This is a genomic window from Streptomyces cellostaticus (assembly GCF_001513965.1).
Taxonomy (GTDB): Bacteria; Actinomycetota; Actinomycetes; order Streptomycetales; family Streptomycetaceae; genus Streptomyces; species Streptomyces cellostaticus.
Genome location: NZ_KQ948030.1, coordinates 57,283 through 170,064, shown reverse-complemented (window position 1 = coordinate 170,064; position 112,782 = coordinate 57,283). Strand labels below are relative to the sequence as shown.

The 112,782-nt window shown below is 71.4% G+C and carries 101 protein-coding genes, 2 pseudogenes and 3 riboswitches (1 of these 106 only partly in view); of the genes and pseudogenes, 68 read left to right on the top strand and 35 right to left on the bottom strand.

Going from position 1 to position 112,782, the window contains the following annotated elements:
• Positions 1-5: 5 nt before the first annotated feature.
• On the top strand, positions 6-866 hold the full coding sequence (locus tag AQI88_RS27240) for a serine protease (protein WP_067004127.1): 861 nt from the start codon (positions 6-8) through the stop codon (positions 864-866).
• Between the two features lie 98 nt (positions 867-964).
• Here the strand turns inward: AQI88_RS27240 and AQI88_RS27235 are convergent, their stop codons facing one another.
• On the bottom strand, positions 965-1,195 hold the full coding sequence (locus AQI88_RS27235) for a DUF7455 domain-containing protein (protein WP_067004125.1): 231 nt from the start codon (positions 1,193-1,195) through the stop codon (positions 965-967).
• A 438-nt stretch (positions 1,196-1,633) separates the two neighbouring features.
• Here AQI88_RS27235 and AQI88_RS27230 point away from each other — a divergent pair, with 438 nt between their 5' ends.
• From AQI88_RS27230 to AQI88_RS27205, 6 genes are all read left to right on the top strand, one after another.
• The gene (locus AQI88_RS27230) at positions 1,634-3,757 is read left to right on the top strand and encodes a DNA gyrase/topoisomerase IV subunit B (protein WP_067004123.1); all 2,124 of its coding nucleotides are present in this window, start codon (positions 1,634-1,636) and stop codon (positions 3,755-3,757) included.
• Between the two features lie 818 nt (positions 3,758-4,575).
• The gene (locus AQI88_RS27225) at positions 4,576-5,097 is read left to right on the top strand and encodes a DUF1453 family protein (protein WP_067004121.1); all 522 of its coding nucleotides are present in this window, start codon (positions 4,576-4,578) and stop codon (positions 5,095-5,097) included.
• Entirely contained in the window at positions 5,094-6,245 is a 1,152-nt protein-coding gene (locus tag AQI88_RS27220) for a sensor histidine kinase (RefSeq protein ID WP_067004119.1), read from the top strand. The genes AQI88_RS27225 and AQI88_RS27220 overlap by 4 nt, the downstream gene beginning before the upstream one ends.
• On the top strand, positions 6,242-6,925 hold the full coding sequence (locus tag AQI88_RS27215) for a response regulator transcription factor (RefSeq protein WP_067004117.1): 684 nt from the start codon (positions 6,242-6,244) through the stop codon (positions 6,923-6,925). Before AQI88_RS27220 ends, AQI88_RS27215 begins: the two co-directional genes overlap by 4 nt.
• A 68-nt stretch (positions 6,926-6,993) precedes the next feature.
• Positions 6,994-7,542, top strand: a complete 549-nt coding sequence (locus AQI88_RS27210; RefSeq protein ID WP_079057828.1) for a DUF485 domain-containing protein — start codon at positions 6,994-6,996, stop codon at positions 7,540-7,542.
• The gene (locus AQI88_RS27205; RefSeq protein WP_067004112.1) at positions 7,539-9,131 is read left to right on the top strand and encodes a solute symporter family protein; all 1,593 of its coding nucleotides are present in this window, start codon (positions 7,539-7,541) and stop codon (positions 9,129-9,131) included. The genes AQI88_RS27210 and AQI88_RS27205 overlap by 4 nt, the downstream gene beginning before the upstream one ends.
• A gap of 35 nt (positions 9,132-9,166) precedes the next feature.
• On the opposite strand, the gene AQI88_RS27200 is transcribed toward AQI88_RS27205, so the two are convergent.
• A complete protein-coding gene (locus AQI88_RS27200; RefSeq protein WP_067004110.1) occupies positions 9,167-9,859 on the bottom strand; it encodes a response regulator in 693 nt (230 codons plus the stop codon).
• Between the two features lie 160 nt (positions 9,860-10,019).
• Here AQI88_RS27200 and AQI88_RS27195 point away from each other — a divergent pair, with 160 nt between their 5' ends.
• From AQI88_RS27195 to AQI88_RS27185, 3 genes are all read left to right on the top strand, one after another.
• Complete coding sequence (locus AQI88_RS27195; protein WP_067004108.1) at positions 10,020-10,835, top strand: ABC transporter ATP-binding protein; 816 nt, start codon at positions 10,020-10,022, stop codon at positions 10,833-10,835.
• Positions 10,825-11,688: an ABC transporter permease gene (locus AQI88_RS27190; RefSeq protein WP_067004106.1), complete on the top strand. Its 864-nt coding sequence runs from the start codon at positions 10,825-10,827 to the stop codon at positions 11,686-11,688. The genes AQI88_RS27195 and AQI88_RS27190 overlap by 11 nt, the downstream gene beginning before the upstream one ends.
• Before the next feature lie 63 nt (positions 11,689-11,751).
• Complete coding sequence (locus tag AQI88_RS27185) at positions 11,752-12,795, top strand: ABC transporter substrate-binding protein (protein WP_067004104.1); 1,044 nt, start codon at positions 11,752-11,754, stop codon at positions 12,793-12,795.
• A 13-nt stretch (positions 12,796-12,808) separates the two neighbouring features.
• Here AQI88_RS27185 and AQI88_RS27180 read toward each other — a convergent pair whose 3' ends face one another.
• The 4 genes from AQI88_RS27180 to AQI88_RS27165 all read right to left on the bottom strand — a co-directional run bounded on the left by AQI88_RS27180 (position 12,809) and on the right by AQI88_RS27165 (position 17,537).
• Entirely contained in the window at positions 12,809-13,489 is a 681-nt protein-coding gene (locus AQI88_RS27180; RefSeq protein WP_067004102.1) for a response regulator, read from the bottom strand.
• On the bottom strand, positions 13,486-15,186 hold the full coding sequence (locus tag AQI88_RS27175; protein WP_244184344.1) for an ATP-binding protein: 1,701 nt from the start codon (positions 15,184-15,186) through the stop codon (positions 13,486-13,488). Before AQI88_RS27175 ends, AQI88_RS27180 begins: the two co-directional genes overlap by 4 nt.
• A 98-nt stretch (positions 15,187-15,284) precedes the next feature.
• A complete protein-coding gene (locus AQI88_RS27170) occupies positions 15,285-16,226 on the bottom strand; it encodes a sucrase ferredoxin (protein WP_067004100.1) in 942 nt (313 codons plus the stop codon).
• 54 nt (positions 16,227-16,280) lie between these two features.
• The gene (locus tag AQI88_RS27165) at positions 16,281-17,537 is read right to left on the bottom strand and encodes a citrate synthase (protein WP_067004197.1); all 1,257 of its coding nucleotides are present in this window, start codon (positions 17,535-17,537) and stop codon (positions 16,281-16,283) included.
• Between the two features lie 112 nt (positions 17,538-17,649).
• Here AQI88_RS27165 and AQI88_RS27160 point away from each other — a divergent pair, with 112 nt between their 5' ends.
• Both AQI88_RS27160 and AQI88_RS27155 read left to right on the top strand, forming a co-directional pair.
• On the top strand, positions 17,650-18,813 hold the full coding sequence (locus AQI88_RS27160; RefSeq protein WP_067004097.1) for a citrate synthase/methylcitrate synthase: 1,164 nt from the start codon (positions 17,650-17,652) through the stop codon (positions 18,811-18,813).
• Between the two features lie 66 nt (positions 18,814-18,879).
• Positions 18,880-19,977 (top strand): CobW family GTP-binding protein, encoded by a 1,098-nt coding sequence (locus AQI88_RS27155; protein WP_067004096.1) that lies wholly within the window; start codon positions 18,880-18,882, stop codon positions 19,975-19,977.
• Here the strand turns inward: AQI88_RS27155 and AQI88_RS27150 are convergent.
• Positions 19,974-22,433 (bottom strand): DNA gyrase/topoisomerase IV subunit A, encoded by a 2,460-nt coding sequence (locus tag AQI88_RS27150; RefSeq protein WP_067004092.1) that lies wholly within the window; start codon positions 22,431-22,433, stop codon positions 19,974-19,976. The genes AQI88_RS27155 and AQI88_RS27150 overlap by 4 nt on opposite strands.
• Positions 22,434-22,703: 270 nt before the next feature.
• On the opposite strand from AQI88_RS27150, the gene AQI88_RS27145 reads away from it, so the two are divergent.
• The 4 genes from AQI88_RS27145 to AQI88_RS27130 all read left to right on the top strand — a co-directional run bounded on the left by AQI88_RS27145 (position 22,704) and on the right by AQI88_RS27130 (position 27,532).
• Entirely contained in the window at positions 22,704-24,098 is a 1,395-nt protein-coding gene (locus AQI88_RS27145; RefSeq protein ID WP_067004090.1) for a M16 family metallopeptidase, read from the top strand.
• Positions 24,095-25,483, top strand: coding sequence for a M16 family metallopeptidase (locus AQI88_RS27140; protein WP_067004088.1), 1,389 nt, complete (start codon positions 24,095-24,097; stop codon positions 25,481-25,483). The genes AQI88_RS27145 and AQI88_RS27140 overlap by 4 nt, the downstream gene beginning before the upstream one ends.
• Positions 25,484-25,705: 222 nt before the next feature.
• Positions 25,706-25,870: riboswitch (cyclic di-AMP (ydaO/yuaA leader) on the top strand.
• Positions 25,871-25,882: 12 nt separating this feature from the next.
• Positions 25,883-26,638: a M23 family metallopeptidase gene (locus AQI88_RS27135; RefSeq protein ID WP_067004086.1), complete on the top strand. Its 756-nt coding sequence runs from the start codon at positions 25,883-25,885 to the stop codon at positions 26,636-26,638.
• Positions 26,639-26,836: 198 nt separating this feature from the next.
• Entirely contained in the window at positions 26,837-27,532 is a 696-nt protein-coding gene (locus AQI88_RS27130) for a GntR family transcriptional regulator (RefSeq protein WP_067004084.1), read from the top strand.
• A gap of 183 nt (positions 27,533-27,715) precedes the next feature.
• Here AQI88_RS27130 and AQI88_RS27125 read toward each other — a convergent pair whose 3' ends face one another.
• Positions 27,716-27,997: an HPr family phosphocarrier protein gene (locus AQI88_RS27125; protein WP_007385204.1), complete on the bottom strand. Its 282-nt coding sequence runs from the start codon at positions 27,995-27,997 to the stop codon at positions 27,716-27,718.
• A gap of 179 nt (positions 27,998-28,176) precedes the next feature.
• Between AQI88_RS27125 and AQI88_RS27120 the strand changes: the two genes are divergently transcribed.
• From AQI88_RS27120 to AQI88_RS27100, 5 genes are read left to right on the top strand one after another with little or no spacing between them, the layout of a single operon-like run.
• Positions 28,177-31,101 (top strand): bifunctional acetate--CoA ligase family protein/GNAT family N-acetyltransferase, encoded by a 2,925-nt coding sequence (locus tag AQI88_RS27120; protein ID WP_208615910.1) that lies wholly within the window; start codon positions 28,177-28,179, stop codon positions 31,099-31,101.
• Positions 31,102-31,122: 21 nt separating this feature from the next.
• Positions 31,123-31,536: a hypothetical protein gene (locus tag AQI88_RS27115; RefSeq protein WP_067004082.1), complete on the top strand. Its 414-nt coding sequence runs from the start codon at positions 31,123-31,125 to the stop codon at positions 31,534-31,536.
• A 1-nt stretch (position 31,537) separates the two neighbouring features.
• Positions 31,538-32,134, top strand: coding sequence for a DUF5998 family protein (locus AQI88_RS27110; protein ID WP_067004080.1), 597 nt, complete (start codon positions 31,538-31,540; stop codon positions 32,132-32,134).
• Positions 32,134-33,324, top strand: a complete 1,191-nt coding sequence (locus AQI88_RS27105) for an alkaline phosphatase family protein (RefSeq protein WP_067004078.1) — start codon at positions 32,134-32,136, stop codon at positions 33,322-33,324. The genes AQI88_RS27110 and AQI88_RS27105 overlap by 1 nt, the downstream gene beginning before the upstream one ends.
• A gap of 46 nt (positions 33,325-33,370) precedes the next feature.
• A complete protein-coding gene (locus AQI88_RS27100; protein ID WP_067004076.1) occupies positions 33,371-34,021 on the top strand; it encodes a thymidine kinase in 651 nt (216 codons plus the stop codon).
• A 17-nt stretch (positions 34,022-34,038) separates the two neighbouring features.
• Here AQI88_RS27100 and AQI88_RS27095 read toward each other — a convergent pair whose 3' ends face one another.
• Complete coding sequence (locus AQI88_RS27095; protein WP_067004074.1) at positions 34,039-34,830, bottom strand: VOC family protein; 792 nt, start codon at positions 34,828-34,830, stop codon at positions 34,039-34,041.
• A 318-nt stretch (positions 34,831-35,148) separates the two neighbouring features.
• Between AQI88_RS27095 and AQI88_RS27090 the strand changes: the two genes are divergently transcribed.
• Positions 35,149-36,000 carry a sulfurtransferase gene (locus tag AQI88_RS27090; RefSeq protein WP_067004072.1) on the top strand — a complete coding sequence of 284 codons (852 nt, stop codon included), beginning with the start codon at positions 35,149-35,151 and terminating at the stop codon, positions 35,998-36,000.
• Between the two features lie 60 nt (positions 36,001-36,060).
• On the opposite strand, the gene sepH is transcribed toward AQI88_RS27090, so the two are convergent.
• On the bottom strand, positions 36,061-37,092 hold the full coding sequence (sepH, locus tag AQI88_RS27085; protein ID WP_067004070.1) for a septation protein SepH: 1,032 nt from the start codon (positions 37,090-37,092) through the stop codon (positions 36,061-36,063).
• A 480-nt stretch (positions 37,093-37,572) separates the two neighbouring features.
• On the opposite strand from sepH, the gene AQI88_RS43600 reads away from it, so the two are divergent.
• A complete protein-coding gene (locus tag AQI88_RS43600) occupies positions 37,573-38,286 on the top strand; it encodes a hypothetical protein (RefSeq protein ID WP_079057826.1) in 714 nt (237 codons plus the stop codon).
• Here the strand turns inward: AQI88_RS43600 and AQI88_RS27070 are convergent.
• Positions 38,210-39,529 carry a D-arabinono-1,4-lactone oxidase gene (locus AQI88_RS27070; protein ID WP_067004064.1) on the bottom strand — a complete coding sequence of 440 codons (1,320 nt, stop codon included), beginning with the start codon at positions 39,527-39,529 and terminating at the stop codon, positions 38,210-38,212. The two genes, AQI88_RS43600 and AQI88_RS27070, sit on opposite strands and share 77 nt — an antisense overlap.
• The gene (locus AQI88_RS27065) at positions 39,489-40,727 is read right to left on the bottom strand and encodes an MFS transporter (protein WP_067004062.1); all 1,239 of its coding nucleotides are present in this window, start codon (positions 40,725-40,727) and stop codon (positions 39,489-39,491) included. The genes AQI88_RS27070 and AQI88_RS27065 overlap by 41 nt, the downstream gene beginning before the upstream one ends.
• A gap of 171 nt (positions 40,728-40,898) precedes the next feature.
• On the opposite strand from AQI88_RS27065, the gene AQI88_RS27060 reads away from it, so the two are divergent.
• Both AQI88_RS27060 and AQI88_RS27055 read left to right on the top strand, forming a co-directional pair.
• Positions 40,899-42,026 (top strand): ferrochelatase, encoded by a 1,128-nt coding sequence (locus tag AQI88_RS27060; protein ID WP_067004060.1) that lies wholly within the window; start codon positions 40,899-40,901, stop codon positions 42,024-42,026.
• Positions 42,027-42,034: 8 nt separating this feature from the next.
• Positions 42,035-42,850: an inositol monophosphatase family protein gene (locus tag AQI88_RS27055; protein ID WP_067004058.1), complete on the top strand. Its 816-nt coding sequence runs from the start codon at positions 42,035-42,037 to the stop codon at positions 42,848-42,850.
• Between the two features lie 924 nt (positions 42,851-43,774).
• Here AQI88_RS27055 and AQI88_RS46745 read toward each other — a convergent pair.
• Complete coding sequence (locus tag AQI88_RS46745) at positions 43,775-43,948, bottom strand: hypothetical protein (protein WP_167357479.1); 174 nt, start codon at positions 43,946-43,948, stop codon at positions 43,775-43,777.
• Positions 43,949-44,362: 414 nt separating this feature from the next.
• Between AQI88_RS46745 and AQI88_RS27050 the strand changes: the two genes are divergently transcribed.
• The 4 genes from AQI88_RS27050 (at position 44,363) to AQI88_RS27035 (ending at position 47,893) form a co-directional block, all read left to right on the top strand.
• Positions 44,363-45,016 (top strand): response regulator transcription factor, encoded by a 654-nt coding sequence (locus tag AQI88_RS27050; protein WP_003993508.1) that lies wholly within the window; start codon positions 44,363-44,365, stop codon positions 45,014-45,016.
• Positions 45,017-45,021: 5 nt separating this feature from the next.
• Complete coding sequence (locus tag AQI88_RS27045; RefSeq protein ID WP_067004056.1) at positions 45,022-46,269, top strand: sensor histidine kinase; 1,248 nt, start codon at positions 45,022-45,024, stop codon at positions 46,267-46,269.
• A 393-nt stretch (positions 46,270-46,662) separates the two neighbouring features.
• The gene (locus AQI88_RS27040; RefSeq protein ID WP_005481602.1) at positions 46,663-46,959 is read left to right on the top strand and encodes a DUF4193 domain-containing protein; all 297 of its coding nucleotides are present in this window, start codon (positions 46,663-46,665) and stop codon (positions 46,957-46,959) included.
• A gap of 13 nt (positions 46,960-46,972) precedes the next feature.
• Positions 46,973-47,893 (top strand): hypothetical protein, encoded by a 921-nt coding sequence (locus tag AQI88_RS27035; protein ID WP_107118668.1) that lies wholly within the window; start codon positions 46,973-46,975, stop codon positions 47,891-47,893.
• 15 nt (positions 47,894-47,908) lie between these two features.
• Here the strand turns inward: AQI88_RS27035 and AQI88_RS27030 are convergent, their stop codons facing one another.
• Positions 47,909-48,373, bottom strand: coding sequence for a DUF3093 domain-containing protein (locus AQI88_RS27030; protein WP_067004054.1), 465 nt, complete (start codon positions 48,371-48,373; stop codon positions 47,909-47,911).
• A 58-nt stretch (positions 48,374-48,431) separates the two neighbouring features.
• Here AQI88_RS27030 and AQI88_RS27025 point away from each other — a divergent pair, with 58 nt between their 5' ends.
• The 8 genes and pseudogenes from AQI88_RS27025 to AQI88_RS26990 all read left to right on the top strand — a co-directional run bounded on the left by AQI88_RS27025 (position 48,432) and on the right by AQI88_RS26990 (position 55,904).
• Entirely contained in the window at positions 48,432-49,016 is a 585-nt protein-coding gene (locus tag AQI88_RS27025) for a PaaI family thioesterase (protein ID WP_067004052.1), read from the top strand.
• An 80-nt stretch (positions 49,017-49,096) separates the two neighbouring features.
• Entirely contained in the window at positions 49,097-49,648 is a 552-nt protein-coding gene (gene dut / locus AQI88_RS27020; RefSeq protein ID WP_067004192.1) for a dUTP diphosphatase, read from the top strand.
• Between the two features lies 1 nt (position 49,649).
• Positions 49,650-50,411, top strand: a complete 762-nt coding sequence (locus AQI88_RS27015; RefSeq protein ID WP_067004050.1) for a DUF3710 domain-containing protein — start codon at positions 49,650-49,652, stop codon at positions 50,409-50,411.
• 246 nt (positions 50,412-50,657) lie between these two features.
• Positions 50,658-51,231 (top strand): annotated as a pseudogene (locus AQI88_RS27010) (ABC transporter ATP-binding protein).
• Between the two features lie 125 nt (positions 51,232-51,356).
• A complete protein-coding gene (locus AQI88_RS27005; protein WP_067004048.1) occupies positions 51,357-53,912 on the top strand; it encodes a sensor histidine kinase in 2,556 nt (851 codons plus the stop codon).
• Positions 53,909-54,595: a response regulator gene (locus AQI88_RS27000; RefSeq protein WP_067004046.1), complete on the top strand. Its 687-nt coding sequence runs from the start codon at positions 53,909-53,911 to the stop codon at positions 54,593-54,595. Before AQI88_RS27005 ends, AQI88_RS27000 begins: the two co-directional genes overlap by 4 nt.
• A 139-nt stretch (positions 54,596-54,734) precedes the next feature.
• Entirely contained in the window at positions 54,735-55,133 is a 399-nt protein-coding gene (locus AQI88_RS26995) for an OB-fold nucleic acid binding domain-containing protein (RefSeq protein WP_067004044.1), read from the top strand.
• 3 nt (positions 55,134-55,136) lie between these two features.
• Complete coding sequence (locus AQI88_RS26990; RefSeq protein ID WP_067004042.1) at positions 55,137-55,904, top strand: DUF3159 domain-containing protein; 768 nt, start codon at positions 55,137-55,139, stop codon at positions 55,902-55,904.
• Positions 55,905-55,964: 60 nt separating this feature from the next.
• Here the strand turns inward: AQI88_RS26990 and AQI88_RS26985 are convergent, their stop codons facing one another.
• Both AQI88_RS26985 and AQI88_RS26980 read right to left on the bottom strand, forming a co-directional pair.
• Positions 55,965-56,633 carry a potassium channel family protein gene (locus AQI88_RS26985; protein ID WP_067004041.1) on the bottom strand — a complete coding sequence of 223 codons (669 nt, stop codon included), beginning with the start codon at positions 56,631-56,633 and terminating at the stop codon, positions 55,965-55,967.
• On the bottom strand, positions 56,633-57,304 hold the full coding sequence (locus AQI88_RS26980) for a potassium channel family protein (protein WP_067004039.1): 672 nt from the start codon (positions 57,302-57,304) through the stop codon (positions 56,633-56,635). The genes AQI88_RS26985 and AQI88_RS26980 overlap by 1 nt, the downstream gene beginning before the upstream one ends.
• Positions 57,305-57,691: 387 nt before the next feature.
• On the opposite strand from AQI88_RS26980, the gene AQI88_RS26975 reads away from it, so the two are divergent.
• On the top strand, positions 57,692-59,743 hold the full coding sequence (locus AQI88_RS26975) for an APC family permease (protein ID WP_067004037.1): 2,052 nt from the start codon (positions 57,692-57,694) through the stop codon (positions 59,741-59,743).
• Between the two features lie 109 nt (positions 59,744-59,852).
• Positions 59,853-61,181, top strand: coding sequence for a class I SAM-dependent RNA methyltransferase (locus AQI88_RS26970; protein WP_067004035.1), 1,329 nt, complete (start codon positions 59,853-59,855; stop codon positions 61,179-61,181).
• 983 nt (positions 61,182-62,164) lie between these two features.
• On the opposite strand, the gene AQI88_RS26965 is transcribed toward AQI88_RS26970, so the two are convergent.
• Positions 62,165-63,133, bottom strand: coding sequence for an immunity 49 family protein (locus tag AQI88_RS26965; protein WP_244184343.1), 969 nt, complete (start codon positions 63,131-63,133; stop codon positions 62,165-62,167).
• A 59-nt stretch (positions 63,134-63,192) separates the two neighbouring features.
• On the opposite strand from AQI88_RS26965, the pseudogene AQI88_RS49115 reads away from it, so the two are divergent.
• The 3 genes and pseudogenes from AQI88_RS49115 to AQI88_RS26955 all read left to right on the top strand — a co-directional run.
• Positions 63,193-63,324 (top strand): annotated as a pseudogene (locus AQI88_RS49115) (hypothetical protein); the annotation flags it as partial.
• 260 nt (positions 63,325-63,584) lie between these two features.
• Positions 63,585-63,782, top strand: a complete 198-nt coding sequence (locus tag AQI88_RS26960) for a hypothetical protein (RefSeq protein WP_067004033.1) — start codon at positions 63,585-63,587, stop codon at positions 63,780-63,782.
• A gap of 11 nt (positions 63,783-63,793) precedes the next feature.
• Positions 63,794-64,351: a GNAT family N-acetyltransferase gene (locus AQI88_RS26955; protein WP_067004031.1), complete on the top strand. Its 558-nt coding sequence runs from the start codon at positions 63,794-63,796 to the stop codon at positions 64,349-64,351.
• Here AQI88_RS26955 and AQI88_RS26950 read toward each other — a convergent pair.
• Both AQI88_RS26950 and AQI88_RS26945 read right to left on the bottom strand, forming a co-directional pair.
• Complete coding sequence (locus AQI88_RS26950; RefSeq protein ID WP_244184342.1) at positions 64,338-64,874, bottom strand: helix-turn-helix domain-containing protein; 537 nt, start codon at positions 64,872-64,874, stop codon at positions 64,338-64,340. The genes AQI88_RS26955 and AQI88_RS26950 overlap by 14 nt on opposite strands.
• A 1,244-nt stretch (positions 64,875-66,118) precedes the next feature.
• Positions 66,119-66,499, bottom strand: coding sequence for a hypothetical protein (locus tag AQI88_RS26945; protein ID WP_067004029.1), 381 nt, complete (start codon positions 66,497-66,499; stop codon positions 66,119-66,121).
• 334 nt (positions 66,500-66,833) lie between these two features.
• Between AQI88_RS26945 and AQI88_RS26940 the strand changes: the two genes are divergently transcribed.
• Entirely contained in the window at positions 66,834-69,200 is a 2,367-nt protein-coding gene (locus tag AQI88_RS26940) for an ATP-binding protein (protein WP_159050401.1), read from the top strand.
• A gap of 253 nt (positions 69,201-69,453) precedes the next feature.
• On the opposite strand, the gene metE is transcribed toward AQI88_RS26940, so the two are convergent.
• A complete protein-coding gene (gene metE / locus AQI88_RS26935; protein WP_067004025.1) occupies positions 69,454-71,763 on the bottom strand; it encodes a 5-methyltetrahydropteroyltriglutamate--homocysteine S-methyltransferase in 2,310 nt (769 codons plus the stop codon).
• A gap of 153 nt (positions 71,764-71,916) precedes the next feature.
• A riboswitch (cobalamin riboswitch) is annotated at positions 71,917-72,138 on the bottom strand.
• A gap of 97 nt (positions 72,139-72,235) precedes the next feature.
• A riboswitch (cobalamin riboswitch) is annotated at positions 72,236-72,381 on the top strand.
• Positions 72,382-72,417: 36 nt separating this feature from the next.
• Between metE and AQI88_RS26930 the strand changes: the two genes are divergently transcribed.
• The 3 genes from AQI88_RS26930 (at position 72,418) to AQI88_RS26920 (ending at position 73,782) form a co-directional block, all read left to right on the top strand.
• Positions 72,418-72,639: a CbtB domain-containing protein gene (locus tag AQI88_RS26930; protein ID WP_067004023.1), complete on the top strand. Its 222-nt coding sequence runs from the start codon at positions 72,418-72,420 to the stop codon at positions 72,637-72,639.
• A 19-nt stretch (positions 72,640-72,658) separates the two neighbouring features.
• On the top strand, positions 72,659-73,411 hold the full coding sequence (locus AQI88_RS26925; protein WP_067004021.1) for a CbtA family protein: 753 nt from the start codon (positions 72,659-72,661) through the stop codon (positions 73,409-73,411).
• A gap of 92 nt (positions 73,412-73,503) precedes the next feature.
• Complete coding sequence (locus AQI88_RS26920) at positions 73,504-73,782, top strand: hypothetical protein (RefSeq protein ID WP_067004019.1); 279 nt, start codon at positions 73,504-73,506, stop codon at positions 73,780-73,782.
• 22 nt (positions 73,783-73,804) lie between these two features.
• On the opposite strand, the gene AQI88_RS26915 is transcribed toward AQI88_RS26920, so the two are convergent.
• Positions 73,805-74,395, bottom strand: coding sequence for a histidine phosphatase family protein (locus AQI88_RS26915; protein WP_067004017.1), 591 nt, complete (start codon positions 74,393-74,395; stop codon positions 73,805-73,807).
• A 155-nt stretch (positions 74,396-74,550) separates the two neighbouring features.
• On the opposite strand from AQI88_RS26915, the gene AQI88_RS26910 reads away from it, so the two are divergent.
• Positions 74,551-75,384 carry an SDR family NAD(P)-dependent oxidoreductase gene (locus AQI88_RS26910; RefSeq protein ID WP_067004015.1) on the top strand — a complete coding sequence of 278 codons (834 nt, stop codon included), beginning with the start codon at positions 74,551-74,553 and terminating at the stop codon, positions 75,382-75,384.
• A gap of 386 nt (positions 75,385-75,770) precedes the next feature.
• Here AQI88_RS26910 and meaB read toward each other — a convergent pair whose 3' ends face one another.
• The 4 genes from meaB to AQI88_RS26890 form a co-directional block, all read right to left on the bottom strand.
• A complete protein-coding gene (meaB, locus tag AQI88_RS26905) occupies positions 75,771-76,754 on the bottom strand; it encodes a methylmalonyl Co-A mutase-associated GTPase MeaB (RefSeq protein WP_067004013.1) in 984 nt (327 codons plus the stop codon).
• A gap of 5 nt (positions 76,755-76,759) precedes the next feature.
• Positions 76,760-78,934: a methylmalonyl-CoA mutase gene (gene scpA / locus AQI88_RS26900; protein ID WP_067004011.1), complete on the bottom strand. Its 2,175-nt coding sequence runs from the start codon at positions 78,932-78,934 to the stop codon at positions 76,760-76,762.
• The gene (locus AQI88_RS26895; RefSeq protein WP_067004008.1) at positions 78,934-80,742 is read right to left on the bottom strand and encodes a methylmalonyl-CoA mutase subunit beta; all 1,809 of its coding nucleotides are present in this window, start codon (positions 80,740-80,742) and stop codon (positions 78,934-78,936) included. Before AQI88_RS26895 ends, scpA begins: the two co-directional genes overlap by 1 nt.
• 109 nt (positions 80,743-80,851) lie before the next feature.
• The gene (locus AQI88_RS26890) at positions 80,852-81,382 is read right to left on the bottom strand and encodes a MarR family winged helix-turn-helix transcriptional regulator (RefSeq protein ID WP_067004006.1); all 531 of its coding nucleotides are present in this window, start codon (positions 81,380-81,382) and stop codon (positions 80,852-80,854) included.
• A 113-nt stretch (positions 81,383-81,495) separates the two neighbouring features.
• On the opposite strand from AQI88_RS26890, the gene AQI88_RS26885 reads away from it, so the two are divergent.
• Positions 81,496-82,011: a YceI family protein gene (locus tag AQI88_RS26885; RefSeq protein ID WP_067004004.1), complete on the top strand. Its 516-nt coding sequence runs from the start codon at positions 81,496-81,498 to the stop codon at positions 82,009-82,011.
• Here AQI88_RS26885 and AQI88_RS26880 read toward each other — a convergent pair.
• Positions 81,992-83,773, bottom strand: a complete 1,782-nt coding sequence (locus tag AQI88_RS26880; RefSeq protein ID WP_398696883.1) for a hypothetical protein — start codon at positions 83,771-83,773, stop codon at positions 81,992-81,994. The two genes, AQI88_RS26885 and AQI88_RS26880, sit on opposite strands and share 20 nt — an antisense overlap.
• Positions 83,774-83,998: 225 nt before the next feature.
• On the opposite strand from AQI88_RS26880, the gene AQI88_RS26875 reads away from it, so the two are divergent.
• The 4 genes from AQI88_RS26875 (at position 83,999) to AQI88_RS26860 (ending at position 87,019) form a co-directional block, all read left to right on the top strand.
• Positions 83,999-84,388, top strand: coding sequence for a cell division protein SepF (locus tag AQI88_RS26875; RefSeq protein ID WP_067003999.1), 390 nt, complete (start codon positions 83,999-84,001; stop codon positions 84,386-84,388).
• Between the two features lie 234 nt (positions 84,389-84,622).
• Positions 84,623-85,990, top strand: coding sequence for an AAA family ATPase (locus AQI88_RS26870; protein WP_244184340.1), 1,368 nt, complete (start codon positions 84,623-84,625; stop codon positions 85,988-85,990).
• Positions 85,987-86,331 (top strand): nucleotide pyrophosphohydrolase, encoded by a 345-nt coding sequence (locus tag AQI88_RS26865; RefSeq protein WP_067003997.1) that lies wholly within the window; start codon positions 85,987-85,989, stop codon positions 86,329-86,331. The genes AQI88_RS26870 and AQI88_RS26865 overlap by 4 nt, the downstream gene beginning before the upstream one ends.
• A gap of 202 nt (positions 86,332-86,533) precedes the next feature.
• Complete coding sequence (locus AQI88_RS26860; RefSeq protein WP_167357478.1) at positions 86,534-87,019, top strand: DUF6099 family protein; 486 nt, start codon at positions 86,534-86,536, stop codon at positions 87,017-87,019.
• A 99-nt stretch (positions 87,020-87,118) separates the two neighbouring features.
• Here AQI88_RS26860 and AQI88_RS46740 read toward each other — a convergent pair whose 3' ends face one another.
• Positions 87,119-87,295 carry a hypothetical protein gene (locus tag AQI88_RS46740; RefSeq protein ID WP_167357477.1) on the bottom strand — a complete coding sequence of 59 codons (177 nt, stop codon included), beginning with the start codon at positions 87,293-87,295 and terminating at the stop codon, positions 87,119-87,121.
• A 238-nt stretch (positions 87,296-87,533) separates the two neighbouring features.
• On the opposite strand from AQI88_RS46740, the gene AQI88_RS26855 reads away from it, so the two are divergent.
• From AQI88_RS26855 to AQI88_RS26845, 3 genes are all read left to right on the top strand, one after another.
• Positions 87,534-88,457, top strand: coding sequence for an LLM class F420-dependent oxidoreductase (locus AQI88_RS26855; protein ID WP_067003995.1), 924 nt, complete (start codon positions 87,534-87,536; stop codon positions 88,455-88,457).
• A 135-nt stretch (positions 88,458-88,592) separates the two neighbouring features.
• Positions 88,593-89,090: a hypothetical protein gene (locus tag AQI88_RS26850; RefSeq protein ID WP_067003993.1), complete on the top strand. Its 498-nt coding sequence runs from the start codon at positions 88,593-88,595 to the stop codon at positions 89,088-89,090.
• Complete coding sequence (locus AQI88_RS26845) at positions 89,087-90,028, top strand: CbrC family protein (RefSeq protein ID WP_244184338.1); 942 nt, start codon at positions 89,087-89,089, stop codon at positions 90,026-90,028. Before AQI88_RS26850 ends, AQI88_RS26845 begins: the two co-directional genes overlap by 4 nt.
• On the opposite strand, the gene AQI88_RS26840 is transcribed toward AQI88_RS26845, so the two are convergent.
• Positions 90,021-90,353 carry a hypothetical protein gene (locus tag AQI88_RS26840; protein WP_067003991.1) on the bottom strand — a complete coding sequence of 111 codons (333 nt, stop codon included), beginning with the start codon at positions 90,351-90,353 and terminating at the stop codon, positions 90,021-90,023. The two genes, AQI88_RS26845 and AQI88_RS26840, sit on opposite strands and share 8 nt — an antisense overlap.
• A 92-nt stretch (positions 90,354-90,445) precedes the next feature.
• Between AQI88_RS26840 and AQI88_RS26835 the strand changes: the two genes are divergently transcribed.
• The 8 genes from AQI88_RS26835 (at position 90,446) to AQI88_RS26805 (ending at position 101,067) form a co-directional block, all read left to right on the top strand.
• On the top strand, positions 90,446-91,918 hold the full coding sequence (locus AQI88_RS26835) for a 3' terminal RNA ribose 2'-O-methyltransferase Hen1 (RefSeq protein WP_067003989.1): 1,473 nt from the start codon (positions 90,446-90,448) through the stop codon (positions 91,916-91,918).
• Positions 91,915-94,482, top strand: a complete 2,568-nt coding sequence (locus AQI88_RS26830; protein ID WP_067003987.1) for a polynucleotide kinase-phosphatase — start codon at positions 91,915-91,917, stop codon at positions 94,480-94,482. The genes AQI88_RS26835 and AQI88_RS26830 overlap by 4 nt, the downstream gene beginning before the upstream one ends.
• Before the next feature lie 55 nt (positions 94,483-94,537).
• A complete protein-coding gene (locus AQI88_RS48560) occupies positions 94,538-94,663 on the top strand; it encodes a hypothetical protein (protein ID WP_279616571.1) in 126 nt (41 codons plus the stop codon).
• Between the two features lie 2 nt (positions 94,664-94,665).
• Positions 94,666-96,522 carry a RiPP maturation radical SAM C-methyltransferase gene (locus AQI88_RS26825; RefSeq protein WP_067003985.1) on the top strand — a complete coding sequence of 619 codons (1,857 nt, stop codon included), beginning with the start codon at positions 94,666-94,668 and terminating at the stop codon, positions 96,520-96,522.
• Positions 96,519-97,058 (top strand): DUF5825 family protein, encoded by a 540-nt coding sequence (locus AQI88_RS26820; RefSeq protein WP_067003983.1) that lies wholly within the window; start codon positions 96,519-96,521, stop codon positions 97,056-97,058. Before AQI88_RS26825 ends, AQI88_RS26820 begins: the two co-directional genes overlap by 4 nt.
• Before the next feature lie 112 nt (positions 97,059-97,170).
• On the top strand, positions 97,171-98,394 hold the full coding sequence (locus AQI88_RS26815; protein ID WP_067003981.1) for an arginine deiminase: 1,224 nt from the start codon (positions 97,171-97,173) through the stop codon (positions 98,392-98,394).
• 88 nt (positions 98,395-98,482) lie between these two features.
• Complete coding sequence (gene argF / locus AQI88_RS26810; protein ID WP_067003979.1) at positions 98,483-99,511, top strand: ornithine carbamoyltransferase; 1,029 nt, start codon at positions 98,483-98,485, stop codon at positions 99,509-99,511.
• Between the two features lie 110 nt (positions 99,512-99,621).
• Entirely contained in the window at positions 99,622-101,067 is a 1,446-nt protein-coding gene (locus AQI88_RS26805; RefSeq protein ID WP_067003977.1) for an amino acid permease, read from the top strand.
• Here the strand turns inward: AQI88_RS26805 and AQI88_RS26800 are convergent.
• Complete coding sequence (locus AQI88_RS26800; RefSeq protein ID WP_067003976.1) at positions 101,027-101,479, bottom strand: ATP-binding protein; 453 nt, start codon at positions 101,477-101,479, stop codon at positions 101,027-101,029. The genes AQI88_RS26805 and AQI88_RS26800 overlap by 41 nt on opposite strands.
• Before the next feature lie 296 nt (positions 101,480-101,775).
• Here AQI88_RS26800 and AQI88_RS26795 point away from each other — a divergent pair, with 296 nt between their 5' ends.
• Together AQI88_RS26795 and AQI88_RS26790 are read left to right on the top strand one after the other, a co-directional pair.
• Positions 101,776-102,603, top strand: a complete 828-nt coding sequence (locus tag AQI88_RS26795; protein WP_067003975.1) for an enoyl-CoA hydratase family protein — start codon at positions 101,776-101,778, stop codon at positions 102,601-102,603.
• Entirely contained in the window at positions 102,588-104,963 is a 2,376-nt protein-coding gene (locus tag AQI88_RS26790; RefSeq protein ID WP_079057823.1) for a bifunctional salicylyl-CoA 5-hydroxylase/oxidoreductase, read from the top strand. The genes AQI88_RS26795 and AQI88_RS26790 overlap by 16 nt, the downstream gene beginning before the upstream one ends.
• A 9-nt stretch (positions 104,964-104,972) precedes the next feature.
• On the opposite strand, the gene AQI88_RS26785 is transcribed toward AQI88_RS26790, so the two are convergent.
• Together AQI88_RS26785 and AQI88_RS26780 are read right to left on the bottom strand one after the other, a co-directional pair.
• Positions 104,973-105,785, bottom strand: a complete 813-nt coding sequence (locus AQI88_RS26785) for a PaaX family transcriptional regulator (protein ID WP_067003974.1) — start codon at positions 105,783-105,785, stop codon at positions 104,973-104,975.
• 15 nt (positions 105,786-105,800) lie between these two features.
• Positions 105,801-107,393, bottom strand: a complete 1,593-nt coding sequence (locus tag AQI88_RS26780) for an AMP-binding protein (RefSeq protein ID WP_067003972.1) — start codon at positions 107,391-107,393, stop codon at positions 105,801-105,803.
• Positions 107,394-107,760: 367 nt separating this feature from the next.
• Here AQI88_RS26780 and AQI88_RS26775 point away from each other — a divergent pair, with 367 nt between their 5' ends.
• Together AQI88_RS26775 and AQI88_RS26770 are read left to right on the top strand one after the other, a co-directional pair.
• The gene (locus tag AQI88_RS26775) at positions 107,761-108,897 is read left to right on the top strand and encodes an acyl-CoA dehydrogenase family protein (RefSeq protein WP_067003970.1); all 1,137 of its coding nucleotides are present in this window, start codon (positions 107,761-107,763) and stop codon (positions 108,895-108,897) included.
• A complete protein-coding gene (locus AQI88_RS26770) occupies positions 108,894-109,292 on the top strand; it encodes a RidA family protein (protein ID WP_067003967.1) in 399 nt (132 codons plus the stop codon). The genes AQI88_RS26775 and AQI88_RS26770 overlap by 4 nt, the downstream gene beginning before the upstream one ends.
• A gap of 4 nt (positions 109,293-109,296) precedes the next feature.
• Here the strand turns inward: AQI88_RS26770 and AQI88_RS26765 are convergent, their stop codons facing one another.
• Positions 109,297-109,491: a DUF5999 family protein gene (locus tag AQI88_RS26765; protein WP_067003965.1), complete on the bottom strand. Its 195-nt coding sequence runs from the start codon at positions 109,489-109,491 to the stop codon at positions 109,297-109,299.
• A 233-nt stretch (positions 109,492-109,724) separates the two neighbouring features.
• On the opposite strand from AQI88_RS26765, the gene AQI88_RS26760 reads away from it, so the two are divergent.
• On the top strand, positions 109,725-110,150 hold the full coding sequence (locus AQI88_RS26760) for a DUF6299 family protein (protein ID WP_067003963.1): 426 nt from the start codon (positions 109,725-109,727) through the stop codon (positions 110,148-110,150).
• Between the two features lie 69 nt (positions 110,151-110,219).
• Here the strand turns inward: AQI88_RS26760 and AQI88_RS26755 are convergent, their stop codons facing one another.
• From AQI88_RS26755 to AQI88_RS26745, 3 genes are all read right to left on the bottom strand, one after another.
• Positions 110,220-110,423, bottom strand: a complete 204-nt coding sequence (locus AQI88_RS26755) for an acyl-CoA carboxylase subunit epsilon (protein ID WP_067004181.1) — start codon at positions 110,421-110,423, stop codon at positions 110,220-110,222.
• Positions 110,424-110,458: 35 nt separating this feature from the next.
• Complete coding sequence (locus tag AQI88_RS26750; protein WP_067003961.1) at positions 110,459-112,003, bottom strand: acyl-CoA carboxylase subunit beta; 1,545 nt, start codon at positions 112,001-112,003, stop codon at positions 110,459-110,461.
• A gap of 128 nt (positions 112,004-112,131) precedes the next feature.
• On the bottom strand, positions 112,132-112,782 hold the 3' portion of the coding sequence (locus AQI88_RS26745; protein WP_067003959.1) for an AfsR/SARP family transcriptional regulator. 135 nt of this gene lie beyond the right edge of the window; only the last 651 of its 786 coding nucleotides appear in the window; its start codon lies beyond the right edge, outside the window; the stop codon is at positions 112,132-112,134.

Genomic DNA, 112,782 nt, shown 5'->3' with positions numbered 1-112,782 from the left:
TCTGCATGCGCCGTTCCGTTGTCCGGACACTGATCCGGCCGCTTGCCATGGCGGCCACCATGACCGCCATACCCCTGATGGGAGCGGCCCAGGCGGCCGCCGACAGCGTTGTCGTCGGGGGGTTTCCGATCGACGTCTCCGCCGCCCCGTGGACGGTGGCACTGTCCAGCCGTGCCCGGTTCGGGGGAACGCGGGCAGGGCAGTTCTGCGGTGGCGTGGCGGTCACGCGGACCACCGTGCTCACCGCGGCCCACTGCCTGGCCGAGGAGGTCCTGGGGGCCCCGCCGAACCAGATGCCCGACCTCAAGGTCATAACGGGCCGTACCGACCTGCTCGGGACCGAGGGCGCTGAGATCGCCGTACAGGACGCCCGGGTCAATCCGCGCTACGACGCCGCGGCCAACTCCGGTGACTTCGCCGTTCTCACTCTCGCCGAACCGCTGCCGCAGAGTGCCGTCGTGGCCATGGCGCCCGCGGGCGACCCGGCGTACAGAGCCGGGACGGAGGCCCTGGTATCCGGATGGGGTGACACGACCGGCGGCGGTGCCTACGCGCGCGGGCTGCACGGCGCACGCGTCCACGTGCTGGGCGACGATCTCTGTGCCCGCGCCTATCCGGGCGGCCCAGAGGGGACCTTCCGGGCCGACTCCATGCTCTGCGCCGGAGAGACCGCGGGCGGGCCGGACGCCTGCCAGGGCGACAGTGGGGGCCCTCTGGTGGCCTCTGGACGACTGATCGGGCTCGTGTCCTGGGGGAGCGGCTGTGGGCGGCCGGGCAGCCCTGGTGTCTACACGCGCGTGTCCGACGTTCTCCGCACCCTGAAGCCCGCCGCCGGGGGCCCGCAACGGCTCCACAGGAAGACCTGAGGGGCTGTACGGGAGCATGAGCACGGGCGGCCGCTCCTCTCGGAGCGGCCGCCCGTGCACCGGCCTGTGCCGGGGCTGGCTCGTCGTGGGTGCGAGATTCAGCGCTCTTCTTCGGAAGCGATGCCCGGAACGGACGTCAGCCGCTCCGTCTCGTCCTGTATCTCAGCGGCGATCTTCTTGAGTTCCGGCTCGAACTTGCGACCGTGGTGGGCGCAGAAGAGCAGTTCTCCGCCGCTGAGCAGCACGACGCGCAGGTATGCCTGGGCGCCGCAGCGGTCGCAGCGATCGGCGGCCGTCAGCGGGCTCGCGGGGGTCAGAACAGTAGTCACGTCGCCTCTTCTCTAGCTCGACGAGCTGTCGTACCAGGGTCAACATCCAACCAGCCCGAAAACGTTCCCGCTCGTGGCTTTTCCTCGAAAAATCTTTCCGGGCGGCTGTCTGCTGCCGGTTGGCGGCGAATGTGCCGTAGTGCGTGTCTTGTGTGCTTACGGTTTCGCGCTGTCTTCGGTTCACATCCTCCCGGCCGGGTTGCCGGTTGTTCATGAGGACGTGCCCGGAGCCTAAATGGTTCATGCCTCCAAGGGAACGTGATATGTACTTCACTCCATCGAGGGATCGAACGTGTATGCGAGCCTGGACTAGGCTGAGCTCCCGATGAGGGTGGCGTTACAACGGCTCTACCAGGCCTCGGTACCCTCTGAGCGGCGACCGAAGCCGCCCCCTTACCCAGAAGGGGGTCATCTGAAATTCAGCGAGGAGCGAACCGCGTGACCGCCGATACGTCCGTGCCGTCCACAGCGCTGCTGGCAGGAGCAGACCGGGACGGTTCCAACTACACCGCGCGGCACCTGCTCGTCCTCGAGGGTCTCGAGGCCGTACGCAAGCGCCCGGGCATGTACATCGGCTCGACCGACAGCCGCGGTCTGATGCACTGCCTGTGGGAGATCATCGACAACTCCGTGGACGAGGCCCTCGGTGGCTTCTGCGACCACATCGAGGTGATCCTCCACGACGACGGCTCTGTCGAGGTGCGGGACAACGGCCGCGGCATCCCCGTGGACGTGGAACCCAAGACCCGCCTGTCCGGTGTCGAGGTCGTCATGACCAAGCTGCACGCCGGCGGCAAGTTCGGCGGCGGCTCGTACGCCGCCTCCGGTGGTCTGCACGGCGTCGGTGCCTCCGTGGTCAACGCGCTCTCCGCCCGTCTCGACGTCGAGGTCGACCGGGATGGCCATGTCCACGCCATCAGCTTCCGGCGAGGTGTCCCGGGCGCCTTCGCGGGCGAGGGTCCGGACGCCAAGTTCGAGGCCAAGAGCGGCCTGCGCAAGACGAAGAAGATTCCCAAGACACGCAGCGGCACGCGCGTGCGGTACTGGGCCGACCGGCAGATCTTTTTGAAGGACGCCAAGCTCTCCCTGGAGAACCTGCACCAGCGCGCCCGGCAGACAGCCTTCCTGGTGCCCGGCCTCACCATCGTCGTCCGCGACGAGTACGGCCTCGGCGAGGGCGGCAGCAAGGGCGAGGAGTCCTTCCGCTTCGACGGCGGCATCAGCGAGTTCTGCGAGTACCTGGCCAACGACAAGCCGGTCTGCGACGTCATCCGCTTCTCCGGCCAGGGCAGCTTCAAGGAGACCGTCCCGGTCCTGGACGAGCACGGCCAGATGACCCCCACCGAGGTCACCCGCGAGCTGGGCGTCGACATCGCGCTGCGCTGGGGCACGGGCTACGACGCGACCGTGAGGTCGTTCGTCAACATCATCGCCACCCCCAAGGGCGGCACCCATGTCGCAGGCTTCGAGCAGGCCCTCACCCAGACGCTGAACGACGTGCTGCGCGCCAAGAAGATGCTGCGTGTGGCCGAGGACAACATCGTCAAGGACGACGCCCTGGAGGGCCTCACCGCCGTCGTCACCGTGCGCCTGGCCGAGCCGCAGTTCGAAGGCCAGACCAAGGAGGTCCTCGGTACCTCGGCGGCCCGCCGCATCGTGAACAACGTGGTCACCAAGGAGCTGAAGGCGTTCCTGACCGCCGCCAAGCGGGACGCCGCCGCCCAGGCCCGGGTCGTCATGGAGAAGGTGGTCGCCGCCGCCCGCACGCGCGTCGCGGCCCGCCAGCACAAGGACGCCCAGCGACGGAAGACCGCACTGGAGTCCTCGTCCCTGCCGGCCAAGCTCGCCGACTGCCGCAGCGACGACGTCGACCGCAGTGAGCTGTTCATCGTTGAGGGCGACTCCGCGCTCGGTACGGCGAAGCTCGCGCGGAACTCCGAGTTCCAGGCGCTGCTGCCGATCCGGGGCAAGATCCTCAACGTGCAGCGGTCGTCGGTGACCGACATGCTCAAGAACGCCGAGTGCGGCGCGATCATCCAGGTCATAGGAGCCGGGTCGGGCCGTACGTTCGATATCGACGCGGCCCGCTACGGCAAGATCATCATGATGACCGACGCCGATGTGGACGGCTCCCACATCCGGTGCCTGCTGCTGACGCTGTTCCAGCGCTACATGCGGCCCATGGTCGAAGCCGGCCGGGTCTTCGCCGCGGTGCCGCCGCTGCACCGTATCGAGATCGTCCAGCCGAAGAAGGGCCAGGACAAGTACGTCTACACGTACTCGGACCGTGAGCTGCGCGACAAGCTGATGGAGTTCCAGAGCAAGGGCATCCGGTACAAGGACTCCATCCAGCGCTACAAGGGTCTGGGCGAGATGGACGCCGACCAGCTGGCCGAGACCACGATGGACCCGCGCCACCGCACCCTGCGCCGGATCAACCTCTCCGACCTGGAGGCCGCTGAGCAGGTCTTCGACCTGCTCATGGGCAACGACGTCGCCCCCCGCAAGGAGTTCATCTCCAGCTCGGCGGCGACGCTGGACCGGTCCCGCATCGACGCGTAGCCGCTGCGCCGGCTCTGGCCGACCTGACTGCTCGCTGGGAGTGGGCAGGTCGGCCGGTGAGCGTTGGGCGCGCCTCGAGATGGCGACGGGGCGAGTGAGCGGTGCTCGTGGCCTGCCGACGGGCTCGGGGGGAGGGCTTCGGCTCGCCGGTTGGGTGGCCGGCTGTGAAGAGCCGCCTCGATCGGGGCCGACCGGGTGGGTCGGCCGCGCGCCGAGGGGCTCGGGACAGCAGGGGCGGCGTCTGCGCTCCGATCTTGAGCGTGCGCTCGGCTCTTGAGCGTGCGTTCGGCCTTGAGCCGGGAGGTGAACGGGCGGGGTGTGCCTTGCCCCGAGGAGCGGCATGCACGGTTGGGGCCGGGCATCACATGCCCAGGCCGAGCGTGGCGCGCCCATTACGACCCGCTCGACCGGAGTCGGCCCTGCGGTTCCGCCCCTGGAGTGAACCCATCGGCCTCGGCTGTGGCTCCCTGCCACGGTTCTCGCGGCGGCCGCGGACCCCTGCCTCTGCCCTGGCTCGCCGTGCCTCGGCTCAGGCCTGCCCTGTTCCCCGGCTCAGGCCTGCCCAGCCCAACCAGCCTGGCCCAGCGACTAGTGGCGCCCGGCCCCTGCGCCCGGCCCGCACCGCAGCCGAGCCCCGGCAGACGCGCGGCCCGCATGGCTCACCGGCGGTCTGTCCACCCGTGGGTGGAGGCGGGTCGTCCGCAAGGTTCCACCCGCGATCCACCCCCGCTCCGATCTCCTGACCTGCGAACTTCCGTAGCTTCGAAGGCGTCGGCAGCGCTCGCTTCCGACGCCCCTTCTCGCTCACGGAGGCTGTGATGGCCGGGCTCGTCAACGCGTTGGTGATGGTGGCCGTAGTCGCCATAGTGATCGTGCGCCAGTTCCGCGCCCGCGCGATCGACACCGACCGGCGCTGGTGGCTGCTCCCTGTGATTCTCGGGGCCATGGCCCTGCGCGGGCCCGGAATACTCGACGTCCATCACCGCATCGAATCCGCCGTGCTGCTGGCCGTGGAGATACTCATCGGCCTGGCCACAGGCGCCGGCTGGGCCTGGACCACCCGTATCTGGACGGAACCGGACGGCGTCGTGTGGACCAAGAGCACCAAGGCGAGCGCCGCCGTATGGGCCGCAGGCGTAGCCCTGCGGGTCGGCGTCTTCGCTCTCGGCGTCGTGATCGGCGTGCACCAGAACAGCTCGGCACTGATGCTCGGCTTTGCCGACACCCTGCTGGTCCGGGCCGGGATCCTGGTCTGGCGGGCCCAGTCCTTCGGTTCCGCGAGCAGTCCGGCCCCGGCGTACGGTGACGACATGCGGTCGGCGTGGAAGGAGCACGTGTGACGGAGAACGCCTGGACACGCTGGCCGTCGCGTGAAGCGCTCGGCCGCAAGGGAACCCCCCGACCACGGCGCCTGCTCGCCTGGGCCATCAGGGTGCTGGTGCTCGCGCTGCTCCTGTGGGGCGCCTTCAGCCACAAGCACGTCGGCATCTGGGGCGCACTCGCGGCCGTCGCCGGCGTCCTGCTGGCCGCCGTCGTCTCCTGGGCCTTCTTCCGCAGCACCTACGAGCACCGGCTGGTGCGCTCCCTGGCACTCATGAGTGTGCTCCTGGGCATCGCGGTCGCGGCCGAGGCCACGGGGTTCAGGGGACCGGCCCTGGTGGTCTGGTGCGGCTGCGGTATCTCCGCCCTGGAGCGGCTGCCCCTCGGGGCCGCCCTGCCTGTGACATCAGTGGCGCTGGCCTCGTACTCCGCGTTCAACAACGACGTGTGGCTGACCACGGCCGCCACGGTGGCGGGCATGGCCCTTGCCGGATACGTCCTGCGGCTAGACGCGGAGGCCCGAGGAAGCGCGCAGCGGCTGCTCGCCCAGGAGCGGGCCGCGCGGGCCGCCGAGGCACAGTCGGCGGCGCTGGCCGAGCGGGCGAGGATCGCCCGGGAGATCCACGACGTGCTCGCCCACAGCCTCTCGGCGCAACTGGTGCATCTGGAGGCGGCCCGGCTGCTGATAGAGCGCGGCGCCGGCCGGGAGCAGATCCTGGAGCGGGTGGTGGCCGCCCGGGGCATGGCTCGCGACGGCCTCGCCGAAACACGGCAGGCGCTGTCCGCGTTGCGTGGTGATCTGTCGCCCCTGGAGGACTTCCTGACCGAACTCGTCAGCGCGGCCGACGGCGCCGAGGTCACCGTCACGGGTGAGCGCAGACCTCTGCCGGCCGAAGCCTCACAGGCCGTGCGGCGGGTGGCGCAGGAGGCGTTGACGAACGTCCGCAAGCACGCCCACGGCGCCAAGGTGCACCTGCGACTCGACTACGGGCGGCACGAAGTGACGCTGGACGTACGGGACTCGGGCGGCCGACCGGGCGAACTCACGGGGGCGGGCGGCGGGTACGGTCTGCTGGGAATGCGGGAGCGCGCCGAACTGCTGGGCGGTTCGCTGGACGCGGGGCCGGACGAGGAGGGGTTCGTGGTGACGTTGAAGGTGCCCGTATGACGGAGCCGGAGGGGGAGAGGAAGCCCGCGCGGGTGGTGGTCGCCGACGACCAGACGGTGGTCCGGGAAGGCATCGTGATGTTGCTCGGGCTGCTGCCCGGTGTGGAGGTCGTGGGTTCGGCGGGGGACGGCGAGGAGGCGGTGCGGCTGGTGGGGGAACTCGCCCCGGACGTGGTCCTGATGGACCTGCGGATGCCCCGCTGCGACGGCGTGGAGGCCACGCGGCGGATCCGGGCGGAGTATCCGGGGACCCAGGTCGTGGTGCTCACCACGTACGCGGACGACGAGTCCCTGTTCCCCGCGCTGCGCGCGGGAGCCCGGGGCTATCTCACCAAGGACGCGGGCGGCGACGAGATCGTGCGCGCCGTGGAGAGTGTTCTGTCCGGGGAGGCCGGACTGTCGCCGAGTGTCCAGCGCCGGCTGCTGGAGAGGCTGTCGGAGCCCGAGCCCACACCGGCGGCCGCCGAGGCGCCCGACGGCCTGACCGCGCGGGAGACCGAGGTCCTGGTGCTGATCGGCGAGGGACTGAGCAACCAGGAGATCGCCCGCGCCCTGCATGTCTCCACCGCGACCGTGAAGACTCACATCAACAACCTCTTCGCCAAGACGGGCCTCAAGGACCGGGCACAGGCGGTGCGTTACGCCTACGCGAAGGGGCTGGTGCGGCCGCCCGCGGAGTGAATCACCTGATGGGGTGAAGAGCCGGGGGAAGAAGAGTCAGGGATCTTCCCATCTGTCCATCCTTGGGCATGCAGTCAAGCGATGGTCGTTCCCATGGAGCCGACGACGATCCCGGGAGTTCGGCCGGCAGGCGGGAAGACCACGGTCCGGCCTCCCGGGACGTGAGATACGAGGACCCCTGGTACGACGCGCTGGGCTCCGGCTGGGGCGAGCTGGACGGCACCGGGATGCCGGCACGGGCCGTACCGTCCGCGCGCGGTGAGCAGGACGGCACGGCTGTTCGTGCCCGCGATGTCTATGTCGCGGTGCAGCGCAGCGAGGCCTTCCAGGAGGTGCGCAGCCGGTACCGCAGGTTCGTGGTGCCGGGAGTAGCCGCCTTCCTCGTCTGGTACGTGGGGTACGTGGTGGCCGCGACGACCGCGCCCGGGCTCATGGCCCGTCCCGTGGCCGGGGCGGTGAACGTGGCGATGCTCGCGGGGCTCGGGCAGTTCCTCAGCACGTTCCTGCTCACCTGGGCCTATGCCCGGCATGCGCGGCTGTGCCGGGACCGGGCCGCGCTGGAGTTGCGCTGGGACACGCAGGAACTGACCCGCGGAGTCCAGGGAGGCGCCTCGTGACCGGCGAACATCAGACGCTGGCGCTGCTGTTGTTCAGCGGGTTCGTGGCCGTGACCCTGGAGATCACGACCTGGGTGAGCCGCAGGCGGCATGGTTCGGCGGAGGAGTTCTATGCCGGCGGGCGGCTCTTCTCCCCGATGGAGAATGGTTTTGCCATCGCGGGTGACTACATGTCGGCGGCCTCCTTCCTCGGGGTCACGGGACTCATCGCGCTCTACGGCTACGACGGGCTGCTGTATGTGGTGGGCTTCCTCGTGGCCTGGCTGGTCGTGCTGTTCCTGGTGGCGGAACTGGTGCGCAACTGCGGGCGGTTCACCCTGGCCGACGTGGTGGCCGCGCGGATGAGCGAGCGGCCGGTGCGGATCGCCGCGGGAACTTCCTCGGTCACGGTGTCCGTTCTCTATCTGGTGGCGCAAATGGTGGGCGCGGGCAGCCTGGTGGCGCTGCTGGTGGGGCGCACGAGCGGTGCGGCCCAGGCCTGGACGGTCATCGGGGTCGGTGCCCTGATGGTGATCTATGTGTCGCTGGGAGGGATGCGGGCCACCACCTGGATCCAGATCGTGAAGGCGGTCCTGCTGCTCGGCGGGACGGTCGTGCTGACCGTGCTGGTGCTGGTGCGGTTCCACGGCGACTTCGACCGGCTGCTGGTGGCGGCCGCGGACCGAAGCGGCCACGGGAGCGCGTTTCTGGCGCCGGGACTGAAGTACGGCGGGAGCTGGACCGCTCGCCTCGACTTCATCAGCCTGGGGCTCGCGCTGGTGCTGGGCACGGCGGGGCTGCCGCACATCCTGTCCCGCTTCTACACCGTGCCGACCGCGCGGGCGGCCCGCCGTTCTGCGGTGTGGTCCATCGGGCTGATCGGTGGCTTCTACCTGATGACGATCGTCCTCGGGTTCGGGGCCGCCGCCGTGCTCGGACCGAAGACCGTGCGCGCCTCGAACGCGGCAGGGAACACCGCGGTGCCCCTGCTCGCCCTCGACCTGGGCGGCGGTGCGGGCTCCACTGGTGGAACGGTTCTGTTCGCCATCGTCGCCGCCATCGCCTTCGCCACGATCCTCGCGGTGGTCGCCGGAATCACGCTCGCCTCCTCGGCATCCGTGGCCCACGACCTGTATGCCTCCTTGCGGCGGCGGCACGCCAAGGCGCGCAGCGAGGTGGCGGTGGCGCGCATCGCAGCGGTCGGTATCGGGGTCGTCGCGATCGCGCTGGGCCTGCTGGCCCGCGGCCTCAACGTCGCCTTCCTGGTCGGCCTCGCCTTCGCCGTGGCCGCGTCGGCGAATCTGCCGGTGCTGCTGTACTCGCTGTTCTGGCGCGGCTTCACGACGCGCGGCGCGGTGTGGGCCGTATACGGCGGGCTGATTCCTGCGCTCGGGCTGGTGCTGCTCTCCCCGGTGGTCTCCGGCAGCCCGGACTCGCTCTTCCCGGACGTCGACTTCCAGTACTTCCCCCTGCAGAACCCGGGGATCATCTCCATCCCGCTCGGCTTCCTCGCCGGCTGGCTGGGCACGGTCACCTCGGACGAGGTCGCGGACGAGGCCAAGTACGCGGAGACCGAGGTACGGTCACTGACCGGGGCGGGAGCCGTGTAGCCGGCTCGGTGGGGCGTGCCGAGAACGGACCGCCCTTACGGTGCCACCCACGCGTACCGGTGCTCCGGGCGGCCGGTGTCGCCGTACTTCAGGGAGAGGCGGAGGCGGCCCGCCTGTTCCAGGTGGCGGAGGTAGCGCTGGGCCGTGGAGCGGCTCAGGCCGGTCTCGGCCGCGACCTCGTGGGCCGACAGCGGGTGGTCCGAGCGGTGCAGGACACCGCAGATGAGGTCGGTCGTGGGTTCCGACTGGCCGCTGGGCAGGCCCGGCGCGGCCGGTGCAGGGGACGTACGCAGGGCGCCGAAGATCCGGTCGACCTGTTCCTGGCCCGTCAGACCCCGGCCGCCCACCCGGTCGACGGTGCGGCGCAGGGCCGCGTAGGAGTCCAGACGGGTGCGCAGAGCGGCGAAGGTGAAGGGCTTGACCAGGTAGTGCAGGGCGCCCAGGCGCATCGCCTGCTGCACGGTCGTCACATCGCTCGCCGCAGTGATCATGATGACGTCGGTGCCGTGGCCCTGCTCCCGCATGCGGTGGACGAGTTCGAGGCCGGTCTGGTCCGGCAGGTAGTGATCGAGCAGGACCAGGTCGATGGCGCCGCGTTGGACGGCGGCCAGGGCCTGGGCGGCGCTGTGCGCGCGGGCGGTCACCCGGAAGCCGGGAACCTTTCCCACGTACTTGGCGTTTATCTCTGCGACGCGGAAGTCGTCGTCCACGACCAGGACGTCAATCATCAGGCCTCTCCTTACAAGGCCGGCGAGCGTTAAGCCCGTGTTTCGTGCTCCGCAGTTGTAGCGCGAGCAAAATGAGCACAACAGGCTCTTGCGAGCAAAAGAACGGCTTGTGCTCACAAGACTGCTGCTGTGGCCGGGGCCACACCTACCGTCCCGGCCCATGAGCGCAGACACCAGCCCCGCCATCGAGCTACGGGGCGCGAGCAAAACCTTCAGGACCCCGTCGGGGGGTCTGCACACCGCCGTCCGGGATCTGGACCTCACCATCGGGCGCGGTGAGTTCGTGGCCGTCGTCGGCCCGACCGGCTGCGGGAAGTCCACCACGCTGACCCTGGTCAGCGGCCTGGAGGAGCCCACTGAGGGCGAGGTGCTGGTGGCCGGGAAGCCGGTCGCCGGCGTCGGCGACAAGGTCGGTTTCGTCTTCCAGCAGGACGCCACCTTCCCGTGGCGCACGGTCCTGTCCAACGTCATGGCGGGTCTCCGGTTCCGCGGCGTACCGAAGGCGGAGGCCAAGGAGAAGGCGCGGGACTGGCTGGCCCGAGTGGGACTCGCGGGCTTCGAGGACCGCTATCCGCACCAGCTCTCCGGCGGCCAGCGCAAGCGCGTCGCCCTCGCCGCAACCTTCGTCAACGACCCCGAGATCCTGCTCATGGACGAGCCGTTCTCCGCGCTCGACGTGCAGACCCGGGCCCTGATGTCGGACGAGCTCCTGGACCTGTGGGAGGGCACAGGCGCCTCCGTCGTCTTCGTCACCCACGACCTCGAGGAGTCCATCGCGCTGGCCGACAAGGTCGTCGTGATGACCGCAGGACCGGCGACCGTGAAGCAGGTCTTCGACATCCACCTGCCCCGGCCGCGCAAGGTCGAGTCCGTGCGCCTGGAGCCGCAGTTCATCGAGATCTACCGCGAGATCTGGGAGTCCCTCGGCGAAGAGGTCCGCATCACCCGCGAGAGGGGTGCCGCCCATGTCGCCTGAGGTCATCACCACGCCGGTCGTCGAGACCGCCAAGATTCCGGACCGCGCGCAGTCGCGGGCCCAGGCCGCCCGCAGACGCAAGGTGGTCGTCGCGGCCGCCCGGATACTGCTCCTGGTGGCCGTGCTCGGCCTGTGGGAAGCGCTGTCCCGGGCCAAGGTCATCGACCCGTTCAACTTCTCGATGCCCTCGGACATCTGGGACCAGATCTACACATGGCTGACCCACGGGACGGCGCTCGGCTCCCTGGGCGAGCAGATCTGGTACACGCTGTACGAGGCACTCCTCGGCTGGATCATCGGCGTCGCGGCCGGTGTCCTCTTCGGTATCGCCCTCGGACGGATCACTTTCCTCGCCGATCTCCTTGGTCCCTACATCAAGGTGCTCAACTCCATACCGAGGATCGTCCTCGCCCCAATCTTCCTGATCTGGTTCGGGCTCGGCCCCGCCTCCAAGGTCGCCTCGGCCGTGGTGCTGGTCTTCTTCCCGGTGTTCTTCAACGCCTTCCAGGGTTCCCGCGAAGTCGACCGCAACCTGGTCGCCAACGCCCGGATCCTGGGCGCCAGCGACCGCCAGGTGACCCTCCAGGTGGTCATCCCGTCGGCCACCTCCTGGATCTTCACCAGCCTCCACGTCAGCTTCGGCTTCGCCCTCATCGGCGCCATCGTCGGCGAGTACATCGGCGCCACCAAGGGCATCGGCCTGCTCGTCGCCCAGTCGCAGGGCACCTTGAACTCCGCCGGCGTGTACGCCGCGATGGTCATCCTCGCGGTCGTCGCCCTCGTCGCGGAGGGGCTGCTCACCTTCGCCGAGCGCCGCATCTTCCGCTGGAAGGCCACCAACTCCGGGCACTGACCGCCCCTCCCCAGCCACCCCCCGTCTTCCCCGCACCGCCCTCTCACAAGGACGTGAACCGCCATGCACAAGACCGCCAGACACGCGTCGCTCGCCGCCGCCGGCCTGCTTGCCCTCACCTCCCTCACCGCCTGCGCCAATGACGCGTCGAGCACCGCTTCCACCGGCGACGGCAAGGGTACGAAGGTCAAGATCATGGTCGGTGGCCTGGACAAGGTCATCTACCTGCCCGCGATGCTCACCCAGCAGCTCGGCTACTTCGACGCCGAGGGCCTCGACGTGGAACTGCTGAGCGAGCCCGCCGGTGTCCAGGCCGAGACTGCGCTCGTCTCCGGCCAGGTCCAGGGAGCGGTCGGCTTCTACGACCACACCCTCGACCTCCAGACGAAGGGCAAGGCCGTCGAGTCCGTCGTGCAGTTCTCGCAGGCGCCCGGCGAGGTGGAGGTCGTCTCCACCAAGAGGGCGGGCGACATCACGTCGCCCAAGGACTTCAAGGGCAAGAAGCTCGGTGTCACCGGCCTCGGCGCCTCGACCGACTTCCTCACCAAGTACCTCGCGGTCAAGAACGGCGTGAAGGTGAGCGACTTCAGCCCGGTCGCCGTCGGGGCCGGCCCCACCTTCATCGCGGCGCTCCAGAGGGGCTCCATCGACGCCGGCATGACGACCGACCCGACGGTTGCCACGATCCTGTCGAAGAAGGCGGGCAAGGTGCTCATCGACATGCGCACCCCCGAGGGCTCGCAGGCTGCACTGGGCGGCCCCTACCCGTCGTCCAGTCTGTACATGCAGACGGACTGGGTGAACAGCCACAAGGACACCGTCCAGAAGCTGGTCAATGCATTCGTCAAGACGCTCAACTGGATGTCCACCCACAGCGCGTCCGAGATCGCGGCCAAGATGCCCGCCGACTACTCCCAGGGCGACAAGACGCTCTACGCCGACGCGATCAAGAGCAGCCTGCCGATGTTCACCAAGGACGGCGTGATGCCCGCCAACGGCCCCGAGACCGTCGAGAAGGTCCTCAAGGCGTTCAACCCCAACATCAAGAACGCCGACGTGGACCTGAGCAAGACGTACACGACCGAGTTCGTCAAGGCTGCCAAGTAAGGCGCAAGCCCGCTCAGGCGCGGGTCGCCCACACGTAACGGTGTTCCGGGCGGCCCGCGTCGCCGTATTTCAGGGTCAGCCGGGCCCGTCCGGTGCGCTCCAGGAGCTTCAGATAGCGCTGGGCGGTCTGGCGGCTCACCCCGGTCCGCTCGGCGATCTCCTGGGCGGACAGCGGCCCCTCGGCGCTCATCAGGGCCTGGCGCACCAGTTCGGCGGTGGTGGGGGAGTGCCCCTTGGGCAGCCCCGGCTCCGACGGCGCGGACAGGGCGCCGAAGATGCGGTCCACCTCGGCCTGTTCGGCCTCGCCGCCGCCGTCCAGCGTGCGGCGCAGCTGGGCGTACGCCTCCAGCTTGGCCCGCAGCCCGGCGAAGGCGAATGGTTTCACCAGGTACTGCAGGGCGCCGTGCCGCATGGCCGCCTGGACGGTCGACACGTCCCGCGCGGCCGTCACCATGATCACGTCGGTCTGGTGGCCGCGCCTGCGCATCTCCTGGACGACCGCGAGCCCGGTGTCGTCGGGCAGGTAGTGGTCCATGAGGACCAGGTCGAGCCTCGGCAGCGTCTCCAGCCGGCTCAGCGCCTCGGCCGCGTTGTGCGCCTCGCCGGCCACGTGAAAGCCGGGCACTTTCTCGACGTAGGCGGCGTTGACCCGGGCGACCCGGGTGTCGTCGTCCACGACCAGGACCTCGATCATCGCGCCTCCTCCTCGGCGGCGGTCGAAATGCGCGCAGGGGGCGTGGCACCGGCCTCCACGGACCCGGTGAGCACGGGCTCCGGTTCCGGTTCGGGCAGCGCCTCGGGCAGCACGATGGTGAACTCCGCGCCCCCGCCGTCCGCCGCGCTCACCGTCGCGCTCCCGCCCTGTCGTTCGGCGAGCCGACGCACCAGCGAGAGCCCGAGGCCCCGCTTGCCGTGCGCGGGCGGCTTCTTGGTGGACCACCCCTCCGTGAAGATCAACTCCTGCTGGTCCTGCGGGATTCCGGGCCCGGTGTCGCGCACGCGGAGGACGACCGTACGTCCTTCGGTGCGCAACTCGACCTCCACGCGCGCGTGCGGGGTGCCGGCGACCGCGTCCAGCGCGTTGTCCACGAGGTTGCCCACGACCGTGACCAGACCCCGCGGGTCGATCAGCCGGTCCGGCAGCCGGGTGCGTTCCGACACCCAGAGGGCGACCGCGCGTTCGGCGGCCACGGTCGCCTTGCCGACCAGCAGGGCGGCGAGCAGCGGGTCCTGGATCTTCTCGGTCACCTGCTCGGCGGTGGCCCGGTGGTCCCCGACGACCTCGCCGACGAACTCCACGGCGTCGTCGTACATCTCCAGCTCCAGCAGGCCGAGCAGGGTGTGCATGCGGTTGGCGTGCTCGTGGTCCTGGGCGCGCAGGGCGTCGATCAGGCCGCGCGTGGAGTCGAGTTCGCGGCCCAGTTGCTCCAGCTCGGTGCGGTCGCGCAGGGTGGCCACGGCGGCGCCGTCGTCCGTGGGCATGCGGTTGGCGACCAGGACGCGCTGGCCGCGCACGGTCAGCAGGTCGGTGCCGGTCACCCGCCCGGCCAGGACGTCCGCGGTACGGCCCTCGCCCAGCGCCTCGTCCAGGGACTTGCCGACGGCCTCGTCGCCGATGCCCAGCAGCCTCCGGGCCTCGTCGTTGAGCAGGCGGATGCGGCCGCTGCGGTCGAGGGCGACCACGCCCTCCCGGATGCCGTGCAGCATCGCTTCGCGCTCGGCGAGCAGCGCCGAGATGTCGGAGAAGGCCAGGTCCCGGGTCTGCCGCTGGACCCGGCGGGAGATCAGCCAGGCGGCCAGCGCGCCCACCGCGAGGGCACCGCCGGCGTAGGCGAACAATCCCGGGATCGCGCTGATCAGGCGGGCCCGCACGCTGTCGTACGCGATGCCGACCGAGACCGCCCCGATGATCCGGTGGTCGGCGTCGTACAGGGGCACCTTGCCGCGGGCCGAGCGGCCCAGGGTGCCCTTGTCGATCTCCATGACCTCCTTGCCGGCCAGGGCGTCGCTGGGGTCGGTGGAGACGGGGCGGCCGATCTCGCTCGGGGTGGGATGCGACCAGCGGATCTTGCGCCGGTTCAGCACCACGATGTACTCGGCGTGCGTGGCCTTCCGGATCCGCTCGGCCTCCTTCTGTACCGGGCCGTTCCTGGTCGGCGGGGTGGTCTGGACGCCTTCGGCGATGTGCGGGTCCTGTGCCGTGGTCTGGGCGATGGCCAGCGCGCGGCGCATCGCCTCATGGTCCAGCTGCTTGCTCAGCGGCGCCAGGAAGAGCCCGGTCGCGAGCACTGCGACGCCCGCGGCGATCGCCACCTGCATCAGCAGCACCTGCGAGAACACCCGCCGCGGCATACCGAGGCGCAGACGGCGTGCGGGGGCAGTGGGGCTCATGTCCACGACGGTACGTGGGCGGACGGTCGTCGTCGTAGGGGGTGTGGCGGGAATCTCTTGACCAATTCTTGAAGGAACGGCTGCGGGGGAGTGTCGGCTCAGCTCGCCAGCGCCGTCGTCCTCAGCTCGCGCACCGCCACCACGTCCATCCGCGCCGGCGCCCCGAGCACCGCGGCACCGCAGCTCTCCGGGCGCGGCGGCAAGGACGCGCCCTGCGCCACCGTGACCCGCCAGCGGCGGCCGTCGGCGTGGGCGACGGTGACCTCCCAGCGAGGTGCCCTGCCCTCGGTCCGTACGACGCTCAGCGCGCCCGCCGCGTACTCGTCCGCCACCGAGCGCACGGCCAGCTCGGCCGCCTGGCCGGGTCGTTCCCAGGCGGAGCACCCCCGGCACCCCTCAACCACCACGCGCCCCTCCTGGACCCCGTGCAAGGCCTCCTTGATGGTGCGCGCCTCCGCGCGGCCGTAGGCGTAGCCGTACGGCAGGACGAGCACCGTCGGCGAGAAGCGATGACCACCCAGATGGGTGACCTCCCAGACGCCCCGCACACCGGACGCGGTCAGCTCGGCGGCCAGGGGACGACCCAGAAGGGCGCAGCAGCGGTCGCGCTTGCCGTTGGTGCACACGAGCGCGAGCGGGTCGCCCGTGTGCAGCCGGCCGTCGAGCGCCGCGCCGAAGGAACGGTGGTCGCCCGCGCCGAGGGCGGCGAAGTCGAGGCCGAGCAGTCGGCGTGGATCGCGGGTGGTGGCGCTGTGCAGCCATACGTTTCCGGGAACAGTGTGGGCCGCGTACACATGCCGGAGCGCCGAGGTGCCGAGGTCGGCATGGCGGCCGGGGCGCCGGATGAGCGCGATGCGGACGCCGGTTCCCTCGGCGGCGGCCTCCAAGGCACGGCCCAGCGCGGGGTCGAGATGGCTCGAAGTGAGTGCCTTGGCACCCCATGGTCCGGACTGTTCCAGCAGCAGCCACGTCGTCGCCGTGGCAGCCGTGCCGGAAATGGGCTCGTCAAGGCTCCGGGAGACGGTCGCGCACCTACTCACAGAGGTGAGCCTAACCTGACTCTCCCCGGGGCGACTTCCGGCCGTGCCTCTGTCCTACTCCGGGAGGGGTTGCGGAGGCCGCGGACCGACGTAGTGACCGACGGGGCGCATACGCAGCGGGCGCTCGCCGTACTCCTCCAGGGCGTGGGCGATCCAGCCCGCCGTGCGGGCGACGGCGAAGATCGTCTCGCCGGCTGTGGCGGGCATGCCGCTGGAGGCGGTGAACACGGCCAGCGCCAGGTCGACGTTGGCGTGCAGCGGGGTGTGGCGGGCGGTCGTGGCGACGATGTCGCGGGCCGCGAGCAGGGCGGGCTCCGCGCGCGGGACCTGCTCCAGGAGGCCGAACAGCACCCGCGCGCGCGGGTCCTCGCCGACGTAGAGCAGGTGGCCGAGTCCGGGGATACGGCGGCCCGCGCGCAGCTCGTCCGCGATCACCGGGACCGCGGTCCCCTGGTCGAGCACGTCGAGCAGCATCCGGTGGGCCAGGCCACTGGAGGCTCCGTGCAGCGGGCCCTCCAGGACGCCGAGCCCGGCCGAGACGGCCGCGTAGGCGTGCGCGCGGGCCGAGGCGGCGACCCGGACGGCGAGCGTGGAGGCGGCCAGGTCGTGATCGGCGAGCAGGGCGAGGGCGGTGTCCAGGACGCGCAGTGACGCCTCGTCGGCGGGGCGGCCGGTCAGCCGGCCCCACAGGCGGTGGGCCAGCGGGCCGTCGTCCTTGGGTGCGTGCAGGACCGGTGGCAGCGCGGCGACGAGGGTGGGGATGAGGATGCGTGCCGTGCTGAGCACGGCCTCCTCGGACAGGTCGAAGCGCAGCGGGTCCCCGGCCGCCGCGGCGATCGCCGCCACCCGCAGCCGGTCGGTGGGGGACGTGTGCTCGGGCAGGGCGTTCACGACGTGGCGGGCGACCTCGACGGTGGCCTGTGGCGCGGTGAAGGTCACGCCCGGGGTCAGGCGGCCCGTCCACAGCCACTCCGCGACCTCCTCGTAGGAGTGGCGGGCGGCCAGCTCCGTGGCGTCGACGCCACGGAAGTAGTACCGGTCCTTGTCGATCAGAGTGATCCGGGTCCGGACGGACAGGTCCCCGCCGGAGCCCGGACTTCCCGCGGCTTCGCGCCGGTTGCGCCGGGCGAGGGCCTCGACCTCCTTGGCGTCGAAGGTGCTGGCGCGGCCGCCGGGTTCACGCCTGCTGCTGAGCAGGCCACGGCTCACGTAGGCATACACCGTCTCCGGCTTCACGCCGAGCACCTCGGCGGTCTCCTTGGTGGTCAGCCTTCGCCCGGGACGGCCGGGGGTGGGTTCGTGATCGCGCATGGAGGTCACCGTAGCCGCCTCGAACATGTTGAGAGCCATGCATTGATTCACTCAACGTTGACAGGAAATGAGTCAAGCATGGACAGTCGGATCAAGTCCAGGGAGGAACATCATGTCCATCAACAGGACCGCACCCGTTGTCGACGTACCGCGCGGCCTCGCGGGGGTCGTCGTCACCGACACCGAGATCGGAGACGTCCGGGGGCTCGAGGGCTTCTACCACTACCGCCAGTACTCGGCCGTCGAACTCGCGCGGACCCGCGGCTTCGAAGACGTCTGGCATCTCCTCGTCCACGGCGCACTCCCGGACGCGGAGCGCCGGGCTGCCTTCACCGCCGAGACCGCGGCGCTGCGCCGGCTGCCCGAGGAGGTCGGGGCCGCCCTTCCTGCCCTCGCGGAGGCCAGCCGCACCTGCGGCCCGCTCGCCGGCATGCGCACCGCGCTGTCGCTGTTCGGCGCGGCGAAGGAGTTCCGGCCGGTGTACGACGTGGATGCCGGCCGGCGCCGTGCGGACACCGTCGCCGCCTGTGCGGCGGTACCGACGCTGCTCACCGCGCTGTACCGGCTCGGGCAGGGACTCGACCCCGTGGAGCCGCGCGACGACCTGTCGTACGCGGCCAATTACCTCTACATGCTCACCGGCGAGGAACCGGACCCCCGGCGGGCCAGAGCGGTCGAGCAATACCTGATCTCAACCATTGATCACGGATTCAATGCATCAACCTTCACCGCGCGGGTCATCGCGTCCACGGGCGCCGACGTGGCCGCCTGTCTCGTCGGGGCCGTGGGCGCACTGTCCGGGCCGCTGCACGGCGGGGCGCCCAGCCGTGCCCTCGACACCCTGGACACGATCGGGACGCCGGACCGGATCGACTCCTGGATCCGGGAGCGGGTGCTCGCAGGCGACCGCATCATGGGTTTCGGGCACGCCGTCTACCGCACGGAGGACCCCCGTTCACGGATGCTGCGCGAGATCGCCCTCGGCTTCGGGGGCCCGCGCGTCGCCTTCGCCGTCGAGGTCGAGCGGCACGTCGAGGCGATCCTCGCCGAGCTGAAGCCCGGCCGCGAACTGCACACGAACGTCGAGTTCTACGCGGGCGTGGTCATGGAACTGTGCGGTCTGCCCCGGGAGATGTTCACCCCCACCTTCGCGGCGGCCCGCGTGGTGGGCTGGAGTGCCAACATCCTGGAACAGGCGGCGGATCCGAAGATCATCCGCCCGGTCGCACGGTATGTGGGACCCCAGCCGCCGGTGGCGGTGCCGACCCAGCCCTGAGCCCGCCCCAGGGCGCCCCGCTCTTATCCTGGTCCGGCAGTCGGTCCACGTGAGAGAGGGCGCCCGTTGGGCAACAGCCGCACCCCGCAGCAGATCCCCGTCGTCGTACTCGCCGGATTCCTCGGATCCGGCAAGACCACGCTCCTCAACCACCTCCTGCACCGCAGCGGAGGCAGCCGCATCGGGGCGATCGTCAATGACTTCGGGGCCATCGAGATCGACGCGATGGCCGTCGCCGGAGCCCTCGGCGACTCGACCGTCTCGCTCGGCAACGGCTGTCTGTGCTGTGCCGTCGACGCGAGCGAACTCGACCTCTACCTGGACCGGCTCGCCGCGCCCGCCGCCGGCATCGACGTCATCGTCATCGAGGCCAGCGGGCTCGCCGAGCCGCAGGAACTCGTGCGGATGGTGCTCGCCAGCGAGCATCCCGGCATCGTCTACGGCGGACTCGTCGAGGTCGTCGACGCCGCCGAGTTCGACGGCACCCGTGCCCGCCACCCCGAGATCGACCGGCACCTCGCCCTCGCCGACCTCGTCGTCGTCAACAAGCTCGACCGGGCGCCGGACCCCGACCGCGTCCTCGGCCTCGTCCGCTCGCTCACCGACCGTGCCGCCGTCGTCCCCGCCGCCTACGGCCGCATCGACCCGGAGTTCCTCTTCGACTGCAGGCCGAGCGAGGAGCGCATCGGGCAGCTGTCCTTCGACGACCTGCACGAGCACGGCGACGACGACCACGACAGTCACCTGCACACGGGCTACGACAGCCTGTCCTTCGTCTCCGGCCTGCCGATGGAGCCGCGCCGGCTCATGCAGTTCCTGGACAGCCGTCCGGAGGGGCTGTACCGGATCAAGGGGTACGTCGACTTCGGGCCGTACGACGCGGGCAACCGGTACGCCGTGCACGCCGTCGGGCGTTTCCTGCGCTTCTATCCCGAGCCCTGGGACCGCGCCGACGCCCGCCTCACCCAGCTCGTCCTGATCGGCTCCGGCATCGACACGGGCGCCCTCGGCAAGGAACTGGAGGCGTGCAAGAGCGACGCCCCACACGCCGACGAGCACGGCATGTGGGGCGTCCTGCGCTACGTGCAAGGCCCGGACGAAGGGCCGGGCCCGGGGGAACCGCCGGGCCCGGGCGAAACGGACCTGGAAGATCCGCCCGCCTAGAACACCGGTCCCGCGACCACCGACACCGTCTTCGCCAGCGACACGCCCGAGCCGTCCCGGCGCGGGTCCAGGTCGGGCAGCTCCACCGGGGTGCCGTTCTTCTGCGCCGCCCGGGCCGGGACCGGGCCCGTCCAGGCCAGCGACAGGCAGTCCTCGCCCTTCAGGAACCGCTGGCAGCGCACGCCGCCGGTGGCCCGCCCCTTGCGCGGGTACTGGTCGAACGGGGTCAGCTTGGCCGTGGTCTGCACGGAGTCGTCCAGCGTGCCGCGCGAGCCCGCCACCGTGAAGACCACCGCGTCGGCGGCCGGGTCGACCGCCGTGAAGGAGATGACCTTCGCGCCCTCGGCGAGCTTGATGCCTGCCATACCGCCCGCCGGGCGGCCCTGCGGACGGACGATGGAGGCCTGGAAGCGCAGCAACTGCGCGTCGTCCGTGATGAACACCAGGTCCTCCTCGCCGGTACGCAGCTCCACCGCGCCGACGATCCGGTCGCCCTCCTTGAGCGTGATGACCTCCAACTCGTCCTTGTTGGACGGGTAGTCGGGCACCACGCGCTTGACGACGCCCTGCGCGGTGCCGAGCGCCAGCCCCGGGGACGACTCGTCCAGCGTGGTCAGGCAGACCACCGTCTCGTCGTCCTCCAGGGAGACGAACTCCGCCAGCGGCGCCCCTCCGGAGAGGTTCGGCGCGGTCGCCGCCTGAGGCAGCTGCGGCAGGTCGACCACGTTGATCCGCAGCAGGCGGCCCGCCGAGGTCACCGCTCCGATCTCGCCGCGCGTGGTCGCCGGGACCGCCGAGACGATCACATCGTGCTTGGCGCGCTTGGCGCCGGTGTCCTCCGGGAACGGCTCGTTGCCCGCCGTACGGGCCAGCAGGCCCGTCGAGGACAGCAGCACCCGGCACGGGTCGTCGGCGACCTGGAGCGGCACGGCGGCGACCGGGGCGCCGGCCGACTCCAGCAGGACCGTGCGCCGGTCGGTGCCGAACTGCTTGGCCACGGCTGCCAGTTCGGCCGAGACCAGCTTGCGCAGCTCCACGTCCGACTCCAGGATCCGGGTCAGCTCCTCGATCTCCGAGGTGAGCCGCTCCTTCTCCGCCTCCAGCTCGATGCGGTCGTACTTGGTGAGCCGGCGCAGCGGCGTGTCGAGGATGTACTGCGTCTGGACCTCGCTCAGCGAGAAGCGCTCCATCAGGCGCTGCTTGGCCTGCGCGGAGTTGTCGCTGGACCGGATCAGCCGGATGACCTCGTCGATGTCGACCAGCGCGGTCAGCAGGCCCTCGACCAGGTGCAGACGGTCACGGCGCTTGCCGCGGCGGAACTCGCTGCGGCGCCGCACCACGTCGAAGCGGTGGTCGAGGTAGACCTCCAGCAGCTCCTTGAGGCCCAGGGTGAGCGGCTGACCGTCCACCAGGGCCACGTTGTTGATACCGAAGGACTCCTCCATCGGGGTCAGCTTGTACAGCTGCTCCAGGATCGCCTCCGGCACGAAGCCGTTCTTGATCTCGATGACCAGACGCAGGCCGTGCTCACGGTCGGTGAGGTCCTTGACGTCGGCGATGCCCTGGACCTTCTTCGCGTTGACCAGGTCCTTGATCTTGGCGATCACCTTTTCCGGACCGACCGTGAAGGGCAGTTCGGTGACGACCAGGCCCTTGCGGCGGGCGGTCACGGCCTCGATCGAGACCGTCGCGCGGATCTTGAAGGTGCCGCGGCCCGTCGCGTACGCGTCCCGGACGCCGTCCATGCCGACGATCCGGCCGCCGGTGGGCAGGTCGGGGCCGGGGACGTGCTTCATCAGCGCGTCCAGGTCCGCGCTCGGGTACCGGATCAGATGGCGGGCGGCCGCGATGACCTCCCGCAGGTTGTGCGGCGGCATGTTCGTCGCCATACCGACCGCGATGCCCGAGGAGCCGTTCACCAGCAGGTTCGGGAAGGCGGCGGGCAGCGCCACCGGCTCCTGCTCCTGGCCGTCGTAGTTGGGCGTGAAGTCGACCGTGTCCTCGTCGATCGACTCGGTCATCAGGCTCGTCGCCTCGGCCATCCGGCACTCGGTGTACCGCATGGCGGCCGGCGGGTCGTCGTTGCCCAGCGAGCCGAAGTTGCCGTGGCCGTCGACCAGGGGAACGCGCATCGAGAACGGCTGGGCCATGCGCACCAGGGCGTCGTAGATCGACGCGTCGCCGTGCGGGTGCAGCTTGCCCATGACCTCGCCGACGACGCGGGCGCACTTCACGTACGCCCGGTCCGGGCGCACGCCCATCTCGTTCATCTGGTACACGATCCGGCGGTGCACCGGCTTGAGACCGTCGCGGGCGTCCGGCAGGGCGCGCGAGTAGATGACCGAGTACGCGTACTCAAGGTAGGAGCCACGCATCTCGTCCACGACGTCGATGTCGAGGATCTTCTCCTCGTACGAATCGTCGGGCGGCGGGGTCTTCGTGCTGCGGCGGGCCATCGCTGCCGGCTCCTTGCTGAAGCGTTTGACGGATCTGACGCGGACCATTGTGGACCGAGGCACTGACAGCCCGGTCCACGACCCGGTCCCGGCGGACCGGACCGGTGCCGGAAGGCCGTCCCGCGGCACCCGTGACGCAGGCTACGCGATCCGCTGTGGGCGTACGTCCGGCGGGAACTTCGCCGAGCCCTCGCACGCTTTGCATACAGTGGCAGGACCGGCAGGAAAACCGCGGTTTCGAAGACCGCTTCCGCTCGCGAAGGGACGTACATGCCCATGGGTCACACGACCACAGCCGAGGCAGGCTCCGGGGGCCTGACAGCGACCGAGCACCGCCTGGCCAACGGTCTGCGCGTGGTGCTCTCCGAGGACCACCTGACCCCGGTGGCGGCGGTCTGCCTCTGGTACGACGTCGGCTCCCGCCACGAAGTCAAGGGACGTACCGGCCTGGCTCACCTTTTCGAGCACTTGATGTTCCAGGGCTCGGCGCAGGTCGAGGGCAACGGTCACTTCGAGCTGGTGCAGGGCGCCGGCGGCTCGCTCAACGGCACCACCAGCTTCGAGCGCACCAACTACTTCGAGACCATGCCCACCCACCAGCTGGAGCTCGCCCTCTGGCTGGAGGCCGACCGCATGGGCTCGCTGCTCGCCGCCCTGGACGACGAGTCCATGGAGAACCAGCGGGACGTCGTCAAGAACGAGCGCCGCCAGCGCTACGACAACGTGCCCTACGGCACCTCCTTCGAGAAGCTCACCGCCCTCGTCTACCCCGAGGGGCACCCCTACCACCACACGCCGATCGGCTCGATGGCGGACCTGGACGCGGCCACCCTGGAGGACGCGCGCCAGTTCTTCCGCACCTACTACGCGCCCAACAACGCGGTGCTGTCCGTCGTCGGAGACATCGATCCCGCGCAGACCCTCGCCTGGATCGAGAAGTACTTCGGGTCGATCACGTCCCACGACGGCAAGCCCGAGCCCCGCGACGGCTCCCTGCCCGAGATCATCGGCGAGCAGCTGCGCGAGGTCGTCGTCGAGGAGGTCCCGGCGCGCGCCCTGATGGCCGCCTACCGGCTCCCGCACGACGGCACACGCAAGGCGGACGCGGCCGACCTGGCCCTCACCGTCCTCGGCGGCGGCGAGTCCTCCCGCCTGTACAACCGGCTGGTGCGCCGCGACCGTACGGCCGTTGCGGCCGGGTTCGGCCTGCTGCGCCTGTCCGGCGCGCCCTCGCTCGGCTGGCTGGACGTGAAGACCTCCGGTGACGTCGAGGTGCCGGTGATCGAGACCGCGATCGACGAGGAGCTGGCCCGGTTCGCCGAGGAGGGCCCCACGCCCGAAGAAATGGAGCGCGCCCAGGCCCAGTTGGAGCGCGAGTGGCTGGACCGGCTGGGCACAGTCGCCGGCCGCGCCGACGAACTGTGCCGGTACGCCGTCCTGTTCGGCGACCCGCAGCTCGCCCTCACCGCCGTCCAGCGCGTCCTGGAGGTGACCCCCGAGGAGGTCCAGGAGGTCGCCAAGGCCTGCCTGCGCCCCGACAACCGCGCGGTCCTCGTCTACGAGCCGAAGCACCCGGAGACCGTCCAGGACGCCGACGTGCCCGAGGACCCGGAGCAGGAAGCGACTGTAGAGGCCGGTAACGACAACGAGGAGACGGCCAAGTGAGCGAGCTCGCCACGATGGACTTCCACCCCCAGCCGCAGCCCGGCGAAGCCAGGCCCTGGGCGTTCCCGGCCCCCGACCGCGGCACCCTGGACAACGGCCTGACCGTCCTGCGCTGCCACCGCCCCGGCCAGCAGGTCGTCGCCGTCGAGGTGTTGCTGGACGCGTCACTGGACGCCGAGCCGGCCGGCCTCGACGGCGTCGCCACGATCATGGCGCGGGCCTTCTCCGAGGGCACCGACAAGCACTCCGCGGAGGAGTTCGCCGCCGAGCTGGAGCGGGCCGGTGCCACGCTCGACGCGCACGCCGACCACCCCGGCGTCCGCCTCAGCCTGGAGGTCCCGGCCTCCCGCCTGGCCAAGGGCCTCGTCCTGCTGTCCGACGCCCTGCGCGCGCCCGCGTTCGCCGAGAGCGAGGTCGAGCGGCTGGTCCGCAACCGCCTGGACGAGATCCCGCACGAGCTGGCCAACCCCGCCCGCCGGGCCGCCAAGGAGCTCTCCAAGGAGCTGTTCCCGGCGAGCTCGCGCATGTCGCGCCCGCGCCAGGGCACCGAGGAGACGGTCGAGAAGATCGACGCGGCGGCCGTACGCGCCTTCTACGACCGCCATGTGCGGCCTGCCACGGCCACCGCGGTGGTGGTCGGCGACCTCACCGGCACCGACCTGGACGCGCTGCTCACCGACACCCTGGGCGCCTGGACCGGCACCGCGGGCGCGCCGCGGCCCGTGCCGCCGGTGACCGCCGACGACACCGGCCGGGTGGTCATCGTCGACCGGCCGGGTGCCGTTCAGACCCAGCTGCTCATCGGCCGGATCGGACCCGACCGGCACGACCGCGTGTGGCCCGCCCAGGTGCTCGGCACCTACTGCCTCGGCGGCACCCTCACCTCCCGCCTGGACCGCGTCCTGCGCGAGGAGAAGGGCTACACCTACGGCGTGCGCGCCTTCGGGCAGGTCCTCCGCTCCGCCCCGGAGGGCACGGGCGCCGCGATGCTCGCCATCAGCGGCTCCGTGGACACCCCGAACACCGGTCCCGCGCTGCAGGACCTGTGGGCGGTGCTGCGTACGCTCGCGGCGGAAGGCCTGACCGACGCCGAGCGCGACGTCGCCGTGCAGAACCTGGTCGGGGTGGCGCCGCTGAAGTACGAGACCGCTGCGGCCGTCGCCGGCACCCTGGCGGACCAGGTCGAGCAGTACCTGCCCGACGACTTCCAGGCGACGCTGTATCAGCAGCTCGCCGCCACCGGCACGGTGGAGGCCACCGCGGCGGCCATCAACGCCTTCCCGGTGGACCGCCTGGTGACCGTCCTCGTCGGTGACGCGGCTGAGATCAAGGCGCCCGTCGAGGCGCTCGGCATCGGCGAAGTCACCGTCGTGACGGCCGAGTAGCGGCCGGACGGCGCCACGCGCGCGCGGGGCCCTGGTGACCGACGGGTCATCAGGGCCCCTTGCCGTGCATCGCGCTTCTCCAGATGTCCGAATTGGGGCAGAGGTTGCCCGTCTGACCTGTGGGATGCGCTACAAAAGCCCGGATCCGCTTGGGGATCGAAAGCCGGGCCCTTTAGCGTCTTCCGGGCTGTTCGTCAGGCAGTGCGCCGCGCCCGCGGCACCGGACAGTCATCGCCGAGTCCCCGTACGGCGCGAGCCAGGGGAGCCGGGGACCCAACCGCAGTCCCTGGGGTGAATCGGACGCCCGCGCGCGAGCGAGGGGGTCCGTAGGAGACCTTCCTGCTCCGAACCCGTCAGCTAACCCGGTAGGCGAGAGGGAAGGAAAGGACCAGCCACTTCATGGCGTTCATGTGCGCCACCGGGAAGCACCGCAAGCCCGGCCGGGCCAAGCGCACCACCGCTCAGGCGGCCGGTATCGCGGCCCTCACCGGCACCGGTGTCATCGGTACCCTCGCGGTCACCCCGGCGCTCGCCGCGGAGAACTCCGCCGAGCAGACCGGCCTCACCCCGGTCATCACCGTGAGCGACACGCTCGCCGAGCAGATCGACGAGCAGGCCACCGCCCAGACGGAGGCCGCCGAGCAGAAGGCGGCCGAGGTGGCTGCGGCCAAGGCGGCCGCCGAGAAGGCCAGGAAGGACCGTGAGGTCCGCGCGCGCGCCGCCCGCGAGGCCGAGCGCAAGCGCCTGAACGCCTTCGTCGCCCCGATCGCGAACTCGTACGTCTCCACGGGCTACAAGACCGGTGGCTCCCTGTGGTCCTCCGGCTCCCACACCGGCATCGACTTCCACGCGGCCAGCGGCACGTCCGTCCACGCGGTCGGCTCCGGCACCGTCGTCTCCACCGGCTGGGGCGGGGCGTACGGCAACCAGATAGTGATCCGGATGGCCGACGGCATGTACACCCAGTACGGCCACCTGTCGTCCATCGGCGTCACCGTGGGCCAGAAGGTCACCCCGGGCCAGCAGATCGGCCTGTCCGGCGCGACCGGCAACGTCACCGGACCGCATCTGCACTTCGAGGCCCGTACGACCCCCGAGTACGGCTCGGACGTCGACCCCGTCGCCTACCTCCGCGGGCACGGCGTGAACGTCTGACGACCGCGCACACGGCATCCCGAAGCCCCGGCTCACGCGCCGGGGCTTTCGCCGTTTGTCACCGCGTCCGCCGTACCCGCTGTCCAAAAAATATCCCTGGATTCCGGCCTGCCGTCGGAAATTCCGGCTCATTGCAATAGAGTCACGGAACACACGTCCATCGTCGACGTTTCACGGGGATTAAAGCGGAGGTCGGTCATGCGTATTCCGGCGCACTCGGTATGCACGGCGATCCGGGACGACATCGTCGCCGGTGTCTACGAGCGCGGCAGCCGCCTCACCGAGGAAGTCCTGGCCCGCCGCTACGGCGTCTCGCGCGTCCCCGTCCGTGAGGCCCTGCGCACCCTGGAGGCGGAGGGCTTCGTGGTGACCCGGCGGCACGCGGGCGCCTGCGTGGCCGAGCCGACCGAGCAGGAGGCCGCGGACTTGCTGGACATGCGCACGCTCCTGGAGCCTCTCGGCGCCTCCCGGGCCGCCCAGCGGCGCACCGAGGCCCATCTGAAGGTGCTGCGCGGTCTGGTGCGGCTCGGCCAGGAGCGGGCCAGGCGGGGCAGCAGCGAGGATCTGCGCTCTCTGGGCGGCTGGTTCCACGAGACGCTCGCGCAGGCCTCCGGCAGCCACTCGCTGACCTCGATGCTCACCCAGCTGCGGCACAAGATCGCCTGGATGTACGCGGTGGAGGCCCCGGTGAGCCCCGTGGATTCCTGGGCGGAGCACGGCGCGATCGTGGACGCGGTGGCGCGCGGCGACGGCGAGCGCGCGCGGGCGATCACGGCGCATCACGCCGAGCGTGCGACGGCCGCGCACCGGTTGCGGTTCACCTCGGGCGGCGACCGGGCGGAGCGTGTGAGGAACTCGCAACATGCCGTAAACATGTCGAGCCTGCGGCATTAACACGGGCGCCGTATACAAAGAGGTGATATTCGGTGGGCGTGCATTTCTGCTGGCCTTTTCCCGGCGCGCCGCGAATTCGCGGTCGCGTGCCTTTCGTGTGCCTGCGATAAACCCGCCCGGCCCGGTGTCGAAAACGCGAAAGCCGCGTCACCCTTTCCGGATGACGCGGCTTCCCGGTACGGATCAGACCGTCTCGGGCAGCTCCTCGAGGCCCTCGGCGACCAGCTTGGCCAGACGGTCCAGGGCGGCGTCCGCACCCTCGGCGTCGGAGGCGAGGACGATCTCCTCGCCGCCCTGGGCGCCCAGGCCCAGGACAGCCAGCATGGAGGCCGCGTTGACGGGGTTGCCGTCGGCCTTGGCGATCGTCACCGGGATACCTGCGGCCGTGGCGGCCCGGACGAAGATGGAAGCGGGGCGGGCGTGGAGGCCCTCGGCCCAGCCGACGTTGACGCGGCGCTCAGCCATGTGTTGCTGCCCTTCAGTTTCTCAGGGTTGTCTAGACCAGTTTCCCATATTGTGAAGCATGCCCGGAGCGGTCCTTCGTCCCGCTCCGGTGTGTCGTCGGACCGCGGCCTCGGTCCGGGTTTTCGTCCTCCACAGACTGCCTCGCGCCGTTGTCGGACGCGAGCCGTACTCTGGGGCCCATGCAGAGCCCGGCGGACCGGCAGGACCGGCACGAGTACCCCGCCCACTGGGAGGCGGACGTGGTGCTGCGCGACGGGGGTACCGCGCGCATCCGGCCCATCACCGTTGATGACGCCGACCGCCTGGTCAGCTTCTACGAGCAGGTCTCGGACGAGTCGAAGTACTACCGCTTCTTCGCGCCGTACCCACGACTGTCCGCCAAGGACGTCCACCGCTTCACGCACCACGACTTTGTGGACCGGGTGGGACTCGCGGCCACCATCGGCGGCGAGTTCATCGCCACCGTACGCTATGACCGCATCGGCGCCGACGGCCTGCCCGCCTCCGCGCCCGCCGACGAGGCCGAGGTCGCCTTCCTCGTCCAGGACGCCCACCAGGGCCGCGGGGTCGCCTCCGCCCTCCTGGAGCACATCGCGGCCGTCGCCCGCGAGCGCGGCATCCGCCGCTTCGCCGCCGAGGTGCTGCCCGCCAACACCAAGATGATCAAGGTGTTCACGGACGCCGGGTACACCCAGAAGCGCAGCTTCGAGGACGGCGTCGTACGCCTGGAGTTCGACCTCGAACCCACCGACCGTTCCCTCGCCGTGCAGCGCGCCCGGGAGCAGCGCGCCGAGGCCCGTTCGGTACGGCGGCTGCTGGCTCCGGGCTCCGTCGCGGTCGTGGGCGTCGGCCGCGCTCCCGGCGGGGTGGGGCGCAGCATCCTCGGCAACCTCCGGGACGCCGGCTACTCCGGCAGCCTGCACGCCGTGAACCAGGCCTTCCCCGAGGACCTCAAGGAGGTCGACGGGGTGCCCGCGTACCGCTCGGTGCGGGACATCGAGGGACCGGTGGACCTCGCCGTCGTCGCCGTACCGGCCGAGCATGTGCCCGCGGTGGTCTCCGAGTGCGGCGAGCACGGGGTCCAGGGCCTGGTCGTGCTCGCCGCCGGGTACGCCGAGAGCGGGCCCGAGGGGCGGGAGCGGCAGCGGGCCCTCGTCCGGCACGCGCGCGCGTACGGCATGCGGATCATCGGCCCGAACGCCTTCGGTGTCATCAACACCGCGCCCGACGTCCGCCTGAACGCCTCGCTGGCCCCCGAGATGCCGCGCCCCGGCCGCATCGGGCTGTTCGCGCAGTCCGGGGCCATCGGCATCGCGCTGCTGTCCCGGCTGCACCGGCGCGGGGGCGGGGTCACCGGGGTCACCGGCGTGTCCACCTTCGTGTCCGCCGGGAACCGGGCCGACGTCTCCGGCAACGACGTCCTCCAGTACTGGTACGACGATCCGGAGACCGACGTCGTCCTGATGTACCTGGAGTCCATCGGCAACCCGCGCAAGTTCAACCGCCTCGCCCGGCGCACGGCGGCGGCGAAGCCGCTGGTGGTGGTGCAGGGAGTCGGTTCCGCGCCGCAGGGACACGCGGTACGGGCGACACGGCTGCCGCACGCGACCGTCTCCGTGCTGCTGCGGCAGGCCGGGGTGATCCGGGTGGACACGATCACCGAGCTGGTCGACGCGGGCCTGCTGCTCGCCCGGCAGCCGCTGCCCGCGGGGCCGCGCGTGGCGATCCTCGGGAACTCCGAGTCGCTGGGGGTACTGACGTACGACCGGTGCCTCGCTGAGGGGCTGCGGCCCTCGCGTCCGCTGGACCTGACGACGGGGGCGACGGCGGGGGACTTCCATCGGGCGTTGTCGCGGGCGCTGGCGGACGTGACGTGTGATGCGGTGGTTGTCACGGCGATTCCGGCGATCGGGGAGGGGTCGCCGGGGGATGCGGAGCTGGCGGAGGCGCTTCGGTCGGCTGCGGCGGGGGTGCCTGGGAAGCCGGTGCTGGTGGTGCACGTGGAGCTTGGGGGGCTTGCTGAAGCGTTGTCGGCTGCGGCGAGTACTGCACCACAGGCCGTTGCGAAGGCACCCGGCGCCGGCGGCGGTGCCCACCCTCCCCCACTCTCGGCTTCGCTCGAGCGGGGGGACCCCCATCGCCCTGCGCAACGGCTGCCCACCGCGGGGGCGGAGCGGCTGACCGCCGTGGTAGCAGCCCCTGCCGAGAGCCTTGAGAGGCGCGCCCCTGAAGGTGCCGACTCCCGCCTCATCCCCGCCTACCCCGCCGCCGAGCGCGCCGTCCGCGCCCTCGCCGAAGCCGTGAAGTACGGGCAGTGGCGGCGGGAGGCCATGCATCCGGGCAAGGTGCCGGAGTACGACGACATCGACGAGAAGGGGGCCGCCGAGCTGATCGGAGGGCTGCTGGAGCGTGGGCAGGGGCTCACGGTCGGGCAGGCGGAGACCTGTGAGCTGCTCGGGAAGTACGGCATCCAGGTGCGCCGGGCGCTGCCCGCACGCACCCCGGACGCCGCCGCCGAGGCCGCCCGCGCCCTCGGCTACCCCGTGGCCCTGAAAGCCACCGCCCCGCACCTGCGGCACCGCGCCGACCTGGGCGGGGTACGGCTGGACCTCGCGGACGAGGAGCAACTGCGCAGGTCCTACGCCGAGTTGGCCGAGTTGTTCGGGAAGCCCGAGGAGCTGCGGCCGGTGGTGCAGGCGATGGCACCGCGGGGAGTCGACACCGTCGTACGTGCCGTGATCGACCCGGCTGCCGGGGCCGTGCTGTCCTTCGGTCTCGCCGGGGCCGCCTCGCAGTTGCTCGGTGACATGGCGCACCGGCTGGTCCCGGTCACCGACCGGGAGGCGACCTCGCTGGTGCGCTCCATCCGGACGGCACCGCTGCTGTTCGGCTGGCGCGGCTCCACGCCGGTGGACACGCCCGCGCTGGAGGAGCTGCTGCTGCGCGTGTCCCGGCTGGTGGACGACCACCCCGAGGTCGTCGCCGTCACCCTGGAGCCGGTCGTCGTCGCCCAGCAGGGCGTGAGCGTCCTCGGTGCCACCCTGCGGCTCGCGCCGCCGCCCGCCCGCGGCGACCTCGGCCCGCGCACGCTGCCGGCCTACTGAGCGGCGAGGGGGGGGCACCGCATGGAGATCGCCGGACGGGAGCTGCCCGAGGGCAGCTGGTGGGACTGGGAAGTGATCGTCTGGGACGGCGGGCAGCTGCGGCTGGCCGCCGGATACGACCTCACCTACCACCACGGCCTGGAGCTGGTCTTCGCCGACCCGGTCTTCGTCTCCTGTCCGTCCGGCTTCCAGGACCCCGTCTTCCGGGCGCCCACGGCCGAGGAGACCGCGCGTCTCGGGCGTGCCCTGGGCGAAGCACCGCCCCTCGTGGTCGCGTTCGAAGCGGACGCCGGCGGCCGCGAACCCGTCTCCTGTCTGATCGCCGCCGAGCGGCTGGACATCCTGCCGGGGCTCGTCCCGAGACACCCGCGCGCGGGTGCGGAAGCCGCCCCCGGTGCCCGCGACTGGCCCGGACCTCCCTTGCCCACGGATTAGGATGGACGCCATGGCCAAGACCAGTACGACGACCCAGGGGCTGCGCACGGCGATCGAGCGCAGCGGCTACTACCCGGCCCTCGTGGCCGAGGCGGTGGAGGCCGCTGTGGGCGGCGAGCCCATCCGGTCGTACCTGGTCCACCAGGAAACCACGTTCGACCAGAACGAGGTGCGCCGGCATGTGACCGTCCTGGTCCTCACCGGCAACCGCTTCATCGTCAGCCACACCGACGAGCAGGCCGCCGACACGACCTCCCCGACGCCGTACGCCACGACGTCCACGGAGTCCGTGAAGCTCGGCCGGATCTCGTCGGTCGTGGTCAGCCGGGTGGTCGCGAACCCGGAGCAGTACAAGCCGGGCACGCTGCCCCGCGAGGTCGTGCTGACCATCGGCTGGGGCGCGGTCAGCCGCCTCGACCTGGAGCCGGCCGCCTGCGGCGACCCCAACTGCGAGGCGGACCACGGCTACACGGGCAGCTCCACGGCGGACGACCTCAGCCTGCGCGTCAGCGAGGCCGGGGACGGCCCGGAGACGGTGCGCCAGGCGCTCGCCTTCGCGCAGGCGATCTCCGAGGCGACTGCGGACGTCACACGCTGATGGCCCTGCCTACCTCCTGGGACCACCCGGAACCGCTCGCCCTCGACACCGCGCCGCTGCCCGAGTACGGCACCGGCTCGCTCGCCGACCTGCTGCCCACGCTGGCCGCCGGCCTCGGCGTCCCCGGTACGACCGCCACGATCACGGAACTGACCCCGGCCGACCGGGTCTGTGTCTTCCTGGTCGACGGGCTCGGCTGGGAGCAGCTCAGGGCGCACCCCGACGAGGCGCCCTTCCTGACCTCGCTGCTCGCCGGTTCACGCGGCGGCACCGGACGCCCGCTCACCGCCGGCTACCCGGCGACCACCGCGACCTCCCTCGCCTCGGTCGGCACGGGCCTTCCGCCGGGCGCCCACGGCCTGCCCGGCTACACGGTCCGCAACCCGGCCACCGGCGAGCTGATGAACCAGCTCCGCTGGCAGCCGTACACCGAGCCGCGCCCCTGGCAGCCGTACCCCACGGTCTTCCAGCTGGCCCACGAGGCCGGTGTGCACGCCGCCCAGGTGTCCTCGCCCGCCTTCCAGCACACCCCGCTGACCAAGGTCGCGCTCAGCGGCGGCACCTTCCACGGACGGCTGACCGGCGAGGAGCGCATGGACCTCGCGGCCGAGCAACTGGCCGCCGGGGACCGCTCCCTGGTGTACACGTACTACGCCGAGCTGGACGGCGCCGGGCACCGCTACGGCGTCGCCTCCGACACCTGGCGCGGACAGCTCATGTACGTCGACCGGCTCGCCCAGCGTCTCGCGGAGCAGCTTCCGCCGCGCAGCGCGCTGTACGTCACCGCCGACCACGGCATGGTCGACATCCCGTTCGACGAGCAGCACCGCATCGACTTCGACGAGGACTGGGAGCTGCGCGCCGGAGTCGCCCTGCTCGGCGGGGAGGGGCGGGCGCGGCACGTGTACGCGGTGCCGGGCGCCGAGTACGACGTACTGACCGTCTGGCGCGAGGTGCTCGGCGAGCAGTTCTGGGTGGCCTCGCGGGACGAGGCGATCGCGGCGGGCTGGTTCGGGCCGTATGTGGACGAGCGCGTGTATCCGCGCATCGGGGACGTGGTCGCGGCCGCGCACGACGACGTCCTGATCATCGCCTCCGAGCGGGAGCCCAAGGAGTCGTCGCTGGCCGGCAACCACGGCTCGATGACCCCCGCCGAGCAGCTGGTCCCGCTGCTCGAAGTACGCTCCTGAACCTCCCCGCCCTGTGACTACTCGCCCGAAAGGTGCTCAACCCCTCATGCCCGAGCTGGTGTTCTTCTCCGGAACGATGGACTGCGGGAAGTCGACGCTGGCTCTGCAGATCGAGCACAACCGCTCCGCGCGCGGCCTGGCCGGCATCATCTTCACCCGGGACGACCGGGCGGGCGAGGGCAAGCTGTCCTCCCGGCTGGGCCTGGTCACGGACGCGGTGGAGGTCGAGGACGGCCAGGACCTGTACGCCTACCTGGTCGAGCACCTCTCCCAGGGCGGGCGTGCGGACTATGTGATCGCGGACGAGGCGCAGTTCCTCGCGCCCGAGCAGATCGACCAGCTCGCGCGCGTGGTGGACGACCTCGGCATGGACGTCTTCGCCTTCGGGATCACCACCGACTTCCGCTCCAAGCTCTTCCCAGGCTCCCAGCGGCTGGTGGAGCTGGCCGACCGCATCGAGGTGCTCCAGGTCGAGGCGCTGTGCTGGTGCGGCGCCCGCGCCACGCACAACGCCCGCACGATCGGCGGCGAGATGGTGGTGGAGGGCGCCCAGGTGGTCGTCGGCGACGTCAACCACTCCGCGGACGAGGTCGGCTACGAGGTGCTGTGCCGCCGCCACCACCGGCGCCGGATGACCGCCGCGTCGGCCCGCGCGGCGGCCCTGTCCCCGGACGTCCTGCCGGTGTCCACGGCCTGAGGTCACCCAAGGGCGGCTCAGTGCGGGTTCTGGATCACCGAGAAGACCGCTCCCTCCGGATCCGCCACCGTGCCGACCAGGCCGTGCTCGCTGTCGTGGGCCGGTTTGAGCACCCGGCCACCCAGCTCGGCGGCCTGCCGTAGCGTCCGGTCGGCGTCCGCGACCTCGAAGTACGTCAGCCAGTGGGGCCCCCGGTCCCGCGGCAGCTCATGGCCGACCCCATGGATGGCGGCCACCGGGCGGCCCCCGACGTGCAGGGTCACGGAGTCGGAGCCGGCGGACACCACCGGTTCCTCCTCGTACCCGAACACGGTCTCGTAGAACTTGGCGACGCTCGCGGTCTCGAAGGTGAGCAGCTCGTTCCAGGCCGGTGTGCCGGGGACGCCGCTGAGCGTCGTGCCGAGGTGGGCCGCACCCTGCCAGATCCCGAACACCGCCCCGGAGGGGTCGGAGGCGATGGCCATCCGCCCGGCCTCGGCCGCGTCCAGCGGTCCGACGGCCACCGTGCCGCCGCACAGCCGCACCGCGTCGGCCGTCTGGTCGACGTCGTCCGTGGCGAGGTAGGGCGTCCAGGCGATCGGCAGCCGGCGGTCCGGCGGCAGCTGGCCGATGCCCGCCACCTCGTGCCCGTCCAGCAGGGCCCGCACATAGGGGCCGAGCTGCTGCGGGCCCGGCCGGAACTCCCAGCCGAACAGCGCCTCGTAGAACTCCTCGGTCGCGGCCAACCCGTGCGCCATCAGGCTCACCCAGCAGGGCGTGCCGGGCGCGCGCCGCGCGTATGGGCCCGCCGACTCCCGTGCCTCGGTCATCGATCACTCTCTCCCCGGCCCCTCACGGTGGCCGTGTCGCTTCCGCTCCCGATGGGCCGTGCCGCTGGTGCGTGCACGCCCGTGCCGGTACCCGGATCCTCCGGTGTGCCGCATGCCGTGCCGCGCTGTTGCCCGGGCGGTACCCCTGGGAGGATGTCCGGTCTGCCGCCTTACGCGGCTTCCTGACGATGGACGACGAGTGTCCGTCAGCTGTACAGCCTGTGCCCGATCCCGTACGCCTCGTGATCGACCCCGTCCGGCGGAGCAGAGTAGCCGGACCTGGACGCCGCGGCCACCCCTGGCGTAAGGATGGACGCCATGACAGCCATCATCACCGCAACCGAACTGGCCCACGTCCTGACCGCTCAGGCCCCGCCCCTCCTGCTCGACGTCCGCTGGCAGCTGAGCGTGGCGAAGGCGGCGGGCGCCCCGGCCTTCGACGGCCGGGCCGAGCACGCGGCCGGGCACATCCCCGGCGCGGTCTTCGTCGACCTGGACCGGGAGCTGGCCTCGGCCCCCGGGGAACATGGCCGGCATCCGCTGCCGAACCTCGCGGAGTTCGGCGCGGCCATGCGCCGCGCGGGCGTGTCGGCCGCCCGGCCGGTCGTCGTCTACGACGGCGGGCAGGGCTGGGCGGCCGCGCGCGCCTGGTGGCTGCTGCGCTGGACGGGTCACCCGGACGTGCGGGTCCTCGACGGCGGATTGCCGGCCTGGGAGGGCCCGCTGTCGACGGACGTGCGGGTCCCGGCCGAGGGCGACTTCGAACCGGCGCCGGGCGCGGCCGGGTTGCTCGACGCGGACGGCGCCGCCGCCCTGGCCCGCGCCGGCGTGCTGCTGGACGCGCGCGCGGGGGAGCGGTACCGCGGTGAGGTGGAGCCGATCGACCGGGTCGGCGGGCACATCCCGGGCGCGGTGTCGGCGCCGACGAACGAGAACGTGGGCCCGGACGGCCGTTTCCTGCCCGCGGCGGAACTGCGGGACCGCTTCAAGGCCCTGGGCGTGTCCGACGACGCGGAGGTGGGGGTGTACTGCGGCTCGGGCGTCTCGGGCGCGCACGAGGTGCTGGCGCTGGCGGTCGCGGGCATCCCGGCGGCCCTGTACGTCGGTTCCTGGTCGGAGTGGTCCTCGGACCCCTCCCGCCCGGTCGCGGTGGGCGCGGATCCGCAGTAGGCAGCCGGAAAAGTGGGGGCACGCGTGCGTGCCCCCACTTCATACAGGCGTACAGCCGGTTTACTCCTGCTTCTTGCGCCGCGTTCCGAACACGATCTCGTCCCAGCTCGGCACGGCGGCCCGGCGGCCGGGGCGGACGCCGTCGGCCTCGGCCTGGCGGTCGGTCGCGCCGATCAGCCGGTCGCGGTGGCTGCCCACCGAGCGCGGCATGAGCACGTCCGCGTAGGCGGAGCCGGCCGAGGCGGCGGGCGCCGGGGGCTCCTCCGCCTCGGGTTCGTCGGCGGGCTCCTCCGAGGTCTCCGACGGCCGTTCCGGGACCACCAGGTCGCCCCGGAAGCTCGGCACCGCCTCCAGGAGGCTGGTGAGCGAGTCGCGTTCGCCGGTGCTCTCCTCGGCGGGTTCGGAGGGCGGCACCGGCAGGCTCGGCCGCTCCCGGTCGAGGGCGCGGTCCAGCGGACGGTCGCGCGGCAGCCGGGCGATGCGCGGGACGAACGGGAAACTCGGCTCCGCCACGGCGAGGTCGTCGGACTCGCCGATCAGCGAGCGCGCCTCGTCGTCGACGGCCTGGACGAGCCGCCGGGGCGGGTCGTACGTCCAGCTCGCCGAGTGCGGTTCGCCCGCGACCCGGTAGACGAGGAGGACCTCCCAGGTGCCGTCGTCGCGGCGCCAGGAGTCCCACTGCACGGTGTCCTTCTCGGCGCCGCGCAGCAGCAGCCGCTCCTGGACGGTCTCGCCGAGCAGCGGACCGGAGTTCTCGCCTGGCCGGCGGACCGGGGTCTTGCGGGCCCGCTCGGCCATGAAGGCACGCTCGGCCAGCACGGGACCCTCGAAGCGCCGTACCCGGTCGACGGGGATGCCGGCGAGCTGGGCGACCTCTTCCGCGGAGGCACCCGCACGTATACGGGCCTGGATGTCGCGGGGGCGGAGATGGCTCTCCACCTCGATCTCGATCTGGCCGAGGCGGGGCCGGTCGCCGCGCACGGCGGCACGCAGCCGTTCGTCGATCGGAAGCGTGTACTCCGTAGAGTCGGCAGCCTTGAGCACCAGCCGTGTGCCGTCATTCGAGACGGCCACGACACGCAGTTCGGGCATGGGGACCTCCCGGGTGGTGCCTGCCGACGTCACGTGCGTCGCTGCTTCCGCTAGTCGAGTGTGGCCTGCCCGGGTGCAGCCTGCCACAACCTTGCCGAGTTGCCCGGCGTGTCGGGCACGGGCCCTGGGTCGCCGTTATGGCACGGTTACCTATTCGCAACGCTAAGTGACCATAGCCGTCACCCTGTGCAACTAGCCCCCTCCCGGCGGTCCTGCAAGGCCGCGGACACCCTGGTGGGAGACCGGACCCAGGGCTCGCAACAGTACTCCATTTGGACCACGTGCGTGGATCGGCGCGCCGCCCAACTTCTGGCAAGGGGTGCGACTTGGCCGCCCATCACCGGCTTCGGTGATCACGAACGTGGCGAACTTCACGCAATCCCCAGAAACGGAACTAATGGTTTCGTTCGTACGTCCCTTTCTCGTGCAGTAGGTCGCCCCATGTCCTTCAAGCATGGGAAAGGAAGGCAAGTTCCGGGTATGCGTGAAAAGGCCGATGCGGGTCGAAGGCGGATCGACCTGACCGTCCCTCAGGTCGCGGGCGGCGCCCTGGCGGCGGTCGTGGCGGCCAAACTGGCCTCGTACTTCGGGGTGTACGGCACGATCCTCGGCGCCGGAGTCGTCAGCACCGTCGCCACCTGCGGCGGCACCCTCTTCCAGCACTTCTTCCGGCGCACCGGGGAGCAGATCCGGGAGGTCACGGTCGCCGCCCGGCCGAAGGAGCAAGTGGCATCCGCGCCGGGTGAGTTCACCGAGGGCACCGTCTACCGCGCGCGCGTGAAGAGCTGGAAGCGCCCGGTCCTCGCGGCCGCCCTCGTCTTCGGCGTCACCATGGCAGGCATCACCGCGTACGAGCTGGTGTCCGGCGACAGCTTCAGTGGCGGCGGGGGGACTACGGTCAGTGACGCGGTCACCGGCCGGGGCTCGTCCCCGTCGAAGTCCGGCGACACCACGCCCTCTTGGTCTCCCCCGGACCTGCCCGCGAGCGGCAGCACCCCCTCCGGCGGCAGCGGTACGACGCACTCCAAGACGCCCGCGCCGAGCGGCTCCCCGGACGAGGAGCCGAACGGCGACGGGGCGACCCCGACGCCCATGCCTGGCGAGTCCACCGCGGCGCCTACGCCCCCAGAACCCTCCGCAAGTAGTCGTTCTGGAACAGCCGTTCCGGGTCAAGACGGTCCCGCAACGCCGTGAATTCACCGAAGCGCGGGTACGCCTCGGCGAAGTACTCGGCGCCCCGGGTGTGCACCTTGCCCCAGTGCGGCCGGCCCTCGTGTGCGGTGAAGATGCGCTCGGCGGCGGTGAAGTAGGCCTGGTAGGGCGTGCCACGGAACATGTGGACGGCGATGTACGCGCTGTCCCGGCCGGAGGCGGTGGACAGGGTGATGTCGTCGGCCGGGGCGGTGCGCACCTCGACCGGGAAGCTGATGCGCAGGCCGGAGCGCTCGACCATGGCCTTCAGCTCACGCAGCGTCTCGACCAGGGCCGCGCGCGGGACGGCGTACTCCATCTCCACGAAGCGCACCCGGCGCGGCGAGGTGAAGACCTTGTAAGGGATGTCCGTGTACGTCCGCGCGGACAGTGCCTTGCTGGAGACCCGGGCGATCGCCGGAATGGTCGCGGGCACTGCCCGGCCGGCCCACTGGGCCACCTGGAAGACGCCGTTGGAGAGGAACTCGTCCTCGAACCAGCCCGCCAGTTGCCCCACCGGCTGCTCGGGGCCCGCGCTGCGGTTGTTGCGCTTGGTGTTGGTGCTGCCGGTGTGCGGGAACCAGTAGAACTCGAAGTGCTCGTTCTCGGCCCACAGTTGATCGAACTCGGCCAGTACCCGCTCGAAGGGCATCGGCTCCTCGCGCGCGGTGAGCAGGAAGAGCGGCTCCACGGCGAAGGTGATCGCGGTGACGATACCGAGCGCGCCGAGGCCTGTCCGGGCGGCCGCGAAGACCTCCGGATTCTCCTTCTCGGAGCAGGCGAGCACCGAGCCGTCCGCCGTCACGAGTTCGAGTGCCTTGATCTGGGCAGCGATGGAGCCGGACTCCCGGCCGGTGCCGTGTGTGCCGGTGCTCGTGGCCCCGGAGACGGTCTGCTCCATGATGTCGCCCATGTTGGTGAGCGAGAGGCCCTCGCGGGCCAGGGCCGCGTTGAGTCTCTTGAGCGGGGTGCCCGCCTCGACCGTGACGGTCATGGCCTTCCGGTCAATGTTGCGAATCCCGGTCAACAGTTGAGGGCGGATCAATACACCGTCGGTGGCGGCGATCGACGTGAAGGAGTGCCCGGTACCGACCGCCTTCACCTTCAGGCCGTCCTCGGCGGCCCGGCGCACCGCCGCGGCCAGCTCCTCGATCGAGGCCGGCGTCACCTGCCGGGCGGGGCGGGCGGCGACATTGCCGCCCCAGTTACGCCAGGTGCCGTTCTTCGCGCTCGCTGTGGTGCTCAACGGTGCCTCCCCGACCCGCGGCCGGCCTGCGGAGCCGGCGGTACCCGAGGAAACCGACCGCGACCGCGACGGCCCCGGACGCGGCCGGAACCCCGTACCCGGCGCGCGCTCCGGCTGCGTCGATCACCCAGCCGGCCACGGAGGAGCCGACCGCGACCCCGACCGCGAGGCCGGTGCTCACCCAGGTCATGCCCTCGGTGAGTTTCGCGCGAGGTACGTGCTCTTCGATGAGGGACATCGTCGTGATCATCGTCGGCGCGATGGACAGCCCCGCAACGAACAGCGCCACGGCCAGAAGCGGCAGGTTTCCGACCAGTAGGAGTGGGATCATACTCACGGCCATCGCCCCTACGCCCAGCAACCAGCGACGTTCCGGCGCCCCGGCGAAGCGCAGCAGTCCGAAGACCACGCCGGCCACGCAGGAGCCGGCCGCGTACAGCGCCAGCACCAGGCTCGCGGCCGCCTTGTGGCCCTGCTCGTCGGCGAAGGCCACGGTGACCACGTCGACCGACCCGAAGATCGTCCCCGTGGCCACGAAGGTCGCCACCAGCACCTGGAGCCCGGCCGAGCGCAGCGCGCTGCCGTCGCCGTCCCGCTCGCGCGGGTGCGGCTCCGGCTCGGTGGCACGCTGGGCGGTCAGCCAGAAGACGCCGACGGCCAGGAAGCAGGCGGCCAGCAGGGGGCCCGCCTCCGGGAACCAGGCCGTGGACAGGCCGATGGAGGTGATCGGCCCGAAGATGAAGCAGACCTCGTCGACGACCGACTCGAACGAGTAGGCGGTATGGAGCTTCGGTGTCCCGCCGTACAGGGCCGCCCAGCGGGCCCGGATCATCGCGCCCAGGCTCGGCACCGAACCGATGCCGGCCGCGCAGACGAACAGCACCCAGTCCGGCCACCCGAGATGCGCGGCGAGCAGCAGCCCGGCGGCGGCCAGGAGCGCCACCAGGGTCGCGGGGCGCAGGACCCGGCGCTGGCCGTGCTGGTCCACCAGCCGGGATATCTGCGGCCCGATCGCGGCGGCGGACAGGGCGATGGTGGCCGACAGCGCGCCCGCGAGGCCGTAGCGCCCGGTGAGCTGCGAGACCATCGTGACCACGCCGATGCCCATCATGGACAGCGGCATCCGGCCGAGGAATCCCGCGGCGGAGAAGCCCTTGGTGCCGGGCTCGGCGAACAGGGCGCGGTACGGGCTGGGCACGTGGTCTCCGGGGCGTTCGGTAAGGCGCGAATGCGGCTGATACAGCTTACAAGTTAGGGGACCCTAATTGCACCAGGAATCTCAGCCGGAAATACCGGACTAAACCGCCTGGAACCCGACTCTTCATCCCGCTGTTGCCCGGCTGTCAGTGCCGGGTGGCAGGATCGAGCCATGCCAGACGCGCTCGATGCCACCCCCTACGACGCCCTGCTCCTGCTCTCGTTCGGCGGCCCCGAAGGCCCCGACGACGTGGTCCCGTTCCTCGAGAATGTCACGCGCGGGCGTGGCATCCCCAAGGAACGCCTCAAGGAAGTCGGGCAGCACTACTTCCTGTTCGGCGGGGTCAGCCCCATCAACGACCAGAACCGCGCCCTGCTGGACGCCCTGCGCAAGGACTTCGCCGAGCACGGCCTGGACCTGCCGGTCTACTGGGGCAACCGCAACTGGGCGCCGTACCTGACGGACACCCTGCGCGAGATGGTCGCCGACGGCCGCTGCCGCATCCTGGTGCTCGCCACCAGCGCCTACGCCTCCTACTCGGGCTGCCGCCAGTACCGCGAGAACCTCGCCGACGCGCTGGCCGCGCTGGAGGCCGAGGGCCTGGAGCTGCCCCGGATCGACAAGCTGCGGCACTACTTCAACCACCCCGGCTTCGTCGAGCCCATGACCGACGGCGTGCTGCGCTCCCTCGCCGACCTGCCCGAGGACGTCCGCGACGGCGCCCACATCGCCTTCACCACCCACTCCATCCCGACCGCCGCCGCCGACACCTCCGGCCCGGTCGAGGCCCACGGGGAGGGCGGCGCGTACGTCGAGCAGCACCTGGACGTCGCCCAGCTGATCGCCGACGCCGTCCGCGAGCGCACCGGCGCCGACCATCCCTGGCGGCTCGTCTACCAGTCCCGCTCCGGGGCCCCGCACATTCCCTGGCTGGAGCCGGACATCTGCGACCACCTGGAGGAGCAGCACGCCCAGGGCGCCCCGGCCGTCGTCATGGCGCCCATCGGCTTCGTCTCGGACCACATGGAGGTCCTCTACGACCTCGACACGGAGGCCACGGCCAAGGCCGAGGAGCTGGGACTGCCGGTGCGCCGCTCGGCCACCGTGGGCGCCGACCCGCGGTTCGCCGCGGCGATCCGCGAGCTGATCCTTGAGCGGGCCGCAGTAGAGAGCGGGCAGGAGGTCACGCCGTGCGCCCTGGGTGCGCTCGGCGCGAGCCACAACCTCTGCCCGGTCGGCTGCTGCCCGGCCCGTGCCCCCCGTCCGGCCGCCGCGGGCGCCGACAGCCCCTACGCGTGAGGAGACCCGTGACCGACGCTCTGCACAGGGAACTGCTCGACCTGGCCCGGGAGGCCGCCCGCCGCGCCGGTGAGCTGCTGCGGGACGGCCGTCCGGCCGATCTGGCGGTGGCCAGGACCAAGTCGAGCCCGATCGACGTCGTCACCGAGATGGACATCGCCGCGGAGAAGCTGATCACCGATCTGGTCTCCGGCCACCGCCCCGATGACGGCTTCCTCGGCGAGGAGGGCGCCGACACCGAGGGCACCAGCGGCATCCGCTGGGTGATCGACCCGCTCGACGGCACCGTCAACTACCTGTACGGCCTGCCGACCTGGGCCGTGTCCATCGCGGCCGAGCAGGACGGGGAGACCGTCGTCGGGGTGGTCGCGGCCCCGATGCGCGGCGAGACGTACCACGCGGTGCGCGGCGGCGGCGCCTGGGCCACGGGCGCGTGGGAGGGCGAGCGCGCGCTGTCCTGCCGCCCCGCGCCCCCACTGGACCAGGCCCTGGTCTCCACCGGGTTCAACTACGTCGCCGAGGTCCGAGTTCACCAGGCACAGGTGGCCGCGCGGCTCATCCCACTGCTGCGCGACATCCGGCGCAGCGGCTCGGCGGCGGTCGACCTGTGCGATGTGGCCTGCGGCCGGCTGGACGGGTACTACGAGCGCGGGCTGAACGCCTGGGACTTCGGCGCGGGCGACCTGATCGCCCGGGAGGCGGGCGCTCTGACCGGTGGGCGGCCCGGAGAGCGGCCGTCACGCGACCTGACGGTCGCCGCTGCCCCCGGGGTCTTCGAGCCCCTCCAGCACCTACTGGAGGACTTCGGCGCCTGGCACGACTGACAGCGGCTCCACCCGCCCTGCCCCGCACGCCTGACGGCGGCCGCGCCTGCCACGCTGCGCACGACTGACGGCGGCCGAGCGGCCCCCGGCACCGCCGATCACCGCCGTCGCGGCCGAGCGCCGTCGCGGCGGAGAAGGGCTGCGGCTGGCGGGGCGGGCTCCGTCGACGAAGGGCTCGGTCGAGGGAGGGAAGCTGCTGGCCTGGGGAGAGGCTCTGGCCGGCGGGGAGGGGCTGTCGGTCAAGGGGATGGCCTTGGCTGGCGGGCAGCTCCCGGTCGGCTGGGGAGAGACCGTCGGCCGTCGCAATGGGCTTGGCTGGCGGAGTGGGGCTGTTGGCTGGGGTGGTCCTGGTTGGCGGGGAGTAGCTGTCTGCCGGTGAAATGGCCTTGGCTCGCGGGGAGCTCCCGGTCGGCTGGGGAGAGACCGTCGGCCGTCGCAATGGGCTTGGCTGGTGCAGTGGGGCTGTTGGCAGGCGGGGTCGTCCTGGTCGGCGGGGAGTATCTCTCTGCTGGCGGGTTGGCCTTGGCTCGCGGGGAGCTCCTGGTTGGCCAAGAGAGACCCTCGGCCACCCCAGTGCCTTTGGCTGGCGGAGTGGTCCTTGTCGGCCTGGAGAGGCCGCAGGCCACGGCACGGCCCGGCCTGCGGAGTAGAGCTGCTGGCCCAGCGGAGAGGTCCCGGTCGGCGGGAAAAAGCTGCTGGTTGGCGGGATAGCGGCCAGCGGCGGACAGGTGCTGGCCGGCGGAGGGGTGCTGGTCTGCGGAGAGGTGCTAGTCGGCGGCAAAAGCACTGGCCGGCAGATGAGCGCGCGTCGGCGCAGAGGCACTGGTCGGCGGAGGAGCGCACGTCGGCGGCGGAGGCGGGCGACAAACAGGACCCCGGCGCTGGATTCGCCGGGGTCCTGGCTTGTGCTTCGGGTCGATCAGATCAGACGCGTGACGCGCCGACCTCCACACCGTGTTCGGCGGCGAGGCGGCGCAGGTCGTCGAGCTCGGCCTGCTCCACCTCGACGAGGAAGTCGTCGCCCTCGTCACGAGCCCGCGACAGGTCGGACTCAGTCGTCCTTATGCGCTGCAGAAGTCCTGCGGTGAATGCGTCCATGCTGCGCCCCCTCGTCCTGGGTCGTGGGTCGGTGGCACGGGGATGTGCCGATTCGGGAGGAACGATCACGTTTCTCGCAGGTGCCCAGCGCTGCCCTGCCGGGCGGCGACGGTGCCGGACACCCACGCCCGCTCCGTGGAAGCGGATCGCGAAGTACCGCATGGTGCTGCGGCACGTGCAGAGCGTGATCGCGGGGTGTAAAGCCGTCCTCCCCCCGCTCCCTTCCACGGAAACCTAACCGGAGGAGAAAATCTCGCATTCCCGCCCCAGCGCCCGGATCCCTGCGGCCCGGACCCCGTCTTACAGCCGACTTATGGCCGAAAAGGGCAGGATGGAGGTCACCATCCCACGGACATCCCTGCCCGCCCGCGCTCACTGCGCGCTACGCGGGTGGACACAGGAAGGACAAGCGACGTGCGCGTACTCGTCGTCGAGGACGAGCAACTGCTCGCCGATGCGGTGGCCACCGGACTGCGCCGGGAGGCCATGGCCGTCGACGTCGTGTACGACGGTGCGGCTGCCCTGGAGCGCATCGGCGTCAACGACTACGACGTGGTCGTCCTCGACCGCGACCTCCCGCTCGTGCACGGCGACGACGTCTGCCGCAAGATCGTGGAGCTGGGCATGCCCACGCGCGTGCTCATGCTCACCGCGTCCGGTGACGTCAGCGACCGCGTCGAGGGCCTGGAGATCGGCGCCGACGACTATCTGCCCAAGCCGTTCGCGTTCAGTGAGCTGATCGCGCGCGTGCGCGCGCTCGGACGCCGTACGAGCGTGCCCCTGCCGCCGGTCCTGGAGCGTGCCGGCATCAAGCTCGACCCGAACCGCCGCGAGGTCTTCCGCGACGGCAAGGAGGTCCAGCTCGCGCCCAAGGAGTTCGCGGTGCTGGAGGTGCTCATGCGCAGCGAGGGCGCGGTCGTCTCGGCCGAGCAGCTGCTGGAGAAGGCCTGGGACGAGAACACCGACCCGTTCACCAACGTGGTGCGCGTGACGGTGATGACGCTGCGCCGCAAGCTCGGTGAGCCGCCCGTCATCGTCACCGTGCCCGGCTCCGGTTACCGGATCTGATCCCCGTGGCCGCGACCCCCGCGCCGCCTCAGGCGCCCCCGAAACCCACCTGGGACCCCCGCAGGCCGCAGCCCCCCTTCCCGTGGCTGCGCCCGACCATCCGGATACGGCTCACGCTGCTGTACGGCGGCATGTTCCTGATCGCAGGCATCCTGCTGCTGTCGATCATCTATCTGCTGGCCGCACAGGCGATCAGCACGGGCAACCAGCCGCTGTTCAAGATCGTCAGCTTCCAGGGGCTCAAGGTCTCCAGCGACAACTGCCCCGCGATCAACACGACCAGCCTGCCGCTCGCGGACTTCAACGACGCGATCAGCCACTGCGTCGACCAGCAGCGCCAAGCGGCCCTGGACGACCTGCTCAGCCGCTCGCTGCTGGCCCTGCTGGGCCTCGCCGTGATCGCCTTCGCGTTCGGCTACGCGATGGCGGGCCGCGTGCTGTCCCCGCTCGGCCGGATCACCCGCACCGCCCGCCAGGTGGCCGGCTCGGACCTGTCCCGCCGGATCGAGCTGGACGGACCGGACGACGAGCTGAAGGAGCTGGCGGACACCTTCGACGACATGCTGGAGCGGCTGGAGCGGGCCTTCACGGCCCAGCAGCGCTTCGTCGGCAACGCCTCCCACGAGCTGCGCACGCCGCTCGCGATCAACCGCACGCTCCTGGAAGTACACCTGTCCGACCCGAACGCGCCGGTGGAGCTGCAACAGCTCGGCAAGACGCTGCTGGCCACCAACGAGCGCAGCGAGCAGCTCGTCGAGGGCCTGCTGCTGCTCGCCCGCAGCGACAACCAGATCGTCGAGCGCAAACCGGTCGACCTGGCCGAGGTGGCCACCCAGGCCATCGACCAGGTGCATGCCGAGGCCGAGGCCAAGGGCGTCAAGATCCGCGGTGAGCGCAAGCCCGCCGTGGTGCAGGGCAACGGAGTGCTGCTGGAGCGGATCGCGCTGAACCTCCTCCAGAACGCGGTGCGCTACAACGTTCCCGAGGACGGCTGGGTAGAGGTCACCACGGAGGTCGAGCACCAGCAGGCGGTGCTCACCGTTTCGAACACCGGGCCGGTCGTGCCGGCGTACGAGATCGACAACCTCTTCGAGCCCTTCAGACGGCTGCGTACGGAGCGTACGGGCAGCGACAAGGGCGTGGGCCTGGGCCTGTCCATCGTCCGGTCCGTGGCCCGCGCGCACGGCGGCCACATCGCTGCGCAGCCCCGCGAGGGCGGCGGCCTGGTGATGCGCGTCACCCTGCCGCTGTGACCAGAATCCGACACTCGCGGAGGATGTTCGCTTTGCGCGGAATTTTCTGAGCACCCAGTGAGGTTTTTCCTGTGTGATCGATCACATGGGCGGATTTTCAGCCATGTACTCTCCGTGATCATGACAGGAGCCGTAAAGCCGGGAAAATCCTGGTTTTCAGGGCTCTTGATCACGGGAAGTACACGGTGAGGCGCCTTTGAGGTGCGACATTCAAACCGTGTACGGTCCTCACCGCCATCCAAGCCGATCACTCTTGGGAGATCGGATTGGGTGTCGATTGAGTAACAGACCTTGATGTGAGGCAAAATCTCCGCCTCAGGTCGGGCACAAGTCCGGCCTCTCACGCGTTACGTGCGCTGGAGACACCGCAGACACCCAGAGGGGGAGAGCGACATGGCAACCGATTACGACACTCCACGCAAGACCGACGATGACGTTGACTCGGACAGCCTCGAAGAGCTGAAGGCTCGCCGGAACGACAAGTCCACCTCCGCGGTGGACGTCGACGAGTTCGAGGCCGCTGAGGGCCTCGAACTGCCGGGCGCCGACCTCTCGAACGAGGAGTTGGCCGTCCGTGTGCTGCCCAAGCAGCAGGACGAGTTCACCTGCATGAGCTGCTTCCTGGTGCATCACCGCAGCCAGCTGGCCCGAGAGAAGAACGGTCAGCCGATCTGCCGCGACTGCGACTGAGGACGGGTCGGCCGTGACTGGCTCGACCCCTCCACGGAAGCGCCGCTTCCTTCTGCCGGGAGCGGACAAAGGGCCGTCCAGCGGCCCGCAAGGCGCGCGTGACGACGAGCGGGGCTCATCCAGTGCGGGAGCCTCGCTCGAACCGGCGTCCGGCCCAGGCGGCCTGTCGACGTCGGCTCGGCAAGCCGCGCCCGTCGCATGGCGACGGGCCGCGGTGATCCGGGACAGGGCCTGGCAGCTGGCCCGGGAAGGCGCCCGTAAGGGCGGCAGCGGCGCTCGGGCGGGGCTGGCGTACCTCGCGGACCGGATCATCGAGATCGCCCCGCGTATCCCCGTACGCGACCTCGCGGCGCTGCGCAGGCAGTTCCCGGGCCTGGGGCCCGAGCAGCTCGCCGACAAGCTGGTGGCGGGCGCGGCCGGCGCGACCTCCACGGTCGGGGCCGGGGTCGGGGCGGCGGCGATGCTGCCGGTGCCGCCGGCCATGCCGACGGAGCTGGCCGCGGAGATCACCGGGGTCGCCGCGATCGAGCTGAAACTCATTGCCGAGCTGCACGAGGTGTACGGCGTACGGCCGCCGGGGAACCTGAAGGCCCGCAGTACCGCGTATCTGTCCTCCTGGTCGGGGGAGCGCGGGATCGACGTGATGAAGCCGTCGACGGTCAACACGGCCCTCGGGGGCCAGATGAAACGCGAGCTGCGCCAGCAGATCATGAAGCGGGTGGTCCGGGACCTGCCCAACCTCATGCCGTTCATGGTGGGCGCAGCGGTGGGGGCGGTCATGAACCGCCGCGACACCAAGAGACTCGCTGCACGGATTCGCGCGGACCTGCGGAAGATTCAGGTGCCGTGGGAAGCACTGCCGGAACTGCCGCCTCTGGAGAAGCCCGCAGAGCCACTGAAACTGGCCGAGCCTCCCGAGGAGTGGGGGGACTGACGTCCCCGCCCTCGGCTATGCCTGCTGGTTCTTCGCCGCCTCGATGGCCGCCGCCAGCCGTTCCGGCTCGCGCGTCGACAGGTACAGGTACGGCGTCGGGTCCTGCGGGTCCGTGACCTCCACGCGCAGGGCCCTGGGGATGTAGGCACGCAGCAGCAGGAAGGCGCGGGTGTCGGCCTTGTACGTGCGCCAGGCGCGGGCTTCCTCCGGGTCCAGGATCTCCGAGTCGCCGAGCGCCGAGACCGGGATCTTCGCCTCGCCCGCGATCAGGGAGTCGCCCACGACACGAATGCGCAGGGAGCCGTAGGCGCTGGCCACCACCGCGGCCGCGGCCGTACCGCCGACCAGGCCGCCGAGCAGCGGCAGGGTGCCGAACGGGAGCAGGATCAGGGCGAACGAGACGCCCACGAGGAAGCTGATCAGCCACCACGAGCGGGGGGCGGTGAGGCGTTCTTCGTAGGGGGTGGCGGAGAGCTGCATGGGGCCAAGCTTGGCACGGTATCGGGATACGGCTGATGCGCGGGTAAGGTCTGCGGCTGTGAGTGGTAGTTCCGCAGCTCTTCAGCCTCCCGCCGACGCCGTGACGCCGGTACGGCACCCCGATGCTCCCGCACCCGGCGAGCTTCTCGGTGCCCACTACGAACAGTGTTTCGGTTGCGGCCACGAGCAGGCGCACGGGCTGCTCCTGGAGGCCCGCGCAGGTGAGGGTGTCTCGCTGACCGCCGAGTTCACCGTCCAGCCCGCCCACCAGGGCGCCCCGGGCCTCGCGCACGGCGGAGTGCTGGCCACCGCCCTCGACGAGACCCTCGGCTCGCTGAACTGGCTGCTGCGGACCATCGCCGTCACCGGACGGCTCGAGACCGACTTCGTGCGGCCGGTCCCGGTGGGCACCACGCTGTACCTGGAGGCCGAGATCACGGCCGTCGCCGGGCGGAAGATCTACTCCACCGCCACCGGGCGCATCGGCGGCCCCGACGGGCCCGTCGCCGTCCGTGCCGACGCCCTCTTCATCGAGGTGAAGGTCGACCACTTCATCGACCACGGCCGCCGGGAGGAGATCCAGGCCGCCATGAGCGACCCGGACCAGATCCGGCGGGCCCGCGCCTTCGAGGTGAACCCGTGACCGCCGACAACCCCGCGAGCCCCGACCACAACCACGAAGGCGCCGACGACTCCGTGAGCACCGAGCACCATCCGAGCCCCGTGCACCGCGATCCCCTGAACGTGCTGCTCCGCCGCGTAGACCCGGACGTACCGCTTCCGGCGTACGAGCACCCGGGGGACGCCGGGGCCGATCTGCGCACCACCGAGGCCTGCGAGCTCAAGCCCGGTGAGCGGGCGGTGTTGCCCACGGGCGTGTCGATCGCCCTTCCGGAGGGGTACGCGGCCTTCGTGCACCCGCGTTCCGGCCTGGCCGCCCGCTGCGGTGTCGCGCTCGTGAATGCCCCAGGGACGGTTGATGCCGGGTACCGTGGGGAGATCAAGGTGATCGTGGTGAATCTCGACCCGCGCGAGGCCGTGCGGTTCGAGCGCTTCGACCGGATTGCCCAACTGGTCGTCCAGCAGGTCGAGAGGGTCCGCTTCCGGGAGGTCGCGGAACTTCCCGGCTCGGTGCGGGCCGAAGGGGGCTTCGGGTCCACCGGCGGCCATGCCGCGGTGGGCGGCGAAAGCGGCTCAAGCGGTCCTGCCGCCATGGGCGGCACGACGGGTGGGAATCGATACGCTTCGGTCGTATCCGACCGGGAAGGACAGTGACGTGTTCGGACGTCGCAAGAAGAAGGGTGCCGCCGAGGACGCGGCCGGCGAGGCCGAGCAGGTCGTCGACAGCGTCGACACCGAGGCGGACGAGGAAGAGGCTGGGCGTGACCGCGTCCGGCTGGAGCCCGGGCCCCGGCCCGACGGGCCGTGGGACAGCGAGGAGGTGCGCGACCCGGGTGAGGGGCGTGTCGACCTCGGCGGTCTCTTCGTGCCGGGCGTCGACGGCATGGAGCTCAGGGTCGAGGTCGCCGGTGACGCGATCGTCGCGGCGACCGTCGTACTGCGCGACAGCGCCATCCAGCTCCAGGCCTTCGCCGCGCCCAAGCACGAGGGCATCTGGGGCGAGGTCCGCGAGGAGATCGCGGGCGGCATCACCCAGCAGGGTGGCATCGTCGACGAGGTCGAGGGCCCGCTGGGCTGGGAGCTGCGCGCCCAGGTTCCGGTGCAGCTGCCGGACGGCACCGGCGGCTTCCAGGTCGTGCGGTTCGTCGGTGTGGACGGCCCGCGCTGGTTCCTGCGTGGTGTGATCTCCGGCCAGGGCGCGGTGCAGCCGCAGGCGGCCGGTCTGCTCGAGCAGATCTTCCGGGACACGGTCGTGGTCCGCGGCGAGGGCCCGATGGCGCCCCGTGACCCGATCGTCCTGAAGCTGCCGAACGACGCCCAGATGGTTCCCGAGGGCGTCCAGCAGGAGGAGGGCTCGCGCTTCTCCGGCGGCATGGGCCAGCTGCAGCGGGGACCGGAGATCACCGAAGTTCGCTAGACCGCTGGGTTCAGCAGTGGGATCACGGGCCGTGCCTCTGAGAGGCGCGGCCCGTTTCACGTGGATCCGCGCCGTTGAGGTGGCCGGCCGTTGCCGGGTGCAGGTCTCGTGTGACGGGTCGCGCCCACGCGGCGGAGCCGCACATCAATACAGCCCCGCGCCCCTTTCGGCCGCTGCCGCACACGGAGATACCGGCGCCCGGTCGACGGGGGAGGCTGTAGGGGCGGTCAGGTGGTCACCGGTGCCATGGTGCGCGTCGAGGACGTCCACAGGTCCTACGGGCGCGGCGCCGCCGCCGTCCACAGCCTGCGCCGACACCCCCGACCGGGGACGGGTCGAGGTCGACGGGCGGGACCTGGCCGGGCTGGGCGAGCGCGGGCTGCTTCAGCTGCGCCGGGACCGGATCGGATTCGTCTTCCAGTCCTTCGGGCTCATCCCCCTCCTCGCCGCCGCGGAGAACGTCGGCGTGCCCCTGCGGCTGCGCCGGACCGATCCGCGCGAGCGCGAAGAACGCGTCGACCTGCTGCTCTCCCTCGTCGCTCTCGCCGACGACGCGGCCCAGCGGCCGGGCGAGCTGTCCGGCGGTCGGCAGCAGCGGGTCGTTATCGCCCGCGCCCTCGCCAACCGCCCCGCCCTGCTGATCGCCGACGAGCCGACGAGCCGGCTGGACGCCGAGACCGGCCACGCCGTCATGGAGCTGCTGCGGGTCGTCGTGCACAGCGAGCGGACGACAGCCTGGGTCGCCACGCACGACGCCACCCTGCTCGACCTGGCCGACCGGGTGCTGGAGCTGCGTGACGGCGAGATCGTGCGGCGCTGAGGCTGTCAGGCCCGTCAGAGTTGCGTCAAAGACCCCTGTTGACCGGGCCATCGTCCGATTTGTCCGCATCGCTGGCCGTAAGGTCGACGCTGCGTGGGCAGCAGTGACCGGAAGACAATGGGGCCATGGGACGCGGGAAGCTTCGGATCTACCTCGGTGCGGCACCGGGCGTGGGCAAGACCTACGCGATGCTGTCGGAGGCGCACCGCCGTATCGAGCGGGGCACCGACTGCGTCGTGGCGTACGTGGAGCACTACGGCCGCCCGCGCACCGAGGTCATGCTGCACGGCCTGGAGCACGTCCCGCGCCGGCAGCTGGAGTACCGGGACAGCACCTTCGGCGAGATGGACGTCGACGCGGTGCTGCGGCGCGCCCCCGCCGTCGCCCTCGTGGACGAACTCGCCCACACCAACATCCCCGGCTCCCGCAACGCCAAGCGCTGGCAGGACGTCGAAGAGCTGCTGGCCGCCGGGATCGACGTGGTCTCCACCGTCAACATCCAGCACCTGGAGTCGCTCGGCGACGTGGTCGAGTCGATCACCGGGGTGCGGCAGCGGGAGACGGTGCCCGACGAGGTCGTACGGCGGGCCGACCAGATCGAGCTGGTCGACATGTCGCCCGAGGCGCTGCGCCGCCGGATGGCGCACGGCAACATCTACCAGCCCGACAAGGTCGACGCGGCGCTGTCCAACTACTTCCGGCCCGGCAACCTCACCGCCCTGCGCGAGCTGGCGCTGCTGTGGGTGGCCGACCGGGTCGACGAGTACCTGACCGAGTACCGCAGCGAACACCGGGTGTCGGCGATCTGGGGCTCGCGCGAGCGGATCGTCGTCGGCCTGACCGGCGGCCCCGAGGGACGCACCCTGATACGACGTGCCGCCCGGCTCGCCGAGAAGGGCGCCGGCGGCGAGGTGCTCGCGGTCTACATAGCCCGCAGCGACGGGCTGACCTCGGCCTCCCCGAAGGAGCTGGCCGTCCAGCGCACCCTCGTGGAGGACCTCGGCGGCACCTTCCACCATGTCGTGGGCGACGACATACCGGCCGCGCTGCTCGACTTCGCGCGCGGCGTCAACGCCACCCAGATCGTGCTGGGTTCCTCGCGCCGCAAGGCCTGGCAGTACGTCTTCGGGCCCGGCGTCGGCGCCACGGTCGCCCGGGATTCCGGACCCGACCTCGACGTCCACATCGTCACCCACGGCCAGGTCGCCAAGGGCCGCGGGCTGCCCGTCGCCCGGGGCGCGCGGCTCGGCCGGGCCCGGATCCTCTGGGGCTGGCTGGTGGGGCTGGCCGGTCCGCTGATCTTCGCGGTGCTGCTGAACACCGTCGACCTCGGCCTCGCCAACGACATGCTGCTGTTCCTCGCCGTCACGGTCGCGGCGGCCCTGCTCGGCGGTCTGCTGCCCGCCCTGGCCTCGGCAGCCTTCGGCTCCCTGCTGCTGAACTACTACTACACCCCGCCCCTGCACCGGCTGACCATCGCCGACCCGAAGAACATCGTCGCCATCGCGATCTTCTTCGGGGTCGCCGTCTCGGTCGCGTCGGTGGTGGACCTGGCGGCCCGCCGCACCCATCAGGCGGCCCGGCTGCGCGCGGAGTCCGAGATCCTCTCCTTCCTCGCCGGGAACGTGCTGCGCGGCGAGACCGGCCTGGAGGAGCTGCTGGAGCGGGTCCGGGAGACCTTCGGAATGGAGTCGGCGGCCCTGCTGGAGCGCGCGGGCGACGTCGAGCCGTGGACCTGCGCGGGCCGCGCCGGCTTCGGGCGGCCCCTGGAGCGGCCCGAGGACGCCGACGTCGACGTACCGGTGGGCGACCACATCGCGCTCGCCCTCACCGGCCGGGTGCTGCCCGCCGAGGACCGCCGGGTGCTCGCCGCATTCGCCGCCCAGGCCGCCGTCGTCCTGGACCGTCGGCGCCTCCAGGAGGAGGCCGACCAGGCCCGCACGCTCGCCGAGGGCAACCGCATCCGCACCGCCCTGCTCGCCGCCGTCAGCCACGACCTGCGCACACCGCTGGCCGCGATCAAGGCCGCGGTCTCCTCGCTGCGCTCCGACGACGTGGCCTGGTCCGAGGAGGACCAGGCGGAGCTGCTGGAGGGCATCGAGGAGGGCGCCGACCGGCTCGACCACCTCGTCGGCAACCTCCTCGACATGTCCCGCCTGCAGACCGGCACCGTCACCCCGCTGATCCGCGAGATCGACGTGGACGAGGTGGTCCCGATGGCCCTGGGCGGCGTACCCGAGGACAGCGTCGAGCTGGACGTCCCCGAGACGCTGCCCATGGTCGCGGTCGACCCCGGGCTGCTGGAGCGGTCCGTGGCCAACCTGGTGGAGAACGCCGTCAAGTACAGCCCGTCCAGGCAGCGCGTCCTGGTGTCCGCCAGCGCCCTGGTCGACCGGGTCGAGGTACGCGTCGTGGACCGCGGACCCGGGGTCCCGGACGAGGCGAAGGACCGTATCTTCGAGCCCTTCCAGCGCTACGGCGACGCCCCGCGCGGCGCCGGGGTCGGCCTCGGCCTCGCGGTCGCCCGCGGCTTCGCCGAGGCCATGGGAGGCACCCTGAACGCCGAGGACACGCCGGGCGGCGGACTCACCATGGTCCTCAGCCTCCGCGCGGCAGGATCACGTCCCGTGCCCCTCCCCGTCGGGGAGGCCGGCACAGAACCAGAAAGGCAGGCCCCATGACCCGGGTGCTCGTGGTCGACGACGAGCCGCAGATCGTGCGCGCCCTCGTGATCAACCTCAAGGCGCGCAAGTACGAGGTCGACGCGGCCCCCGACGGCAGGACCGCCCTCGAACTAGCCGCCTCCCGCCACCCCGACGCGGTCGTCCTCGACCTGGGCCTGCCGGACATGGACGGCGTCGAGGTGATCAAGGGGCTGCGCGGCTGGACCCGGGTGCCGATCCTGGTGCTGTCCGCCCGGCACTCCTCCGACGAGAAGGTCGAGGCACTGGACGCGGGCGCCGACGACTACGTCACCAAGCCCTTCGGCATGGACGAGCTGCTGGCCCGGCTGCGGGCCGCTGTACGCCGGGCCGAGCCGGTCGGGCCCGGCGAGGACGATGTGACGACCGTGGAGACCGAGGGCTTCACCGTCGACCTGGCCGCGAAGAAGGTCAACCGCTCCGGCAAGGACGTCCGCCTCACCCCGACCGAGTGGCATCTGCTGGAGGTGCTGGTCCGCAACACCGGCCGCCTGGTCAGCCAGAAGCAGCTGCTGCAGGAGGTGTGGGGGCCGTCGTACGGCACGGAGACCAACTACCTGCGCGTGTACATGGCCCAGCTGCGTAGGAAGCTGGAGGCGGACCCGTCGCATCCGAAGCACTTCATCACCGAGCCGGGGATGGGCTACCGGTTCGAGAGGTGAGCGGCAGGGCGGCCGGGGGTCCGGGGGGTCCGGGGGTTGCCCCCCGGGGGATGCTGCATCACTGAGCCGGGCATGGGCTGTCGATTCGAGAAGTGAGCTGCGCTACGGCGGTGTGGGCGCGCCCCGGTACGCTTCAGATATGACTGCTGTTCCTCGTTCCGAAAAGCCGGCCGGCCGGTTCCGGCGCCTGCTCGACCGGCTCTCCTCCTCGCAGGAGGACCTGGAGTCCGAGGAGCTGCGGGAGGATGCCGAGACGACCGGCTGTACCCGGATCGGTGACTGTCTGGACCGACAGATCGTCACCGTAACTGGTACCTTGCGCACGGTCACCCTGCGTCCGCGTGCCGGAGTCCCGGCCCTGGAGGCGGAGCTGTTCGACGGCTCCGCCGCGCTGGACGTGGTGTGGCTCGGCAGGCGTTCCATCGTGGGCATAGAACCGGGGCGCAAGCTGATCGCATCGGGCCGGATCTCGATGAGCCGGGGCCGCCGGGTGCTCTTCAACCCGAAATACGAACTGCGACCCCTCGGACGGGAGTAGCCGGTGACGTCCCTCGACAAGCCGACCGAAGACAGCGAACAGACTCGGTCGGACGACGCCCGCGCGGTCACCGAGGCCGCGCTGTTCGAGGCGTTCGGCGGTGTCCGCGGCATGGTCGAGACGGTCCTGCCCGGTCTCCTCTTCGTCGCGATCTTCACGGTCAACAAGGACCTGCACATCTCGGCGATCGCCGCGCTGGCCCTGTCCCTGGTGCTGGTCGTCGTCCGGCTGGTGCGCAAGGACACCGTCAAACACGCCTTCAGCGGTGTCTTCGGCGTGGCCTTCGGTGTCGTGTTCGCGATGTTCACGGGCAACGCCAAGGACTTCTACCTCCCCGGCATGCTCTACACGCTGGGCCTGGCGCTGGCCTACATCATCACGACCCTCGCCGGCGTGCCCCTGATCGGCCTGATCCTCGGCCCGGTCTTCAAGGAGAACCTCTCCTGGCGCACCCGCAACCCCGGCCGGAAGAAGGCCTACGCGAAGGCCAGTTGGGCCTGGGGCCTGATCCTGCTCGCCAAGTGCGCGATCCTCTTCCCGCTGTACTGGTGGTCCGACACCACCAAGCTCGGCTGGGTACTGGTCGCGCTGAAGATCCCGCCGTTCCTGCTGGCGGTCTGGCTCACCTGGGTCTTCCTGGCGAAGGCGCCCGCGCCGATCGACGTCTTCGCCGAGATGGAAGCGGAGGAGAAGGCCGAGAAGGAGCGCGAGGCCGCGCTGGCCGCCGAGGGTGGCGAGCCGACGGGCGGACGGCACCGCCGGGAGGCGTAGACAGCCGTCGTACGACGAGAAGGGGCGCCCTTGGCAGCAAGGGCGCCCCTTCTCGTGGGATCAGCTTTCCCGACGCACCGACAGCAGCTCCTCCAACTGCTCCTCCCGGGCCTGTGCGGCCACGAAGAGGAGTTCGTCGCCCGGCTCCAGGGAGTCCTCCTTGGAGGGGGTCAGGACGCGGGTGCCGCGGATGATCGTGACCAGGGAGGTGTCCTCGGGCCACTCCACGTCGCCGACCTGGGTGCCGGCCAGGGCCGACTCCTCGGGCAGGGTCAGCTCCACGAGGTTGGCGTCCCCGTGGCTGAAGCGGAGCAGGCGGACCAGGTCGCCGACGCTCACCGCCTCCTCGACCAGGGCGGACATCAGACGCGGGGTGGAGACGGCCACGTCGACGCCCCAGGACTCGTTGAACAGCCACTCGTTCTTGGGGTTGTTCACGCGGGCGACGACGCGCGGAACGCCGTACTCCGTCTTCGCGAGCAGCGAGACGACCAGGTTGACCTTGTCGTCGCCGGTCGCGGCGATCGCGACGTTGCAGCGCTGGAGCGCTGCCTCGTCCAGGGACGTGATCTCACAGGCGTCGGCCAGCAGCCACTCCGCCTGCGGCACCCGCTCCACCGAGATGGCGGTCGGGGCCTTGTCGATGAGCAGGACCTCGTGGCCGTTCTCCAGCAGCTCGCCCGCGATCGAGCGGCCGACGGCGCCGGCTCCGGCAATGGCGACCCTCATCAGTGACCGCCCTCCTCTTCCGGGCCGGTGGCGAACGCCGCCTCGACCTTGTCGACGTCGTCCGGCCGCATCATCACGTGTACGAGGTCGCCCTCCTGCAGCACCGTCTGGGAGGTGGGCAGGATCGCCTCGCCCAGGCGGGTCAGGAACGCCACGCGGACGCCCGTCTCGTCCTGCAGCTTGCTGATCTTGTGGCCGACCCACTTCGGGGAGGCGTGCACCTCGGCGAGCTGGACACCGCCGGTGGGATCGCGCCACAGCGGCTCGGCGCCCGAGGGCAGCAGGCGGCGCAGCATCTGGTCGGCGGTCCAGCGGACCGTGGCCACGGTCGGGATGCCCAGGCGCTGGTAGACCTCGGCGCGGCGGGGGTCGTAGATACGGGCGGCCACGTTCTCCACGCCGAACATCTCGCGGGCCACGCGCGCGGAGATGATGTTCGAGTTGTCACCGCTGGAGACGGCGGCGAAGGCGCCTGCCTCCTCGATGCCCGCCTCGCGCAGGGTGTCCTGGTCGAAGCCGACGCCGGTGACCCGGCGGCCGCCGAATCCCGGGCCCAGCCGGCGGAAGGCGGTGGGGTCCTGGTCGATCACAGCGACCGTGTGCCCCTGTTGCTCCAGGGTCTGGGCAAGAGCGGAACCCACTCTTCCGCAGCCCATGATGACGATGTGCACGACCGTCCTTCCGGTGTCCAAAAAGTTACTGCTCAGCATCAGGGTCTCAGACCGACGCCCAAAGCTACACACGTGCGCTTCGGGGCGGGCACCCCTGTGCCGGGGTTTCCTGGATCACCGCGGCCGGCATCCGCCGCCGCGTGATGCTGCGCACGCTGCACAGGGTCAGGATTCCGAGGCAGAGGAGGGCGACGGTCGCCCCGATCAGCTCTGCGGTCGCGGGCATGGAACCTCCGAAGGGCGGTGACAGGCGGGGTCTGCCATCTAGACACGCAGGGCGCGCGGACCACGGAATCCGCAGTCCAGGGCGCCTGTGATTTCACTCGTGAGGCAGAACACGGGTCCCGGGTGGGCGGTTGCCTGTTCGAAGGCTTACGATCCTCTGTCGTGTCCAAACTGACCGACGTGCCCAAACGGATCCTGATCGGGCGCGCACTGCGCAGTGACCGGCTGGGCGAGACGCTCCTGCCGAAGCGCATCGCCCTCCCCGTCTTCGCCTCCGACCCGCTGTCCTCCGTCGCCTACGCGCCGGGGGAGGTGCTGCTGGTCCTGTCCATCGCGGGCGTGTCGGCCTACCACTTCAGCCCCTGGATCGCCGTCGCGGTCGTCGTGCTGATGTTCACGGTCGTCGCCTCCTACCGGCAGAACGTGCACGCCTACCCGAGCGGCGGTGGCGACTACGAGGTGGCCACCACCAACCTCGGCCCCAGGGCCGGCCTCACCGTGGCCAGCGCGTTGCTCGTCGACTACGTCCTGACCGTCGCCGTCTCCATCGCCTCCGGCATCGAGAACCTCGGCTCCGCGGTCCCCTTCGTGGTCGAGCACAAGGTGCTGTGCGCGGTCGTCGTGATCGTCCTGCTGACCCTGATGAACCTGCGCGGCGTGAAGGAGTCCGGCAAGCTCTTCGCGATCCCGACGTACGTCTTCGTCGGCGGCGTCTTCATCATGATCGCGTGGGGTGCCTTCCGTGGCCTGGTCCTCGGCGACACCATGCACGCCCCGACGGCCGACTACCACATCAAGGCCGAGCACCAGGGCCTCGCGGGCTTCGCCCTGGTCTTCCTGCTGCTGCGGGCCTTCTCCTCCGGCTGTGCCGCACTCACCGGTGTGGAGGCCATCTCCAACGGCGTCCCGGCCTTCCGCAAGCCCAAGTCGAAGAACGCGGCGACCACGCTCGCGATGATGGGCCTGCTGGCCGTCACCATGTTCTGCGGCATCATCGTCCTCGCCATGACCACCAAGGTCCGCATGGCCGAGAACCCGGCCACCGACCTGATCCACAACGGCGTCCCGCTCGGCTCCGGCTATGTCCAGAACCCGGTGATCTCCCAGGTCGCCGAGGCGGTGTTCGGCAAGGGCAGCTTCCTGTTCATCGTGCTCGCGGCCGCCACCGCCCTGGTCCTGTTCCTCGCGGCGAACACGGCGTACAACGGCTTCCCGCTGCTCGGCTCGATCCTCGCCCAGGACCGCTACCTCCCGCGCCAGCTGCACACCCGCGGCGACCGCCTCGCCTTCTCCAACGGCATCGTGCTGCTCGCGGGCGCGGCGACCCTGCTGACCGTGATCTACGGCGCCGACTCGACCCGCCTGATCCAGCTGTACATCGTCGGCGTGTTCGTGTCCTTCACGCTCAGCCAGATCGGCATGGTCCGGCACTGGAACCGCCACCTGGCCGTCGAGGAGGACCCCGCCAAGCGCCGCCACATGGTCCGCTCCCGCGCCATCAACGCCTTCGGCGCCTTCTTCACCGGCCTGGTGCTGGTCGTCGTCCTGGTCACCAAGTTCACGCACGGCGCCTGGGTCGCCCTGCTGGGCATGTGCATCTTCTACGCGACGATGACCGCGATCCGGAAGCACTACGACGGCGTCGCCGAGGAGCTCACGGCTCCCGAAGGCCCGAGCGACGACAGCGTCCGCCCCTCCCGCGTCCACTCGGTCGTCCTGATCTCCAAGATCCACCGCCCCACCCTGCGTGCCCTGGCCTACGCCAAGCTGATGCGCTCGGACACCCTGGAGGCGGTCACGGTCAACGTCGACCCGGCGGAGAACAAGGCGCTGCGCGAGGAGTGGGAGCGGCGCGGCATCGACGTACCGCTGAAGGTCCTCGACTCCCCGTTCCGCGAGGTCACCCGCCCGGTGATCGAGTACGTCAAGGGCCTGCGCAAGGAGTCCCCGCGGGACGCGATCTCGGTGATCATCCCCGAGTACGTGGTCGGCCACTGGTACGAGCATCTGCTGCACAACCAGAGCGCCCTGCGCCTGAAGGGCCGCCTGCTGTTCACGCCCGGTGTGATGGTGACCTCCGTGCCCTACCAGCTGGCCTCCTCCGAGGCGGCCCGCAACCGGGCCCGCAGGCGGCAGGAGTGGAGCGCGCCGGGCGCGGTCCGGCGCGGTCCGGCGGTCGAGCGTCCGAAGGAGCCGTCGCCGACGAAGGACTGAGGCGCGCAGGGGAGGCCGTAGACTGGTGGGCTGTTGTCAGGCCCACCGGTTTGCGGCCTCTTCTCTTCCCCGTTCCCCGTCTCTCTTCCCGATCTGGAGTCACCCCACCATGCAGGCAGAACCGACAAAGTCTCTGGTGGGCGAGGAATACGAGGTCGAGATCGGCCCCGTCGCCCACGGCGGCCACTGCATCGCCCGTACGTCCGAGGGCCAGGTGCTGTTCGTCCGGCACGCGCTGCCCGGCGAGCGGGTGGTGGCCCGGGTGACGGAGGGGGAGGAGGGCGCCCGCTTCCTGCGCGCGGACGCCGTCGAGATCCTCGAGGCCTCCAAGGACCGCGTCGAGGCTCCCTGCCCCTTCGCCGGCCCCGGCCGCTGCGGCGGCTGTGACTGGCAGCACGCCAAGCCGGGTGCCCAGCGCCGGCTGAAGGGCGAGGTGATCGCCGAGCAGCTCCAGCGGCTCGCGGGCCTCACCCCCGAGGAGGCGGGCTGGGACGGCACCGTGATGCCGGCCGAGGGTGACAAGCTCCCGGCGGGTCAGGTGCCGCAGTGGCGGACGCGCGTGCAGTACGCGGTGGACGCCGACGGCAACGCCGGACTGCGCCGCCACCGCTCCCACGAGGTCGAACCGATCGACCACTGCATGATCGCCGCGCCCGGTGTGAGCGAACTCGGCATCGAGGACCGGGACTGGTCCGGCATGGCCTCCGTCGAGGCGATCGCCGCGACGGGATCCCAGGACCGCATGGTGATCCTGGAGCCGCGCCCCGGTGCCCGGCTGCCGCTCGTCGAGCTCGACAGGCCCGTCTCGGTCATGCGCGTCGACGAGAAGGACGGCGGCATCCACCGCGTCCACGGCCGCGCCTTCGTGCGTGAGCGCGCCGACGACCACACCTACCGCGTCGGCAGCGGCGGCTTCTGGCAGGTCCACCCGAAGGCCGCCGACACCCTGGTCAAGGCCGTCATGCAGGGCCTGCTGCCCCGCAAGGGCGAGATGGCCCTCGACCTCTACTGCGGCGTCGGCCTCTTCGCCGGCGCCCTCGCGGACCGCCTCGGCGAGAAGGGCGCGGTGCTCGGCATCGAGTCCGGCAAGCGCGCGGTCGAGGACGCCCGCCACAACCTCGCCGACTTCCCCCGCGTCCGCATCGAACAGGGCAAGGTCGAATCGGTCCTCCCGCGCACGGGCATCACGGAGGTCGACCTCATCGTCCTCGACCCCCCACGCGCGGGCGCCGGCCGCAAGACGGTCGAACACCTCACCTCACTCGGCGCCCGCAGAATCGCCTACGTGGCCTGCGATCCCGCTGCGCTGGCCCGGGATCTGGGGTATTTCCGGGATGGCGGGTACCGGGTGCGGACGCTTCGGGCGTTCGATCTGTTTCCGATGACGCATCATGTGGAGTGTGTGGCGATTCTTGAACCGGCCGCCAAGGGCTCCTGATCTGCGGTTTTGTCGGTGCGCGTCATGTGCACTGTGGGCGTTACGGGCGATATCTTGACGCTGAAATGACGCTCGTGACGCTCATTTGACGCTCGTTCTGGTGGAGTGTCAGGCGCATTGTCGGGCAGGTCAGACCCTGTCAAGGCGGCAAAGACCGATGGGGCGACGAGGGCAGGCGACGCTGAGTGCAGACCGACTGAGTCCTGCTGGTCAGATGTCCCGGAAGAGAGCAGCCAGCGCGGTGACCTGCCACGATGAGGGGGATTTGGTCGCTGACCTGCGCGAATGGTCTTTCAGTCGTTTCATGCTCGTGCCGGTTGATGAAGCCGGAAGTCCCAGAAAAGTCCCAGAGGACTCCCACGGCTGATGGATGCCCTTTCGGTTCTACTCGACGTAGGGCAGCGCGGCGGGGCTGGGCTGTGCGCTGGAGGTCGGCCTTGTTCCTCCGCGGCAAGCGGCTCACCTCCGCTTGCGCGGGGCCGACAGGGATTAGGCCCCCTGGAGATGGCGGTGGCGGGAGCTATCCCTGCGTGCGTGGGCCCACGAGGTCGACGCTGACACGAGGCCGTCCTCGTTGGAGCTATCCCCACAGACGCGGAGATCGCTCTGCCTCCAGGACGGCGACCCCAACCGGTTCAGCGTCGGCCCCGCACCCGAGGGGCCGGGCGAGCCAAGTTCGTAGCCGGATGCATAGGAAGGCGGTCCGGGACCCACGCAGTTCGGTCCTGGACCGCCTCGGCGTGTTCGGCTAGGCCGTGTCTTTCGGATCATCGCGAAAGACACGGACTGAGGCTCGGCGCCGTCGGGGCTACCGGGGTCGCAGGGCGTGGAGATCCGGCAGATGGCGTTCGCCGACGTGGGGCAGGGTGGTCTTCCGTCCTTGGCTATCGCACAGACGTACGCGCTGCCTCGGTGGGGACGAGTCCGTCTCCACGACGATGTCCTGGATGTCGGGCCAGGCCCACTTCCGCACCCCGGGTGGCCTACTTGGCGGCCCAGCAGCCCAAGTTGTTCCGGTTCCCCTCCGCCGCCCGGCGCGGCGCGTCCGGCGATCCCAGCAGACCGTACGGCAGATACCCGGACCGGACACCGAGTTCCCACCCATGGACCTGGACGGCGAGGCAGGCCAGGGCGAGGGTGCCGAGGGGGAGGAGGGACCGGGGCGCGGGATCACCGGCATCGGCCTCGACGCTCTCCCGGTACGCGACCAGCCGGGCGACGAGGGCGTCCTCGAAGGCGTGCTGGTCGTCGTCGAGGAGTACGCGGAGCAGCCGCTGGTCCGCGCTCAGCGCGTCGCCGACCTCGTCGAGCCGCCGGGCGGCCTCCGCGCGCTCCCCGGCGTCCGGCTTGCGCAGCGGAACCGTAGGCCAGTCGCGGGGCAGATGCCCGGCCGCCTCGGTGAGATAGGGGCACAGGGCGTCCATGGCGGCGAGGTCGGCGGGGTCGGAGACGGAGGTGTACCGGTTGTAGGGCACGCCGTCACGGATGGCGGGCGCGTAGTCGCCGCGCAGCAGCAGCCCGGTGACCCGCTCCCAGTCCCACACATGCCCGCTGACGACACACATCTCGAACATGTCGAGCCAGGTCCGCGCGGTGGGCGCCTCCTTGACGACGTCCCGGAAGGTGATGGGCCCGTCCCCGAACTCGTCGTCGTCCGGGTCCGTGCTGATCCGCTCCCCGACGAGGGGGAACCGGAGTTCCTGGTCCCCGCTCGGGAAGCACATGATGCTCAGCACTCCGTGCACACACTCCGCGGCGGTGACGGCGACCGTGCCGGCCGCAGCGTCGAGCCCCGGCTCCGTCACCGTTCGCGCCGACCAGATGATGATGGCGGCGATGTGGAGTCCGGCAAGGTAGATGGCGGCGGTCTTGCGCGCGCTCCTGCGGGCGCCACTGGGCCCGGGGTTGCGGACTTCGCGCGGCTGCGGGCAGGCTGCGAGCCTGCTGTTCAAGGGCGAAAGGCGCACCTGCGGGCGGCTGCCGCTGCACTGGGGGACACTGCGCGTCGCCGGTGCTGCTGTTCAAGGGCGAAGGGCTCTCGCTCGTCCTGACGCCCGGTCAGCGGGCCGACTGCACCCAGTTCGAAGCTGTCATGGAACGGATCCGGGTGCCCCGCCTGGCCACCGGTCGGCCTCGCACGACACCCGACAGCGTCAGCGCCGACAAGGGCTACAGCAACCGTCGCACCCGCGCCTACCTGACGCGGGATCCGGCGCGTCATCCCAGAGAAAGCCGACCAAGCGGCCGGCCGTCTGCGGCGCGGGAGCACCGGTGGCCGGCCACCCGGCTTCGACAAGGAGCGGTACGCCAAGCGCGACACTGTCGAGCGGGCGATCAACAAGCTGAAACAGTTCCGCGCGGTCGCGACCAGATACGACAAACGCGCCTACGCCTACCGGCGATGTGGACGGTACGGCCGAGGCGATCCGCCCGGTGCTGGACCTGCCGCTCTCGCACCGGAACAACGGCATCGTCGTCTCCGCGCAACGCGTCCGGCAGGCACTGATGCACAGCCCCGCGCGCACGGCTTCCGTCGCCCGGGACCTCCGTGCGGAGATCGAGGCGTTCCCGGCGAATCGGCCGGCGCTGCCTCGCGGGTAGAGTCCGGGGGCATGTACCCGGTCAGCCGCTCCGGCCCCCGCCTCGATCTGCGCGAACTCACCGTGGAGGACGTGGATGCGGTGCTCGCCATCTACGGCAGCCCCGAGGCCACGGAGCACCTGTCCTTCGAACCGCGTACGCGCGAACAGGTCACGCAGATCGTGGCCCGGTCCATTGCCGCCGCCACCGCGACCCCACGTACCGAGTACGCGCTCGCCGTCATCGAACGAGACACAGCCGAGCTGATCGGTTTCGGCCGCCTGGCCACCGACCCGCACCAGCAGCGGGGAGCCACCATGGGCTTTGCTCTGTGCCCTCAGTCTTGGGGTGTTGGCTACGGCAGGGAGACGGTGCAGTTGCTGCTGAGCGTCGGGTTCGACGACCTGGACCTGCACCGCGTCTGGGGAGGGAGGTCACCCCTCAACGAAGCGTCGGCCATGACCATGGCAGCAGTTGGGATGGTCGAAGAAGGAGTGATCCGCGAACACGTGCTGAAGGCCGGGAAGTGGCGGGACTCCGTGGTGCACGCGATCCTTGAACGCGAATGGCGGTCGGTCACTGCGGTATGAGGGACTTGCGCAGAGTATGCGTCTGCGCGATCAGGACAGGCAGGAGCAGACCGGGTTCCACGGTCTGGCCGAGTCTCCGGTAGTGCGTGAACAGCGAGCGGGAGGCTTCCAGCATGCCGGCACCCGCGATCGGGGAGGCCGTGCCGGTTCCCTCCGATCGCCATGTCATCAGCGATGCGACGCCGGCGCTCATCACCTCTCGTCGGCCCATGGGCTGGAACCGATTCGGGCCGTCCGGCGACAATTGCATGATCCAGTCCTCCTCGTCGACTTGGCCCGGTGCTGGTTCGGGGGGCGCCTCAGGAGCGGCCTGGGCGGCCAGGGCAATCAGCGCTCCGTTGGCACCGAGGGCGGCGTCGCACAGCCGAACGAGATCACGGCTGGGTGCCTTGATACCTCGCTCGACTTTGCTCAACTGCGCCTTGCTGTAATGCACGGCGCCGGACAAGGCCGTGAGGCTCAGTCCGGCCTCCAGACGCCGTTTCCTCAGCTCCTCGCCGAACTCAGTGGACGGCTGTGGCACGGAAACCTCCAAGCCCCATACGCCCTGGCTGGGTTGGCGCTACACGAAAGCGTGCGGCAATCCTTCCTGGACGGACAAGGCGATCGATGCTGTTTCCCGTTTCCTTCTCCGACGGCGGGGCGCAGCATTCGTGGGGGGGGGCTCAACTTGTGCCGGTCACAGAGCCGGGTGCGTCATGCCCACCAGGTTGGGGCCAAAGTCGCAAGGATCCTCGTTGGCAGGTCGATCCCACTTGGTGCGCCGCCTCGCGCAGGGCTGGGACCACCGATCGACCACGGGCCCGAAGCGGGCGTCGGTGGCGCGGGCCTGGCCGGCCTGGCTGTATCGGCGTACCCGTACGCCTCCTGACCTGTGTTTCTCCCGTTCTGCCGGCAGCCTGGAGCGCTGGCTGTGTCCAGCAGGAGGCCGTCGGGTCCGAGGTTGCCGGTAGGAGGGGCGGGACCGCGGCATTCGGCGAGCCGTGCCTCGTCGAGCGGCAGCAGTTCGGGCAGAGCCGCCGGCAGTGCCTCGCGTGGGCTGGTACGCGCGTCGAGGCCGCGCGGTGCTCGTGGCCGATGTGCCGCTGAGGGTGGGCCGGCTACGTTCGCGACATCCGGTGCTGTCCCGAGGCGCGGGTCGGCTTCCGTGAGGGTGGGGTCTTTGTCCGGCGGCGTGGAATCGCCTGCGTCCTGCCGGGAGACGAGGGCGGTCGTGATCTCCTCGGTGTGCGTCGGCGCGAGTCGGTGACCGGTCCTTGACTGCGGGATCTCGTGTGCACGGGAGAGTGATGTTCAGGCATCTTGTCGGCTTCGGTTCGTCGTGGCGAGGAGCATGAGGGCTGTTGCTGTTGCTGAAGAGGATGTGGCAGAGGCCCGTTCTCAGCAGGAAGCGTGCCGGTTCACGGCTGAGGTGGGCGAGTGCGCAGGCAGCGCAGGTGAGCAAGGGAGCGGAAGACCGCGAGGACCGCAACGCTGCGGATCGTCAGCCTCGGGATCAGGTCGGGAGTGGCATGGGACCACCGGTAGCAGAGGGCGGCCAGGGCCGCGTGGAGAGCGAGGCCGATCGCGACAACAGTATGAGGAGTCCCTCGGGTCGGCTTGATCACCTGGATCGGGTGGGGGCGGCGGTCTGCGGAGGAGGATCGGAAGCCTTCGGGCATCGTGGTTCTCTGGTGGGTGGGATCGACTGCGGATGTCATGGGGAACGTGTCCCGTGGCGGGCGCGAGAGCGAGCTGCTGCTGCGCCCGCCACAGGGCCGACATCGCTTAGCTGAGCAGGTGGTCGTGGATCCAGTTGTAGATGTCGACCGGGTCGATCCCCCAGGTGATGACGGCCTTCACCCAGGTCGGCAGGTCGTTCCACACCTGCTGGAATGTCTGCCGGCCGCTCCTGGTGGCATCGACCAGGGTCTTCCAGATGGCGGGCCAGTTGTTCTTGATGAACTGCACGGCCCTCTTGATGATCTCCGACTTCCCGCCCTGCTCGTCCGTGGGCAGGTGGTTCCAGGCCGGCGATGCTGCGGATGTCTGCGTCAGCGGATGGTGCGAAGAGGAAGCGAGCGCCGAGGCGGCTGTCGCCGTGGCGCCGGCGGCGAGCGCGGCCAGGATCGCCAAGGTCACGGCCTTGGTCTTCACCGTACTGAGCATGGGTTTCACCCTCCGTTTCGGTCTGCGGATGCCGGGCGGCGGCCCGACGCCCCGACCGTGTCCGAGCGGGTGAGTCATCCGGAAGCTGCGACAGACGCGCCGGAGCACGAAATGCCTGGTCAGAGGCGAGTGGGTGGGTTCGCCGGTCCGGTGCCGGACCGGCCGGTACACGAGGGCGGTGGGGCGGATGGGAGGGGCTGAGGAGGCATCCACGGGGCGGCGGGACTTCGCGGCGCGGTTGCGGCTGCTGTGTCAGCAGGCAGGCAGCCCACCGTTGCAGCGAGTCGCGGCGTCCGCCGTGTCGTGGAGTCGCCGCACCAGCAGCGGCTCTCCGGTGCGCGTTTCGAGCCAGCGCATCAGCGACTGGCGCAACGGAGCCAACGTGCCGGCCCGGTTCCAGCCGCTGGCCGCCGTGCTTGCCGTACTGATCACGGAGGCCAGGAAGAAGCACCCGCGCCCGTCCACGCCCGGCCTGTACGACATGGACAGCTGGCTTGCGCTGTGGCGATCGGCGCAAGCCGTCCCGGTCGGCCAACCGGTCGCCGAGAGGACCTCATCAGGTGCAGCCGACGGTCAGAGTCCTTCCTCAACCTGTGTGCCGGGGGAGCGGAGGCAGACGGTGCCGCGCCAGTTGCCTCCGGCCACGGCGCGCTTGGTGGGCCGGCAGGCCGAGTTGGCGATGCTGAGCAGGCTGCTCGATGAGGATGCTGCCCCGGGCACAGCGGTGATCTCCGCGATCTCCGCGATCTCCGCGATCACCGGGACAGCCGGGGTCGGCAAGACGTCCCTGGCGGTGTGGTGGGCGCATCAGGTCGCGCACCACTTCCCCGACGGGCAGTTGTACGTGAACCTGCGCGGCTTCGACCCGTCCGGACAGCCGATGGCGCCGGCCGACGCGGTCCGTGGATTCCTGGACGCCCTCGCGGTCTCGGTCGAGCGGATGCCGACGAGCCTGGATGCACAGGTCGGCCTGTACCGGTCCCTGCTGGCCGACAGACGGGTACTCGTGCTGTTGGACAACGCACGCGACGCCGACCACGTGCGTCCGTTGCTGCCCGGCAGCCCGACGTGTCTTGCGCTGGTGACCAGCCGCAACCAGTTGTCCGGCCTCACTGCTCAAGGCGCGCAGCGACTTGCCTTGGACCTCTTCACCGAGGCCGAGGGGCATGAGCTACTGGCGTGCCGTCTCGGGGCCGAGCGGACGACGCAAGCGCCTGACGCGGTCGGCGAGCTGGTCCGGTTGTGTGCACGGCTCCCCTTGGCCCTGTCGATCGCCGCGTCTCGCGGGGTGACCCAACCGAACTTCCCCCTCTCCGCACTGGTGGACGAGTTGCGGGAGGCGGCCGGCCCATGGGACCTCCTGGACGGAGGTGACACGGCCACCAATGCGGAGGCGGTGTTCTCCTGGTCGTGCCGGCACCTGAGCGAGCCGGCGGCGAGAATGTTCCGGCTGCTGGGCCTGCATCCCGGTCCGGACATCTCGCTGCCCGCCGCGGCCAGCCTCGCCGCCGTGACACCGGGCCAGGCGCGCCGCGCTCTGAGGGAACTGAGCCGGGCGAGCCTGCTGGCCGAGCACGTTCCGGGCCGATACGCCTTCCACGATCTGCTGCGCGCCTATGCCACCGAGCTGAGCCGGCGTCTGGACAGCGAGGCCGAGCGTCGCTCCGCGATCCTGCGCGTACTGGATCATTACCTGCATACCGCTCACGATGCCCACCAACTGCTGTCCCCGGTACAGGACCTGCTCTCCCTGTCCGTGTCACCGCCTCGCTCCGGGACGACTCCTGAGCGACTTTCAGACGGTGAGCAGGCGCTGGCGTGGTGCGAGACCGAGCACCCGGTGCTGCTCTCGGCCATCTCGTATGCGGGAGCTGTGGGCTTGGACGTCTACGCCCGGGACCTGCCGCTGGCGCTGTTCGCCTTCCTGTCCCGTCGCGCGCGTTGGTACGACCAGATCACCACCCAGCGCGAGGCACTGGCCGCAGCCCTGCGCCTGCGCGACCGGAACGGGGCAGCGCGCGTTCACTTCTGCCTCAGCCACGTCCACACCCAGATCGGGCTCTACGACGAGGCCCGTACGTACGCCGAGCGCTCCCTCGCTCTGTACCAGGAGACGGGAGACCAGGCGGGCCAGTCCTTTGCCTGCTGCCTGTTCTCCTGGATGTGCGGGCAACAGGATCGGCACCGGGACGGGCTCGCCCACGCCCGGCGGGCTCTCGAACTGGCACGAGCCTGTGGTCACCGTGTCGGGCAGGCGATGGCCCTCACTCTGATCGGCTCCCACCACTCCCGCTCGGGCGACCCACAACAGGCGATCAGGTGCTGTCAGGAAGCCATCGAGCTGTGCCGGAGCCCGGGCGAACGCGAGTTTGAAGCGTACGCCTGGGAGATACTCGGCTACGCACACCAACAGCTGGGCGACTGCGGCCGGGCAGCCGCCTGCTATCAGCAGGCTGTCACCCTGTTCGGCACCGGTGGCTACCGATTCGCCCAGGCCGCGGGCCTCACTCGGCTGGGCGAGGCGCACCGTGTCGCGGGCCGCCTGGACGCGGCCCGCGAGGCTTGGCAGCAGTCACTGGACATCTACGCCGAGTTGGATGTGCCGGAAGCGGACGCGGCGCGTGTCAAACTCGCCCACCTGTTCGGCGCGCCGTGCTCCCTTCCGGTGAGTGAAGCTCCGCCCCATGCAACTGGTCACTGAAGTCGGATGCCGGCCGAGCGGATGGGGGGATCGCGGGGGGCATACGGCGGTGGTCAGGCGGCCGCGGCCGGGCGGGACCTCGGTGATGTCGTTGGCCCACAGGGCGCCTGCGTCCTGCCCGGGCCGCCGATCGAGCTGTTGTGCACCGTGGCGGCGGCCCGCCTCCGACAGCCGACGGTGTGCGGCAGGACGGCGTGCCCTCGGGCGAGCCGTCCTGCCGATGCCGCCGGAAAGCGGCGCAGTCCCTGGCCTGTTACAGCTCCGCGCGTACCGTGCGGGCAGCCGTGACCAGGGTTTCCAGGGAGGCCCGGGTTTCCGGCCAGCCGCGGGTCTTCAGGCCGCAGTCGGGGTTGACCCACAGACGTTCGGCGGGGATCGCCTTCAGGCCGGTGCGCAGCAGGTCGGCCGCCTCCTCCGCGCCGGGTACACGCGGCGAGTGGATGTCGTAGACGCCGGGTCCCGCCTCGCGCGGGTAGCCGTGGGCGGCGAGTTCGCGGGCGACCTGCATGTGCGAACGGGCGGCCTCCAGGCTGATGACGTCGGCGTCGAGGTCGTCGATGGCCTGGACGATGTCGCCGAACTCGGCGTAGCACATGTGGGTGTGGATCTGGGTGTCCGGCCGGACGCCGCTGGTGGTCAGCCGGAAGGCTTCCGTGGCCCACTCCAGGTACGCGGCGCGGTCGGCGGCGCGCAGAGGCAGGGTCTCGCGCAGGGCGGGCTCGTCCACCTGGATCACCGAAGTGCCCGCCGTCTCCAGATCGTTCACCTCGTCGCGCAGGGCGAGGGCGACCTGGCGGGCGGTGTCGGCGAGGGGCTGGTCGTCGCGGACGAAGGACCACGCGAGCATGGTGACGGGACCGGTGAGCATGCCCTTGACCGGGCGGTCGGTGAGGGACTGGGCGTACGTCGTCCAGCGCACGGTCATCGGTTCGGGGCGGGAGATGTCGCCGGCGAGGATCGGCGGGCGGACGTAGCGGGTGCCGTAGGACTGGACCCAGCCGTGCTGGGTGGCGAGGTAGCCGGCGAGCTGTTCGGCGAAGTACTGGACCATGTCGTTGCGTTCGGCCTCGCCGTGCACCAGGACGTCCAGGCCGGCCTTCTCCTGGAAGGCGATCACCTCCTGGATCTCCGCCTTGATGCGTTCTTCGTAGCCCGCCGTGCCGATCCGGCCCGCGCGCAGGTCGGCGCGGGCGGTGCGCAGTTCGCCGGTCTGCGGGAAGGAACCGATGGTGGTGGTCGGCAGCAGGGGCAGGCCGAGGTGGGCACGCTGGGCGGCGGCGCGTTCGGCGTACTGCTGGCAGCGGTGGGCGTCCGCTTCGGTGACGGCCGCGGTGCGGGCGCGGACGGCTGGGTCGCGGGTGACGGGGGAGCACGCGCGCAGGGCCAGATCGGCCCGGTTCGCGGCCAGTTCTGCGGTGATGGCCTCGGTGCCGCGGGCCAGGCCCTTGGCGAGGGTGACGATCTCCGCCGTCTTCTGCCGGGCGAAGGCGAGCCAGCGCAGGATCTGCGGGTCGGTGTCCCGCTCGGCGGTCGCGTCGAGGGGGACGTGGAGCAGGGAGCAGGACGCCGCTACGTCGACGTGGCCGGCCAGGCCCAGCAGGGTGCCGAGCGTGGACAGTGACTTGGCCAGGTCGTTGACCCAGATGTTGCGGCCGTTGACAACTCCGGCGATCAGGCGCTTGCCGGGCAGTCCGCCGACGGCGGCCAGCGCCTCCAGGTTGGCGGCGGCGGCCTCGGTGAAGTCGAGGGCGAGTCCGTCGACCGGCGCGCCCGCGAGCACCGGCAGCGCCTCGCCGAGGCGGTCGAAGTAGGAGGCCACCAGCAGCCTCGGCCGGTCCGTGAGGCCACCGAGATCACGGTAGGCGCGGGCTGCGGCGTTCAGTTCGGCCGGGGTGCGGTCCTGGACGAGGGCGGGCTCGTCCAGCTGCACCCACTGTGCGCCTGCCGCGCGCAGGTCGGCGAGGACCTCGGCGTACACGGGCAGCAGCCGGTCGAGGAGGGTGAGCGGGTCGAAGCCGGCGGCGACGCCGGGCGCGGGCTTGGCGAGCAGGAGGTAGGTGACGGGGCCGACGAGGACCGGGCGGCCGGTCAGACCCAGGGCGAGGGCCTCTGCGAGCTCTGCGACCTGCTTGGCGGAGTCGGCGGTGAAGACCGTGTCCGGGCCCAGTTCCGGGACGAGATAGTGGTAGTTGGTGTCGAACCACTTGGTCATCTCCAGCGGTGCGACGTCCTGTGTGCCGCGGGCCATGGCGAAGTAGCCGGCCAGCGGGTCGGCGGCGACGGCCTCCCGGTGGCGGTCGGGGACCGCGCCGACCATGACGGTGGTGTCCAGCACATGGTCGTAGTACGAGAAGTCACCGGTCGGGACTTCGTCGATGCCCGCCTCGGCGAGCTGCCGCCAGGTGGCGCGGCGCAGTCCGGCGGCGGTCGTGCGGAGGGCGTCGGCGGTGACGCGGCCCTTCCAGTAGCCCTCGATCGCCTTCTTCAGTTCCCGGTTCGGGCCCTGGCGGGGGTAGCCGTACACGGTGGCCCGTGCTGCTGCGGCGGCGGACTCGGTGGTCACGGAGATCTCCTTCGCGAGATGAATCCCTGAGATCCCGGGAACGGGACGAGAGCGCGAAGGGGTGACGCACCGGACGGCAGCGGCCCATGGCCGTCTGTTCGGTGTGTACGCCGACCCGCCCTCGAGGTCACCGGGATGTCCGCGCACGAGTGGTTCGCACGCGGGCAGTTGGCAGGTCTTCGGACTCGCGGGCACGTCCTCACCGAGGAGGACACCTACTGGCCGTCGCTTCCCAGGCCCAGTACATCGGACCCAGTGCGTATGACGGCGGTCGTTCCCGCTCACCGCTGCGGGGCAGTCCCGGATTCCCACCGGGTTCCCTCTTACGACGCTCCCGTCCGGAAGACGGGGCGAACCAGCTGCGTCGGCCAGCTTAGCCCAGCCCAGTCCACCCTTCCCGGGCGTCGGACCTGACTCACGCTCGTCAAACGGTGGAGAGGAAGGTCACGGCGGCCGAGGCGGTCTTGGCCATGCACGCGCCACGCGGTACGGTCTGTCCGATATCGACGACGGCGAGACGGAAGCCGGTGGGAATCCGGCACGGTCGCGCCACTGTATGCGAGTTGCCTCCTGGGGCGTTTCGTGAGTCAGACCCGTGGCCGTCGTCCACTGCACCACCGAGATGGGACGCGAGCTCCCAGAGGAGGTTCTGCCATGGCGCAGACCGTCGCCCAGCCGACAGCCACCACCCCCGTCGTTCCCGCCACGCTGCCGCTGAAGGCCATTGCTCCCTGGGCGGTCTTCTTCGGCATCCTGATGCTGGTCCTGCTCTACTTCGTCGGCGCCGAGCAGGGCGCCACCTCCGTGCTCAACGGCACGGACGTCCACGAATGGGTGCACGACGGCCGGCACCTGCTCGGCTTCCCCTGCCACTGACGCGGGACGCCGCACACCCATGAACTCCGCAACGGTAAGAAATCTCCTCGTACGGGGCATGCTCGCCGGCCTGGCCGCCGGCGTGCTCGCCCTGGTCGTCGCCTACCTCCTCGGTGAGCCGAACGTCGACAAGGCGATCAGCTTCGAGGAGGCCCACTCCCACGAGCACGAGATGGAAGTCGTCTCCCGCTCCCTGCAGTCCACCGCCGGTCTCGCCACCGGCGTCCTCGTCTACGGGGTCGCCTTCGGCGGCATCGCCGCGCTCGCGTACTGCTTCGCGCTGGGCCGGGTGGGCCGTTTCAGCCCGCGTGCGACGGCGCTGCTGCTGTCGGGCTGCGCGCTGCTCGCCGTGTACGTCGTGCCGTTCCTGAAGTACCCGGCCAATCCGCCGTCGGTCGGCAACGCCGACACCATCGGCAAGCGGACGACCCTGTACTTCCTGATGATGCTGCTCAGCGTGCTGCTGGCGGTCGCCGCCACCCTCCTGGGCAAGCGGCTGGCGCCCGGACTGGGCACCTGGTGGGCGACCGTGGTCGCGGTGGCCGCCTTCGCCGTCGTGATCGGGCTGGCGTACGAGTTCCTGCCGGCCGTCAACGAGGTGCCGAAGGACTTCCCGGCCACCCTGCTGTGGCGGTTCCGGCTGTCTGCGCTGGCCATCCAGGCTGTGCTGTGGACCGGATTCGGTCTCCTCTTCGGCGAGTTGGCCGAGCGCCTGCTGAACCCCAAGCCCGCGGCAGCCACGTCCGGTCGCACGGTTCCCGCCTCGCACTGAAAACTTCCGGACACAAGAGGGCCCTTCGGAACCATCGGAGGGTCCTCTCGCGTTCCCGGGACACCGGCGGACGCGACGAGCGGAGGAGCCGAGTGGCCAGACATCCCCAGCCGCGCCACATCACCCTGGGCGGCCGTGAGGCGGTGGCCCTGACCGTGCAGGAGTACGAACAACTGGTCGCGAGCCGACGCCAGATCGGCGGCCAGAGCGCACGGGTACGGGTACTCGCCCAGCAGGTCAAGCGCGACGCGAGACTGCTGCAAGAGCTCGAAGTCCTGGTCGGGTGCCCCGGCCATGACGGCACCGACTCCGCCTGCCTGCGCTGCACCATCGCGGCGCTCCTGCGCCGCCACCGGGAGGAGACCCGCTGAGCACCGGCCGCACGCACCGGTGTCAGTGCACCGGCACGTCCCCCGACGAGGCGAGGGCGTGTCCGAGGCGCAGGTTCCAGCGGCCGGAGCGGCCGGTGACCTCCGTCGCGGTGAGCGGGGGGACGTCGACGCGCCAGAACGCGGCCTCGGGCGCGCCCAGCACCTGCACCACCACGGCCCGTACCACCTCCGGTTCCACCACGGCGAGGGTCCTGCCGTCTCCCAGGCGCTCCGCGTCCAGCCACCGCACGACCCGAGCGCACAACTGCCGCACCGACTCCCCGCCGTGCGCCGCGGCGCCCGGATCGGCCAGCCAGCGGGCCACCGCTTCGGGCTCGGCGGCGCCGACCTCGTCCAGCGTCCGCCCCCGCCACCTGCCCATGTCCAGACCCGCGAGGTCCGGTTCCGCCGAGGCGTCGAGGCCGAGCGCCGAGGCCGTCTCGCGGCAGCGCACGCTGGGGGAGGCGACGACCCGGACGGCGGCGGGCAGGGCCCCGGCCGCCGCTCTCGCCCGCGCGGCCCCCTCGGCCTCGATCGAGTCACCGTCGTCGAAGCGGGCGCGCCGCAGCGACGGCGTGATCGCCGGCGAGACGAGGGTGACACGACTGGTCACGCGGTTGCTCCTCCTGCTGGTGCCGTGGGGCGGCGGTTCTCCGCCGCGTGCGTATGACGGTACGCCAGGACCTGTCCTGAAGTCGCCAGGGACGGATCACCGGCTCTAGGCTCGGGGGTGCTCGGTGATCTCGGTGGAGGGGCGGCTGAACTGCCATGACGGACAAGCGGGTTGTCATCGTGACCGGCGGAGGTACGGGCATCGGGGAGGCCACCGTCCGGCTGTTGCGCGAGGGAGGGCACCATGTGGTCGCCTCGGGCCGCCGGACCGAACCCTTGCAGCGTGTCGAACGGGAGACCGGGGCCCTCGCGTACCCGTCCGACGTCGGGGACCCGGACGCGGCCGACGGACTCGTCCGCGCGACTCTCGCCGCGCACGGACGGCTCGACGGGCTGGTGCTCAACGCGGGGATCGGGCGGGGTGGGGCGGTCGGCGACATGTCGCTGCAGGACTGGGACGAGGTGATGCGCACCAACGTCACCGGTCCGCTGCTGCTTCTGCGCGCGGCGATCCCGCACCTGCTGGAGTCCAAGGGGTCGGTGGTCGCCGTCGCCTCGGTGTCCGCCCTGCGCAACGGCACGAGCAACGCCGCCTACGCCACGTCCAAGGCGGCCCTGCTCCAGCTGTGCCGTTCCGTCGCCGTCGACTACGGGCGGCAGGGGGTGCGTGCCAACACCGTGTGCCCCGGCTGGGTGCGGACGGAGATGGCCGACCGGCGCATGGCGCGCTTCGCCGAGGAAGCGGAGCTGCCGGGGGGCGGCGTGGCGGCCGCCTATGAGGAGGCGACCAGGTACCTGCCCCTGGGCCGGCCCGGTGAGCCGCGCGAGATCGCGGAGACGATCGGCTGGCTGCTGTCCCCGGCCGCGTCGTACGTCAACGGCGCGGTGCTCACCGTCGACGGAGGGGCGACGGCCCTCGATCCCGGCACGCTCGCCTTCGACTTCCGTATCGCGCCGCGCGGTGACGGTGGCTCCGGGACTCCTCGATGACGACGATGACGACACGGCGGGACAGCGCGACGGCGAGGTGACGGGGAGGGCCGCCGCCTGCCTCGACGACGTCACCGGCGCTCGCCGCGTGTCCGGCCGAGGACCTGCGCACGGTGCTGGACCGCCCGTGGCCGGTCTTCGGGGACAGTATGAGCGCCCTCGTGGCACACGAACCGGTCCCGGCCCTCGGGCAGTCGGGGCGCAGGCCGGAGCGGCGGCTCGTCCCGGCGCGCGAGGCCCCCGACGTCCCTCCGGCCCGGAACCTGCATCTGCGGACCGACGCAGCGATCACCCCACCGGTGACAGCACCGGCCCGGCGACCTCCTGCACGCCGCAGCAGAGGTTGCGCACAGCCAGGTTGCAACCGGCGGCCCGCGGACCCCGGCTCACTTTCCGCCGAACGCCCGCAGGATGCGTTCCGCGGCCAGGGTCGCCGTCAACGAGCCGTCTCTGACCTGCTGTTCGAGGACGGGGGCGGCCTCGCGGACCGCGGGGTCCGCGTGCAGTCGGCCCAGCAGTTCGTCGCGGACCATCGACCACGTCCAGCCGACCTGCTGGTCCCGCCGCTTGGCGGCGAGCCGGCCGGTGGAGTCGAGCAGCGTGCGGTGCTGTTCCAGGCGCTCCCACACCACGTCCAGGCCCGTCGACTCACGGGCACTGCAACTGAGCACCGGCGGAGCCCAGAACGCGTCCTTGCCGTGCATCAGGCGCAGCGCGCCCGCCAGCTCCCGTGCCGCCGCCTGTGCGTCGCGCTCGTGCGGGCCGTCCGCCTTGTTGACGGCGATCACGTCGGCCAGCTCCAGGACGCCCTTCTTGATGCCCTGCAACTGGTCACCGGTGCGGGCCAGGGTCAACAGGAGGAACGAGTCGACCATGCCCGCGACCGCGGTCTCCGACTGGCCGACCCCCACGGTCTCGACGAGGATCACGTCGTAGCCCGCCGCCTCCATCACGACCATGGACTCGCGGGTCGCCTTGGCCACCCCGCCCAGCGTGCCCGCGCTGGGGGAGGGGCGCACAAAGGCGTTCGGGTCGACCGCCAGGCGCTCCATCCGGGTCTTGTCGCCCAGGATGGAGCCTCCGGTGCGGGTGGAGGAGGGGTCGACGGCGAGCACCGCCACCCGGTGCCCCTGCGAGGTCAGCAGCGTGCCGAACGCGTCGATGAACGTCGACTTGCCCACGCCCGGCACCCCGCTGATGCCGATCCGCCGCGCCCGGCCGCTGTGCGGAAGCAGCTCGGTGAGCAACTCCTGTGCCAGCGCCCGGTGCTGGGGTCGGGTGGACTCGACGAGCGTGATGGCGCGGGCCACCAGGGCCCGCTTCCCGTCGAGCACACCCTTCACATACGTGTCGAGATCGATCGCTGCCATGCGGATCAGAGGTCGTGGTCGAGGTCGGCCGACAGCCGCTGCACCAGGTCGTATGCCGCGTCCGGGATCACCGTCCCGGGCAGGAACACGGCCGCCGCGCCCATCTCCAGCAGGGTCGGCACGTCCTGCGGCGGGATCACCCCGCCGACCACGATGGTGATGTCCCCGCGGCCCTCCTCGGCGAGCTTCTCGCGCAGCGCCGGTACGAGGGTGAGGTGACCGGCGGCCAGCGAGGACACGCCGACCACGTGGACGTCCGCCTCGACGGCCTGGCGGGCGACCTCCTCCGGGGTCTGGAACAGCGGGCCGACGTCGACGTCGAAGCCGAGGTCGGCGAAGCCGGTGGCGATCACCTTCTGGCCGCGGTCGTGGCCGTCCTGGCCCATCTTGGCGACCAGGATCCGCGGCCGACGGCCCTCGGCCTCCTCGAACGCGTCCACCAGGGCACGGGTGCGGTCCACGGACGGGGACTGTCCTGCTTCGTTGCGGTACACGCCGGAGATCGTACGGATCTGGCTCGCGTGCCGGCCGTACACCTTCTCCAGGGCGTCGGAGATCTCACCGACGGTCGCCTTGGCGCGGGCCGCGTGCACGGCCAGCTCCAGCAGGTTTCCGTCGCCGTCGGCGGCCCGGGTGAGTGCGTCGAGCGCGTCCCGGCAGGCGGTCTCGTCCCGCTCCGCCCGCAGCCGCCGCAGCTTCTCGATCTGCTGGGCGCGCACCGAGGAGTTGTCGACCTTGAGGACCTCGATCGCCTCGTCGCTCTCGACGCGGTACTTGTTGACACCGATGACCGGCTGGCGCCCCGAGTCGATGCGGGCCTGCGTGCGGGCCGCCGCCTCCTCCACGCGCAGCTTCGGAATACCGGCGTCGATGGCCTGCGCCATACCGCCGGCCTGCTCGACCTCCTGGATGTGCGCCCAGGCCTTCCGGGCAAGGTCGTACGTGAGCCGCTCCACGTACGCACTGCCGCCCCACGGGTCGATGACCCGGGTGGTGCCCGACTCCTGCTGGATGAGCAGCTGGGTGTTGCGGGCGATGCGCGCCGAGAAGTCGGTCGGCAGCGCGAGCGCCTCGTCCAGGGCGTTGGTGTGCAGCGACTGGGTGTGGCCCTGGGTCGCCGCCATCGCCTCCACGCACGTACGCGTGACGTTGTTGAACACGTCCTGCGCGGTCAGCGACCAGCCCGAGGTCTGCGAATGCGTGCGCAGGGACAGGGACTTGGAGTTCTTCGGCTCGAACTGGGAGACCAGCTTGGCCCACAGCAGCCGCGCCGCCCGCAGCTTGGCGATCTCCATGAAGAAGTTCATGCCGATCGCCCAGAAGAAGGAGAGCCGGGGCGCGAACGCGTCCACGTCCAGGCCGGCTTCACGCCCGGCGCGGATGTACTCGACACCGTCGGCGAGGGTGTAGGCCAGCTCCAGGTCGGCCGTGGCTCCGGCCTCCTGGATGTGGTACCCGGAGATCGAGATGGAGTTGTAGCGGGGCATCCGCTGCGAGGTGTACGCGAAGATGTCGGAGATGATCCGCATCGACGGCTTCGGCGGATAGATGTAGGTGTTGCGGACCATGAACTCCTTGAGGATGTCGTTCTGGATGGTCCCGGCCAGCTTCTCGGGCGGTACGCCCTGCTCCTCCGCCGCCACGATGTACAGCGCGAGGATCGGCAGCACGGCGCCGTTCATCGTCATCGACACGGTCATCTTGTCCAGCGGGATTCCGTCGAACAGCTGCCGCATGTCGTAGATCGAGTCGATCGCCACGCCCGCCATGCCGACGTCGCCGGTCACGCGCGGGTGGTCGCTGTCGTACCCCCGGTGCGTGGGCAGGTCGAAGGCGACCGACAGGCCCTTCTGGCCGGCCGCGAGGTTGCGCCGGTAGAACGCGTTGGACTCCTCGGCGGTGGAGAAGCCCGCGTACTGGCGGATCGTCCAGGGCTGGTTGACGTACATCGTCGGGTACGGGCCGCGCAGATACGGCGCCATGCCCGGGAAGGTGCCGAGGAAGTCCAGGCCCTCCAGGTCACGGCCGGTGTACAGCGGCTTGACCCCGATGCCCTCCGGGGTCTCCCACAGCGGCTCGGCGGCGCCGGTCGCCTCGGCGGCGGCCCGGTGCCACTCCCCGTCACCGCCCTCGGTGACCGGGGTCCCCAGCTCGATGCCGGAGAAGTCGGGGATTCCCATCAGGACACTCCCATGCGGTCGAGGGTCGCGGAGAGTACGGCGACGGCGTCGCAGCCCGCGAAGACGTACGAGTCGATGCCGGCGTGGTCGGCCGGGCGTCCCGCGAGGAACACATGACGGGCACCCGAGACACGCAGCGACTCGGCTGTCTGCTCGGCCTGTTCGGCGTAGAGCGCGTCACTGGAGCACAGCACGGCCTCGGTGGCGCCGCTGTCCTCGAAGGTGCCCTCGGTGACCGGCTCGATGCCGCCCGCCTGGAACAGGTTGGCGGCGAAGGTCGCACGCGCGGTGTACGCGGCGGCCGAGCCGATCGTGGCCAGGAAGACCCGGGGGCGGGAGCCGGTCGCCGTCAGGTGGGCGTCGGAGCGGGCGCGCAGCTCCTCGTACGCCTCGTCCCGGCGCACCCGGGGCAGCCCGCCGGACGGCGGCTCGGGCGCAGGCTCGCGCTCCACCGGCTTCTCGGCGAGCAGCGGGAACTCGCTGACACCGGTGATGGGTTCGCGCCGCTTGGCGAGCTTCTTGGAGCGCTCGGCCCAGGTCGTCGCCAGGTCCGTACGGATCCGGCCGGAGCGCAGCACGGCCGCCTGGCCGCCGTCGCGCTCGATGGTTCGGAAGAACTCCCAGGCCGCGTGGGCGAGTTCGTCGGTGAGCCGCTCGACGTACCAGGAGCCGCCCGCCGGGTCGATCACCCGGGCCAGGTGGGACTCCTCGACCAGGATCGTGGAGGTGTTGCGGGCGATACGGCGGGCGAACGCGTCCGGCAGGCCGAGCGCGTGGTCGAACGGCAGCACGGTGACCGAGTCGGCACCGCCGACCCCGGCGGCCAGCGTCGCGACCGTCGTGCGGAGCATGTTCACCCACGGGTCGCGGCGGGTCATCATCACCGGCGAGGTCACCGCGTGCTGCACCTGCGCGCCCGCGCCGGGCGCCCCGGACACCTCGGCGATGCGCGCCCACAGCCGGCGCGCCGCGCGCAGCTTGGCGATGGTCAGGAACTGGTCGGCGGTGGCCGCGTACCGGAACTCCAGCTGCGCCGTGGCCGCTTCGACCGTGAGGCCGGCCTCGGTCAGCTCGCGCAGATAGGCCACGCCGGTGGCGAGGGAGGCGCCCAGCTCCTGCGCGGCCGAGCCGCCCGCCTCGTGGTACGGCAGCGCGTCCACGGTCAGCGTGCGCAGGCCCGGATACCGCTCGGCCGAGCGTGCGGCGAGCGCCGCGACGGGCGCGAAGTCCAGCGGGGTGCCGGTGCGGGCCTCGTACCCGAGCGGATCCGCACCCAGGTTGCCGCGCACGGCCTTCGGGTCGACGCCCTTGTCCTCGTACAGCCGCAGCAGCTCGGCCGCTGCGGCCTCGACGTCACGGCCGGCGTCCAGGACCACCGGGGCCAGGTCGAGGTAGACGCCGTCGAGGGCGCGTGCGATGCCGGACACCGGGATGCCGCCCTGGCCCACGAGCAGCCAGAGCGAGGTGACCCCGTTCTCCAGGTCGGTGAGGACGGCACCGTCGGCCGCTGCCGCGTGCCGCTGCCGTACGTCCCAGCCGCCCGCGGTGTTGCCCTCGGGGCGGCCGCCGCGCACGAACGGGGCGAAGCCGGGCAGACCAGGGTCGGGCGCGTCGTCGCGCGCGGTGTACAGGGGCCGGGTGCGCAGCCCGTCCTCGAGCGTCGTGGACAGGGCGTCCTCAGCTGCCGTACCCGAGACTTCCTTGCCCGACTTGCGCAGCACACCTTCGACCAGGCGTTGCCACTGCTCGTGTGTCGCGTCAGGGAACTCGGCGGCCAGTGGGAGCCCGTCGTCAGGCAGGACCGTCATGGCTCGGATGCTAGGGCAGCAGCCCTGAGTGACGGCAGATTGCGGCTTGTGAGGTTTCCCTCCTTGCGGCTGTGACCTGAGCCGCTCAGGTCCTCAAGGGGCCGATTTCCTATGCTTCCTGCGCTTCCTGCGCCTCTTGTGCTTGCTGTGGCTCGTCGGCGAGGTCGGGCACCAGCGCGCACAGCGCCTCACGCTGCTCGGGGCCGACGAACCGGGAGAGCGCCTCCCGGACCGTCTGCGCGAGGGTGTCGGAGGCTTCCCGCAGCAGCCGCCGGGCCTTGTCGGTGAGTGCCACCTCGATGCCCCGTTTGTCCCCGCACACGGACTCGCGGGTGACCAGGCCGGTCCGTTGGAGGCAGGCGATCTGGTAGGTGAGCCGGGTCTTGGGGCGGCCGAGGAGTTCCGCGATCCGGGTCATGCGCAGGCCGCCCCGCGGCTGCTCGGCCAGCAGGCACAGGATGAGGAACTCGTCGTGCGAGACGTCGAGGGACTTCTTCACGACCGACCGCAGCCGCTGCTCCACGGCGCCCGTCGCGGCCAGCAGGAGCATCCAGGCGCGCAGCTCGCCCGGGAGCAGCCCGCCGCCCTTGGCGGAGGGGCAAGAGGGCTGGTCGGCGGGGTGTTCGTCGCGGGCGGCCATGGCGTCGAGTCTACCTGTTGTCCAAATTTGGATATTGGGCTAGCGTGAGGTCATCCAAATTTGAACCATCCGCTCCGCCGAACAGATCGATGTCACCGAACAGGAGGACGGCCATGACCGTCGCCGTGGAAACAGGCACCTGGCAGCTCGACCCGGCCGCGACCACCGTGGGCCTGCGGCACAAGACCTTCTGGGGCCTGGTCACCGTCAAGGGCACGTTCACCGCCGTCACGGGCCAGGGGGAGGTCCACGCCGACGGCTCGGCCACCGGCACCGTGACCCTGGAGGTGGCCTCCCTGGACACCAGGAACGCCAAGCGGGACACCCACCTGCGCTCGGCCGACCTGCTGGACGCCGGCAACCACCCGGAGATCACCTTCGCCGTCCGCGGCGCCGACCGCGTCGACGGCGACGGCGTCCGGGTCACCGGTCAGCTGACCGTGCGGGGCATCAGCCGGCCGCTGGACCTCACCGCGCGCCTGACCTCGGCGACGGCCGAGGTGCTCGCCCTGGAGGCAGAGTTCACCGTGGACCGCGACCAGTTCGGGGTGACCTGGAACCAGCTGGGCATGATGCGCGGCCTGACCACGGTGACGGCCGCGCTGAAGTTCACGCGTGCGGCGGCCTGACGCCCAGCTCGGCGGGCCGTACGTCCAGGGTGGAGAGCGTCTGCGGGCTCGCCGTGAAGGCACGCAGCCGGATGTGGGCGCTCTTCTTGGCGGGCAGCGGGAACCCGCCTGAGGGCGCCCGCAGTTCCACGGTCGCCGTGGTGTGCGCGGGGATCGTGGCCGGACCGTGCTTCAGGGACCAGTACTTGCTCATGCCCTGGCCCGTCGTGAGCATGTAGTGCGGGGTGAGCGGGTCGCTCCCGGTGTTGGTCACCCGCAGGGTCAGCGCCGACAGCGAGTGCGCCGTGGCCCGCCGCGTCCCCGTGATGTCCATCCGCAGCGGCGGCCGGCCCGACACCGCCAGGGTCGCGCTCACCAGCGCGGGCAGCACCAGCAGCACGACCGCGCCCACCAGCGCCGGGCGGCGGCGCGGGCCGGTGAGCCACCGGGGGCGCGGCTGCCAGGCACGCGAGAAGTCCGACAGGGGCACGGTGACCGCTGCCGCGAGCCACAGCGGCGTCATCATCAGGTAGTAGCCGTCCTGGGAGCGGGTCGCCAGGTAGAAGGCACACCAGGGCAGCACGGTCGCCGCCGGGCCCAGCCGCCGTACGAAGAGCACGAACAGTGCGAGCAGCGCCGCGGCGAGCAGCATGCTCGCGTGGCCGTACCAGTCGAGCCGGTCGCTGCCGTGCGTGAAGTACAGGGAGATGTCCACCAGGCCCTGGCCGTGCAGCACCGCGCCCTGGGTCAGCGGCAGGGCGATCCCGCCGAGCCAGGGGCCCGGCTCGTGGACGATGAAGTACGCGTTGAGCAGCAGCCAGGCCGTCGCGGCGGTTCCGAGGACCCGCAGCACCACCGCCCAGGCCGCCCGCCCGCCCAGCTCCCCGCGACGCACGGCGTAGATGCCGGCCAGCAGGAACGGTGTCACGAACCAGGGCAGTTGCTGGGTCGCGCAGGCGGCACCCAGGCACGCGGCCCGCGCGATCCCGGCGGCGCCGAGCCGGCCACCGCTGCCGATCCGCGGCCAGCCCACCACCACCGGCACGAGCAGGACCATGGCGATGATCGCCGGATACCCCTGGCGGGCGTACATCGGCAGGAAACTGAAGCCCAGGCAGACCATCGTCGCCGCCGAGCGCCACGGCACCGGCAGCATCCGCCACAGCACCACCGCGCCCGCGATCAGCGCGAGCGTCGCCGCCGCGGTCGCCGGGTCGCCGCCGTGGCCCACCCACAGCAGGGGCGCGGTCAGCAGCGGGGCGAGCGGGGGATAGCCGTAGGTGAGGTCGTAACCGCCGTCTATCGTCGCCGTCAGCGCGACGCCCTTGGCGTGGAACAGCCAGGGCCACGGCTGCCCGTAGATCGGGTGCCCGGCCACCATTTCCCGCGCGGCCTGCGAGGTGAGGACCGCCTCGTCGCCGCCTGCGTGGTTCAGCGCCCAGGTGCACAGGACGAGCGTGATCGCGGTCAGCAGCACCACCAGGTCCAGGCGGGCCAGCGAGCGCGCCCGCCGGACCGTCAGGGCGAGGACACCGCTGATCAGGATCGAGACGTAACAGACGGAGATGACCGCCGCGAGGACCAGCTGGTGGGAGGCCGCCTGGTTCCACACCGCGCGGGTGCCGATGAACAGGCTCACGTCCGCGAGCAGGGTCAGGACACGGTGCCACTGCGCGGGAGCCTCCGGGGCCGCCGCGGCTGCCGCGCGGGCTCCGGGGGCGGCGGACACCGCCGACTGCGTCCGCCGGCCGGGCGTCACCTGCTGTGTTTCTGCCAAGTGCACGGCACCGGACGCTAACGGTAGCCGGTGAGCGGGATGTGGCCGGGGGTGAAGATTCAGGTGTGAGGGCGGTAAGAACGGGGCGTATTCGTACATGTGCCCCGCGGTGGAGCGGAAGGGAGGCGGACGAGCCGGTCGCACATCGTGTCGCTGTTGGGCCGAACGGGTGACTTGGCGTAAGAATTGGCTGGTGCAGGCATTGAGTGCGAGTCAGGTCGGGGGGAGCCGGTGAGCCGTTACGACGTCACCGATGAACAGTGGGAGGGGCTCGCCCAGGTCGTGCCGCTGCGGGGCCGGGACGCGTGGCCGTCCGCGGTGAACCACCGCTCGCTGCCGGACGCGGAGACCGAGACCCGGCGCCGGTTCGTCGTCCTCAGGGTCAATGTCTTCGCGGACGCCAGGGAAGTCGCCGAGACGCTGATGGCCGGGGCGCCGGTCCTGCTCGACCTGTCCGGAGCGGAGGGCGACGTTGCCAAGCGGGTCCTCGACTTCAGCACCGGCGTCGTCTTCGGCCTGGGCAGCGGGATGCACCGGGTCGACCGCAACGTGTTCCTGCTGACCCCGCCCGGCACGGAGGTCAGCGGGCTGATGGAGGGGGCGGGGGTCTCCGGCGGCTGAGACCGGGGGCGGTGCGGCGCGGGCCGGGGGACGGGCCCGGCCGTCCGTCACGGCGCGGGCGCCGTTGCCGGGGGCCGCCCCGCGAGGGCGAGCACCTCGCCGTCAACGCCGAGGGCCCCGGCGGCGCAGGACGGCGGCCGACGCAGTGCGCCGCTGCCCCCTGAGTCCCCCGATCGTAGGAAGGCCCGGTGGACAAAACGGTTCACCCGTCGCGCGGAGACCTACCGTCCGCATATGCCCGTGCCTTCCGCGTCCGCCGAGCCCTCCGTGTCGTCCGGGGCCTCCGTGACCGCCGCTCCTTCGACGCCCCCCGCGCCCGCCCTGCCGGCGCAGTCGGCCCGTCCCTCGATGCGGGTACCGAAACCGGGAGGGCCCTGCGACGACCTCCTGCCCGCGAGGCCGCCCCAGGCCGTCGAGGTGTCGGGGCACGGGCATTCCGCGCCCCTCCCGTCAGCCGGACCCGCCGCTGATTCCCCCGGCGCCCCCGTCGACCTGCGCGCGCGCATCACCGAGCTCAGGCTGTCCGCGTTCGCCGGGCACCGGCGGGCCGCGTTCCCGCTGAGCGCCGTCACGCTGTTCGCCGGGCCCAGCGGGTCCGGGAAGTCGACTGCGCTCCGTGCGTACGAGGCGCTCGCGCGGCTCGGGGGAGGCGCGCCGCTCGCGGAGGTGTTCCCGGACCCGGTCGCCTGTGTGCCGGAGCGGGCGCGGCCCGACGGCGAGGGGCGGCGGGGGTTCCGGATCGGGTGCACGGCCGACGGCGCCGAGGGGCCCGTCCGGCTCGACGTGGCCGTCCAGGCCGAGCCGGAGCTGCGGATCGTGGGCGAGCGGCTGACGGCGCAGGGAGTGGTCCTGCTGGAGACGGCCCTGCGCGATCCGGGACGCCGGGCCGTACAGGCCGCCTGGCACACCGCGGGCTCCGCGCCGGTCACCCGTGCTCCGCTGCCGGACGACCGGCTCGGCACCGCCCTGCTGCCGCTCAGGGTGGCCGGCAAGACGGACGGGCAGCGGCGGGTGCTCGCCGCCGCCGAGCAGATGGTCGTCGCCCTGCGCTCCGTGTTCGCCTGCGACCCGCGCCCCGAGTACATGCGCATCCCCGTTCCGACGGGTTCGGGACGGCTCATGCCCGGCTGTGACAACGTCGCCGACGTCGTGTGGCGCACCCGGTTCGAGTGCGGCCGCCGGCACGCCCAGCTGGTCGAGGCGCTGCGCGCGGGCTGCGCCGGCCCGGTGGCCGACCTGGTCGCCGAGCCGCTGGCCGACGGCACGGTCCGGGCGCTGCTCGACCGCGGCGACGGCTTCCGCACCGGGCTGGCCCGGCTCGGCGACGGCGAACTGCGCTTCGTCGCGCTGGCGCTGGTGCTGTTCACCGGACCCGGCGTCCTGGACGTGGACGCGCCCGGCGAGGTGCCCGACGCCCTGCGCAGCCTCACCGTGCTGGCCGACGGCTTCGACCGCGGCCTCGACCCCCGCCAGCGCCTGGAACTCCTGCGGACGGCGGCCCGGATGGGCGAGCGCGGGCACATCCGCTGCGTGGGCGCGGTGAGCGACGCCTCGTGGGCCACGAGGACGCTGGGCGTCACAGTGGTACACCTGAACCTGTGACGGAACACCCTGACCTGGCCGGACTCCAGCGCAGGCTGGCCGAGTTCGCCGCAGCGCGCAACTGGCAGCCCTACCACACCCCCAAGAACCTCGTGGCCGCCCTCAGTGTGGAGGCCTCCGAACTCGTCGAGATCTTCCAGTGGCTGACCCCGCAGGAGTCGGCCCGCGTGATGGACGACCCCGGCACCGCGCACCGTGTCACGGACGAGGTCGCCGATGTCCTCGCCTATCTCCTCCAGCTCTGCGAGGTCCTCGGCATCGACCCGCTGACCGCCCTGTCGGCCAAGATCGACCGCAACGAACACCGCTTCCCGGCACCGGGACCGGACGACACCCCCTGACGCGCAGACGCGACGTCAACGGCCGGACTGTCGTACTTCATTGTCACGCTTGGTAGTCAAAATCCCTGCCGAATCCGAATTGTTGTCCATAAATTTCCATCTTCCTCTGGCTTTTCGTCCCATAGGCCCTCACTCTGGGTAGTGGACAAGGGAGTTCAGACGGCCGTGCGAGCAGGCACGACAGACGGGACGGGGGCAGCGCATGGAAGCAGTGCGACTCATAGTGACGAGCAGGCGCGCGCTGGCGGGCGGCGCCGACACGCCCGAGATCATGGCGGAGGTGTGGCAGGCACAGGCTCTGGCCCAGGCGATCGGCAGCCGCCTCGCGGTGTCCGGCCCGCCGGAGCTGCGGGGCGAGGCGCTGGGGCTGACCGAGCTGGCGGGTCGCGGCTGCGGCGTCCTGGACCCTCCGGAACTCGATCCCGGAGACCTGCGCGCCGCCCAGCTCACGGAGCTGGACGACGCCCGGCAGACCCTGCTCAGCCTCGGCGGCCTGCTCGGCGAGGTCGGCATGGCCCTGGTCGGCATGGCCAGCGCCGCGGCCGACGAGACGACGTACTGGCAGTGCATGGAGGCCATCGACGCCGCGGACGAATCCCGGGACCGGGTCCTGGAGATGCTGCGCAAGCTGGCGGCGCGCGAGGAGGTGTTACCTCAGAACGCGGAGGACAGCCCGACCGGCGTGTGAGACAACCACCACGGAACCGAGCCCGTCCGGCGCTCGAGGACGAGGCCGTTCAGGCCGAGGCGGAGGTCCGGGGGAGGCGGCCCTCAGGGCAACGGCGCCTCACCCGAGCTCGCTCTCTTCGGCCGAAGCCCACCCCGACCCTCCGGCCGACTGCAAGTCCGCGTCCAGCGCCGACAGATCCGCGTTCAACGCCGCCATCAGCTCCTCCATCTGCTCCAGCAACCCCTTCGGCTGACCGGCGGAGCCATCCTGTGGGGGAACGGACTCTTCGGACATGACGGCCTCCTCGGCCCCCGGCCCCGGGGAGGACCGGGGCGATGACGCGCGACGGCGACCACCGTCCGGCGCGGGTGTCGGACGGTCCGGCACCGACGGCCCAACGATCACCGCCGTTGCCGGTCACTGGCCCGCCGGGACCCCGCGCGCACGGTGCCCGATTTTCACCCGACCGGGGACGGCCGCGCCCGGCGGTACCAATGAGGTTGACGGGGCGTGCGCCGTGCAGGATAGATGTATGGACCTTCGAATCTTCACCGAGCCCCAGCAAGGGGCGACCTACGACACCCTGCTCACCGTGGCGAAGGCCACGGAAGACCTCGGCTTCGATGCGTTCTTCCGCTCGGACCACTACCTCCGCATGGGCAGTGTCGACGGCCTGCCCGGCCCCACGGACGCCTGGATCACCCTGGCCGGCCTGGCCCGCGAGACCAAGCGCATCCGCCTCGGCACCCTGATGACCGCAGGAACCTTCCGCCTGCCTGGCGTGCTCGCCATCCAGGTGGCCCAGGTCGACCAGATGTCCGGCGGCCGGGTGGAACTGGGCCTGGGCGCGGGCTGGTTCGAGGAGGAGCACCGGGCGTACGGCATCCCGTTCCCGAAGGAGAAGTTCGCGCGCCTGGAGGAGCAGCTGGAGATCGTCACCGGGCTGTGGGCGACCAAGACCGGCGAGACCTTCGACTTCCACGGCGCGTACTACGACCTCACCGACTCGCCCGCGCTGCCCAAGCCCGCCCAGGAGAAGATCCCGGTGCTCATCGGCGGTCACGGCCCGGCCCGCACCCCGCGCCTCGCGGCCCGGTACGCGGACGAGTTCAACATGCCGTTCGCCTCGATCGAGGACAGTGAGCGGCAGTTCGGCCGGGTGCGCGCCGCCGCCGAGGAGGCGGGCCGCAGGCCGGACGCTCTGACGTACTCCAACGCGCTGGTGGCGTGTGTGGGCAGGGACGAGCAGGAGGTCGCCCGGCGGGCCGCGGTGATCGGCCGTGAGGTGGACGAGCTGAAGGCCAACGGTCTGGCCGGCTCTCCGGCCGAGGTGGTCGACAAGATCGGCCGGTACGCCGAGGCCGGCTCGCAGCGGATCTACCTCCAGATCCTCGACCTGGACGACCTCGACCACCTGGACCTGATCTCCTCCCAGGTCCAGTCGCAGCTGTCGTAACACCCCACCTGACACCCCACCTGTCCACCGGCCCCCTCCGGTCTGAGAGGGGGCCGTGCGACCTGTGACGGTCCTGTGACCGGAACTATGGCCTCCACCACAGCCATGCCCACCGGCTCCTGGTGATCTCGTCCGATGGACGATTCCTTGCCCGGCACGTTCTTCGCCCTGCTGTGCATTCCCGCCGTCTTCGCCGTCCCGGTCTGGCTGATCGCGGTCGCCGTCAAACTCGTCTCCGCCGCCCTGCCCGGCCGGCGGCCGGACTGGCGGTCGGATCTGCTGCGCTGGTCCGCGTGGATGACCGGCTCGGGCGCGGTGATCCTCTATGTGCTCGGCGCCGGGGCGGTCGCCTTTGCCGTGCACGAGTCCTCGTCCGGCGCGGACTCCACACCGTCCCAGGACTGCCGCGACGACCACCGGGCCGGCCACCTCGTCGGGCAGACGGCCTCCTGGCTGCCGCTGCGCTTCGACTGCGTTCTGGACGACGGCGGCACCTACCCGAGCAGCCCTGCCTACACCTGGATCAACACGCTGGTCGCCGTGCTGGGCCTGGCCTCGATCGCGCTCGTGGTGGCGAACGGGTACGCGGCCGAGCGCCGGGCCCGGGCGGGCGCGGGCGAAGGAGAGCGATGAGCTACCCCCTGTACGTGTTCAAGTTCCGCGACGGCGAGCCGGTTCCGATGAAGGAGGCGGTGATCCGTGAGGTCCTGGGCCCTGTCACGGTGGGCGGCATGCCCGGCCGGGGCCTGCCCGAGGGGTGGAACCTGCGGGCCCCGGACGGCGGCGAGGCGGAGGTGTACGGCGACGCCACGAGCCTGTCCTTCGTCCACTTCTCCTTCGGCCTGATCCTCGACAAGGTGGCCGAACTCGCCCGCCGCACCGGCGCCGTGGTCATGCCGCTGGACCGTCCCGCCCTGCTGCAGCGGGAGCACGACCGGCGTCACCTGCCCGACGACGACCTGCGTGCCCGCGCGATCGTCGTGCCGCCCAGCGCCTGGACGGGCCGGGCGATCCAGCAGGTCGTCCGCCCCGTGCCGGAGCCCCGGCAGCGGCCGCTCCTGCCCCGGTTCCCCTACCACTCGCTGGCCGGGGTGGTGGCGCCGACGGACGAGCCGTGCGTGTGCTGCGGACAGGAGCGCGGCTGGGTGTACACGGGGCCGGTGTACGGGGCCGAGGCGCCGGACGAGGGCATCTGCCCGTACTGCATCGCCTTCGGCAAGGCCGCCGAACGCTACGGCGCCACCTTCAACGACCTCATCGACGGCGAGGTCCCGGGCGAGGCGGCCCGGGAGATCCTGGAACGCACACCCGGCATCCCGGCCTGGCAGTCCCCGCGCTGGCTGACGCACTGCGGCGACGGCGCCGAGTTCCTGAAGCCGGCCGGGGCGGGGGAGCTCGCGCACTTCCCGGACGCGGTGGAGACGCTGCGGCGCGAGTGCACCGGGTGGGGCTGGCTCCCCGAGCGGGTCGAGGAGTACCTCGGGGCGCTCGACGCGGACGGCCCGCCGACCGCGTACCTGTTCCGCTGCCGGGTGTGCGACACCCGTCTCGCGTACTCGGACTTCACCTGATCCTGACGCGGCGCTGGTTGCTGGTGCCGCACTCCAGGCACACGCTCCAGTCCCGCGTCTCGCCCTCCGCCTGCCACGGCTCGCTCACCACGGTGCTCTCCTCGCCGCCGCAGAAGGGGCAGTCGCCGTCGTCGCCCTCCAGGTGGCGCATCGGCCGCAGACGGTCGCTCCCGCGCTCCTGGAAGCCCAGCCATCCGCAGCCGGCGCACCTCCACCACAGCTCGTCTCTGGGCCGGGGCCCGGCTCTGCCCCACCGGTTGCGCGTGCGGAAGACCTGGAACGCGCTCAGCCCCTGACCGCACCGGGGGCATACAGGCATGCTCATGCCGTCAGGATGCCGTGCCCGACGGCCCCCGCCCACCTGCCGTATGGGAAAACAGGTGGTCAGGGCGGTAGCGACCCGGGAGACTGGGACACGTGTTCCTGACGATATCCACGAGCGGCACCGCCGCCCTCCCGGCCACCGACCTCGGGTTCCTGCTGCACAAGCACCCCGAGAAGGCGCAGACCTTCTCCACCTCCTACGGCACCGCGCACGTCTTCTACCCGCACGCGGACGCCGAGCGCTGCACGGCCGCGCTGCTGCTGGAGGTCGACCCGGTCGCGCTGGTCCGCCGGGGCAAGGGCAAGGGCCGCGGCGGAGCACCCGACGCGGCACTCGCGCAGTACGTCAACGACCGCCCCTACGCGGCCTCCTCGCTGCTGGCAGTCGCCCTGAGCGCCGTGTTCTCCAGCGCCCTGCGGGGCGTGTGCAACGCCCGCCCGGAGCGGGCCGCCGCGCCCCTGCCGCTGCGTATCGAGGTACCCGCGCTGCCCGCCCGCGGCGGACCCGATCTCGTACGGGGGCTCTTCGAACCGCTCGGCTGGGCGGTGACCGCCGAACCCGTCGCCCTCGACACCGAGTTCCCCGAGTGGGGTGCCTCGCGGTACGTCCGCCTCGTCCTCGAGTCCGAGGTACTGACCCTCGCCGAGGCACTGCGCCACCTGTACGTCCTGCTGCCGGTCCTCGACGACGCCAAGCACTACTGGGTCTCCTCCGACGAGGTCGACAAGCTGCTGCGGGCCGGAGAGGGCTGGCTGCCCGGGCACCCGGAGCAGAAGCTGATCACCAGCCGCTACCTCTCCCGTCGCTGGTCGCTGACCCGGCAGGCGATGGAGCGGCTGGAGCTGGTGCGCCTGGCCGAGGCCGACGACAGCGAGGTCGAGGCGATCGACAACGCGGTCGAGGAGGAGACGGAGGCGGAGGAGAAGCCGACCCCGCTCGCCGTGCAGCGCCGCGAGGCCATCGTCGCCGCTCTGCACGCGTCCGGTGCCGCCCGGGTCCTCGACCTCGGCTGCGGCCAGGGCCAGTTGGTGCACGAACTGCTCAAGGACGAGCGGTTCACCGAGGTCGTCGGCGTCGACGTCTCCGTGCGGGCCCTCGCCATCGCCTCGCGCCGGCTGAAGCTGGACCGCATGGGGGAGCGGCAGGCGGCCCGCGTGCGTCTCTTCCAGGGCTCGCTCGCCTACACCGACAACCGGCTCAAGGGCTACGACGCGGCCGTGCTCAGCGAGGTCGTCGAGCACCTCGACCTGCCCCGGCTGCCCGCCCTGGAGTACGCCGTCTTCGGGCACGCACGCCCGAAGACGGTCCTCGTGACCACCCCGAACGTCGAGTACAACGTCCGCTGGGAGACCCTGCCCGCAGGCCACGTCCGGCACGGCGACCACCGCTTCGAGTGGACCCGCGAGGAGTTTTGCACCTGGGCGGCGACGGTCGCCGAACGGCACGGCTACAACGTGGAGTTCGTCCCCGTCGGACCGGACGACCCGGAGGTCGGGCCGCCCACGCAGATGGCCGCATTCACGATGAAGTCCGAGAAGACCGAGAAGGAGGCGAAGGCAGCATGACCGAGACGCAGAACAAGGGACGGGTCCTCCCCGTCACCGACCTCTCCCTGGTGGTGCTCGTCGGCGCCTCCGGCTCCGGCAAGTCCACCTTCGCCCGGAGGCACTTCAAGCCCACCGAGGTCATCTCCTCGGACTTCTGCCGCGGTCTGGTCTCCGACGACGAGAACGACCAGAGCGCCACCAGGGACGCCTTCGACGTCCTGCACTACATCGCCGGCAAGCGGCTGGCCGCCGGCCGCCGTACCGTCGTGGACGCCACCAGCGTGCAGCAGGACAGCAGGCGCCAGCTCGTCGAGCTGGCCAAGAAGTACGACGTGCTGCCCATCGCCATCGTGCTCGACGTGCCCGAGGAGGTGTGCGCCGAGCGCAACGCGGCCCGCACCGACCGCGCCGACATGCCCCGCCGGGTCATCCAGCGCCACATCCGCGAACTGCGCCGATCCGTGCGGCACCTGGAGCGCGAGGGCTTCCGCAAGGTGCACGTCCTGCGCGGAGTCGAGGAGGTCGACGGCGCCACCGTCGTCACCGAGAAGCGCTTCAACGACCTGACCCACCTCACCGGCCCCTTCGACATCATCGGCGACATCCACGGCTGCTCCGCGGAACTGGAGGCGCTGCTCGCCAAGCTGGGCTACGCCGACGGCGTGCACCCCGAGGGCCGTACCGCCGTTTTCGTCGGCGACCTGGTCGACCGCGGCCCGGACTCCCCGGGCGTGCTGCGCCGCGTGATGTCGATGGTGAAGTCGGGCAGCGCACTGTGCGTGCCGGGCAACCACGAGAACAAGTACGGCCGTTACCTCAAGGGCCGCAAGGTCCAGCACACCCACGGGCTCGCCGAGACCATCGCGCAGATGGAGGGCGAGAGCGAGGAGTTCGAGGCGGAGGTGCGCCGCTTCCTGGAGGGGCTGGTCAGCCACTACGTCCTCGACGGCGGCAAGCTGGTCGTCTGCCACGCCGGTCTGCCCGAGAAGTACCACGGCCGCACCTCCGGCCGGGTCCGCTCGCACGCCCTGTACGGCGACACCACCGGCGAGACCGACGAGTTCGGGCTGCCCGTGCGCTACCCGTGGGCCGAGGACTACCGGGGCCGCGCGGCGGTGGTGTACGGCCACACCCCGGTCCCGGAGGCCACCTGGCTCAACAACACCATCTGCCTGGACACCGGTGCCGTCTTCGGCGGCAAGCTGACCGCGCTGCGCTGGCCGGAGCGCGAGCTGGTCGACGTACCGGCCGAGCAGGTCTGGTACGAGCCGGCCAAGCCGCTGCGCAGCGAGGCGCCCGGCGGGCACGACGGGCGGCCGCTGGACCTGGCGGACGTGCACGGCCGCAGGGCCGTGGAGACCCGGCACGCGGGCCGGGTCGCGGTCCGCGAGGAGAACGCGGCCGCAGCGCTGGAGGTCATGAGCCGCTTCGCGATCGACCCGCGCCTGCTGCCGTACCTCCCGCCGACCATGGCACCGACGGCGACCTCGCAGGTCGAGGGCTACCTTGAGCACCCGGTGGAGGCGTTCGCGCAGTACGCGGCGGACGGTGTCGCGCGGGTCGTGTGCGAGGAGAAGCACATGGGCTCGCGCGCCGTGGTCCTGGTGTGCCGGGACGCGGACGCGGCGCGCGAGCGGTTCGGCGTGGACGGGCCCACGGGGTCCCTCTACACCCGTACCGGGCGGCCGTTCTTCGACGACGGGAAGGTGACCGAGGAGATCCTCGGCCGCCTGCGCTCGGCCGTCGGGGACGCGGGCCTGTGGGAGGAGCTGGCTGCATCCGACAGCGCCTCCGGCGCGGGCGACTGGCTGCTGCTGGACGCCGAGCTGATGCCCTGGTCGCTGAAGGCCTCGGGCCTGCTGCGCAGCCAGTACGCGGCCGTGGGTGCCGCCTCGGGCGCGGTGTTCCCGGGCGCGCTCGCCGCGCTGGAGGCCGCCGCGGCCCGCGGCACCGACGTGGGCGGCCTGCTGGACCGGCAGCGTGACCGCGCGGCCGACGCGGCCGCGTTCACCGACGCCTACCGCCGCTACTGCTGGACCACCGACGGCCTGGACGGGGTCCGCCTGGCCCCCTTCCAGATCCTGGCCGCCCGCGGGCGCAGCCTCGCCGCGCTCCCACACGACGAGCAACTGGCCCTGATCGACCGGCTGGTGGAGCACGACGGCACCGGACTGCTGCAGACCACCCGGCGCCTGTACGTCGACACGGGCGACCCGGCGTCGGTCCGCGCCGGCGTCGACTGGTGGCTGGAGATGACCGGCCGGGGCGGCGAGGGCATGGTCGTCAAGCCGGTGGGCGCGGTGGTCCGCAGCCCGGAGGGCCGCCTGGTCCAGCCCGGCATCAAGTGCCGGGGCCGCGAGTACCTGCGGATCATCTACGGCCCCGAGTACACCCGGCCGGACAACCTCGCCAAGCTGCGGCAGCGGTTCCTGAACCACAAGCGGTCGCTCGCGATCCGCGAGTACGCCCTCGGCCTGGAGGCCCTGGACCGGCTCGCGGACGGGGAGCCGCTGTGGCGGGTGCACGAGGCGGTGTTCGGGGTGCTCGCCCTGGAGTCGGAGCCGGTGGACCCGCGCCTGTAGACCGGCACAGAACACCCTTGTGTCACACACACATCTGTCCATATGGTGGACAGCCGTGCGGCACAAGGGTGTTCGCGCGCACGGAGGAGAGGGCGACATGGAGATCAGAAAGATCGTGGTCCGCGAGGAGCAGAGCACCAGCCGCCGGCCGGCGATCCTGGAGAAGCGGCCGACCCGCTGAGCATGCGTGTTCACCTGGTCACGATGCCCTGGCATCCCCTCGACCTCCCCTCACTGCAACTGGGCCTGCTGAACCGGATCGTGCGGCAGGCCCGCCCCGCCGACCGGGTGACCGAGTTCCACGGCTCCCTGCGCTGGGCGGAGTTCCTGCTGGAGCGCTCCGGGGGCCGGCTGCGGCCGGGCGACTGTGTGGCGGTCGGCAGCGACGGGATCTTCCACGGCCTCGGCGACTGGGTCTTCTCCGGCGTCCTGTACGACGACCCGGGCTGGGGGCTGGCCCGGCTGCGGGACTACGCGGCCGACCGGGACGTCCTCATCGACACCGCCGTCGCCATGCGCCCCTACGCCGCCGAGTTCGTCGCGGCCTGCGCCACCGAGGTGCTGGCGGCCGAGCCCGACGTGGTCGGGTTCACCACCACGTTCATGCAGAACGTGCCCTCCCTCGCGCTGGCCCGCGAACTCAAGTGCCGAAAGCCCGAGTTGACGGTGGTCCTCGGCGGCGGCAACTGCGAGGGGCCCATGGGCCACGCCCTGCACCGCAACCACCCCTTCGTGGACCATGTGGTGCGCGGCGAGGCCGAGTACGCCTTCCCGGCCCTGTTACGGCACCTGGACGAGGGCACCGTGCCGGTGGACGTGCCCGGCCTGTGCTGGTGGGACGGCCACATATCGCGGGCCAACACCGAGACCCGGCGGACCGTGGCGCCCGCCGACATACCCTCGCCCGACTACGACCAGTGGCAGGCCGCCCTGGACGCCTCCCCGGTGCAGGAGTACGTCCACCCCAAGCTGGTGGTCGAGGGCGCCCGGGGCTGCTGGTGGGGCGAGAAGCACCACTGCACCTTCTGCGGGCTCAACGGCTCCGCGATGGCCTTCCGCGCCAAGCCGGGCGAGCGGCTGTGGGAGGAGATCGGCCGGCTGGTCCGCCGCCATCGCCTCCTCGACGTGGTCACCGTCGACAACATCATCGACATGGCCTACTTCCGCGACTTCCTGCCCCGCGTCGCCGGGAGCGGCTGGGATCTGCGGCTGCACTACGAGGTCAAGTCCAACCTCACCCCCGGCCAGCTCCGCCTCCTCGGCGAATCCGGCACGGTGCACATCCAGCCGGGCATCGAGAGCCTGGGCAGCCGGGTCCTCGACCTCATGGACAAGGGCGTCACCGGCGCCCGCAACGTGCGGACCCTGCGCGAGTGCGAGAACCACGCCCTGACCTGCTCCTGGAACCTCCTCTACGGCTTCCCCGGCGAGACGGCGGACGACTACACGCCCGTCATCGACCAGCTCCCCGCCCTGGTCCACCTCCAGCCGCCGAGCGGCGCCCACCGCATCCAGCTGGAGCGCTTCAGCCCCCACTTCACCGACCCGGCCCTCGGCTTCGGCAAGCGCCGCCCGGCCGAGCTGTACCAGCACGTCTACGACCTGCCCGCGGACGAACTCACCGACCTCGTCTACCTGTTCGACAGCGAGGACGCGGGCATCACCGGCCCGGTCGAGCAGTGGCTCAAGGACGCCGTGGCCGCGTGGCGGGCCGGACACGCGGACTCCCGGCTGCTGTTCGAGGAGGCCGGAGAGGAGCTGCTGGTGGTCGACCGGCGCTGCGGCCGCCCGCCCGCCACGCACCGCTTCACCGGCTGGCAGGCCGAGGCCCTGCGCCGCCTGGAGGACGGGCGTACGGTACCCGCCCTGCACCGGCTGCTGGCGGCGGGCGGCCACGACGTGCCGGCCGACGCTCTCGACGCCTGGATCCGGCACGCCCTGTCCCTGGGCCTGCTGTTCCGCGACGGACTCACCTATGTCTCCCTCCCCACCTGGGGCGAGCCGGTCCGCCTGCCCGAGGGCGCGGGGGCGGCCGGATGAGCGGGCTGCCCACGGCCGTGCCCCACCGGCTCGCCGGCCGCCGGGTCGAGGTGCCCGGGCTGCTGGACGTCGGCGGGCAGGGGCGGGACACGGCGGAAGCGGTGCGGTTCCTGCGCGAGTGCGCGGGCCTCGGCCTGCGGGTGAGCTGGCGGGCGGCGGGGCAGCCGTCGTACGACGCCCGTGCGCTGCGGCATCTGCCGCCGCCGGACGAACTGCCCGGCGATCACGAGGAGTTGGCCGCCTGGCGGTCCGGGTACGCGCACGGGGCGCTCTACCACCGGCGTGGTCCCGGCTTCGTGACGGTCATGGACCGCAGGGAACCCGGTACGGCGGCCCGGCTCACCCTCGACCACCCGGATCTCCTGGCCGCCTTCGACCTGCTCCTCGACCCCACGCCCCTCGACGCGCTGGACCCCACCGGTCGGGAGGCCGCCGGTCTGCTGGCGGCCGAGCGGCTGGCCCTGGTCACCGGCGGCTGGGCGGTGGCCCTGCCCCCGCGCATCCGCCGCTGGCCCGTGCCCTGCACCGCGATCTGACCCAGGGCCCGGCAGCGCCCGCGACTGCTTCTCGTCACTGGGACGAAAACAGGAACCGCCAGAAACGTCCGAGAAGCGCGTGAAGGCGGGCGCAGGTGGCCAGGATGGAGTCATGGCATACCACGTCGACTCCGAGGTCGGACGGCTGCGCCAGGTGATCCTGCACCGGCCCGACCTCGAGCTCAAAAGGCTCACCCCCAGCAACAAGGACGCCCTCCTCTTCGACGACGTGCTGTGGGTGCGCCGGGCGCGCGCCGAGCACGACGGGTTCGCTGACGTCCTGCGCGACCGCGGGGTCGCCGTCCACCTCTTCGGCGACCTGCTCACCGAGACCCTGGCGATCCCCGGGGCCCGCTCCCTCGTCCTCGACCGGGTCTTCGACGAGAAGGAGTACGGCCCCCTCGCCACCGACCACCTGCGCGCCGCCTTCGACGGGATGGACCCCGGCGAGCTGGCCGAGGCCCTGGTCGGCGGCATGACCAAGCGGGAGTTCCTGGACGCCCACGCGGAGCCCACCTCCGTCCGCTTCCACGTCATGGACCTGGACGACTTCCTGCTGCGCCCGCTGCCCAACCACCTCTTCACCCGCGACACCTCGGCGTGGATCTACGACGGCGTCTCCATCAACGCCATGCGCTGGCCCGCCCGGCAGCGCGAGACCGTGCACTTCGAGGCGATCTACCGGCACCACCCGCTGTTCCGCGACGAAACGTTCCATGTCTGGTCCCGCGGACAGGCCGACTACCCCTCCACCATCGAGGGCGGCGACGTCCTGGTGATCGGCAACGGCGCCGTGCTCATCGGCATGAGCGAGCGCACCACCCCGCAGGCCGTGGAGATGCTCGCGCACAAGCTGTTCGCGGCCGGCTCCGCGCGTGCGATCGTGGCGCTCGACATGCCCAAGCGGCGGGCGTTCATGCACCTCGACACCGTGATGACCATGGTCGACGGCGACACCTTCACCCAGTACGCCGGGCTCGGCATGCTGCGCTCGTACACCATCGAACCGGGCGTCGGCGAGCGCGAGCTGAAGGTCACCGACCATCCTCCGGAGCACATGCACCGGGCGATCGCGGCCGCCCTCGGGCTCGGCGAGATCCGGGTGCTGACCGCCACCCAGGACGTGCACGCGGCCGAGCGCGAGCAGTGGGACGACGGCTGCAACGTGCTCGCCGTCGAACCCGGCGTCGTCGTTGCCTACGAGCGCAACTCCACCACCAACACCCACCTGCGCAAGCAGGGCATCGAGGTGATCGAGATCCCGGGCAGTGAGCTGGGGCGGGGCAGGGGCGGCCCCCGCTGTATGAGCTGTCCCGTCGAACGGGAAGCGGTGTGACGGAGCAGACCCTGGGCGACTGTATAGAAATGCTAAACGTCGTATAGAATTCCAAAAGCCCGTTCATCCGTACCCCTGGAGCGCCCCCATGGCGACAGTCCCGACCGCCCTCGCCGGCCGCCACTTCCTCAAGGAGCTGGACTTCACCGGGGAGGAGTTCCGCGGCCTGGTCGAGCTGGCCGCCGAGCTGAAGGCCGCCAAGAAGGCCGGGACCGAGACGCAGTACCTGCGCGGCAAGAACATCGCGCTGGTCTTCGAAAAGACCTCGACGCGCACCCGCTGCGCGTTCGAGGTCGCCGCCGCCGACCAGGGCGCCGCCACGACCTACCTCGACCCGTCCGGCTCGCAGATCGGGCACAAGGAGTCCGTGAAGGACACCGCCCGCGTCCTCGGCCGGATGTTCGACGGCATCGAGTACCGCGGACACGGCCAGGGTGTCATCGAGGAGCTGGCCACCTATGCCGGGGTCCCCGTCTACAACGGCCTCACCGACGAGTGGCACCCCACCCAGATGCTCGCCGACGTGCTCACCATGACCGAGCACACCGACAAGCCCCTGGCCCAGGTCGCCTTCGCCTACCTCGGCGACGCCCGTTACAACATGGGCAACTCCTACCTGGTCACCGGCGCCCTGCTCGGCATGGACGTCCGGATCGTCGCGCCCCGGGTGCTGTGGCCGGACGAGACGATCGTCGAGGTGGCCCGGCAGCTCGCCGCCGCCACCGGAGCCCGGATCACGCTCACCGACGACGTGAAGGAGGGCGTGCGCGGCGCCGACTTCATCGCGACCGACGTGTGGGTGTCGATGGGCGAGCCCAAGGAGGTCTGGGACGAGCGCATCGCGCTGCTCGGCCCGTACGCCGTGACCATGGACGTGCTGCGCGCCACCGGCAACGACCGGGTGAAGTTCCTGCACTGCCTGCCGGCCTTCCACGACCTCGGCACCGCCGTCGGCCGCGAGATCCACGAGCGGCACGGGCTGACCGAGCTGGAGGTCACCGACGAGGTGTTCGAGTCCGAGCACTCCGTCGTCTTCGACGAGGCCGAGAACCGGATGCACACGATCAAGGCGGTCCTCGTGGCCACTCTGGCGGGCGCGTCACACAGCGTTGCCTGACCCACCTCACCAGGCCTTATCCTGTCCGGCGGCCCGGCACCACCCCAGCCGTGGCCGCCGCCGCGACCGTACGACGGTCGCCCGCACCACCAGAAACGAGCACCACCCGCATGCCCGCTCCCCGCATCAAGTCCCCCGGCGCGCTGATAGCCGAATCCGGCGCCGACCGCGAAGGCCACGGTCTGAAGCGCACGATGGGCCTCTTCCAGCTCATCTGCTTCGGCGTCGGCGCCATCGTCGGCACCGGCATCTTCGTCGGCCTCTCCGACTCCGTCGCCCAGGCCGGGCCCGCCGTGGTCGTCTCCTTCGTGCTCGCCGCGATCACCTGCATCTTCACCGCCCTCTCCTTCGCCGAGCTGGGCGGCGCGATCCCGGTCTCCGGCTCCTCGTACTCCTTCGCCTACGCGGGCCTCGGCGAGTCCACCGCCTTCCTGGTCGGCTGGTGCCTGCTGCTGGAGTACGGCATCTCCATCTCGGCCGTGGCGGTCGGCTGGAGCCAGTACGTCAACGAACTCCTGCACAGCCTCACCGGCTGGCAGCTCCCGGCCGCGCTCTCCGCCGGTCCGGGCGACGGCGGGATCGTGAACCTCCCCGCCGTGATCGTCATCGCCATGGCCTCCGTGCTGCTGGTGCGCGGGGTGCGCGAGAGCGCCCGGGCCACCGCCGCCATGGCCGCCGTGAAGCTCGTCATCCTGCTCGCCTTCTGCGCCATCGGCTACAGCGCCTTCAAGGACGGCAACCTCACCCCGTTCTCCCCGGCCGGCCTCGGCGGCATCGGTGCGGGCACCACCGCCGCGTTCTTCTCGTACATCGGCTTCGACGCGATCACCACGGCCGGCGAGGAGGCGAAGAACCCGCGCCGGGACATCCCGGTCGCCATCCTCGTCTGCATGGGCCTGGTCACCCTCCTGTACTGCGCGGTCGCGCTCGCCGCGATCGGCGCCATCGGCGGCGACCAGGTCGCCGGCCGTCCCGCCGCCCTGTCCTACGTCGTCAACGAGGTCACCGGCTCGGCCGTCGGCGGCGGGGTCATCGCCTTCGGCGCGGTCGTCGCCATCGCCTCCGTCGTCCTCGCGGTGATGTACGGCCAGACCCGCATCCTGATGTCGATGTCCCGGGACGGACTGATCCCGCGCGTCTTCGAGAAGGTGTCGCCGAAGACCTCCACCCCGGTGGCCGGCACGCTGATCGTCGCGGTCGTCTTCGCGGTTCCGGCGGCCTTCGCCTCCCTCGACGCCGTCATGAACCTGTGCACCATCGGCACGCTCGCCATCATGGCCGTCGTCAACATCGCCGTGATCGCCCTGCGCCGCCGCGAGCCGGGCCTCGACCGCAGCTTCCGGGTGCCGCTCTACCCCGTCGGCCCGCTGCTCGGCGTCGGCTTCTGCCTGTACCTGATGTACGAGACCGGCTGGCAGACCTGGATCCAGTTCGCCGTGTTCCTCGTGGTGGGCCTGCTCGTCTACCTCGCCTACGGCCGCCGGCACTCCACGCTGGCCCGGCAGACCCCCGAGGTCACGCCGGACGCCGCTGACCCGGAATTGCAGGCAGTCTGAACCACACCGCCTTGCCCGACGAGGTCGGGCGGTGACCGCAGGACGAACTGAGGGCGCGGATCAGCAGCAGGCCGCGCCCTCCCTCCTGCCAGGGGTCGGGCTGTTCGATCACCGGACGCGTCAGATGGCCGGGCGGCGCCGGGTCCGGGTCGTGCACCTCGACCTGGCAGCCGGTCGGCAGCAGCTGCACCACCAGCTCTATCGGGCCGCGCCCGACGGCGTGCTCCACCGCGTTGGCGACCAGCTCGGCCGTGAGCAGCTCGGCGGTGTCGCTGTCGGCCGCGTGCTCCACCTCGGCGAGGGCCGTCCGGACCAGGGCGCGCGCCACGGGCACCGCCGCGGCGGTGTGCGGCAGCGCGATGCGCCAGGAGGCCGATTCGGTGGGGCATTCGTACAAGGCGAGTCCGTTCATGGAGCAGGCTGTCCTGCTTTCAACCTCAGGAATGGTACGGGCCCGGCCACAGAGAGCCGTCGTCGGGCACCGCGCGGGACCGTCGGCCCCGGTACCGGGCGGCTTACCCCGCAGAACGCCCCGCCTCGCCCGGCCGTGCCCACTGTTACCGCGCTGTGGACGATCGGTGACGCACGTGACGGGACTCGGCCGTACCGGGGAGTGCTGTCGCGCCCTCGTGACGACAGTCACAAAGAGGTGATAGCTTCTTGGGGTAGCGCAACGTGAGGCACCGCCCCCCTAGGAGGCCGCACGTCATGAGTCCTTTCACCGGCTCCGCCGCCCGCACCCCCGAGTGGGAACACCTGCGGGTCGAGCTCGCCGACGGGGTCGCCACCGTTACCCTCGCCCGCCCCGCCAAACTCAACGCCCTCACCTTCGGCGCCTACGCCGACCTGCGCGACCTGCTCGCCGAGCTGTCCCGGGAGCGGTCGGTCCGCGCCCTGGTGCTGGCCGGCGAAGGGCGCGGCTTCTGCTCCGGCGGCGACGTGGACGAGATCATCGGCGCCACCCTCGCCATGGACACCGCCCAGCTGCTCGACTTCAACCGGATGACCGGTCAGGTGGTCCGCGCGATCCGGGAGTGCCCGTTCCCGGTGATCGCCGCCGTGCACGGCGTGGCGGCCGGCGCGGGCGCCGTACTGGCCCTCGCCGCTGACTTCCGGGTGGCAGACCCCTCGGCCCGCTTCGCCTTCCTCTTCACCCGCGTCGGCCTCTCCGGCGGCGACATGGGCGCGGCCTACCTGCTGCCCCGGGTGGTCGGCCTGGGCCACGCCACCCGCCTGCTGATGCTGGGCGAGCCGGTACGGGCCCCCGAGGCCGAGCGGATCGGCCTGATCAGCGAGCTGACAGAGGAGGGCCGAGTGGACGAGTCGGCGCTCGCCCTGGCCCGCCGCCTGGCCGACGGCCCGGCTCTGGCGTACGCCCAGACGAAGGCCCTCCTCACGGCGGAACTGGACATGCCCTTGGCCGCATCGGTGGAACTGGACGCCTCGACCCAGGCACTGCTGATGAACGGCGAGGACTACGCGGAATTTCACGCGGCATTCACGGAGAAGCGCCCGCCGAAATGGCAGGGACGGTAACGATGGCAGCCGACCTGAGGAACCAAGGGGCGCGGGGAACTGCGCGACCAGCCACAGACAACCCGCAGCCGCCCGCGACGACCGGCCACCCCCAACGCATCGCGATCATCGGCGGAGGCCCAGGCGGCCTGTACGCGGCAGCGTTGCTCAAGCGCCTCGACCCAACCCGCGACATCACCGTCTGGGAACGCAACGCCCCCGACGAAACCTTCGGCTTCGGAGTAGTCCTCTCCGACGAAACCCTGGGCGGCATCGAACACGCCGACCCGGTGGTCTACGAGGCCCTGCAACGCGACTTTGTCCGCTGGGACGACATTGACATCGTCCACCGGAACATCCGCCACACCTCCGGAGGACACGGCTTCGCCGCGCTGGGCCGACGGCGACTTCTCGAGATCCTGCACGACCGCTGCCGCACCCTCGGCGTGGAGCTCCGCTTCCGTACCCGGGCGCCGGACGCCGACTGGCTGGCCGAGAACAACGACGTCCTCATCGCCGCCGACGGAGTCAACAGCACCACCCGCGAGACCTACGCCCATGTGTTCCGCCCCCATGTGGCCGCACACCACTGCCGCTACATCTGGCTCGCCGCCGACTTCCCCTTCGACTCCTTCCGCTTCGAGATCGCCGAGACCGAGCACGGCGTGATGCAGCTGCACGGCTACCCGTACGCGGCCGACGCCTCGACCGTGATCGTCGAGATGCGCGAGGAGGTGTGGCGGGCGGCCGGATTCGACGAAGCCGACCCGCAGGAGTCCGTCGAGCGCTGCGCCAAGATCTTCACCGACGCGCTGGGCGGCAGGCCGCTGCGTTCCAACAAGTCGGCCTGGACCACTTTCCGTACGGTGGTCAACGACCGCTGGTCGCACGGCAACGTCGTCCTGCTCGGTGACGCCGCCCACACCGCCCACTTCTCCATCGGCTCCGGCACCAAGCTCGCCGTGGAGGACGCGCTCGCGCTGGCGGCGTGCCTGGAGGAACAGCCCGACGTACCGAGCGCGCTGGCCGCGTACGAGGAGGAGCGCAAACCCGTCGTCGCCTCCACCCAGCGCGCCGCCCGGGCGAGCCTCGAATGGTTCGAGAACCTCCGCCTGCACCTCGACCAGCCGCCCCGCCAGTTCGCCTTCAACCTGCTCACCCGCAGCCGCCGCGTCACCCATGACAACCTCCGGCTGCGCGACGCCCGCTTCACCGAGGCCGTCGAGCACGAGTTCGGCTGCCCGCCCGGCACGCCCCCGATGTTCACGCCGTTCCGGCTGCGCGGCCTGACCCTGCGCAACCGGGTCGTCGTGTCCCCGATGGACATGTACTCGGCCGTGGACGGCGTCCCGGGCGACTTCCACCTCGTCCACCTCGGCTCCCGTGCCCTCGGCGGGGCGGGTCTGGTGATGACCGAGATGGTGTGCGTGAGCGAGGAGGGCCGGATCACCCCCAGCTGCACCGGCCTCTACACCGGCCGGCAGGCGGAGGCCTGGCGGCGGATCACCGACTTCGTGCACACCCGGGCACCCGGCACCATGATCGGTGTCCAGCTCGGACACTCCGGCCGCAAGGGCTCCACGAAGCTGCCGTGGGAGGGCAAGGACGAGCCGCTGTCCGAGGGCAACTGGCCGCTGGTGGCCGCCTCCCCGCTGCCGTACCGGCCGGACAGCCAGACCCCGCGCCAGCTCTCCCGGGCCCAACTGACCGACATCCGCGAGCAGTTCACGGAAGCCGCCTGGCGGGCCGCCCGGGCCGGCTTCGACCTGCTCGAACTGCACTGCGCGCACGGCTATCTGCTCTCCGGCTTCCTCTCCCCGCTGACCAACCTGCGCACCGACGCGTACGGCGGCTCGCTGGAGAAGCGGCTCAGGTTCCCCCTGGAGGTCTTCGACGCCGTACGCGGGGTGTGGCCGGCCGAGCGGCCCATGACCGTCCGGATCTCCGCCACCGACTGGGCCGAGGGCGGCACCACGGCCGAGGACGCGGTGGAGATCGCCCGGGCCTTCGCCGCGCACGGCGCCGACGCGATCGACGTGTCCACCGGGCAGGTGGTGGCCGAGGCGCGGCCCGAGTACGGGCGGTCGTACCAGACGCCGTTCGCCGACCGCATCCGGCAGGAAGTGGGCGTCCCGGTGATCGCTGTCGGCGCGATCTCCTCCTGGGACGACGTCAACTCCCTGATCCTGGCGGGGCGTACGGACCTGTGCGCACTGGCCCGGCCGCACCTGTACGACCCGCACTGGACCCTGCACGCGGCCGCCGAGCAGGGTTACGAGGGTCCCGGCGTCGCCTGGCCCGTCCCCTACCGGGCAGGCAGCCGCCGTCCCCAGACCGGCCGCACGGACGCCCCCAAGCCCCGCCTGTCGCTCGGCGGCTGAGGCCTGCGGTCACACACCCACGAACCCCGCCCCCGCGTCCCGCAGCCGCTCGTGCAAGGCGCGGAACACCTCCGCCGAGCGGACGCCCGGCCAGTCGGCGGGCAGGAGAGCGGTGGGCAGGCCCGGGTCGGTGTAGGGGAGGTGGCGCCAGGAGTCCAGGGCGAGGAGGTAGTCGCGGTAGGCCTCCTCGGGCGGGGTGTCCGTGCGGTGCTCCCAGGCGTGCAGGACGGGGGCGTGCACGTCCAGGAAGCGCTCGTGTTCCTCGGCGATCGCGGTCAGGTCCCACCAGCGGGTGACCGCCTCGGGGGTGGGGGCGAAGCCGAGGTGCTCGCCGCGGAAGAAGTCGACGTACGGGTCGAGGTGCAGGCGGCGCAGGGTGTGCCGGGTCTCCTCGTACAGGCGGGCCGGGGCGATCCACACCCCGGGCGCCGCCGTGCCGAAGCCGAGGCCGGCCAGCCGGGAGCGCAGTACGTGCCGCTTCTGCCGCTCCGACTCCGGGACGGAGAAGACCGCCAGGACCCAGCCCTCGTCCTCGGGGGGTGCCGTCGCGTAGATGCGCCGGTCGCCGTCGTCCAGCAACTGGCGTGCCTCGGGGGAGAGTTCGTAGCCGGCCGCGCCGCTGTCCGTGCGGGCCGGCAGCAGCAGGCCGCGTCTTTTGAGCCGGGACACCGAGGAGCGTACGGACGGCGCGTCGACCCCGGCCGCGGCCAGGAGCCGGATCAGCTCGGCGACGGGCACCGGGCCGGGCATGAAGCGGCCGTACGCGCCGTAGAGCGTGACGATGAGGGACCTGGGGGCGTGCTGCTCGGACACGTTGATCATTTTAGGTCGTCGGCATCACTGCTGGTCACCTTCGGTGCGCAGACGGAACCGCTGCAGCTTGCCGGTGGCCGTGCGGGGGAGCGCGTCGAGGAAGACGAACTCGCGCGGGCATTTGTAGGGCGCCAGTTCGGAGGTGAGGAAGGCGCGCAGGGCCTGGGGGTCGCGGGGTGCTCCGTCCCGCAGCACCGTGTACGCCACCACCACCTGGCCGCGCGTCTCGTCGGGCCGTCCGACCACCGCCGTCTCGACCACGTCCGGGTGGCGCAGCAGCGCGTCCTCGACCTCCGGTCCGGCGATGTTGTACCCGGCCGAGATGATCATGTCGTCGGCGCGGGCCACATAGCGGAAGTAGCCGTCGCCCTCGTGGACGTAGGTGTCGCCGGTGACGTTCCAGCCGCCGCGCACGTACTCCCGCTGCCGGGGGTCGGCGAGATACCGGCAGCCCACCGGGCCGCGGACCGCGAGCAGGCCCGGCTCGCCGTCGGGCACCTCCTTGCCGTCCGCGTCCTGCACCCGTGCCTGCCAGCCCGGCACCGGGACGCCGGTCGTGCCGGGCCTGATCCGCTCGTCGGCCGCGGAGATGAAGATGTGCAGCAGCTCGGTGGCACCGATGCCGTTGATCAGGCCTATGCCGGTGCGCTCGTGCCAGGCTCGCCAGGTCGCCGCGGGCAGGTTCTCGCCGGCCGACACGCAGCGCCGCAGCGAGGAGATGTCGTGCCCGTGCAGCTCGCCGAGCATCGCCCGGTAGGCGGTCGGCGCGGTGAACAGGACCGAGACCCGGTGCTCGGCGATCGCGGGCAGCAGCTGCCGGGGGCCGGCCTGTTCGAGGATCAGGGCGCTGGCGCCGGCCCGCATCGGGAAGATCACCAGTCCGCCGAGGCCGAAGGTGAAGCCGAGCGGGGGGCTGCCGGTGAAGACGTCGTCGGCATGGGGGCGCAGCACATGTCTGGAGAAGGTGTCGGCTATGGCCAGCACGTCCCGGTGGAAGTGCATGCACCCTTTCGGGCGACCCGTGGTGCCGGAGGTGAACGCGATCAGGGCGATGTCGTCGGCTGCGGTGTCGACCGCCGGGAACGGGGTGCCGGGCGCCGGGCGGCGGAGCAGGTCGTCCGGGGCGTCCCCGCCGTACGTCGTGATGCGCAGCCCGGGTGCATCGGCCTTCGCCAGGTCGTCCACGGCCCGGATGTCGCACAGCGCGTGCCGGACCCGGGCGATCTCGCACACCGTGGCCAGCTCGTGCGGACGCTGCTGGGCCAGCACGGTGACCGCGACCGCGCCCGCCTTCAGCACGGCCAGCCAGCAGGCGGCGAGCCAGGGGGTGGTGGGGCCGCGCAGCAGGACCCGGTTGCCGGGTACGACGCCCAGGTCACCGGTGAGGACGTGGGCGATGCGGTCGACGCGGGCGCGCAGCTCCCCGTAGGTCCAGGCGGGGCCCGTCGGCGTGCGGAAGACCGGGCGGGCGGGGTCGGTGTGGCCGAGAAGCTCGGCGGCGCAGTTGAGCCGTTCGGGGTAGTGCAGCTCCGGCAGGTCGAAGCAGAGCTTCGGCCACTCGTCCGGCGGGGGGAGATGGTCGCGCGCGAAGGTGTCGACGTGGGCCGAGACGTGCATGGCGGTTCGCCCCCTAGCCGTGACAAGCGTCGAGACGGGCGTCCAGATGAGCTCGGGCGTCCTGGTGGGCCTAGGGGGTGTCTTCAGGATCATGCCGGCGTCGCGGGGTCTGGCACGCACATCTGCCGCGTTGTCGTCGGTTGCCGACGCTCCGCGTCGACGCCCTCCTCCGCCTTGCAGCTGCACGCACCAGACCCCGCTCTCGGGTCGGCTGCGAACTTCCCTTTCCTGTAACCGACCTGATCCGGAAGACACCCCCTCGCTCATCGAGCGTATCGTCTTGGTGACGGCAGTCAACTGTGCGCGATAACCTCGGAGGGTGACGGGGACGGGTCACCGCGATCCGCCTCGGAGGGAGGACCGGCAGATGCCCGCATTCTCACTCGAACCGGAGCAGGCCGCCTGGTGTGCCGAGCTGCGCTCGCTGGCTGCCGAACGGCTGCGCCCGCTCGCCGACAAGGGCGAACCGGGCCGGGTCAACCGGCCGCTCCTCGCCGAACTCGGCCACCTCGGGCTGCTCGCCCGGCTGTTCACCTCCGGTGCCCTCGATCTGTGCCTGATGCGGGAGTCCCTGGCCCAGACCTGCACCGAGGCCGAGACCGCGCTCGCCCTCCAGGGCCTGGGTGCCCACCCGGTGCACGCGTACGGCAGCACCGCCCAGCGTGAGCGCTGGCTGCCCCGGGTGGCCGACGGCGGCGCCGTGGCCGCGTTCGCGCTGAGCGAGCCGGGCGCGGGCTCGGACGCGGCGGCCCTCGCCCTCGCCGCCGAGCCGGACGGCGCCGCCGGCTGGCGGCTCACCGGCGCCAAGTGCTGGATCTCCAACGCCCCCGAGGCCGACTTCTACACCGTCTTCGCGCGCACCACACCCGGCGCCGGAGCCCGCGGAGTGACCGCCTTCCTCGTCCCCGCCGACCGGCCCGGACTCACCGGCTCCGCACTGGAGATGATCTCGCCGCACCCCATCGGCGCCCTCGACTTCGACGCCGTACCCGTCACCGCGGACGACGTGCTCGGCGAGGTCGACCGCGGCTTCGCCGTCGCCATGGGCACCCTGAACCTCTTCCGGCCCAGCGTCGGGGCCTTCGCGGTCGGCATGGCCCAGGCGGCGCTCGACGCCACCCTGGAGCACACCCGTGGACGGGACGCCTTCGGCGGCAAGCTGATGGATCTGCAGGCCGTGGCTCACCAGGTCGCCGAGATGGCCCTGCGCACGGAGGCGGCCCGGCTGATGGTGTACGCGGCGGCCACGGCGTACGACGACGGCGCCCCCGGTGTGCCGGGGCGCGCCGCGATGGCCAAACTGCTCGCCACCGAGACCGCGCAGTACGTCGTCGACACCGCCGTCCAACTGCACGGCGCCCGCGCCCTGCGCCGCGGCCACCTCCTCGAACACCTCTACCGCGAGGTCCGCGCGCCACGGATCTACGAGGGCGCGAGCGAGGTCCAACGGGGCATCATCGCCAGGGAGTTGTACGCCATGACACGCGAGGAGGCGGCCCGGTGACCACCGAGCGCATCAACCCGCCCGGCCTGTCCCCGGCCACGGGCTTCTCGCACGCCGTCGTCGCGGCCGGCTCCCGTGTGGTGTTCCTGGCGGGCCAGACCGCCCTCGACGCCGACGGCAAGGTCACCGGCGCCACGCTCCCCGAGCAGTTCGAGCAGGCGCTCACCAACCTGCTCACCGCCCTGCGCGCGGCCGGTGGCACCCCCGCCGACCTCGCCCGCGTCACCGTCTACGCCACCGACGTCGCCGCCTACCGCACCCATGCCCGCCAACTCGGCCGCATCTGGCAGGAGTCGGCGGGACGGGACTATCCGGCGATGGCGGTCGTGGAGGTCGTACGGCTGTGGGACGAGCAGGCGTTGGTGGAGCTGGACGGGTTCGCCGTACTGCCGTAGGCGTTCACGCCGCCACGGGGAGCCGCTCGGCCGGGACCCGGCGCGGCGGGACCACGCTGCCGTCCGGGTGCAGCTCCCCGGTGTCGTCGAAGACGATCGAGCCGTCGCACAGCAGGGTCCAGCCCTGCTCGGGGTGGGCGGCCACGGGGTGCGGGGTGGCGGCGTCGGACGCGGCGCACGAGGTTCGGTAGGAGCACATGGCGCACCTCCACATCGGATGTGAGGGGGGCCGGCGGATGCGGCCGCCGCCCGGCATGCTCAGACCATCCTCCTGTCGTGAACGCCCCGGAACCGCCTGCCGTGAAGCGTGACAACACGCGGACAACTCCCGGACGGTTCCATGACGCGCCACCGATGGAGTGAGGTCACGCCCGGCGGCTCGGCCACCCGGTACCAGTGGAGGCCCGCACCCACGGAACTGGAAGGTATCCCATGCCTGTACGCCCCGCCCTGGCCGCCTTGTTCGGCGCCGCAGCCCTGCTGTGCACCGCCGTCGGCCCGGCCGCCGCCGACCCGTCCGAGACCGTGACCGTCGACCCGACCGGCACCATCGCCTCGGACGGCACCGTCACCCTCTCCGGCACCTACCGCTGCACCGGGGCCTCCGGACCGGCCTTCGTCAGCTCCTCGATCGGCCAGGGCGATCCCAACGTCGAGCACGGCATCGGCGGCACGCTCGCCCAGTGCGACGGCGCCGAACACCACTGGGAGAACTCCGGCAAGGTCACGCCGAACCCCTTCAAGGCCGGCAAGGTCCGCGTGCAGGCCACGGTCACCGAACTGCGCCCCGGCGGCCTCCTGCTGCTGCCGGCCTTCCACGCCGTCCAGGGCAAGGACGTCAAGCTCACCAAGAAGTGAGCCGCGCGCCCGCCGAGCGGCCCGGCACACCGGTGCGTGCCGGGCCGCTCGGCGGGCGCCCGCGACCCGTCAGGAACGCTGCCAGCTGTGCGGCGCGTGGAAGGCGTGCGGGCGCCAGGAGGTGGTACCGGGGGACGCGACCTCGCTGCCGGCCCCGGCCAGGGCGCTACGGCTGAGCAGCAGCACCGCGATTGCGGCCAGCTCCTCGTCCGTTGCCTCGCCCTTCTCGACGCGGATGGGGGCGGTGAGGGACGCGGGAGACGTGGGGGACATGGGGACCTCCGTCGACTGCAGGTTGCCGTGCCGGGTCACTGAGGGGGGTTGCCGTGCTTGCGGGCGGGGCGCTCGGCGTGCTTGGAGCGCAGCATCGCCAGTGCGGCGATGAGGACCGAGCGGGTCTCGGCCGGGTCGATGACGTCGTCCACCAGGCCGCGTTCGGCCGCGTAGTACGGGTGCATCAGCTCGGCCTTGTACTCCTTGACCAGCTCGGCCCGCCTGGCCTCCGGGTCGTCGGCCTCGGCGATCTGGCGGCGGAAGATGACGTTCGCGGCGCCCTCCGCGCCCATCACCGCGATCTCGTTGGTGGGCCAGGCGTAGGTCAGGTCGGCGCCGATCGACTGGGAGTCCATGACGATGTAGGCGCCGCCGTAGGCCTTGCGCAGGATCAGGGAGATCCGGGGCACGGTCGCGTCGCAGTAGGCGTACAGCAGTTTCGCGCCGTGGCGGATGATGCCGCCGTGCTCCTGGCCGACGCCCGGCAGGAAACCGGGCACGTCGAGCAGGGTGACGATCGGAATGCTGAACGCGTCGCACATCTGCACGAAGCGGGCCGCCTTCTCGGACGCCTCGATGTCCAGCACACCGGCCAGGGTCTGCGGCTGGTTGGCGACGATCCCGACGACCTGGCCGTCCAGGCGGGCCAGCGCGCAGATGATGTTGCGCGCCCAGCGCTGGTGCACCTCCAGGTACTCGCCGTCGTCGACGATCTCCTCGATCACCCGGGTCATGTCGTAGGGCCGGTTGCCGTCGACCGGCACCAGGTCGGCCAGCGCCTCGCAGCGGCGGTCGGCCGGGTCGTCGCAGGGCACCGCGGGCGGGTTCTCGCGGTTGTTGCGGGGGAGGAGGGAGAGCAGATACCGGACCTCCTCCAGGCAGGTCTGCTCGTCGTCGTACGCGAAGTGGCACACGCCGCTGGTCTCCGCGTGGACGTCGGCACCGCCCAGGCCGTTCTGGGTGATCTCCTCGCCGGTGACCGCCTTGACGACGTCCGGGCCGGTGATGAACATCTGGGACGTCTCACGGACCATGAAGACGAAGTCGGTGAGCGCGGGGCTGTAGGCGGCACCTCCGGCGCACGGGCCGAGCATCACGCTGATCTGCGGGATGACCCCGGACGCGGCCGTGTTGCGCCGGAAGATGCCGCCGTAGCCCGCGAGGGCGGTGACGCCCTCCTGGATGCGGGCGCCTGCGCCGTCGTTCAGGGAGACCAGGGGCGCGCCCGCCGCGATGGCCATGTCCATGATCTTGTGGATCTTCGTGGCGTGGGCCTCGCCGAGGGCGCCGCCGAAGATCCGGAAGTCATGCGCGTAGACGAAGACGGTCCGGCCCTCGACCGTGCCCCAGCCGGTGACCACACCGTCGGTGTACGGCTTCTTCGCCTCCAGACCGAACCCGGTCGCCCGGTGCCGCCTGAGCGGCTCGACCTCGCGGAACGAGCCCTCGTCGAGGAGCAGGCCGATCCGTTCGCGCACAGTGAGCTTGCCCTTGGCCTGCTGGGCGGCGGTCGCTCTGGCACTCGGGCCGGCGAGCACGCGTTCGCGTATACCGGCCAGTTCCTCGACGCGGGACCTCATGTCTCCCCCTGCTTGAGTGAAGTGACGGGACGTCGGTCGCCCGGCTGCTGCCACCTGCCCGTCGAGCGTGACAAGGCGGGCTGACCGGCTGCTGACGGGACACTTACGCGAACCGGCCCTGGGTGCGCTCAAACCGGTTGCAGGTGCGTGTCGCCGGTCAGGGCGGGGTCGTGGGAGAGGATCGCGTTCTCGATCCGGCGCAGGGCGGGGGAGGGCTGGATGCCGAGTTCGTCGTCGAGGTGGCGGCGCATCCGGCGGAAGACGTCGAGGGCGTCGGCCTGCCGTCCCGAGCAGTACAGGGCGACCATCAACTGCTCGCAGAAGCGTTCCCGCAGGGGGTGGTTGGTGTGTGCCTCGGCCAGTTCCGCAAGGACGGCGGCGTGCCGGCCGAGCCGCAGTTCGGCGTCGAAGCGCAGTTCCATGGCCCGCATCCGGTACTCCTCGAAGCGGGCGCCCGCCAGCTGGCACAGCGTCCCGGCCGCGAACCCGCCGAAGACCGGACCGCGCCACATCGCGAGCGCCTCGCCGAGCAGCCCCGCGGTGTGGGCCGCGTCGTCCGCTCCGGCGGACTCGGCGAGCCGCACCGCCCGGATGAACTCGGCCGCGTCCAGCTCGCCCTCGCCCACGCCGAGCCGGTAGCCGGAGGGGTGGATGGTCAGCCGGGAGGCCGGCCGGTCCGGCTCCAGCTCGCGCAGCCGGCGGCGTAAGCGGCTGACATGCGCCTGGAGCGCGTTGGCCTGGTGGTCGGGGGCGGCATCCCCCCACATCTCCTCGGCCAG

Bases quoted from the DNA above. Each gene is read 5' to 3' on its own strand.
- AQI88_RS26930 (WP_067004023.1), top strand. From the start codon at position 72,418: ATGGCGCAGACCGTCGCCCAGCCGACAGCCACCACCCCCGTCGTTCCC.
- AQI88_RS27200 (WP_067004110.1), bottom strand. From the start codon at position 9,859: ATGATTGACGTCCTGGTCGTGGACGACGACTTCCGCGTCGCAGAGATA.
- AQI88_RS26850 (WP_067003993.1), top strand. From the start codon at position 88,593: ATGGACGATTCCTTGCCCGGCACGTTCTTCGCCCTGCTGTGCATTCCC.
- AQI88_RS26895 (WP_067004008.1), bottom strand. From the start codon at position 80,742: ATGACGGTCCTGCCTGACGACGGGCTCCCACTGGCCGCCGAGTTCCCT.
- AQI88_RS26845 (WP_244184338.1), top strand. From the start codon at position 89,087: ATGAGCTACCCCCTGTACGTGTTCAAGTTCCGCGACGGCGAGCCGGTT.
- AQI88_RS26890 (WP_067004006.1), bottom strand. From the start codon at position 81,382: ATGGCCGCCCGCGACGAACACCCCGCCGACCAGCCCTCTTGCCCCTCC.
- AQI88_RS27160 (WP_067004097.1), top strand. From the start codon at position 17,650: ATGTCCATCAACAGGACCGCACCCGTTGTCGACGTACCGCGCGGCCTC.
- sepH (WP_067004070.1), bottom strand. From the start codon at position 37,092: ATGCCCGAACTGCGTGTCGTGGCCGTCTCGAATGACGGCACACGGCTG.
- AQI88_RS26795 (WP_067003975.1), top strand. From the start codon at position 101,776: ATGAGTCCTTTCACCGGCTCCGCCGCCCGCACCCCCGAGTGGGAACAC.
- AQI88_RS27165 (WP_067004197.1), bottom strand. From the start codon at position 17,537: ATGCGCGATCACGAACCCACCCCCGGCCGTCCCGGGCGAAGGCTGACC.
- AQI88_RS26830 (WP_067003987.1), top strand. From the start codon at position 91,915: ATGACCGAGACGCAGAACAAGGGACGGGTCCTCCCCGTCACCGACCTC.
- AQI88_RS26945 (WP_067004029.1), bottom strand. From the start codon at position 66,499: ATGCTCAGTACGGTGAAGACCAAGGCCGTGACCTTGGCGATCCTGGCC.
- AQI88_RS26870 (WP_244184340.1), top strand. From the start codon at position 84,623: ATGCCCGTGCCTTCCGCGTCCGCCGAGCCCTCCGTGTCGTCCGGGGCC.
- AQI88_RS26790 (WP_079057823.1), top strand. From the start codon at position 102,588: ATGGCAGGGACGGTAACGATGGCAGCCGACCTGAGGAACCAAGGGGCG.
- AQI88_RS26765 (WP_067003965.1), bottom strand. From the start codon at position 109,491: ATGTGCTCCTACCGAACCTCGTGCGCCGCGTCCGACGCCGCCACCCCG.
- AQI88_RS27215 (WP_067004117.1), top strand. From the start codon at position 6,242: ATGACGGAGCCGGAGGGGGAGAGGAAGCCCGCGCGGGTGGTGGTCGCC.
- AQI88_RS26785 (WP_067003974.1), bottom strand. From the start codon at position 105,785: ATGATCAACGTGTCCGAGCAGCACGCCCCCAGGTCCCTCATCGTCACG.
- AQI88_RS27180 (WP_067004102.1), bottom strand. From the start codon at position 13,489: ATGATCGAGGTCCTGGTCGTGGACGACGACACCCGGGTCGCCCGGGTC.
- AQI88_RS27150 (WP_067004092.1), bottom strand. From the start codon at position 22,433: ATGGCCCGCCGCAGCACGAAGACCCCGCCGCCCGACGATTCGTACGAG.
- AQI88_RS26760 (WP_067003963.1), top strand. From the start codon at position 109,725: ATGCCTGTACGCCCCGCCCTGGCCGCCTTGTTCGGCGCCGCAGCCCTG.
- AQI88_RS27105 (WP_067004078.1), top strand. From the start codon at position 32,134: ATGGCCCTGCCTACCTCCTGGGACCACCCGGAACCGCTCGCCCTCGAC.
- AQI88_RS27210 (WP_079057828.1), top strand. From the start codon at position 6,994: ATGCAGTCAAGCGATGGTCGTTCCCATGGAGCCGACGACGATCCCGGG.
- AQI88_RS27175 (WP_244184344.1), bottom strand. From the start codon at position 15,186: ATGAGCCCCACTGCCCCCGCACGCCGTCTGCGCCTCGGTATGCCGCGG.
- AQI88_RS26825 (WP_067003985.1), top strand. From the start codon at position 94,666: ATGCGTGTTCACCTGGTCACGATGCCCTGGCATCCCCTCGACCTCCCC.
- AQI88_RS27240 (WP_067004127.1), top strand. From the start codon at position 6: ATGCGCCGTTCCGTTGTCCGGACACTGATCCGGCCGCTTGCCATGGCG.
- AQI88_RS27040 (WP_005481602.1), top strand. From the start codon at position 46,663: ATGGCAACCGATTACGACACTCCACGCAAGACCGACGATGACGTTGAC.
- AQI88_RS27145 (WP_067004090.1), top strand. From the start codon at position 22,704: ATGCCCATGGGTCACACGACCACAGCCGAGGCAGGCTCCGGGGGCCTG.
- AQI88_RS27090 (WP_067004072.1), top strand. From the start codon at position 35,149: ATGACAGCCATCATCACCGCAACCGAACTGGCCCACGTCCTGACCGCT.
- AQI88_RS26885 (WP_067004004.1), top strand. From the start codon at position 81,496: ATGACCGTCGCCGTGGAAACAGGCACCTGGCAGCTCGACCCGGCCGCG.
- AQI88_RS26925 (WP_067004021.1), top strand. From the start codon at position 72,659: ATGAACTCCGCAACGGTAAGAAATCTCCTCGTACGGGGCATGCTCGCC.
- AQI88_RS27005 (WP_067004048.1), top strand. From the start codon at position 51,357: ATGGGACGCGGGAAGCTTCGGATCTACCTCGGTGCGGCACCGGGCGTG.
- AQI88_RS27120 (WP_208615910.1), top strand. From the start codon at position 28,177: ATGCAGAGCCCGGCGGACCGGCAGGACCGGCACGAGTACCCCGCCCAC.
- AQI88_RS26995 (WP_067004044.1), top strand. From the start codon at position 54,735: ATGACTGCTGTTCCTCGTTCCGAAAAGCCGGCCGGCCGGTTCCGGCGC.
- meaB (WP_067004013.1), bottom strand. From the start codon at position 76,754: ATGGCAGCGATCGATCTCGACACGTATGTGAAGGGTGTGCTCGACGGG.
- AQI88_RS27135 (WP_067004086.1), top strand. From the start codon at position 25,883: ATGGCGTTCATGTGCGCCACCGGGAAGCACCGCAAGCCCGGCCGGGCC.
- AQI88_RS26780 (WP_067003972.1), bottom strand. From the start codon at position 107,393: ATGCACGTCTCGGCCCACGTCGACACCTTCGCGCGCGACCATCTCCCC.
- AQI88_RS27195 (WP_067004108.1), top strand. From the start codon at position 10,020: ATGAGCGCAGACACCAGCCCCGCCATCGAGCTACGGGGCGCGAGCAAA.
- AQI88_RS27095 (WP_067004074.1), bottom strand. From the start codon at position 34,830: ATGACCGAGGCACGGGAGTCGGCGGGCCCATACGCGCGGCGCGCGCCC.
- AQI88_RS26970 (WP_067004035.1), top strand. From the start codon at position 59,853: ATGCAGGCAGAACCGACAAAGTCTCTGGTGGGCGAGGAATACGAGGTC.
- AQI88_RS26855 (WP_067003995.1), top strand. From the start codon at position 87,534: ATGGACCTTCGAATCTTCACCGAGCCCCAGCAAGGGGCGACCTACGAC.
- AQI88_RS26840 (WP_067003991.1), bottom strand. From the start codon at position 90,353: ATGAGCATGCCTGTATGCCCCCGGTGCGGTCAGGGGCTGAGCGCGTTC.
- scpA (WP_067004011.1), bottom strand. From the start codon at position 78,934: ATGGGAATCCCCGACTTCTCCGGCATCGAGCTGGGGACCCCGGTCACC.
- AQI88_RS43600 (WP_079057826.1), top strand. From the start codon at position 37,573: ATGCGTGAAAAGGCCGATGCGGGTCGAAGGCGGATCGACCTGACCGTC.
- argF (WP_067003979.1), top strand. From the start codon at position 98,483: ATGGCGACAGTCCCGACCGCCCTCGCCGGCCGCCACTTCCTCAAGGAG.
- AQI88_RS26860 (WP_167357478.1), top strand. From the start codon at position 86,534: ATGGAAGCAGTGCGACTCATAGTGACGAGCAGGCGCGCGCTGGCGGGC.
- AQI88_RS27185 (WP_067004104.1), top strand. From the start codon at position 11,752: ATGCACAAGACCGCCAGACACGCGTCGCTCGCCGCCGCCGGCCTGCTT.
- AQI88_RS46740 (WP_167357477.1), bottom strand. From the start codon at position 87,295: ATGTCCGAAGAGTCCGTTCCCCCACAGGATGGCTCCGCCGGTCAGCCG.
- AQI88_RS26910 (WP_067004015.1), top strand. From the start codon at position 74,551: ATGACGGACAAGCGGGTTGTCATCGTGACCGGCGGAGGTACGGGCATC.
- AQI88_RS27115 (WP_067004082.1), top strand. From the start codon at position 31,123: ATGGAGATCGCCGGACGGGAGCTGCCCGAGGGCAGCTGGTGGGACTGG.
- AQI88_RS26985 (WP_067004041.1), bottom strand. From the start codon at position 56,633: ATGAGGGTCGCCATTGCCGGAGCCGGCGCCGTCGGCCGCTCGATCGCG.
- AQI88_RS27110 (WP_067004080.1), top strand. From the start codon at position 31,538: ATGGACGCCATGGCCAAGACCAGTACGACGACCCAGGGGCTGCGCACG.
- AQI88_RS27000 (WP_067004046.1), top strand. From the start codon at position 53,909: ATGACCCGGGTGCTCGTGGTCGACGACGAGCCGCAGATCGTGCGCGCC.
- AQI88_RS26805 (WP_067003977.1), top strand. From the start codon at position 99,622: ATGCCCGCTCCCCGCATCAAGTCCCCCGGCGCGCTGATAGCCGAATCC.
- AQI88_RS27125 (WP_007385204.1), bottom strand. From the start codon at position 27,997: ATGGCTGAGCGCCGCGTCAACGTCGGCTGGGCCGAGGGCCTCCACGCC.
- AQI88_RS27030 (WP_067004054.1), bottom strand. From the start codon at position 48,373: ATGCAGCTCTCCGCCACCCCCTACGAAGAACGCCTCACCGCCCCCCGC.
- AQI88_RS27225 (WP_067004121.1), top strand. From the start codon at position 4,576: ATGGCCGGGCTCGTCAACGCGTTGGTGATGGTGGCCGTAGTCGCCATA.
- AQI88_RS27190 (WP_067004106.1), top strand. From the start codon at position 10,825: ATGTCGCCTGAGGTCATCACCACGCCGGTCGTCGAGACCGCCAAGATT.
- AQI88_RS26755 (WP_067004181.1), bottom strand. From the start codon at position 110,423: ATGTCCCCCACGTCTCCCGCGTCCCTCACCGCCCCCATCCGCGTCGAG.
- AQI88_RS26955 (WP_067004031.1), top strand. From the start codon at position 63,794: ATGTACCCGGTCAGCCGCTCCGGCCCCCGCCTCGATCTGCGCGAACTC.
- AQI88_RS27130 (WP_067004084.1), top strand. From the start codon at position 26,837: ATGCGTATTCCGGCGCACTCGGTATGCACGGCGATCCGGGACGACATC.
- AQI88_RS26820 (WP_067003983.1), top strand. From the start codon at position 96,519: ATGAGCGGGCTGCCCACGGCCGTGCCCCACCGGCTCGCCGGCCGCCGG.
- AQI88_RS26800 (WP_067003976.1), bottom strand. From the start codon at position 101,479: ATGAACGGACTCGCCTTGTACGAATGCCCCACCGAATCGGCCTCCTGG.
- AQI88_RS46745 (WP_167357479.1), bottom strand. From the start codon at position 43,948: ATGGACGCATTCACCGCAGGACTTCTGCAGCGCATAAGGACGACTGAG.
- AQI88_RS26750 (WP_067003961.1), bottom strand. From the start codon at position 112,003: ATGAGGTCCCGCGTCGAGGAACTGGCCGGTATACGCGAACGCGTGCTC.
- AQI88_RS27060 (WP_067004060.1), top strand. From the start codon at position 40,899: ATGCCAGACGCGCTCGATGCCACCCCCTACGACGCCCTGCTCCTGCTC.
- AQI88_RS26815 (WP_067003981.1), top strand. From the start codon at position 97,171: ATGGCATACCACGTCGACTCCGAGGTCGGACGGCTGCGCCAGGTGATC.
- AQI88_RS26775 (WP_067003970.1), top strand. From the start codon at position 107,761: ATGCCCGCATTCTCACTCGAACCGGAGCAGGCCGCCTGGTGTGCCGAG.
- AQI88_RS27100 (WP_067004076.1), top strand. From the start codon at position 33,371: ATGCCCGAGCTGGTGTTCTTCTCCGGAACGATGGACTGCGGGAAGTCG.